At 64.4% G+C, this 113,394-nt stretch carries 113 protein-coding genes, 1 tRNA gene and 2 pseudogenes (2 of these 116 running past the window's edge); 66 read left to right on the plus strand and 50 right to left on the minus strand.

The features are described from left to right. The 3 genes from RHO23_RS24140 to RHO23_RS24150 all read left to right on the plus strand — a co-directional run. Positions 1-912 carry the 3' portion of an AAA family ATPase gene (locus tag RHO23_RS24140; protein ID WP_423488429.1) on the plus strand. It extends 966 nt beyond the left edge of the window, so only the last 912 of its 1,878 coding nucleotides appear in the window; the start codon falls outside the window, past its left edge; the stop codon is at positions 910-912. Positions 913-989: 77 nt separating this feature from the next. Continuing rightward, positions 990-1,235 carry a hypothetical protein gene (locus RHO23_RS24145; RefSeq protein WP_070922217.1) on the plus strand — a complete coding sequence of 82 codons (246 nt, stop codon included), beginning with the start codon at positions 990-992 and terminating at the stop codon, positions 1,233-1,235. A 67-nt stretch (positions 1,236-1,302) separates the two neighbouring features. After that, a complete protein-coding gene (locus RHO23_RS24150) occupies positions 1,303-1,602 on the plus strand; it encodes a YbaB/EbfC family nucleoid-associated protein (protein ID WP_232784637.1) in 300 nt (99 codons plus the stop codon). Between the two features lie 6 nt (positions 1,603-1,608). Here RHO23_RS24150 and RHO23_RS24155 read toward each other — a convergent pair whose 3' ends face one another. From RHO23_RS24155 to glp, 14 genes and pseudogenes are all read right to left on the minus strand, one after another. Next, positions 1,609-2,940, minus strand: coding sequence for a hypothetical protein (locus RHO23_RS24155; RefSeq protein ID WP_423488430.1), 1,332 nt, complete (start codon positions 2,938-2,940; stop codon positions 1,609-1,611). A 33-nt stretch (positions 2,941-2,973) separates the two neighbouring features. Beyond that, positions 2,974-3,153, minus strand: coding sequence for a hypothetical protein (locus RHO23_RS24160; protein ID WP_234796286.1), 180 nt, complete (start codon positions 3,151-3,153; stop codon positions 2,974-2,976). Between the two features lie 799 nt (positions 3,154-3,952). Further along, on the minus strand, positions 3,953-4,279 hold the full coding sequence (gene mnhG, locus RHO23_RS24165) for a monovalent cation/H(+) antiporter subunit G (protein ID WP_046252462.1): 327 nt from the start codon (positions 4,277-4,279) through the stop codon (positions 3,953-3,955). Continuing rightward, positions 4,276-4,569 carry a monovalent cation/H+ antiporter complex subunit F gene (locus RHO23_RS24170; protein WP_030095724.1) on the minus strand — a complete coding sequence of 98 codons (294 nt, stop codon included), beginning with the start codon at positions 4,567-4,569 and terminating at the stop codon, positions 4,276-4,278. The genes mnhG and RHO23_RS24170 overlap by 4 nt, the downstream gene beginning before the upstream one ends. Then, a complete protein-coding gene (locus RHO23_RS24175; protein WP_070941908.1) occupies positions 4,566-5,141 on the minus strand; it encodes a Na+/H+ antiporter subunit E in 576 nt (191 codons plus the stop codon). Before RHO23_RS24175 ends, RHO23_RS24170 begins: the two co-directional genes overlap by 4 nt. Beyond that, entirely contained in the window at positions 5,138-6,730 is a 1,593-nt protein-coding gene (locus RHO23_RS24180; RefSeq protein ID WP_070942154.1) for a Na+/H+ antiporter subunit D, read from the minus strand. Before RHO23_RS24180 ends, RHO23_RS24175 begins: the two co-directional genes overlap by 4 nt. A gap of 5 nt (positions 6,731-6,735) precedes the next feature. Beyond that, positions 6,736-7,200 (minus strand): Na(+)/H(+) antiporter subunit C, encoded by a 465-nt coding sequence (locus RHO23_RS24185; RefSeq protein WP_057965247.1) that lies wholly within the window; start codon positions 7,198-7,200, stop codon positions 6,736-6,738. Beyond that, positions 7,197-10,046 carry a Na+/H+ antiporter subunit A gene (locus tag RHO23_RS24190; protein ID WP_423488431.1) on the minus strand — a complete coding sequence of 950 codons (2,850 nt, stop codon included), beginning with the start codon at positions 10,044-10,046 and terminating at the stop codon, positions 7,197-7,199. Before RHO23_RS24190 ends, RHO23_RS24185 begins: the two co-directional genes overlap by 4 nt. 119 nt (positions 10,047-10,165) lie before the next feature. Beyond that, positions 10,166-10,888 (minus strand): helix-turn-helix domain-containing protein, encoded by a 723-nt coding sequence (locus RHO23_RS24195; RefSeq protein WP_423488432.1) that lies wholly within the window; start codon positions 10,886-10,888, stop codon positions 10,166-10,168. 193 nt (positions 10,889-11,081) lie between these two features. Continuing rightward, positions 11,082-12,638, minus strand: a pseudogene (locus RHO23_RS24200) (AAA family ATPase); the annotation flags it as partial. A 74-nt stretch (positions 12,639-12,712) separates the two neighbouring features. After that, a pseudogene (locus RHO23_RS24205) lies at positions 12,713-13,301 on the minus strand (ATPase); the annotation flags it as partial. Positions 13,302-13,307: 6 nt separating this feature from the next. Beyond that, the gene (gene pssA / locus RHO23_RS24210; protein ID WP_030095718.1) at positions 13,308-14,195 is read right to left on the minus strand and encodes a CDP-diacylglycerol--serine O-phosphatidyltransferase; all 888 of its coding nucleotides are present in this window, start codon (positions 14,193-14,195) and stop codon (positions 13,308-13,310) included. Between the two features lie 11 nt (positions 14,196-14,206). Further along, the gene (locus RHO23_RS24215; protein ID WP_064407747.1) at positions 14,207-14,938 is read right to left on the minus strand and encodes a phosphatidylserine decarboxylase; all 732 of its coding nucleotides are present in this window, start codon (positions 14,936-14,938) and stop codon (positions 14,207-14,209) included. A gap of 117 nt (positions 14,939-15,055) precedes the next feature. Further along, positions 15,056-16,249, minus strand: coding sequence for a gephyrin-like molybdotransferase Glp (glp, locus tag RHO23_RS24220; RefSeq protein ID WP_423488433.1), 1,194 nt, complete (start codon positions 16,247-16,249; stop codon positions 15,056-15,058). A gap of 116 nt (positions 16,250-16,365) precedes the next feature. Here glp and RHO23_RS24225 point away from each other — a divergent pair, with 116 nt between their 5' ends. Both RHO23_RS24225 and RHO23_RS24230 read left to right on the plus strand, forming a co-directional pair. Beyond that, positions 16,366-17,163 carry an HAD-IIA family hydrolase gene (locus tag RHO23_RS24225; RefSeq protein WP_423488434.1) on the plus strand — a complete coding sequence of 266 codons (798 nt, stop codon included), beginning with the start codon at positions 16,366-16,368 and terminating at the stop codon, positions 17,161-17,163. A 15-nt stretch (positions 17,164-17,178) separates the two neighbouring features. Further along, a complete protein-coding gene (locus tag RHO23_RS24230) occupies positions 17,179-17,559 on the plus strand; it encodes a VOC family protein (RefSeq protein ID WP_057965244.1) in 381 nt (126 codons plus the stop codon). On the opposite strand, the gene RHO23_RS24235 is transcribed toward RHO23_RS24230, so the two are convergent. Together RHO23_RS24235 and RHO23_RS24240 are read right to left on the minus strand one after the other, a co-directional pair. After that, positions 17,556-17,927 carry a hypothetical protein gene (locus RHO23_RS24235; RefSeq protein ID WP_423488435.1) on the minus strand — a complete coding sequence of 124 codons (372 nt, stop codon included), beginning with the start codon at positions 17,925-17,927 and terminating at the stop codon, positions 17,556-17,558. The genes RHO23_RS24230 and RHO23_RS24235 overlap by 4 nt on opposite strands. Further along, a complete protein-coding gene (locus tag RHO23_RS24240) occupies positions 17,924-18,499 on the minus strand; it encodes an MspA family porin (RefSeq protein ID WP_081342997.1) in 576 nt (191 codons plus the stop codon). Before RHO23_RS24240 ends, RHO23_RS24235 begins: the two co-directional genes overlap by 4 nt. A 209-nt stretch (positions 18,500-18,708) precedes the next feature. Here RHO23_RS24240 and RHO23_RS24245 point away from each other — a divergent pair, with 209 nt between their 5' ends. Further along, positions 18,709-19,623: an SDR family NAD(P)-dependent oxidoreductase gene (locus tag RHO23_RS24245; protein WP_423488436.1), complete on the plus strand. Its 915-nt coding sequence runs from the start codon at positions 18,709-18,711 to the stop codon at positions 19,621-19,623. Here RHO23_RS24245 and RHO23_RS24250 read toward each other — a convergent pair. Next, entirely contained in the window at positions 19,620-21,314 is a 1,695-nt protein-coding gene (locus RHO23_RS24250) for a DEAD/DEAH box helicase (protein WP_057967076.1), read from the minus strand. The genes RHO23_RS24245 and RHO23_RS24250 overlap by 4 nt on opposite strands. Before the next feature lie 146 nt (positions 21,315-21,460). Beyond that, positions 21,461-22,372 (minus strand): SDR family NAD(P)-dependent oxidoreductase, encoded by a 912-nt coding sequence (locus tag RHO23_RS24255; RefSeq protein WP_423488437.1) that lies wholly within the window; start codon positions 22,370-22,372, stop codon positions 21,461-21,463. Between the two features lie 111 nt (positions 22,373-22,483). Between RHO23_RS24255 and RHO23_RS24260 the strand changes: the two genes are divergently transcribed. Further along, complete coding sequence (locus RHO23_RS24260; protein WP_057967074.1) at positions 22,484-23,047, plus strand: TetR/AcrR family transcriptional regulator; 564 nt, start codon at positions 22,484-22,486, stop codon at positions 23,045-23,047. A 30-nt stretch (positions 23,048-23,077) separates the two neighbouring features. On the opposite strand, the gene RHO23_RS24265 is transcribed toward RHO23_RS24260, so the two are convergent. Genes RHO23_RS24265 through RHO23_RS24275 form a run of 3 tightly spaced genes read right to left on the minus strand, consistent with a single transcriptional unit; the run spans position 23,078 to position 24,392 of the window. Further along, entirely contained in the window at positions 23,078-23,305 is a 228-nt protein-coding gene (locus tag RHO23_RS24265; RefSeq protein ID WP_423488438.1) for an anti-sigma factor family protein, read from the minus strand. Then, a complete protein-coding gene (locus RHO23_RS24270; protein WP_423488439.1) occupies positions 23,306-23,935 on the minus strand; it encodes an RNA polymerase sigma factor in 630 nt (209 codons plus the stop codon). Beyond that, on the minus strand, positions 23,916-24,392 hold the full coding sequence (locus RHO23_RS24275) for a YkgB family protein (protein WP_423488440.1): 477 nt from the start codon (positions 24,390-24,392) through the stop codon (positions 23,916-23,918). Before RHO23_RS24275 ends, RHO23_RS24270 begins: the two co-directional genes overlap by 20 nt. Positions 24,393-24,737: 345 nt before the next feature. Between RHO23_RS24275 and groL the strand changes: the two genes are divergently transcribed. Then, positions 24,738-26,363 carry a chaperonin GroEL gene (groL, locus tag RHO23_RS24280; protein WP_030095704.1) on the plus strand — a complete coding sequence of 542 codons (1,626 nt, stop codon included), beginning with the start codon at positions 24,738-24,740 and terminating at the stop codon, positions 26,361-26,363. 141 nt (positions 26,364-26,504) lie between these two features. Here groL and RHO23_RS24285 read toward each other — a convergent pair whose 3' ends face one another. Then, positions 26,505-27,473, minus strand: a complete 969-nt coding sequence (locus RHO23_RS24285; RefSeq protein WP_423488441.1) for a hypothetical protein — start codon at positions 27,471-27,473, stop codon at positions 26,505-26,507. Between the two features lie 74 nt (positions 27,474-27,547). Beyond that, positions 27,548-28,588, minus strand: coding sequence for a pyridoxal-phosphate dependent enzyme (locus tag RHO23_RS24290; RefSeq protein ID WP_057967068.1), 1,041 nt, complete (start codon positions 28,586-28,588; stop codon positions 27,548-27,550). 320 nt (positions 28,589-28,908) lie between these two features. Here RHO23_RS24290 and RHO23_RS24295 point away from each other — a divergent pair, with 320 nt between their 5' ends. From RHO23_RS24295 to RHO23_RS24340, 10 genes are all read left to right on the plus strand, one after another. Continuing rightward, a complete protein-coding gene (locus RHO23_RS24295; protein WP_057965239.1) occupies positions 28,909-30,096 on the plus strand; it encodes an MFS transporter in 1,188 nt (395 codons plus the stop codon). A gap of 313 nt (positions 30,097-30,409) precedes the next feature. Continuing rightward, positions 30,410-31,279 (plus strand): (3R)-3-[(carboxymethyl)amino]fatty acid oxygenase/decarboxylase, encoded by an 870-nt coding sequence (gene scoE / locus RHO23_RS24300; protein ID WP_046252481.1) that lies wholly within the window; start codon positions 30,410-30,412, stop codon positions 31,277-31,279. Beyond that, positions 31,276-31,830 carry an FcoT family thioesterase gene (locus RHO23_RS24305; RefSeq protein ID WP_046252482.1) on the plus strand — a complete coding sequence of 185 codons (555 nt, stop codon included), beginning with the start codon at positions 31,276-31,278 and terminating at the stop codon, positions 31,828-31,830. The genes scoE and RHO23_RS24305 overlap by 4 nt, the downstream gene beginning before the upstream one ends. A 28-nt stretch (positions 31,831-31,858) precedes the next feature. Further along, complete coding sequence (locus RHO23_RS24310; RefSeq protein ID WP_423488442.1) at positions 31,859-33,373, plus strand: AMP-binding protein; 1,515 nt, start codon at positions 31,859-31,861, stop codon at positions 33,371-33,373. Between the two features lie 4 nt (positions 33,374-33,377). Further along, positions 33,378-33,617 carry an acyl carrier protein gene (locus RHO23_RS24315; protein ID WP_064410134.1) on the plus strand — a complete coding sequence of 80 codons (240 nt, stop codon included), beginning with the start codon at positions 33,378-33,380 and terminating at the stop codon, positions 33,615-33,617. Next, the gene (locus RHO23_RS24320; RefSeq protein WP_423488443.1) at positions 33,614-37,786 is read left to right on the plus strand and encodes an AMP-binding protein; all 4,173 of its coding nucleotides are present in this window, start codon (positions 33,614-33,616) and stop codon (positions 37,784-37,786) included. Before RHO23_RS24315 ends, RHO23_RS24320 begins: the two co-directional genes overlap by 4 nt. 31 nt (positions 37,787-37,817) lie before the next feature. Beyond that, positions 37,818-38,126 carry a PE family protein gene (locus RHO23_RS24325; RefSeq protein ID WP_057967063.1) on the plus strand — a complete coding sequence of 103 codons (309 nt, stop codon included), beginning with the start codon at positions 37,818-37,820 and terminating at the stop codon, positions 38,124-38,126. A gap of 38 nt (positions 38,127-38,164) precedes the next feature. Beyond that, a complete protein-coding gene (locus RHO23_RS24330) occupies positions 38,165-38,458 on the plus strand; it encodes a type VII secretion protein EsxS (protein WP_030098163.1) in 294 nt (97 codons plus the stop codon). A 24-nt stretch (positions 38,459-38,482) separates the two neighbouring features. Next, positions 38,483-38,773 (plus strand): WXG100 family type VII secretion target, encoded by a 291-nt coding sequence (locus RHO23_RS24335; RefSeq protein WP_005062633.1) that lies wholly within the window; start codon positions 38,483-38,485, stop codon positions 38,771-38,773. A gap of 64 nt (positions 38,774-38,837) precedes the next feature. Further along, positions 38,838-39,062, plus strand: coding sequence for a heavy-metal-associated domain-containing protein (locus tag RHO23_RS24340; RefSeq protein WP_030094173.1), 225 nt, complete (start codon positions 38,838-38,840; stop codon positions 39,060-39,062). 27 nt (positions 39,063-39,089) lie between these two features. On the opposite strand, the gene RHO23_RS24345 is transcribed toward RHO23_RS24340, so the two are convergent. Continuing rightward, positions 39,090-39,896: a class I SAM-dependent methyltransferase gene (locus tag RHO23_RS24345; RefSeq protein ID WP_070951587.1), complete on the minus strand. Its 807-nt coding sequence runs from the start codon at positions 39,894-39,896 to the stop codon at positions 39,090-39,092. Between the two features lie 166 nt (positions 39,897-40,062). On the opposite strand from RHO23_RS24345, the gene RHO23_RS24350 reads away from it, so the two are divergent. The 5 genes from RHO23_RS24350 to RHO23_RS24370 all read left to right on the plus strand — a co-directional run bounded on the left by RHO23_RS24350 (position 40,063) and on the right by RHO23_RS24370 (position 43,595). Then, a complete protein-coding gene (locus RHO23_RS24350; protein WP_070941917.1) occupies positions 40,063-41,469 on the plus strand; it encodes a PPE domain-containing protein in 1,407 nt (468 codons plus the stop codon). A gap of 149 nt (positions 41,470-41,618) precedes the next feature. Then, on the plus strand, positions 41,619-42,656 hold the full coding sequence (locus RHO23_RS24355) for a pyridine nucleotide-disulfide oxidoreductase (protein WP_070917221.1): 1,038 nt from the start codon (positions 41,619-41,621) through the stop codon (positions 42,654-42,656). Next, on the plus strand, positions 42,653-43,000 hold the full coding sequence (locus tag RHO23_RS24360; RefSeq protein ID WP_046252489.1) for a YidH family protein: 348 nt from the start codon (positions 42,653-42,655) through the stop codon (positions 42,998-43,000). The genes RHO23_RS24355 and RHO23_RS24360 overlap by 4 nt, the downstream gene beginning before the upstream one ends. 74 nt (positions 43,001-43,074) lie before the next feature. Beyond that, positions 43,075-43,149: transfer RNA gene (locus RHO23_RS24365), tRNA-Thr, on the plus strand. 41 nt (positions 43,150-43,190) lie between these two features. Next, complete coding sequence (locus tag RHO23_RS24370; protein WP_070941918.1) at positions 43,191-43,595, plus strand: HNH endonuclease signature motif containing protein; 405 nt, start codon at positions 43,191-43,193, stop codon at positions 43,593-43,595. An 8-nt stretch (positions 43,596-43,603) separates the two neighbouring features. Here RHO23_RS24370 and RHO23_RS24375 read toward each other — a convergent pair whose 3' ends face one another. Then, positions 43,604-44,353, minus strand: a complete 750-nt coding sequence (locus RHO23_RS24375) for a hypothetical protein (protein ID WP_064407764.1) — start codon at positions 44,351-44,353, stop codon at positions 43,604-43,606. A 116-nt stretch (positions 44,354-44,469) separates the two neighbouring features. On the opposite strand from RHO23_RS24375, the gene RHO23_RS24380 reads away from it, so the two are divergent. Both RHO23_RS24380 and RHO23_RS24385 read left to right on the plus strand, forming a co-directional pair. Continuing rightward, a complete protein-coding gene (locus tag RHO23_RS24380) occupies positions 44,470-45,210 on the plus strand; it encodes a response regulator transcription factor (protein ID WP_272909190.1) in 741 nt (246 codons plus the stop codon). Next, positions 45,207-46,706 carry an ATP-binding protein gene (locus tag RHO23_RS24385; protein WP_423488444.1) on the plus strand — a complete coding sequence of 500 codons (1,500 nt, stop codon included), beginning with the start codon at positions 45,207-45,209 and terminating at the stop codon, positions 46,704-46,706. The genes RHO23_RS24380 and RHO23_RS24385 overlap by 4 nt, the downstream gene beginning before the upstream one ends. Here RHO23_RS24385 and RHO23_RS24390 read toward each other — a convergent pair. Both RHO23_RS24390 and RHO23_RS24395 read right to left on the minus strand, forming a co-directional pair. Further along, positions 46,678-47,082, minus strand: coding sequence for an HIT family protein (locus RHO23_RS24390; protein ID WP_046255490.1), 405 nt, complete (start codon positions 47,080-47,082; stop codon positions 46,678-46,680). The two genes, RHO23_RS24385 and RHO23_RS24390, sit on opposite strands and share 29 nt — an antisense overlap. A gap of 9 nt (positions 47,083-47,091) precedes the next feature. Beyond that, positions 47,092-48,075: an EamA family transporter gene (locus RHO23_RS24395; protein WP_423488445.1), complete on the minus strand. Its 984-nt coding sequence runs from the start codon at positions 48,073-48,075 to the stop codon at positions 47,092-47,094. A 72-nt stretch (positions 48,076-48,147) separates the two neighbouring features. On the opposite strand from RHO23_RS24395, the gene RHO23_RS24400 reads away from it, so the two are divergent. From RHO23_RS24400 to RHO23_RS24410, 3 genes are all read left to right on the plus strand, one after another. Beyond that, the gene (locus RHO23_RS24400; RefSeq protein ID WP_423488446.1) at positions 48,148-49,041 is read left to right on the plus strand and encodes a LysR family transcriptional regulator; all 894 of its coding nucleotides are present in this window, start codon (positions 48,148-48,150) and stop codon (positions 49,039-49,041) included. Between the two features lie 172 nt (positions 49,042-49,213). Continuing rightward, on the plus strand, positions 49,214-50,098 hold the full coding sequence (locus RHO23_RS24405; RefSeq protein WP_057966763.1) for a metal-dependent hydrolase: 885 nt from the start codon (positions 49,214-49,216) through the stop codon (positions 50,096-50,098). 391 nt (positions 50,099-50,489) lie between these two features. Further along, positions 50,490-51,233, plus strand: a complete 744-nt coding sequence (locus RHO23_RS24410; RefSeq protein ID WP_423488447.1) for a PDR/VanB family oxidoreductase — start codon at positions 50,490-50,492, stop codon at positions 51,231-51,233. Here the strand turns inward: RHO23_RS24410 and RHO23_RS24415 are convergent. Together RHO23_RS24415 and RHO23_RS24420 are read right to left on the minus strand one after the other, a co-directional pair. Beyond that, a complete protein-coding gene (locus RHO23_RS24415; protein WP_423488448.1) occupies positions 51,228-52,091 on the minus strand; it encodes an alpha/beta fold hydrolase in 864 nt (287 codons plus the stop codon). The genes RHO23_RS24410 and RHO23_RS24415 overlap by 6 nt on opposite strands. Then, on the minus strand, positions 52,088-53,866 hold the full coding sequence (locus RHO23_RS24420; protein WP_057966760.1) for an N-acyl-D-amino-acid deacylase family protein: 1,779 nt from the start codon (positions 53,864-53,866) through the stop codon (positions 52,088-52,090). The genes RHO23_RS24415 and RHO23_RS24420 overlap by 4 nt, the downstream gene beginning before the upstream one ends. 108 nt (positions 53,867-53,974) lie before the next feature. Here RHO23_RS24420 and RHO23_RS24425 point away from each other — a divergent pair, with 108 nt between their 5' ends. The 3 genes from RHO23_RS24425 to RHO23_RS24435 are packed head-to-tail and all read left to right on the plus strand — an operon-like array spanning position 53,975 to position 56,510. Beyond that, positions 53,975-54,571 carry a TetR/AcrR family transcriptional regulator gene (locus RHO23_RS24425; protein WP_057965221.1) on the plus strand — a complete coding sequence of 199 codons (597 nt, stop codon included), beginning with the start codon at positions 53,975-53,977 and terminating at the stop codon, positions 54,569-54,571. 32 nt (positions 54,572-54,603) lie between these two features. Then, a complete protein-coding gene (gene purD / locus RHO23_RS24430; protein ID WP_070916695.1) occupies positions 54,604-55,863 on the plus strand; it encodes a phosphoribosylamine--glycine ligase in 1,260 nt (419 codons plus the stop codon). Between the two features lie 20 nt (positions 55,864-55,883). Further along, positions 55,884-56,510 (plus strand): hypothetical protein, encoded by a 627-nt coding sequence (locus RHO23_RS24435; RefSeq protein ID WP_070923418.1) that lies wholly within the window; start codon positions 55,884-55,886, stop codon positions 56,508-56,510. Here RHO23_RS24435 and RHO23_RS24440 read toward each other — a convergent pair. After that, positions 56,507-57,316 (minus strand): alpha/beta hydrolase, encoded by an 810-nt coding sequence (locus RHO23_RS24440; protein WP_064407771.1) that lies wholly within the window; start codon positions 57,314-57,316, stop codon positions 56,507-56,509. The genes RHO23_RS24435 and RHO23_RS24440 overlap by 4 nt on opposite strands. A gap of 63 nt (positions 57,317-57,379) precedes the next feature. Then, positions 57,380-58,186, minus strand: a complete 807-nt coding sequence (locus tag RHO23_RS24445) for an alpha/beta hydrolase (RefSeq protein ID WP_064407772.1) — start codon at positions 58,184-58,186, stop codon at positions 57,380-57,382. A 98-nt stretch (positions 58,187-58,284) separates the two neighbouring features. Here RHO23_RS24445 and RHO23_RS24450 point away from each other — a divergent pair, with 98 nt between their 5' ends. The 4 genes from RHO23_RS24450 (at position 58,285) to RHO23_RS24465 (ending at position 62,817) form a co-directional block, all read left to right on the plus strand. Beyond that, positions 58,285-59,400, plus strand: coding sequence for a pyridoxal phosphate-dependent aminotransferase (locus tag RHO23_RS24450; protein WP_227457859.1), 1,116 nt, complete (start codon positions 58,285-58,287; stop codon positions 59,398-59,400). 69 nt (positions 59,401-59,469) lie between these two features. Continuing rightward, the gene (locus RHO23_RS24455) at positions 59,470-60,153 is read left to right on the plus strand and encodes a TetR/AcrR family transcriptional regulator (protein WP_030094195.1); all 684 of its coding nucleotides are present in this window, start codon (positions 59,470-59,472) and stop codon (positions 60,151-60,153) included. A gap of 9 nt (positions 60,154-60,162) precedes the next feature. Then, the gene (purB, locus tag RHO23_RS24460) at positions 60,163-61,581 is read left to right on the plus strand and encodes an adenylosuccinate lyase (RefSeq protein ID WP_070941923.1); all 1,419 of its coding nucleotides are present in this window, start codon (positions 60,163-60,165) and stop codon (positions 61,579-61,581) included. 3 nt (positions 61,582-61,584) lie between these two features. Next, the gene (locus RHO23_RS24465) at positions 61,585-62,817 is read left to right on the plus strand and encodes a cytochrome P450 (RefSeq protein ID WP_070941924.1); all 1,233 of its coding nucleotides are present in this window, start codon (positions 61,585-61,587) and stop codon (positions 62,815-62,817) included. A 14-nt stretch (positions 62,818-62,831) separates the two neighbouring features. Here the strand turns inward: RHO23_RS24465 and RHO23_RS24470 are convergent, their stop codons facing one another. After that, complete coding sequence (locus tag RHO23_RS24470; protein ID WP_423488449.1) at positions 62,832-63,458, minus strand: hypothetical protein; 627 nt, start codon at positions 63,456-63,458, stop codon at positions 62,832-62,834. An 18-nt stretch (positions 63,459-63,476) separates the two neighbouring features. On the opposite strand from RHO23_RS24470, the gene RHO23_RS24475 reads away from it, so the two are divergent. From RHO23_RS24475 to RHO23_RS24485, 3 genes are read left to right on the plus strand one after another with little or no spacing between them, the layout of a single operon-like run. After that, complete coding sequence (locus RHO23_RS24475) at positions 63,477-64,370, plus strand: phosphoribosylaminoimidazolesuccinocarboxamide synthase (RefSeq protein ID WP_423488450.1); 894 nt, start codon at positions 63,477-63,479, stop codon at positions 64,368-64,370. Beyond that, positions 64,367-66,496: a S9 family peptidase gene (locus tag RHO23_RS24480; protein WP_423488451.1), complete on the plus strand. Its 2,130-nt coding sequence runs from the start codon at positions 64,367-64,369 to the stop codon at positions 66,494-66,496. Before RHO23_RS24475 ends, RHO23_RS24480 begins: the two co-directional genes overlap by 4 nt. A 4-nt stretch (positions 66,497-66,500) precedes the next feature. Continuing rightward, positions 66,501-67,322, plus strand: coding sequence for an SDR family oxidoreductase (locus RHO23_RS24485; protein WP_423488452.1), 822 nt, complete (start codon positions 66,501-66,503; stop codon positions 67,320-67,322). Here RHO23_RS24485 and RHO23_RS24490 read toward each other — a convergent pair. After that, the gene (locus tag RHO23_RS24490; protein WP_070916686.1) at positions 67,315-68,718 is read right to left on the minus strand and encodes a sugar porter family MFS transporter; all 1,404 of its coding nucleotides are present in this window, start codon (positions 68,716-68,718) and stop codon (positions 67,315-67,317) included. The genes RHO23_RS24485 and RHO23_RS24490 overlap by 8 nt on opposite strands. A 67-nt stretch (positions 68,719-68,785) precedes the next feature. On the opposite strand from RHO23_RS24490, the gene RHO23_RS24495 reads away from it, so the two are divergent. The 3 genes from RHO23_RS24495 to RHO23_RS24505 all read left to right on the plus strand — a co-directional run bounded on the left by RHO23_RS24495 (position 68,786) and on the right by RHO23_RS24505 (position 71,891). Beyond that, positions 68,786-69,274 (plus strand): glutathione peroxidase, encoded by a 489-nt coding sequence (locus RHO23_RS24495; protein WP_423488453.1) that lies wholly within the window; start codon positions 68,786-68,788, stop codon positions 69,272-69,274. Positions 69,275-69,346: 72 nt separating this feature from the next. Next, on the plus strand, positions 69,347-70,051 hold the full coding sequence (locus RHO23_RS24500) for a DUF2334 domain-containing protein (protein WP_057966750.1): 705 nt from the start codon (positions 69,347-69,349) through the stop codon (positions 70,049-70,051). Between the two features lie 181 nt (positions 70,052-70,232). Then, positions 70,233-71,891, plus strand: coding sequence for an FAD-binding dehydrogenase (locus RHO23_RS24505; protein WP_070916684.1), 1,659 nt, complete (start codon positions 70,233-70,235; stop codon positions 71,889-71,891). A 78-nt stretch (positions 71,892-71,969) separates the two neighbouring features. Here the strand turns inward: RHO23_RS24505 and RHO23_RS24510 are convergent, their stop codons facing one another. Continuing rightward, the gene (locus RHO23_RS24510; protein WP_030094206.1) at positions 71,970-72,620 is read right to left on the minus strand and encodes an MBL fold metallo-hydrolase; all 651 of its coding nucleotides are present in this window, start codon (positions 72,618-72,620) and stop codon (positions 71,970-71,972) included. Between the two features lie 51 nt (positions 72,621-72,671). Between RHO23_RS24510 and purS the strand changes: the two genes are divergently transcribed. The 3 genes from purS to RHO23_RS24525 all read left to right on the plus strand — a co-directional run bounded on the left by purS (position 72,672) and on the right by RHO23_RS24525 (position 74,436). Beyond that, positions 72,672-72,911, plus strand: a complete 240-nt coding sequence (gene purS, locus RHO23_RS24515; protein WP_030094207.1) for a phosphoribosylformylglycinamidine synthase subunit PurS — start codon at positions 72,672-72,674, stop codon at positions 72,909-72,911. Then, positions 72,908-73,582 (plus strand): phosphoribosylformylglycinamidine synthase subunit PurQ, encoded by a 675-nt coding sequence (gene purQ, locus RHO23_RS24520; protein ID WP_423488454.1) that lies wholly within the window; start codon positions 72,908-72,910, stop codon positions 73,580-73,582. Before purS ends, purQ begins: the two co-directional genes overlap by 4 nt. 212 nt (positions 73,583-73,794) lie before the next feature. Next, the gene (locus RHO23_RS24525) at positions 73,795-74,436 is read left to right on the plus strand and encodes a hypothetical protein (protein WP_123771707.1); all 642 of its coding nucleotides are present in this window, start codon (positions 73,795-73,797) and stop codon (positions 74,434-74,436) included. Between the two features lie 96 nt (positions 74,437-74,532). Here RHO23_RS24525 and RHO23_RS24530 read toward each other — a convergent pair whose 3' ends face one another. Both RHO23_RS24530 and RHO23_RS24535 read right to left on the minus strand, forming a co-directional pair. Then, positions 74,533-75,330 (minus strand): family 1 encapsulin nanocompartment shell protein, encoded by a 798-nt coding sequence (locus RHO23_RS24530; RefSeq protein ID WP_423488455.1) that lies wholly within the window; start codon positions 75,328-75,330, stop codon positions 74,533-74,535. After that, the gene (locus RHO23_RS24535) at positions 75,327-76,334 is read right to left on the minus strand and encodes a Dyp-type peroxidase (protein WP_423488456.1); all 1,008 of its coding nucleotides are present in this window, start codon (positions 76,332-76,334) and stop codon (positions 75,327-75,329) included. Before RHO23_RS24535 ends, RHO23_RS24530 begins: the two co-directional genes overlap by 4 nt. Positions 76,335-76,376: 42 nt before the next feature. On the opposite strand from RHO23_RS24535, the gene RHO23_RS24540 reads away from it, so the two are divergent. Beyond that, on the plus strand, positions 76,377-77,645 hold the full coding sequence (locus tag RHO23_RS24540) for a M18 family aminopeptidase (protein ID WP_070920665.1): 1,269 nt from the start codon (positions 76,377-76,379) through the stop codon (positions 77,643-77,645). Here RHO23_RS24540 and RHO23_RS24545 read toward each other — a convergent pair. Together RHO23_RS24545 and RHO23_RS24550 are read right to left on the minus strand one after the other, a co-directional pair. Next, on the minus strand, positions 77,635-78,453 hold the full coding sequence (locus RHO23_RS24545; RefSeq protein ID WP_064407783.1) for a maleylpyruvate isomerase family mycothiol-dependent enzyme: 819 nt from the start codon (positions 78,451-78,453) through the stop codon (positions 77,635-77,637). The genes RHO23_RS24540 and RHO23_RS24545 overlap by 11 nt on opposite strands. A 19-nt stretch (positions 78,454-78,472) precedes the next feature. After that, positions 78,473-79,486 carry a hypothetical protein gene (locus RHO23_RS24550; RefSeq protein WP_064410139.1) on the minus strand — a complete coding sequence of 338 codons (1,014 nt, stop codon included), beginning with the start codon at positions 79,484-79,486 and terminating at the stop codon, positions 78,473-78,475. Positions 79,487-79,572: 86 nt separating this feature from the next. Between RHO23_RS24550 and RHO23_RS24555 the strand changes: the two genes are divergently transcribed. Continuing rightward, positions 79,573-80,001, plus strand: a complete 429-nt coding sequence (locus RHO23_RS24555; RefSeq protein WP_064407784.1) for a DoxX family protein — start codon at positions 79,573-79,575, stop codon at positions 79,999-80,001. Here RHO23_RS24555 and RHO23_RS24560 read toward each other — a convergent pair. After that, complete coding sequence (locus RHO23_RS24560) at positions 79,998-81,119, minus strand: hypothetical protein (RefSeq protein WP_423488457.1); 1,122 nt, start codon at positions 81,117-81,119, stop codon at positions 79,998-80,000. The genes RHO23_RS24555 and RHO23_RS24560 overlap by 4 nt on opposite strands. Before the next feature lie 44 nt (positions 81,120-81,163). Here RHO23_RS24560 and purL point away from each other — a divergent pair, with 44 nt between their 5' ends. The 6 genes from purL to purF all read left to right on the plus strand — a co-directional run bounded on the left by purL (position 81,164) and on the right by purF (position 88,652). Next, positions 81,164-83,449 (plus strand): phosphoribosylformylglycinamidine synthase subunit PurL, encoded by a 2,286-nt coding sequence (purL, locus tag RHO23_RS24565; protein WP_057969350.1) that lies wholly within the window; start codon positions 81,164-81,166, stop codon positions 83,447-83,449. Continuing rightward, entirely contained in the window at positions 83,446-85,248 is a 1,803-nt protein-coding gene (locus tag RHO23_RS24570; protein ID WP_081346067.1) for an alpha/beta hydrolase, read from the plus strand. Before purL ends, RHO23_RS24570 begins: the two co-directional genes overlap by 4 nt. Further along, positions 85,248-85,889 (plus strand): CPBP family intramembrane glutamic endopeptidase, encoded by a 642-nt coding sequence (locus tag RHO23_RS24575; RefSeq protein ID WP_082822490.1) that lies wholly within the window; start codon positions 85,248-85,250, stop codon positions 85,887-85,889. The genes RHO23_RS24570 and RHO23_RS24575 overlap by 1 nt, the downstream gene beginning before the upstream one ends. Before the next feature lie 35 nt (positions 85,890-85,924). After that, complete coding sequence (locus RHO23_RS24580) at positions 85,925-86,527, plus strand: hypothetical protein (protein WP_030094219.1); 603 nt, start codon at positions 85,925-85,927, stop codon at positions 86,525-86,527. 44 nt (positions 86,528-86,571) lie between these two features. Further along, positions 86,572-86,958: a sterol carrier family protein gene (locus tag RHO23_RS24585; RefSeq protein WP_064407785.1), complete on the plus strand. Its 387-nt coding sequence runs from the start codon at positions 86,572-86,574 to the stop codon at positions 86,956-86,958. 179 nt (positions 86,959-87,137) lie between these two features. Continuing rightward, entirely contained in the window at positions 87,138-88,652 is a 1,515-nt protein-coding gene (gene purF / locus RHO23_RS24590; RefSeq protein WP_030094221.1) for an amidophosphoribosyltransferase, read from the plus strand. On the opposite strand, the gene RHO23_RS24595 is transcribed toward purF, so the two are convergent. The 3 genes from RHO23_RS24595 to RHO23_RS24605 all read right to left on the minus strand — a co-directional run bounded on the left by RHO23_RS24595 (position 88,649) and on the right by RHO23_RS24605 (position 91,578). Then, positions 88,649-89,176, minus strand: a complete 528-nt coding sequence (locus RHO23_RS24595) for a hypothetical protein (protein WP_057969353.1) — start codon at positions 89,174-89,176, stop codon at positions 88,649-88,651. The genes purF and RHO23_RS24595 overlap by 4 nt on opposite strands. 74 nt (positions 89,177-89,250) lie before the next feature. After that, a complete protein-coding gene (locus RHO23_RS24600) occupies positions 89,251-90,264 on the minus strand; it encodes an AraC family transcriptional regulator (RefSeq protein WP_064407786.1) in 1,014 nt (337 codons plus the stop codon). Positions 90,265-90,606: 342 nt separating this feature from the next. Continuing rightward, the gene (locus RHO23_RS24605) at positions 90,607-91,578 is read right to left on the minus strand and encodes an NAD-dependent epimerase/dehydratase family protein (RefSeq protein WP_064407787.1); all 972 of its coding nucleotides are present in this window, start codon (positions 91,576-91,578) and stop codon (positions 90,607-90,609) included. 206 nt (positions 91,579-91,784) lie between these two features. Here RHO23_RS24605 and RHO23_RS24610 point away from each other — a divergent pair, with 206 nt between their 5' ends. The 4 genes from RHO23_RS24610 to RHO23_RS24625 are packed head-to-tail and all read left to right on the plus strand — an operon-like array spanning position 91,785 to position 96,929. Continuing rightward, positions 91,785-93,311: an ABC transporter substrate-binding protein gene (locus RHO23_RS24610; protein ID WP_423489290.1), complete on the plus strand. Its 1,527-nt coding sequence runs from the start codon at positions 91,785-91,787 to the stop codon at positions 93,309-93,311. Then, entirely contained in the window at positions 93,308-94,333 is a 1,026-nt protein-coding gene (locus RHO23_RS24615) for an ABC transporter permease (protein ID WP_423488458.1), read from the plus strand. The genes RHO23_RS24610 and RHO23_RS24615 overlap by 4 nt, the downstream gene beginning before the upstream one ends. Then, a complete protein-coding gene (locus RHO23_RS24620; protein ID WP_423488459.1) occupies positions 94,333-95,274 on the plus strand; it encodes an ABC transporter permease in 942 nt (313 codons plus the stop codon). Before RHO23_RS24615 ends, RHO23_RS24620 begins: the two co-directional genes overlap by 1 nt. After that, the gene (locus RHO23_RS24625; protein ID WP_064407790.1) at positions 95,271-96,929 is read left to right on the plus strand and encodes an ABC transporter ATP-binding protein; all 1,659 of its coding nucleotides are present in this window, start codon (positions 95,271-95,273) and stop codon (positions 96,927-96,929) included. The genes RHO23_RS24620 and RHO23_RS24625 overlap by 4 nt, the downstream gene beginning before the upstream one ends. Here the strand turns inward: RHO23_RS24625 and RHO23_RS24630 are convergent. The 3 genes from RHO23_RS24630 to RHO23_RS24640 form a co-directional block, all read right to left on the minus strand. Continuing rightward, a complete protein-coding gene (locus tag RHO23_RS24630; RefSeq protein WP_423488460.1) occupies positions 96,926-98,857 on the minus strand; it encodes an alpha/beta fold hydrolase in 1,932 nt (643 codons plus the stop codon). The genes RHO23_RS24625 and RHO23_RS24630 overlap by 4 nt on opposite strands. Positions 98,858-98,961: 104 nt before the next feature. Further along, positions 98,962-100,377 carry an amidase gene (locus tag RHO23_RS24635; protein WP_423488461.1) on the minus strand — a complete coding sequence of 472 codons (1,416 nt, stop codon included), beginning with the start codon at positions 100,375-100,377 and terminating at the stop codon, positions 98,962-98,964. Next, the gene (locus tag RHO23_RS24640; protein ID WP_030094231.1) at positions 100,374-100,934 is read right to left on the minus strand and encodes a TetR/AcrR family transcriptional regulator; all 561 of its coding nucleotides are present in this window, start codon (positions 100,932-100,934) and stop codon (positions 100,374-100,376) included. The genes RHO23_RS24635 and RHO23_RS24640 overlap by 4 nt, the downstream gene beginning before the upstream one ends. Before the next feature lie 154 nt (positions 100,935-101,088). Here RHO23_RS24640 and RHO23_RS24645 point away from each other — a divergent pair, with 154 nt between their 5' ends. From RHO23_RS24645 to purM, 3 genes are read left to right on the plus strand one after another with little or no spacing between them, the layout of a single operon-like run. Beyond that, a complete protein-coding gene (locus RHO23_RS24645; protein WP_064407792.1) occupies positions 101,089-102,096 on the plus strand; it encodes a Rieske 2Fe-2S domain-containing protein in 1,008 nt (335 codons plus the stop codon). Continuing rightward, complete coding sequence (locus RHO23_RS24650) at positions 102,093-103,166, plus strand: dihydrodipicolinate reductase (protein WP_423488462.1); 1,074 nt, start codon at positions 102,093-102,095, stop codon at positions 103,164-103,166. Before RHO23_RS24645 ends, RHO23_RS24650 begins: the two co-directional genes overlap by 4 nt. A gap of 49 nt (positions 103,167-103,215) precedes the next feature. Beyond that, entirely contained in the window at positions 103,216-104,295 is a 1,080-nt protein-coding gene (gene purM / locus RHO23_RS24655) for a phosphoribosylformylglycinamidine cyclo-ligase (RefSeq protein ID WP_030094234.1), read from the plus strand. 21 nt (positions 104,296-104,316) lie between these two features. Here purM and RHO23_RS24660 read toward each other — a convergent pair whose 3' ends face one another. After that, on the minus strand, positions 104,317-104,496 hold the full coding sequence (locus tag RHO23_RS24660) for a DUF3073 domain-containing protein (RefSeq protein ID WP_030094235.1): 180 nt from the start codon (positions 104,494-104,496) through the stop codon (positions 104,317-104,319). 115 nt (positions 104,497-104,611) lie between these two features. Further along, entirely contained in the window at positions 104,612-105,706 is a 1,095-nt protein-coding gene (locus RHO23_RS24665; protein ID WP_070923825.1) for a YgfZ/GcvT domain-containing protein, read from the minus strand. A 37-nt stretch (positions 105,707-105,743) separates the two neighbouring features. Between RHO23_RS24665 and RHO23_RS24670 the strand changes: the two genes are divergently transcribed. Continuing rightward, positions 105,744-106,598 (plus strand): aminodeoxychorismate lyase, encoded by an 855-nt coding sequence (locus tag RHO23_RS24670; RefSeq protein WP_070923824.1) that lies wholly within the window; start codon positions 105,744-105,746, stop codon positions 106,596-106,598. Positions 106,599-106,888: 290 nt separating this feature from the next. Here the strand turns inward: RHO23_RS24670 and RHO23_RS24675 are convergent, their stop codons facing one another. Then, positions 106,889-107,506: an FABP family protein gene (locus RHO23_RS24675; RefSeq protein WP_064407796.1), complete on the minus strand. Its 618-nt coding sequence runs from the start codon at positions 107,504-107,506 to the stop codon at positions 106,889-106,891. A gap of 347 nt (positions 107,507-107,853) precedes the next feature. Here RHO23_RS24675 and RHO23_RS24680 point away from each other — a divergent pair, with 347 nt between their 5' ends. Both RHO23_RS24680 and RHO23_RS24685 read left to right on the plus strand, forming a co-directional pair. Then, a complete protein-coding gene (locus RHO23_RS24680; protein WP_081346343.1) occupies positions 107,854-108,228 on the plus strand; it encodes a hypothetical protein in 375 nt (124 codons plus the stop codon). Positions 108,229-108,363: 135 nt separating this feature from the next. Further along, the gene (locus RHO23_RS24685) at positions 108,364-108,729 is read left to right on the plus strand and encodes a hypothetical protein (RefSeq protein ID WP_070942161.1); all 366 of its coding nucleotides are present in this window, start codon (positions 108,364-108,366) and stop codon (positions 108,727-108,729) included. Positions 108,730-108,774: 45 nt separating this feature from the next. Here RHO23_RS24685 and RHO23_RS24690 read toward each other — a convergent pair whose 3' ends face one another. Further along, entirely contained in the window at positions 108,775-109,428 is a 654-nt protein-coding gene (locus RHO23_RS24690) for a response regulator (protein ID WP_057969369.1), read from the minus strand. A gap of 188 nt (positions 109,429-109,616) precedes the next feature. On the opposite strand from RHO23_RS24690, the gene RHO23_RS24695 reads away from it, so the two are divergent. From RHO23_RS24695 to RHO23_RS24710, 4 genes are all read left to right on the plus strand, one after another. Then, complete coding sequence (locus tag RHO23_RS24695) at positions 109,617-111,017, plus strand: DUF4118 domain-containing protein (protein ID WP_406801197.1); 1,401 nt, start codon at positions 109,617-109,619, stop codon at positions 111,015-111,017. A 382-nt stretch (positions 111,018-111,399) separates the two neighbouring features. After that, complete coding sequence (locus RHO23_RS24700) at positions 111,400-111,996, plus strand: MspA family porin (RefSeq protein ID WP_372450629.1); 597 nt, start codon at positions 111,400-111,402, stop codon at positions 111,994-111,996. Between the two features lie 18 nt (positions 111,997-112,014). Next, positions 112,015-112,593 carry a hypothetical protein gene (locus RHO23_RS24705; RefSeq protein ID WP_070941938.1) on the plus strand — a complete coding sequence of 193 codons (579 nt, stop codon included), beginning with the start codon at positions 112,015-112,017 and terminating at the stop codon, positions 112,591-112,593. A gap of 40 nt (positions 112,594-112,633) precedes the next feature. Beyond that, entirely contained in the window at positions 112,634-113,203 is a 570-nt protein-coding gene (locus RHO23_RS24710) for a hypothetical protein (RefSeq protein ID WP_423488463.1), read from the plus strand. A gap of 102 nt (positions 113,204-113,305) precedes the next feature. On the opposite strand, the gene RHO23_RS24715 is transcribed toward RHO23_RS24710, so the two are convergent. Next, positions 113,306-113,394, minus strand: the 3' end of a protein-coding gene (locus tag RHO23_RS24715; protein WP_005064245.1) for a DUF1416 domain-containing protein. The gene runs 217 nt beyond the window's last position; only the last 89 of its 306 coding nucleotides appear in the window; its start codon lies off the right edge, out of view — the gene reads right to left on this strand; it ends in the stop codon at positions 113,306-113,308.

The raw sequence follows: 113,394 nt of genomic DNA on the forward strand, positions 1-113,394 counted from the left end.
ATTCGATCTGCCAAGCCGTTGCCAAAGTCAGGATGGCGCAAGGTTGTTCACCGGCTGTCTGGGGGCGCGATCAATCCTGGGGAGTCCTCAGAGGAGACGACACGTTCCGCTCTCATCGAACGCATCAACGCTCCGGTACGTGGCGACTACAGGATCGCCGTTCTGTCGCTGAAGGGTGGCGTCGGTAAGACGACAACGACCTTCTCGCTCGGTGCGACCTTTGCGTCCTTGCGTGGCGACAGGGTGATCGCGGTGGATGCGAACCCTGACTTTGGCACGCTGGCTCAGCGCGGTCCAGATGAGACACGCTCCACCGTTCGAGATCTACTGATCGATAACGATATTCATCGCTACTCCGATGTCCGTCGACACACATCGCAGAGTGCAAGCAGGCTTGAGGTTCTTGCTTCGGAACGAGATCCGGCAGCTTCGGAGCTGTTCTCGGAGGCTGACTACCGTGCGGTTATGCGCATTCTTCAGCGCTTTTACAACATCATCCTGACTGACTGCGGCACAGGGTTGATGCACTCGGCGATGGCCGGTGTGCTGGACGAAGCCAACGCCATCGTCTTGGTCACTTCGCCAGCTATAGATGGCGCCCGAAGTGCCTTGGCGACATTGGATTGGCTTGATCACCATGGTTATTCACACTTGGTGAGGCAGTCGGTGGTGGTCATCAGCTCCTCGCGACCGGGTGCATCATCGGTTGACTTGGAACAGTTGAGCAGGCATTTCCTTACGCGGGCACGCGCCGTGCACGTCGTCCCGTTCGACAATCATCTGTCGGAGGGGTCGGAGATTTCGTTGGATCTGATGAGTAGGAAGACGCGGATGGCGTTTACCGAGCTCGCGGCGGCGGTGGCCGACGGGTTTCAGTACGGCGGGCGCGAACCTCATCGCAGGTGGAACTGATCGGATTGGGAACGTAGATGTCAATGCCACAAGTGCCGGCTCACTTCATAGCGTCATCGCGGAATGACAGTGTCGTTGTGCTGGCCAACGAGCGGGGGCTACCAATCCGGCTGAAACTCGATGCTAGCGAGATGTCCAGGCCGCCCGAGCTTCTCGCGCAGTCAATCCTCGAATTGTGCAGACTATCCGCTATGCGCCAACAGGTTGCTCACCGCAAGCAGTTCGAAGATTCGCCGTATTCAGCCGTGATATGCCGAAGCCTGCGGCTGGCGACCGAGCAGCAATTGTCCGATGCCGAGGAAGCGCAGTTCGCGGATGACTGAGCCAACGAGAAGCCTCGCGGACTCGGTTGTTGCGCGAATGCGGAAGCAACGTGACCTCCTGCGTGCGATGAACGATGAAAGTCAGTCGACATCTGTCGAGGTGAGTAGTCAGGACCAAGCGGTCAAGGTCACGGTCGACGCGCATGGCGCCATGACAGCTTTAAAGATAACGAGTCAGGGGCAACGACTCGGGCCGGACATTTTGGCGCAGCGAATTCTTGAAACAGCCTCCGCAGCAGCGCAACTGGTCCTTCAACGTCAACATTTTGTCAACGCAGAATTCTCCCAACGCTTCGCGGCGCTGCAGCAGGAACCTCTGCGCCGCTTTGATGGCACGATGTTTACTCCCGGACCGCCGACCGCGTAACGAAACTTACTTTTGCGCGGTCGTCTCTGACTCGTCCTGCACCACTTCATCGCCAAGAACGGCAGGACTGGCGGTGCCCTGATCGCCAACTACTTCGGCTCCCTGGAGCGCGGTTTGCAGGAAAGAGGAGGTCTCATGATCGTCACTACCTGCGCCAGCCTTGGATCCGGCGCCGCCACTTCCGCCCTTTGCATTTCGAGTATTTTCTGCGCGCCCCACCATCCCGCCACTGCCTGTCGCTGCCTTGGCAGGTGCGGCGCTGGCAGGAGGCGTGGCGGGTGCCGTACGGGCTGCTCCAGGGCTTGACCCGGACGGGGTGGCCAGCCCGCCTCGGAGGAAACCACCAGGATTGTTGGCCCCGTTCGATGAATGACTGTTCGACGTCACGCCGGTTCCGCGACCTGAAGGGCCAAAGGAGGAGGTGCCCTTGGATAGTGACCGCGTTGCTCCGCCCCGCGAGGTACCGGCAGAGCGATTGGAACCTCCGGACATGGAGCCTCCGAGGAGTGAAGAGAACTGCTGCGCTGCACTGCTTGCCATCTGGACTGCTGGCGACACTGCTTGTGACCCAGCTTGCGGTATAGCTGTCAGCGACAGTGGGGCGCCGATTGCCGACACGATGCCCGACTCGGCACCGAGGGAGCTTTGTAGCTCTGTCATACATTGCACCGCCATCTCGACGGCCTGAGTACATGCCTCGGCAATACCAGGTGCTGTCCAGGGCAGCCCTGGCGTCAGTGCCGCCATTTTCGCTTCCCACTCGTGCAGGATCTCCATGAGTCTGGTCTCGGCCTGGGTTACGTCTGTGGCAGAAGAGGTGAGGCTGCCGCCGATTCCGCTGGACTGAAGGGCTACCTCGAGTCCGTTGAGTACGGCCTCAAGTGACTTGGTCATTGCCGCGATTCCTGAAAGGCCCTCCCAGATACCGCTGAGCATGCCGACCGCTTGTTGCACCGATTGACCGGTGGTTTCGAAGGTTTTGGAGATACCTTCGTACATCTGTGGCGGGTCGTACCCTTCGTCAAATTTCCCCGTGCCGAGAGTGCCGAGCGCGTCCGTCACCGGTGTGATCATCGAACTCGGGTTAAAGGGGCTTCCCGCAGCCCCGGACGCGGGTATGCCCGCTGGTGCCGTTGGCATCGGTGTACCAGAGGGAGGAGGCTGAATGCCGAGCTGAGTTAGTACCTGTTCAACAGGAAGGTTGAGATAGTCGGCAAGACCTTGTTCTTGTGCATTGATATAGGGGGTTGGATCGAATCCAGGTACGTGCTGGGCAACTTGGTGCGTAGGATTCGCCGACGAAGAATCCGGTGATGACGGTGGGACTGCGTCGGCCATGGGATCGAGTGCTCGGGCGTGCCTGCTTGCCCGTTACAGGTCGGAATCGACGGTGACGAAAGACGCCTTGGAGACCGCGGTGCTGACTCCAGTGCCCGCGTGAACTGCGCCGAGCAGTAATGTTCCCGCCAGGTTGACTGCTTGCGCGGGGCCGTAGGCGGCGAGATAGATCACACCTATTGGGCCGACCGCTGCCGCCGCTGCGCTCATCATGCCAGCGGAGTTCACTGAACCTGCGGTTGTAATGGCTGTTGCTGCACCTTCTTGCACACCGGTGAATGCCTCTAAGCCACCTGGCACTGCCTTGAAGTCCCCCATGGTCTCCCTCTCTTCGTGGTGAAGTCTTGCCCAAGGCTAGCAGGGGTGGCGTGTGAATGCACCCCCAGTTGGGGGGCTTAACTGGGTAGCTCGAGAAGGGTGCGCTGGCGTCAGAGTGGTTTGTGGCAATTACCTGGACGGACGGTGGGCGAGTATCCGGGCATGTCAATTGGGATCTGGATACTTGGCAGACAACTCTCGCCTCGATAGGCGTTTGGAGAAGCTAGGTTGCCCTGAGGGCGCTGAGGGTGCGAGCTGTGGAGGCCTTGTATATCGCTACGTTGTGAGGCGCGGAAGATATGGAATACTTCGCACGAGATATCGGGGAGGTTTCCGTGTTTCGTCGCAGTTCACGAGCTATGCGCAGGAAGATTCCACGCATCCCGTTGGCTGGTGGCTATGATTTTGAAGACACCGCACCCACGGTTCCGATTCCCGTGATTCCTCACGTGGAGCATGCGTCGTACTACGTCCCGGATCCCAGCCCTGAGGCTCTTCCCCGCTTACCCGGATGAGGCGTCGACCGATGCGCCGTCTGCGACGTTGGGGAATGCAGGTAGTGGGCTGCCGAGTCATTTCGCTGCTGAGCAGCGGACCAAGGCTTGGCCTGCCCGGGGCGAGCCGATGGGAAATGTCTCGGCCAGGCCTTTTGAGAGTCGGCGGAAGCCGGGCGCTTGATTTTTGCGAGCGCCGTTTAACGCTCCAGTTCGTCGGTCGTCATCAGGTCGTCGCGAACGCTGCGTTCGTGATAGGCGAGCCGTGCAACCCGATGCGCGACGACGGGGGCGGTGATGATGGTGAACAGCCCGGTGAGCACGATCATGCTGACGTCGGCGTGCCCGCGCAGCCGCAGCGCGGCACCCGCCAGAACCAGCAGCAGTCCCAACACCTGAGGCTTGGAGGCGGCGTGCATGCGGGCCAACGTGTCAGGAAATCGCACCACGCCGATCGCGGCGGTCAGGGCCAGCGCGGAACCGAGTAACACCAGCGCACCCGAGATGCCGTCGAGAAGAGTGTTCATCGCGGTTGCCTCCTCTCGTCGCGCGGGTCGATCGCGGTGTCGGGTACGCGGAACCGTGTCACGCTCACCGAGCCGAGGAAACTGATGAGAGACAGCGCGACCATCCCGTACAGCACAGTGGAATCCAGGCTGTAGGCCGCCCATGCGGCAAGCGTGCACATGGTGACGGCCACCAGGGTGTCCACGGCGACAAGCCTGTCGAGCGTGTTGGGGCCGGCGAGCAGCCGGTATGTGGTGATGGTCGCCGCGGCGATGAGCAGCACGGCCGCGATGTGCCATACGACGTTCACAGTCCCTCCCTCATCTCGGACTCGGTGGTGTCATCGTCGGGATGCCAATCAGCGTCCCGTTCGAAGGCTGCGATGAAAAGTCTTTCCAGTTGCCGCAGTTGGGCGTAGAAAGTCGCCACAGCCTTGGGCGAGCCCACATCCAGCACGTGCACGTACGCCAGCCGGCGTTCCTGGTCTATTTCCAGGACTACCGATCCCGGGATGATGGTCAGGGTGTTGAGCAGAAGCGCCATCACCAAGTCGGACTTCACCGAAAGCTGGGCGCGCAGTACGGCACTCAACGGTGGCGCGCCCGGCCTGATCGCCAACCACGCCACCTGCAGACTGGACAGCACCATGTAGTAAGCGACCGTGCAGGCGAGCCGGATCATCGAACCGACATGCAGGCGGCCCTCCACCGGCAGCCGGGGCATCGGTAGCAGCACCGTGATGACCAGTGCCACCAGCAGCCCGGTAGCGGTGTTGGCGACGGAGAAGTTTCCCCACAGCATCGTCCATACCAGCATGAGCCACACCAAAATCCAGATGCGCAAGACAATTTCGCGAGGGCCGTACATCGTGAGGCTTTTCATCGAGGGCCACCCCCGAGGACCGCGCTGATGTATACCGCACGGTCACGGACCTCGGCGGCGGCACGATCACTCATGCCGATGATCGGACCGGCGAATATGGTCAGCGCCACCCCGGCCGCGATCAAACCCAATGTGGGTGCCAACATGCCGGCCGGCATCCGGCCCACGTCGGCGCGGTCCACAAACGCGACTTCTTCTCCGTCATCGAGAAGCGCGGACGGTGTCGCCGCGGCGAGATCACCCTCGGGCGCGTCGGCGCGTGGCCGCCAGAACGCCTTGGTCCACACCCGTGCCACCGCATACAGGGTTAGCAGGCTCGTGATGGTGCCCCCGGCCACCAAGGTCCAGGCCAGCATCGAGCCCTGCAGCGACCCTGCCTCCAGTAATGCGACCTTGCCGATGAACCCCGAGAACGGCGGTATGCCACCGAGGTTCAAGGCCGGCACCACGAACGCGAAGGCCAGTAGCGGACTGGCGGCCGCTAGACCACCCAGGCGATTCAGCGATGACGCCCCTGCCTGGCGCTCAATGAGTCCCACCACGAGGAACAACGTTGTCTGCACGATGATGTGGTGTGCCACATAGTAAATCGCGCCGGACATGCCGAGCTCGTTGGACAGCGCGATGCCGAAGATCATGTACCCGATATGGCTGACCAGGGTAAAGGACAGCAGTCGTTTGATGTCACTCTGCGCGATGGCGCCCAGGATGCCGACGATCATGGTCAGCAGCGCGGCCACCAGCAGCACCGTGTTCAGAACTCCACCCGGGAAGAGCAGAGAATGTGCGCGAATGATGGCGTACACACCCACTTTGGTGAGCAAGCCCGCGAAGACCGCGGTCACGGGTGCGGGCGCGGTGGGGTAGGAGTCGGGTAGCCACGTCGACAGCGGGAAGACCGCCGCCTTGATGGCGAAGGCCACCAACAACACCGCGAAGATCGCCATCCGGGTACCCGACGGTATACCGTCTGCGCGGACTGCGATTTCGGCCATATTCAATGTTCCGGTTGCCGCGTAGACGAACGCGATGCCCAGCAGGAAGACCACCGAGGACATCATCGAGACCATCACGTACGAGATACCCGCCCGCACCCGGTCACCGCTGGCGCCGATGGTCAGGAGCACGAAGCTGGCGGCCAGCAGTACCTCGAAACCGACATACAGGTTGAACAGGTCGCCGGCCAGGAAGGCATTGCAGACACCTGCGGACAGCGCCAGGTACGTGGGCATGAAGATCGACACCGGCTGGCGCTCGTCACCGTCCCGAATACCCTGCGCCGCCGCGTACAGCACCACCGCGAGCAACACGATGGCCGAGACCACCAGCATCAATGCCGAAAGCCGGTCCACCACAAGGGTGATTCCGAGCGGCCCCAGTTTTTCCTCGGTAGGCCCCCAGCCCCCGACCGCCAGTGCGAAGGTGCCGTTGCGATCTGCCAGGTAGAGCAGTACCGCGCAGACTCCGAGCACCGTGGTCAATGCCGTGACGGTGATCAGCAGTTGCAGTCGTGGGCGACGGCCAGCGATCAGCGTCAACGCTGCCGCGGCGGTCGGCACGAGGACCGGGAGCGGGGTCAGAACAGCCATGGCGTTCATGACTTCTCACCCGCCGGAAGTGCGTCGAGTTCGGAAGGCGAGTCCTCGTCACCGGATTCGGGCGCCTCGTGGTGTTCTTCCCTGCCGTCGGTGACGGGTTCAAGTGGTTCCTGGGCGACGCGCGCGTCCTCGGCGTCGTCGTCGACGACGTCGTCGGCTTCCAACGTGAACATGCGATAGATCAGGGCGAGAGTGAATGCGGCAACACCCATGGTGATGACGATCGCGGTGAGGATCATGCCCTGGGCCAACGGATCTGCCATAGAGGTCCGGCCCGCGGACTCACGTCCGATGATCGGTGGATTACCGGACGGGCCACCCACGGTGAGGATCAGCAGGTTCACCGCGTTGCCGACGAGAAGCAGACCCAACACCATGCGCGTCAGGTTGCGTTCGAGCATCAGGTACACGCCGCATGCGGTGAGGGCGCCGATGATGATGAGTAGTCCGAGATTGGTCATGACGCGCGCACCCCCGCCCGGGCCCGTGGAGACTCTTCGAGCTCCACATCCAAGCGTGCGCCCAGGCTGCGCAGCACATCGAGTACCAGACCGACGACCACCAGGTACACGCCCAGATCGAAGAACAGCGCCGTCACGATCTTGACGTGCCCAAATCCAAGCACATCGAATTGGATTGTGGCCGAAGACAATACCGGGGCCCCCAGCAAGATCGAAGCCAATGCTGTCCCGCCGGAAAATGCCAGCCCGAGCCCGAGGATCTTGCCTGCGTCGAATGGCAGTGTCTCGCCCAGCTCATACCGCCCACCGGCGAGGTAGCGCAGTACGAGAGCCAGACCGGCCGTGAGGCCACCGGCGAATCCACCGCCCGGAACGTTGTGTCCGGCGAAGAAGAAGTAGAACGACAACACCATGACCAGCGGGAAGATGAGCCGTGTCGCAACTTCCAGAACTAACGACCGGTGCTTGGGATCACGCAATTCGCTCCCGCGCAACCAGACGCTGGAGGCCACCACCACATCCGGTTGACCCGCCGCGTCCCCGACCCGGGGAGCTCTCCCGAAACGCCGGTGCCGGAACATCAGCGAAGCCACGCCCGTCGCGGCAACCAGCAGTACCGAGATCTCGCCGAGGGTGTCCCAGGCACGGATATCCACCAGCAGCACGTTCACCGTGTTGGCGCCGTGCCCGCGCTGATATGCCGCCTCGGGGAGCAGGTCGGCGATCGGGCGATCACGTCGCGCCGCCATCGCGTACACCCCTAGCGCCGTCACGGTGCATCCGACCGCAATCGCGAGCACGGCACGGGGTAGCCGGAATCTGTTGGCCTGCTCCGCATCCGACTCGGCGGGTAGGGCGCGCAACACCAACACGAAAATGACGAGGGTCAGGGTCTCGACGAGGAACTGCGTCAGCGCCAGGTCTGGCGCCCCGTGGAGTGCGAAGATAACGCCTGTTCCGTAGCCAGTGATGCCGACGAGCAGCACCGCCGCCAGACGGTTGCGCATGACGGTGGCGCCGATGGCGGCGGCAAGCATCAGTAGCCCGACCACCCCCTGCAGCGGCGAATCCCACAGTTTGAGGTGCGGCTCGTCGCGGGCTCCGAGTGCCAGCACAATGGTCGGCAGTGTCACCAGGGTCACCAGAATGGTGGCCTGGGTGAACGGGATCGAGCCTCGTTGCGTCAGTGCGGTCAGCCGCTGGGACAGCACATCGGCACCGCGCAGAACGGCGTCGTAGCCGCGGTCGGCATTACCCAGTGGGTTGACGGCGAGTCGGGCCTTGCGCAGGCGTCCCCGCGAGAAGAACGCGAAGATACCGACCGCGAACGCGATCGCGGTAAGCAGCAGCGGTACGCCGAAGCCCTCCCAGATCGCGATATGCGCGTCGACGGGATTGGCGTAGCTGCCCAGCGCCCAGTTGAGCCAGTCGGGCAGTATCCCGGCCGCGATGCTTGCTACCGACAGCACGGCGGGTGCCACCAGGAAGGCAGGCGCCGGAGCGTGCATGCCCTGTACGCGGGCGCTTGGCTCGGGTAAACCCTTGCGTGCGAATGCTCCCCAGATGAACCGCATGCTGTACGTGATGGTGAACATGGATCCGACGACTATCCCCGCCAGCACCCAGGGGGCGGAAGAACCGAGCACCTGACTGTGCAGCACCGTCGCGAAGGCCAGCTCCTTACCGACAAATCCGAGGGTCAGTGGAACCCCCGCCATGCTCGAGGCGGCCAGCCCGGCAATCACGAGTAGAGACGGTTCGCGTCTTCCGAGCCACGCCAACTTGCGGATATCGCGGGTCCCGACGGTGTGGTCGATGATTCCCACCACCATGAACAGTGCGGCCTTGAACAGGGCGTGCGCGCACAGCATGACCAGCCCGGCCAACAGGATGTCGGGATCACCAGTGCCCGTGAGCACCACCAGGAATCCGAGTTGGCTCACCGTGCCGAAGGCCAGGATCAGCTTGAGGTCGTACTCGCGCAGGGCGCGCCAGCCCGCCAGGATCATGGTGGCGATGCCCAACACCAGCACGATGGGCCGCCACGGTGTCGCCTCGGCGAACCCGGGCGACATACGGGCCACCAGATAGATACCGGCCTTCACCATGGCTGCGGCATGGAGATAGGCGCTGACCGGGGTTGGTGCGGCCATGGCGCCGGGAAGCCAAAAGTGTAGGGGGACAATGGCGGACTTGCTCAGGGCGCCGATCAGTATCAGCACCAGACCGACGCTGGCGGCCATACCCGATGGCGGGTCTGCGATGAGGTCGGAGAGCAGGAAGCTTCCGCCGACATGGCCGAGCACGATGATCCCGACCAGCATCGCCAGTCCACCAGCAGTGGTCACCAGCAGTGCTTGTACCGCCGCGCGCCGACTTGCGAGTCGTTCCGCGTAGTGACCCACCAAGAGGAAGGACAGCACGGTCGTCAGTTCCCAGAAGATGTACAGCAGCAGCAGGTTGTCGCTTATCACCAGACCGAACATGGCCCCGGAGAAGGCAACCAGCTCTGCAGCGAAACTCGGAAGCCGCGGCTCGGTGTGCCCGTCTCGATGCCGGAAGTAGCTCGAGCAATAGAACAGCACCAGTGACCCTATGCCGAGCACCAGCACGCTCATGATCGCGGCCAGCGAGTCGAAGCGCAGAGAGATATCCATCGCCAGCTCGGGCACCCAGGGGATGTCGATACGAGTGTCCGCCCCGGCGGCAGGCCATCTTGCCAATACCCAGATCAGCGAACCCAAAGGGACCAGGGCAAGAGGGTAGAACGCCAGTCGACCAACGCGCGCCACAAGTAGCGGCGCCATCGCGGCGGCAAGTGCGTGGGCAAGCAGAATGGCAAGCAAAGGCACTCCCGTCTATCGGTTGTTGGGCGGGGTGTCGTTGTGTCTAGTTTAAGGGGCGCTGATTCGACTTGCCTGCTCGGGTATTGAGTCAAACATTCCAGCAAATGGCGCAGTAGGTGCTAAGGACCCGTCCGGGCCATGGCGCGGGCCTTGTTCCATGCGCGTTCGAAGGTTTGTTGATGGTTGTTCCACAGCTCGAGGGTGTCGTCACGCCGAATGAGCATGGCCGGGCTGTCTCCGGCGGGAGCGCCGTAGAGATGAGGTGTGGTGATGAGGGCGTTATCGGCCCGAAATAACGGCGTGTACGCCGGGTTGTCGTGCACGCGGACGCTGAGCCCGTCGATGTTGGACAACGCCCGGACACGGGAATAGGTCATCCGGCGGCGCCCGGTGAGATCTCTTTCGCGTTGTTCGTCGAGACCGTGGAGCTCGGCAGTCGACGTGTCGGGGTCGCCGGAGAGGAACCGGATTTGAGCACCCCGGGACGCTGCGTTAGAGAGTGTCTTCGCGAAGCGGGGAACGTCTTCGAAGAGAAATGTGCCGCTATAGACGAGAATGTCGATTGCCTCGGTCGCCCTTGCGAAGAACGAGGTCCACGCAGCGGCAGGAATGTCGGTGCGCCTGGTGTAGACACTGACAGCGGCGGTTCCAGTGCTCAGCGGCTGCAGAGTGGGGAAGATATCGGGCCACAGGTCTTGGGGGTCGCAGTCCAACGCGTCAGCCGCGCGGCGCGCACTGGTGGGTGCGGGCATTGATTCTCCCCGTATCCAGGAATCGACCGCGTCGATATCCACGCCTGCGGCTCGTGCGAGATTGGAGTCATCGACTCTCAGATCATCCATCAGCGCTCTTAAAGCATGATTGGGTGACTGTGGTTGAGACACTGGCTCATGTGACGGCATGCCTGCTTCCCCTTCCGGCTTTCGAGCAGCATGCGCGTAGGCGATTGGCCGAATCGGCGACAGTGTTACCGGCATGCACCATCGAGCTTATCGAGTCCGGTAGTCGGGCTGCGTTGGCGCGTTCCCCTGTTGTTCAGCGGTTGTCAGCAAACGCGCGCAGGGATGCTACCTGCACGGGATCCAACGACGGACGTACTGTGGCCCGCGCGGTTTCGATATCGGCGACTGCCACATCGGCGGCGTCGATGGATCGCCGCATGGCCGCCATTGCGGCTTCGCGCAGCAGCGCCGCACAGTCGGCGGCCGAGAAGCCGTCCAGTTCAGCTGCGAGGGCATCCAGATCCACATCGGCGTCCAGTGGTACCGCCCGCGCGGCCGTTTTGAGAATGTCTTTGCGGGCTTGAGCATCCGGCGGCTCGACGAACACCAGGCGTTCCATCCGGCCTGGACGCAGCAGCGCCGGGTCGATGAGCTCGGGCCGGTTGGTGGCGCCGAGCACCACCACATCGCGCAGCGGTTCCACCCCATCCAGTTCGGTCAGCAAGGCCGCCACCACGCGATCGGTGACACCCGAGTCGAAGCTCTGCCCGCGCCTCGGCGCCAGCGCGTCCACCTCGTCCAGGAAGACCAGTGATGGCGCCGAATCGCGCGCACGCCGAAACAGCTCGCGCACCGCCTGCTCGGAGGCGCCGACCCACTTGTCCATCAGCTCGGCGCCCTTGACCGCGTGCACCGACAACCGTCCGGAGCTAGCCAGCGCCCGCACCACGAAGGTCTTTCCGCAGCCGGGCGGTCCATACAGCAGTACTCCACGGGGCGGGTCCACGCCGAGGCGTTCGAAAGTGTCCGGATGCTGCAACGGCCACAGGACGGCCTCTGTCAGAGCCTGTTTGGTGGTCACCATGTCGCCGACGTCGTCGAGAGTTATCGACCCGACGGCCACTTCCTCAGTGCTGGAACGGGACAGCGGTCGGATCACCGACAGGGCACCGACAAGATCTTCCTGGGTCAGCGCGGGGGCGCTGGCCTTCTCGCTGGCCCGTGCCGCTGCCCGCAATGCGGCTTCGCGGACCAGCGCGGCCAGATCGGCCACCACAAAACCCGGTGTTCGCGCGGCGATCTCGTCGAGCTGTAGGTCCTGCGCCGGCACCTTCGTCAAGAGGACTTCCAGCAGTGACTTACGGGTAGCGGCGTCGGGCAGGCTCAGGCCCAGCTCACGGTCGCACAGCTCGGGAGCGCGCAGGCGCACGTCGATGGCGTCGGGATGTGCGGTCGTTGCGATGAATGCAACGCCGGAAGTGGCTACCGCTGAACGTAGTTCGGCCAGGATGAGTGTCGCCACGGGTTCTGCGGTGGCCGGCAGCAGAGCGTCGATATCGGAGATCAGCAAGACGCCGCCAGACTGCCGGATCCGGCTCACGGCCTCCCGTATCGCGGTGAGACGTCCTTCCGCGGTGGTGGCCCCCACTTCCGGCCCGTCCAGCTCGACGAGCGTGCGTGGCGCACAGACCGCGCGCGCCAGCGTCGTCTTGCCGACGCCGGCGGGGCCAGATATCAGCACACCCAGATTCGGCTGCGCACCCAGTGTTTTCAGCAGGCCGGGTTCATCGAGGGCCAGTTTGAGCCACTCGGTGAGCCGGGTCGCCTGCGCCCGGGAGCCCTTGAGGTCCTCCACGGATATCGCGGCGGGGGGCTCGGGTGACGGAGCCACGGCGGCGGCGGCTTCGGCAGGCAGAGCCGTCTGTTGCGCATTGGGGCTCAACGGGTTTGCGCCCTGCCAGCTGACAAGAGAATTGGGTTGCACGCTGACCGGACCGGCCGGATCGACCGCCGTCACCGTGAGCAACTCGGAGGTCCAGGTTATCCCCACCGACCGGGCCAGCGTCGTCGTCGCCTCCGACGTGGACGTGCCAGGTCCGAGGTCCCGTGGCAGCAGCGACACGGTATCCCCAACGGTCATGACCTTGCCCAGTAGCGCCAGCCGAAGTGTCGCGGACGAAACAGATTGGGTGGCAAGAGAAGAACCGCTGACGCTGACCGACCGTGCGCCATACACCGTCACGGGGGCGACGATGACCGACGCATCCTCACGCAACCCCGCGTTGGACAGCGTGACGTCGTCGAGCAGGGCGGTACCGGCCGGAACTGAGCGCGGTGCGACCCCGACGACAGCCGCCGTTGTTCGTGATCCGGTCAGCGAAATCGCATCCCACTCCCGGATGCCCAGGGCTGCAATCGCTTCTGGATGCAACCGGACGACGCCGCGCCGCGAGTCGACAGCCGAAGTGTTGAGGCGAGCGGTGAGAGTCAGCGACGGGCCATTGGGACCAAGAGCATCGGGATGTTCGCTCATGCGTACCTAGCGCGGCCCACCGGGCCGGCGTAACCCCAGACGCTCCGCTGTGCGCCGCTTGGGGAGCGCGGCTTGCCGGAAGGCGCGCCGCTGGTCCCGGCGCTGATCGCGGCGTAGATCCCGTCGCTCCTTGGGTTTGGCGTCCCACGACTCGGGCCGGGCCGCCACCCAGCGCTGACTGCGCCAGGCGAACGGGATATGGGCAAGGTAGACAACGATCAGAATCAGCAGCAGTACGTACGGGTATTGCAGCAGTCCTGCGGCGGCCACCGTCACCAGCGCGAGCAGCAGGACCACCATGCGGGGCGGCACGGAGACGGATTTCATGGCCGCGGTGGGGATCTGGCTGACGATGAGCATGGATACGAACACCATCCATGCGCATATCGCCCATACCGACGACCACCACCCGTCGCCGAATTGCAGCAAGGCCGCCAGCGGGGCCAGCACCATCAGCGCGCCCGCGGGGGAGGGCACTCCGACGAAATACTCCTTGGTAAACGCGGGTTGGGAATCGTCGTCGAGCAATGTGTTGAAGCGAGCCAGCCGCAGCACGATGCACACCGCGTAGAGAAGCGAAAAGACCCATGCTGTCGGGGTATCCGAGAGCATCGAGATGTAGAGCACCACCGCGGGCGCGACACCGAAGTTCACCGCGTCGGCCAGCGAGTCGATCTCCGCGCCCATTCGCGATGTCGCGTCCAAGAGCCGGGCGATCCTGCCGTCGAGACCGTCGAGGATCGCGGCCGCGGCGATCAGGGTCAGCGAGATGTAGGGCTTTCCGTCGAACGCGAACTTGATCGAGGACAGGCCACCGCAGATCGCCAGCACCGTCATCACACTCGGCAGAATCCGGATGTGTACGGGGCGCTTCGAGGACGCGGCTTGGTTCATGACTGAGCCGCTTACGCGTTATCGGTGGAGGACGGCAGCTCGGCCAGCACGGTCTCGGCGCCCACGGCGCGTTGCCCTGGCTGGACAAGAATTTTCGACCCCTCGGGCAGGTAGGTGTCCACCCGGGAACCGAATCGGATCAATCCGTAGGTGTCGCCGATGGACAACTGGTCACCGACCTTGGCGTGGCAGATGATCCGGCGTGCGATGAGTCCGGCGATCTGGACCACCACCACATCGTGCCCGGTGCGAGTACGGATCTGCACGCTATTACGTTCGTTGGCAACGCTCGCCTCGGCACGGTCGGCCGACAGGAACTGCCCACTGCGGTGAATGACTGCCGTCGCCTCACCGGCGACGGGGACCCGCTGCACGTGAACATCGAACACCGACAGAAAGATGCTGATGCGGGGGAGAGGCTCGGCGGGCAGCCCCAGTTCCGGCGGAGGTACCGCGCGATCGACCAAGCAGATCTGGCCGTCGGCCGCGGCCACCACCACATCGGCACGGTTGGGTGGGATGCGCGCAGGATGCCGGAAGAATGCGGCGCACGCGCCCGCGAGCGCCAGCCCGGTTCCGCGAATCCAGCGATTCTTGAACCCAAGTCCCGCCAGTCCCACTCCACCGGCGATGAACGGGAGTCCTGCCGGGTGGATCGGTGGGATCGTCGAGCGGATGAGTTCGACGATATGCGGGATGCCGGAGTCCGGCTCTGAACCTACGGGGCGGGGGCGTCTTGCCACCGGACCATCCTAGTGATGTGGCCGATGCGCTGGGGACAGCACGACACACACGGAGACGGGATGCGGTCGACGGTGGCATTCCCGGGCATTCGCCGACAGCGCTACAAACGGCCGTGATCAGCTCAGATTCCACACGCTGACAGTGGTCCCCGCCGCGAGTTCGGTGACATCCTCGGGGATGTCCAGCAGGCAGTTCGAGGCCGCCAGCCATCTCAAATGATGCGATGCGGGAGGTCCCACGGCCGTCACGGTCCCTCTGTCGGCATCCCAGCACCCGCGCCGGAACTGCCGCTTACCCGCGGGCGCGGTGATCGGATCGGTGAGGACGGCCTCGTGGCGCGCCCGCGCGGGCGCCAGCCCCATCGCTGCGCGTAACGGCTCGCGAATGAACACTTCGAACGACACCAGCGCGCTGACGGGATTGCCGGGCAGGGTGAGCACCGGGACGCCATTGACGTGTCCTGCTCCCTGTGGTTTGCCGGGCTGCATGGCCACCGAGACGAACTGGACACCGGCGTCGGTGAGTGCGTCCTTGACCACCTCATAGGCTCCGGCGCTGACTCCACCGGTGGTGATGACCAGGTCGGCCTGGGCGCCGAATTCGTCGAGTACTGCGAGGAATTGCTCGACATCGTCTGCGACGGTCGGCGCCACCACGGCGTCGGCCCCGGCCTCCTGGACAGCGGCGGCAAGCATGATGGCGTTGGATTCATAGATCTGCCCGGGCTTGAGGTCGGTACCCGGGGGCACCAACTCGCTGCCGGTGGAGGCGATGACCACCCGCAGGCGCGGATGCACGGTCAGCTCCTCGAGTCCGAGTGCTGCCGCCAGACCCAACGCCGGCGCCATCAGCCGGGTGCCGGCGCTCAGTACGGTGTCGCCAACTCGCACATCCTCGCCTGCGGACCGGATGTGCTGGCCGGCACGGGGTTCTTCGGTGATGGCCACGGTTTCGGTGCCGCCGTCGGTGACTTCGACGGGCACCACCGCGGTGGCACCGGCGGGAAGGGGCGCACCCGTCATGATCCGGTGCGCGGTACCGGGTTTGAGCGTCAGGACGTCGGTGCGCCCGGCCGGGATGTCCTCGGTGACCGGCAATGTCACCGGATTGGTGGGCGAAGCCCCCGCGAGATCGTCGCGGTGGACCGCATACCCATCCATGGCCGAGTTGTCGAACACCGGCAGATTCAGTGGCGCGATCACGTCGGCGGCCAGGACCAGTCGCTCAGCCGCACCTACCGGCACCCGGACAAGCGCGGGCGCCTGGATCAATCCCGCGACGACTTGCTGGTGTTCGGCGACGGAACGCATCGGCTCATTATTGCCCGACCACCCAGCGCATACCGCACGCAGGGGTTTCGCTGAGTCCGGTGGGTCAGGAATGCCCTCGGCGTGCGCCGCGCACGGCATGGCGGGAAAATAGCGCCATGACCGTCGGCGGAGTGCTCTTCGATATCGACGGGGTCCTGGTGACCTCGTGGGAGCCGATCGACGGCGCCGCGCAGGCCCTCAAGGTGCTGGAGAGTGATGACGTTCGTCGTTGCTTCTTGACGAACACCACCTCGCGTACCCGAGTGCAGATCGCGGAGCTGTTGACCGCCGCGGGCCTGGCGGTGCCCGCCGACGAGGTGATTACCGCCGCCATGCTGACCGCCGATCACGTGATCGCCCAGCACCCCGGCGCCCGGTGCTATCTGCTGAACGACGGGGACATCACCGCCGACATGCCTGGGGTCGACTTCGTCGACTCCCTCTCCGATGATCCCGACGTCATCATTCTTGGTGGGGCCGGTCCGCAGTTCGATCATGTGGCGCTGAGCCGGGTATACGACCGGATGGCTCAGGGAATCCCGGTGGTCGCGATGCATCGCAACGCGGTGTGGAGCACACGCGAGGGATTGCGCGTCGATACCGGTGTGTACCTGGCAGGCATGGAACAGGTTTCGGGGCGCAAGGCGGTCGCTGTCGGCAAGCCCGCCCCGGCGGGATTTCAGCTGGCCGCCGAGCGGATGGGGTGCGAGCCGGATCAAGTCGTGATGGTGGGCGACGACCTGCATGTCGATGTGCTTGCGGCCCAGGTGGTCGGGATGACGGGTGTGCTGGTGCGCACCGGGAAGTTCCGTCAAGACACCCTCGACAGATGGGCTGCCGATCAGTATTCGATGCAACCCGCGTACGTCATCGATTCGATCGCCGATTTGCCGTCCTTGTTGTCGGACCTGTGAGCCAGAATCTGCCTCATGATCGACCACTTCGGTATCAACTGCGCGGACCTGCCGACCGCGGCCGCGTTCTATGACAAGGTGCTCGGGGTTCTCGGGTACACGCGACAGATGGATTTCGGTGTCGCCATCGGGTACGGGACCGCAGGAAAGCCTGACTTTTGGATCGGCGGCGGCGATGCCGCGGGCGGACCCAATCGTGAGATCCACGTTGCCTTCTCTGCCGAGAGCACCGAGAAGGTCGACGAGTTCTTCACGACGGCGACGGGTGAGGGCGCCGAGGCCCTTCATGCGCCGCGGCTATGGCCGGAGTATCACCCGGGTTATTACGGTGCGTTCGTCCGCGACCCTGACGGCAACAACGTCGAGGCGGTGTTTCACGGGGCGGCGCCCGCCTAAGGGCCGGCACTGACAATCGGCGCCGACGCGCTGGCCGGTTCCCGGGCTGGCGGTGCGGGTTTGACGGGTGCCGCGCCGGCGGGCATGACGATCGGAGGCGGTGCGGCGCCCTGTTGACCGGCGGAATCGGTGTCCGAGTCGGGTTCGGGTGGCCAATCCACACTCGTCGGGGGCCAACTCTCGGCCTTGTCGCCGCCGGTCGCGGCGGCTGGGGGCGCACATCCTTGCGCTGCGCCGAAGTCGCCGGGGCTGCAGTTGTCCGCCCGTGCCACGGATGCCGGACCGACAATGAGGCTTGCGCACAGGGTGGTGGCGATGATCAGCCGTGCCATTCGGTGGCGTTGCGGTCGCGCGTGGGTAGGGCTCATAGCGAAAGAATGTCCCCGTACACGTTCACGCTGTCGTCGGACTTGTCGGTGTCGATCAGCGCCGTCGTGAAGAACCGGATGGAGACTGGTCCGCCGCAGGCGTCGACTTTCACGTGGGCATCGTGAACCACGATTTCGCCGGTGCGTCCTTTGAGGGCCTTCTTGCCCAGCACGATGTTCTTGATCGTCCCCGGAAGCAGATTGACCGAGATGCTCCCGTTGACTTCCGCGTAAGGGCCGACCATAGCCAGCAGATTGCTGCCGCCGGAGAAGCCGGGACTGACTCCCGCGTCCGCGCCGACGTCGACGCTTCCGCCCTCGCTGAGGTCGATCTGGCAGCCCAGCTGCAACCCCATGACGAGGGTTCCGGAGTTGACCGGAACCGCGCCGTTACCGTCGATGCTGGCGAGGGCCTTGCCGGTGACAAACCCCTCTCGTGTGAACGCTGTGGCGGCCATGTTTGGCACAGAGTTGATAGTCATCCGCGACAGCGCAGCACTCAGATGCCAGCCGTCGTCGGTATCGGCAGACTGGCTGACGTCGGCGACCGGCAGCGGGTCTGCCGCAGCCACTCCCGTGCCCGAGCACAGAAGTGAAATTACAAGGGTGGCAACAGAAGTAAGTTTGCGCACGGACCCGCCTTACATGCAGTAGGTGGCCAAGCTCAGTGATCCGGCGATGAGCGTATTGACCCCTGCTGTGGGATTCCTGGTATCGAACACCGGGAGAACTGTGAATAAGCAGGCTGGGCAGCGCGGTGGATCTGGGGCAGGATGCGTGTGTGACCGCACATTGGAGCACCGCCGACATTCCCGACCAGACGGGACGCGTCGCCATCATCACCGGTGCCAATACCGGACTGGGCCTGGAGACGGCCCGCGCGTTGGCGGCCGCGGGGGCACAGGTAGTTCTTGCGGTCCGCGATCTGGACAAGGGTGCTGCCGCTATCGAAGAGATCGGGAAGACCACGCCCGCAGGTAACCTGGCGCTGCAGCGCCTGGATCTATCTTCCCTCTCGGATATCCGTTCTGCCGCTGAACAATTGGGTGACCAATACCCACAGATCGATCTGCTCATCAATAACGCCGGGGTGATGTATCCGCCGAAGGGCAACACCGCGGACGGTTTCGAGCTGCAGTTCGGCACCAACCATCTGGGCCATTTCGCCCTCACCGCCCTGCTGCTGGAGAACCTGACGACGGTGCGTGGCTCCCGCGTCGTAACCGTCAGCAGCAACGGTCATAAGTTCAGAGCCGCAATACATTTCGATGACTTACAGTGGGAGCGCAATTACAGCCGGGTGGGGGCCTACGCCCAGTCCAAACTCGCCAACCTCTTGTTCACCTACGAGCTGCAGCGGCGTCTCGAGGCCGCGGGGGCCGAGACGGTGGCGTTGGCGGCACATCCCGGTGCGTCGGGTACCGAGTTGATGCGTCACATCACCTTCGGTCCGGAGGCGTTCAGTGCCGCGGCGTTGAAACTCGCCCAGAGTCCGGCCATGGGCGCCTTGCCCAGTCTGCGTGCCGCTACGGACCCCACCGCCGTTGGTGGCCAGTACTACGGGCCCTCGGGCTTTGGTGAGTTTCGTGGGTATCCCAAGGTGGTCAAGTCCACCAGGCAGTCACACGATCAGGCTCTGCAACAACGGCTTTGGTCTGTCTCGGAAGAGTTGACTGGAGTGAAGTTCCCCGTCTAGAGCTCCCGATGCAGGGTGCGCACGGCGACGATGCGTTCCTTGAGCTGATCGCGGGTGGCCGCGGCCACCGGGGGGCCTCCGCACCGCCTGCGCAGCTCATTGTGAATCCAGCCGTGCGGTTTACCCGACTTGAAGTGCGTGGCCGACACCAAGGCGTTGAGCTCGCGACGCAGTTCGCGCAGTTGACCGTGTGTCGAAGTGATTTCCGGGGGTACCTCGCCGGAAGCGGTGCGCTTGGTGAGCTGCTCTTCTTGCCTGCGCCGCAACAGATCTCGCATCTGATTCGGATCGAGCAGGCCGGGAATGCCGAGGTACTCGGCTTCCTCCTCGCTGCCCGCTGGCGTCGCGGTGCCAAAGGAGGCTCCGTCGAAGATCACCTGATCCAGTTCGGCACTGGCACTGAGCGATTCGAAGCCCTTCTCTTCCTCGCCCGGCTCGGTGCGCTTGCGCTCCACCGGCTCCTCATCGCCCATCGGCTCGCGGTGTGGTTTACCGAGTACGTGATTGCGCTGCTCTTCCAGCAGACTGGCGAGTTCCAGCAGTGTCGGCACCGAGGGCAGGAAGATGCTGGCCGTCTCACCTTGTGTTCGGGAGCGCACATACCGGCCGATCGCCTGAGCGAAGAACAGCGGCGTCGAGGCGCTTGTCGCGTACACGCCGACGGCAAGGCGCGGCACGTCGACGCCCTCGGACACCATGCGCACCGCGACCATCCACTCGCTGGTGCTGTTGGAGAACTGCGCGATGCGATCCGAGGACTTCGGGTCGTCCGAGAGCACCACCGTGGGTTCCGATCCGGTGATGGTGGTCAGTAGTTTCGCGTAGGCGCGGGCCGCCTTCTGATCGGAGGCGATGATCATGGCGCCGGCATCGGTCATCCCGCCATTGCGCTTCTGCTGCAGCCGCGCATGGGCGGCGCGCAGCACCGCGGGTATCCATTCGCCATTGGGATCCAAGGTGGTGCGCCATGCGCGCGCAGTCTGCTCGGCGGTGAGTGGTTCGCCGAGGCGAGCGGCATGTTCCTCGCCGGCACTGTCACGCCAACGGGCCTCGCCTGAGTACGCCATGAACACCACGGGACGCACCACGCCGTCGGCCAGCGCCTCGGAGTAGCCGTAGGTGTGGTCGGCTTGCGAGCGCTGGAAGCCCGCGCCGTCGGGCTCGTAGTTGATGAATGGGATCGGGCTGTCGTCACTGCGGAACGGGGTTCCGGTCAAGGAGAGGCGCCGCGTCGCGTCGTCGAAGGCTTCGCGGACCGCTTCACCCCAGCTCTTAGCATCTCCGGCGTGGTGGATCTCGTCGAAGATCACCAACGTGCGGTGGTTCTCCGTGCGGACCCGGTGCCGGGTGGGGTGACTTGCCACCTGCGCATAGGTGACGACGACTCCGTGGTACTCCGAGGAGTTCTGTGCGTCCGAGTTGCTGAATCTCGGGTCCAGAGACAGCCCGAAGGAAGTGGCCGACTGAGCCCACTGGACCTTGAGGTGTTCGGTCGGCACCACCACGGTGATCTTGTCGACTGTGCCGTCGGCCAGCAGCTCGGTAGCAATGCGCAGGGCAAACCTTGTTTTCCCTGATCCCGGGGTCGCGACCGCCAGGAAATCTCGGGGCTTGGCGGCCAAATACCGCACTAATGCCCTACGCTGCCAGCCCCGCAATGTATGGGTGCTGGGCGCCTCTACAGCCCGCACCCGTCAGACTCCTCACTGATTGGACTGCAGACTAGCGCAACGGATTACGGGAGTGCATCCCGACGGGCGTGGCGGGCACCGCGTGTCGTGTCACCAGAGTGACAGTCGGCGACAATCAGCACAGTGCCCGCCTCTTTCCGTTCAGCTCACTTCACCGGGAAGACCACGTCGGTGAGTTCTTCAGATACCGACCACAAGCGTCGCTGCAAATTGAGGTCATAGGATTGCTCGCTCGATGCGACGACCTTCGGGTTACCGCGTTGTTCGCCGAATCCATCCGGTCCGTAGTACTGCCCGCCCAGGGCCGCAGGGTCGGTGGCGGCCCGCAACGTGGGCAGCGCGCCCATGTCCGCACCCTGGACCAGCAATGGCGCCACCACGTTGAAAACGGCCCGGACCCACAGCGGAGAGTTGCGGGCCAGCTCGGTGTTGGAGCCGCCGGGGTGCGCCGCCAGGGCGGCCGTATTGGTGCCTGCCAGGCGCCGCTGCAGTTCGTAGGTGAACAACAGATTGGCCAGCTTCGATTGTCCATAGGCCGCGACCCTGTTGTAGTCGCGTTCCCATTGCAGGTCATCGAAGTGGATCCCGGCGCGAATGCGGTGCCCGATGCTGGAGACGGTCACCACACGTGAACCCTCGACAGGTAGCAGGTGGTCCAGGAGCAGGCCGGTGAATGCGTAGTGCCCCAGGTGATTGGTGCCGAACTGCAGCTCGAAGCCGTCGGCGGTGGTGGATTTCTCCGTCCACATGACCCCGGCGTTGTTGATCAGCAGGTCGATCTTGTCGTAGCGCGACTTGAGCTCGTCACTGGCCCGGCGTACGGACTTCAGCGAGGAAAGGTCCAACGGCTGCAGGGTCACGTCGGCGTTCGAGTGGGCCGCGGTGATCGCGTCGGCCGCTGCCTTTCCCTTCTCCGTATTGCGCACCGCGAGCACAACGTGGGCGCCGTGCGCGGCGAGCGCCTTGGCGGTCTCCAGCCCGAGGCCGGTGTTGGCACCGGTGATGATCGCGACGCGACCGGTCTGATCGGGGATGTCGGTGGTATTCCATTTGGTCATGGGGGCTCCTTGGGTAATATCTTCAGTAACCGGGGCGGCTACTCCGCTTACGAATATACGGAACGCACGCCCCGTTTTGTCAAGGTGTGTTGGAACCTCGAGGAGTGTGAGATGGATCAACCTGCCCGGCCCTTGCGTGCTGACGCCGCCCGCAACCGTGCGCGGGTCCTTGAGGTTGCCTATCAAACGTTTGCCGAGGAGGGCCTCGGTGTCCCGATCGACGAGATCGCGCGGCGCGCGGGAGTGGGTGCCGGGACCGTCTACCGGCATTTTCCGGCCAAGGAGGATCTGTATCGCGCCGTCGCGGAAGACCGGATGAGCACGGTGATCGGTAAGGGGCGCGAGCTACTGGAGTCGGCCGATCCGGGTGAGGCGCTGTTCGGATTCCTGCGCGTGATGGTCGAGTGGGGTGGGACCGATCAAGGATTGGTGGATGCCCTGGCCGGCGCGGGTGTCAGTGTCGAAGCGCTTATCCCTCAGATCGAGGAATCGTTCTACGCGGTCCTGGGTGATTTGGTGAAGGCCGCACAGCGGGCGGGCACGGTGCGCTCCGATATCGGCGTGCACGAGGTAAAGGCGCTCCTGGTGGGGTGCCAGGCCATGCAGAGCTACAACAAAGAGGTCTCGCAGCAGGTCACCGACGTTGTCTTCGACGGGCTACGGCCGCGTCGTTAGGCGCGTCATAGGCAGGGCCGTGTTCGCGGCTCAGCGTTGCCGCTCCCGAAAACCGGCGAGCAGTCTTTCTCGCAGCGCCGCGCTGGGGCCGTCCTGCGGGATCTGGCTCAAGATCGACACGGTGGATTTGTACTGGTTCAGGTAGTTCACGCATCCGTCGCACTCCAACAGGTGTGCCTCGAGCTTCGCGCGCTTGATCGGTGATAGTGAATTGTCCAGGTACTCCGTGATCAGTTCGACGAGTTCGTCGCAGTTCATTCAACTCACATCCTTCATGTAGTCCTCAAGTCCTTGGCGAACCGCCGCCCGTCCGCGATGCAGGAGTACGCGCTGGTTGGCCGAGGTGATTCCCAGGTGTTCGGCGACCTCCTTAGAATCGAGTCCCAGTAGGTCCCGCATCGTCACCACCACGCGCTGCGTCTCCGGCAGCCCGTCGAGTTGCAGAACTACGTGGGCGAGCAGCTCCTCGGAGAGCACCAGGTTCTCCGGCGTCTCGGGAAACGAATGCGGGGCGGCGTCGTCGCGCCAGTGGCCCACCCACTCGCCGGTGTCCCGGAAACGGCCCGGGTCGACGGTCCCTCCGGTAAATGCCGCGATGGCCTTCGCGGTATCGCGACGTTCGCGGATTCCCCGTTCCTTGGCGATGTTGATCAGGATCGTGAACAGCCAGGTGCGCAGTGTTGATCGACCTTCGAATGCGTCGATCCCCTTGCACAATGCGAGCCAGGCCTCCTGCACCACCTCTTCGGCGATCTCGCGGCTTCTCACGTAGCTGCGCGCGAGCTGCAGCATCGCGGGCGTGTGTGCGTCCACCACCTGCGCGAACGCGCCCTCGTCGCCTGCTTGTAGCGAAGCGACGAGGGCTGCTTCAGCGTCGCGTGAGTGCATCGACCAAGGTCCAGGCGGAGATGCCGAGGAGCGCGACATCCTTGATGAGGAATTGCCCGGTCGAGGACAGCACCGGGAACCCTCCGGCCGCACTCTCGAACACCCCCGGTGTGCTGAACAGGAAGCTCACAGTGGTGGCGAACATGCCGATGGCCATGAGGCTGCCGACTGCCGAGAGCCGGGGCAACCACGGCTTGACGGAGAGCAGGACTGCGATCGTGATTTCCACGATTCCGAGTAGCGATGAGAACGCGGTGACCGAGAAGACGTCGTACACCCAGGACATCAGCGGACTGTGGGACACCAGCGGCACGATGCCGTTGGCCTCGAACTCGGTGAACTTCAGCATGCCGATCCATGCGATGACGATCGCGAGCCCATATCGCGCCAGGGCGACCCCGGCGCGCGCCAAGGGTGCGTCCGGTTCGATGTGACGCTGCAGTTGAGCGGTGATCATGGCGACTCCTCTACTGATGGGGATGGTGACACGACTGAGTGCTCTGCAGGATGCAAAGCGTTACAGCATGGGGGGCAGACCGAAGGGTGCTACGTGGGTATCGGCGTCCGTCCACATCACCACGGCTTTTGATCTGGAGCCGACGTCGTGTTTGTTGGCCCGGGCTTCGGCCAATCGCCCTTGCACTCGCCATGTCCGAGTGCTAAAAATGGCATTGGCACTCACGACCGGTGAGTGCTAGGCCGGGACGGTGAGGCCGCAGCCCACACAGCTGCGTCCGTCCGTCGCGGGCACTGAGCCCGGCCAAAGAACGTGCCACCCCCTATACGGAGGAATCACTTCGCAATGGCCAAGACAATTGCGTATGACGAAGAGGCCCGCCGCGGCCTGGAGCGGGGCCTCAACGCCCTCGCTGACGCGGTCAAGGTGACGCTGGGCCCCAAGGGTCGCAACGTCGTCTTGGAGAAGAAGTGGGGCGCCCCCACGATCACCAACGATGGTGTGTCCATCGCCAAGGAGATCGAGCTGGAGGACCCGTACGAGAAGATCGGCGCTGAGCTGGTCAAGGAAGTTGCCAAGAAGACTGACGACGTCGCGGGTGACGGCACTACTACCGCCACCGTGCTTGCCCAGGCTCTTGTCAAGGAAGGTCTGCGTAACGTCGCTGCCGGCGCCAACCCGCTCGGCCTGAAGCGCGGCATCGAGAAGGCCGTGGAGGCCGTCACCAGCTCTCTGCTGGACTCCGCCAAGGAGATTGACACCAAGGAGCAGATCGCGGCCACCGCGGGCATCTCCGCGGGTGACCAGTCCATCGGTGATCTGATCGCCGAGGCCATGGACAAGGTCGGCAACGAGGGTGTCATCACCGTCGAGGAGTCCAACACCTTCGGCCTGCAGCTGGAGCTCACCGAGGGCATGCGCTTCGACAAGGGCTACATCTCGGGTTACTTCGTGACCGACGCCGAGCGTCAGGAAGCCGTCCTGGAGGATCCCTACATCCTGCTGGTCAGCTCCAAGGTCTCGACTGTCAAGGACCTGCTTCCCTTGCTGGAGAAGGTCATCCAGGGTGGCAAGCCGCTGCTGATCATCGCCGAGGACGTTGAGGGCGAGGCTCTCTCGACCCTGGTCGTCAACAAGATCCGTGGCACCTTCAAGTCCGTCGCCGTCAAGGCTCCGGGCTTCGGTGACCGTCGCAAGGCGATGCTGCAGGACATGGCGATCCTCACTGGTGGCCAGGTCGTCAGCGAAGAGGTCGGCCTCTCGCTGGAGACCGCCGACATCTCCCTGCTCGGGCAGGCTCGCAAGGTCGTCGTCACCAAGGACGAGACCACCATCGTCGAGGGCGCGGGCGATTCCGACGCCATCGCCGGTCGCGTGGCGCAGATCCGCAGCGAGATCGAGAACAGCGACTCCGACTACGACCGCGAGAAGCTGCAGGAGCGCCTGGCCAAGCTGGCCGGCGGTGTTGCGGTGATCAAGGCCGGAGCTGCCACCGAGGTGGAGCTCAAGGAGCGCAAGCACCGCATCGAGGACGCCGTTCGCAACGCGAAGGCCGCCGTCGAAGAGGGCATCGTCGCCGGTGGTGGCGTCGCCCTGCTGCAGGCTGCCCCCGCGCTGGACTCGCTCTCGCTCGAGGGTGACGAGGCCACGGGTGCCAACATCGTCCGGGTGGCGCTGTCGGCTCCGCTGAAGCAGATCGCCTTCAACGGTGGTCTGGAGCCGGGTGTCGTCGCGGAGAAGGTCGCGAACCTTCCTGCGGGCCACGGCCTGAACGCGGCGACCAACGTGTACGAGGACCTGCTCGCGGCCGGCGTTGCCGACCCCGTGAAGGTGACCCGCTCGGCGCTGCAGAACGCGGCGTCCATCGCGGCGCTGTTCCTCACCACCGAGGCCGTCGTTGCCGACAAGCCGGAGAAGGCCGCCGCACCTGCGGGCGACCCGACCGGTGGCATGGGCGGTATGGACTTCTAAGTCCACCAACGAAGAAGGCCCGGTCTGCGTCATGCAGGCCGGGCCTTTTCGTTGGTGACTCCGTGCGCCGAGTGGGAATCTGGCGTGGGAAATGGGCTCGATTCTCTCGTGAGATTCCCACTCGGCTTGCGGTGCCGAGGTTTACACCGGTGCTGGTGCGATGATGCCGCCGGTCAGACGCCGGTAGGTGTAGACGTGAATCAGACCGGATAGGGCCGCAATCGTCGGGTAGGCGATGATGCCGCCCAAGCCGCAGGTGATGAATGTCGCTGCGACACCGGCGAAAGCAACACCCAAGGTGATCAGGAATACGACCAGTGCCTGTCCCAGATTGTTCTTCACGATCTGAAAGCTGGCCTTGATCGCATCAACAGGGCCCAGGCCGCGGTCGATGGCGAAGAACACGGCGTACTGGGCGAAGAACCCGAAGATGATTCCGCCGATGATCAAGAAGCTTCCGATCAGCACTCCGAGCGCGACCAAGAGCGCGGTCCCCGCGTAGGCGCCGAAATTGCGGGCGCGGAAGAAGGTTCCGAAACTCACGGGCTTGCCGTCGGCGACATCGAGATTGGCGCTGACGATGCAGGCGCCCACGTAGAGGCTGACCGCGAACACCACCGCGTAGAGCAGGATGATGATGGCGATGGCTCCGCCGGAGAACTCGGGTCCCTCATACGAGTATGAGTACGAGGAGCTTGAATCACCGCCGTAGCCGCTGGTGCTGGTCTGCGGCAGGCTGGCGATCAGAATCGCGTAGACGATTCCGAACGGCACACCGATCGCAAGGAACCAGACCAGATACGGCGGAATGAAGGTTCCGAAGCGCTTGGTGACCTGGGCCCACGACCAGCTCCACGACTCGCCGGCATTGAACGGTCCCTGCGGTGGCCACGGCGCCTGCGGCGGATAGCCGTAGCCAACAGGCGGGTATCCCTGGGGAGGGGGCGGGAATTGTCCACCCGGGTACTGGGGGGCTCCCGGCGGAGGACCCGGCTGGTACCCGGGTTGATATCCAGGCGGCGGGGGCGGCTGGTACCCCGGGGGCGGGTGGTGTGGGTCGTACGCTGACGGATCGCCCGCTGCGGGCGGCTCCTGTGGTGGGTAAGTCACCGATTCAGGCTAGCAATGAACATGTTTGCTGAGCCGGGAACTCGCGGGTGTCGCAGTGTCGCGGGCCGTGGCTATCAGGTGTGCGCGGCGGCATCGCACAGGCTGTGTACGTCCGCTACGAAACCGGACGCAGGCCTGTCGTAGTCGCGGTACGACCAGGGCAGTGCCAGATCGGCGTTGTCCGCCACGGCCTTTGGCGAGAACTCCGCCATGGCAGCGGCGTCCTGGTGACGGGCGAACACGTTCTGCACGTAGCGATGCCCGGTATCGGGTGCGGTGAAAACCACCGCGCGCTCGGGGGCGCGTTCCTTCTCCCATTGAGCGGCAAGGAACGCCGCACCGGTGGACAGTCCCGCGAAGACCGCGTGCCTGCGCAGTAGTTCGATGGCACCCGACTGTGCGGCGCCAAAGCCGATCCAGTGCACCGTGTCGTACAGGCTTGGGTCCACATTCTCGAAGGGAATGGAGCTGCCGATGCCGGCAATGATGATGTCAGGGTCGTCGAGATGTTCCGCGTCGAAAGTCACCGAGCCGAAGGGCTGTATCCCCGCCAAGCGGGTATCGGGTGCATCGACGCGCAGCTCGGTGGCGAGGCTTCCGGTTGATGCGCCGGTACCCACGCCGCCGACAAGGGTCAGCGCGGTGTCCCCGAGTTCGCGCCGGATCTGGTGAGCAATCGGGCGGTACCCGGCGTAGTGAATGTCGTCGTGATACTGGCGCATCCAGTGGTAGTTGGGTCGCTCGCGCAGAATCTCGTGGATGCGGGCAACCCGGCGGTTCTGATCCAGTTTCAGGTTCGGAGTCGGGGGCATCTGCTCGAAGTGCGCGCCGAGGATGGCCAGCTGCACGCGCAGTGTCTCGTCGACCGTGGTGGAACCCACGATGTGACATTTCAGGCCGTGGCGATGTGCGGCCAGCGCCAGCGCGTGCGCGTAGATACCACTGGAGCTGTCGAGGAGGGTCGTCTCGCGATCAATCGCGCCGCTGTCCAGCAGCTGCTGCACGGCCGCCATGGCCGAAACAACCTTCATGGTCTCGAATCGCAGACAGAACATCCCGTCGGCCAACTGAATCAGGTCGGGGCGCCCCACCGACTCCGCGAAATGTCTGTCCACTCTCAGCTGCCAGCCCTTCTAATCGTATTTGCCCTGTATGTCGACGATGTCGCTACCGCGCCGCCACGTAGTGCGGCGCATCCGGTGCCATCGGCAACGTGGACATGCTGCGCTGAGGCGCGCCGGGTACGGGTCGCGTACTTGGGAATGAGAATCGGGCGGCGCTTCCCGAAGGTCATCTCAGCTACTGTCACGTCCGAGTGGTCGTCGCTGTGCGGTCAATAGTTCCCGGTCGTCTCATATTTCCCCTATCGCTGTGCTGTCGTGTAGACAACACAGCTGTGACATCGCCTCACCCCGCGGAGCCGAGCGCCCCGTCCGTGCTCCGTAGCGTCCCCTTCCTGCGGTTGTGGACAGGCACCACTGCCTCGGGTTTGGCGACCTGGATGTTGCCCATCGTGCTCGGATTTGCGGTCCTCGACGGAACCTTGTCGGCAACCGCGCTAGGCCTGGTTCTCGCCGCCCGGACGGTCGGGTTCTTGGCGGCCGTCCCGCTGGGAGGCGTTCTCGCGGATCGCTATTCGCGACGTGGCGTGATCGCGGTGTCTTCGATGCTGGCAGCAGTGGGGCATCTGGTGATCGCGGGAGGTATCCACCACGTGATTGCGATTCCGGCAGCGGCCGCGGTGCTCGCTGGGGCAGGGCAGGGTGCGTGCCGGCCTTCCTACCAGGCATTGACCGCTGAGGTTGTCGCGGTGTCGCAGCGTCAGCAGGCGAATGCCGCCATCACCATTGCCGTGCGGGTGGTGACGCTCGTCGCGCCTGGGGTGGCGGCGTTGGCCGCCGCCCGGCTGGGGGTGGCCCCGCTGCTGATAGTTCTCGCGGGATTGTGGCTTCTGTCTGCGCTCGCACCGCCGGCGGGCCGTGGCCGAGCCGAGGTGGCTGGTTCAGGGTTCACCGTGTTCAGCGACTTCGCCGACGGGTTCCGAGAGGCTCGCCGTCACCCGTGGTTCCTCGCGGGCCTGGCGGCGTTGACCGCGGTGATCGCGACCGGCTATTCGGCCACCGGGGTTGCGCTGCCGTTGGTAAGCCGTGACCGATATGGGACTGAAGTGCTGTTAGCAAGCGCGACAACGGCATACGTCGCCGGAGCGCTTATCGGCGCGATCCTTATCAGTCGCTGGCGCCCGCGTAACCAAGGCTGGGCGGCGCTCGCAGGCCTCGCGCTTTACAGCGCGGCACCGCTGAGCTTGATGCTGCCCGTGCCTCTGGCGATCGTGGTGATGGCCTACGTGATCACCGGTATGGGCATCGAACTTTTCAATGTTCCCTGGTTTACCGCCACCCAGCGCGAAGTCGAACCCGACAAGCTGGCCCGGGTGTCTTCTCTGGACTTTCTGCTGTCCTACGGTTTGGCGCCACTGGGCCTGGTGATCATCGCCCCGGCGATGGATCACTTCGGTAGCGCGCCGGTGCTGGCAGTGTGTGCGGCGGTTTGCTTGTTGGCGCCTGCCGCTGCGGCCTTGACGCCGAGCTCACGGCACTTTGGCCAGGCGCCTCGCTCCTGAGAGCAGTCGGTGCTCTGCAGTGAGTCGTGCCGAATGCCCCCGAAGTTCCTGAGACGAAGGTCACCGCGACGGACGCTACCTCCCGGTGATTGCGGTCTGGTCTCCAAAACTGCAGGGCAATAACGAATTATCCGCTGTGGTTCGTGGTGTCGCGCTCACAGAAAACTACTGCTTCGTCAAGTCTTGGGAACTATTTCGGTCATCGAATCGACTGCTGTGTTAGTGGTCGCCGGTAGTCGGCGGCCGGGCGGTGAGACCGAAGGTGCCCATCCAATCGCCGAGAGGCGAGGGCTGAATCAGGAATAGGGAGTCGATGACGCTCAATGTGAAGGGCGAGGGACTGGGCACGCAGGTCACGGGGATCGATCCCGGGAACCTGGACGGAATCACCACACAGGAGATCCGCGAACTCGTTTACCGGAACAAGCTCGTCGTCCTCAAGGATGTTCATCCCTCACCCGCGGAGTTCATCCAGCTGGGGAGATTGATCGGGGAGATAGTGCCCTATTACGAGCCGGTGTATCACCACGAGGACCACCCGGAAATCTTTGTCTCGTCTACGGAAGAGGGACAAGGGGTTCCGCGGACCGGCGCATTCTGGCACGTCGATTACATGTTCATGCCGGAACCCTTCGCGTTCTCCATGGTGGTGCCCTTGGCGGTGCCCGGGAGTGATCGGGGAACCTACTTCATCGATCTCAACAAGGTGTGGGAATCGTTGCCGAGCACGGTAAAGGACTCTGTGCGTGGGACGTTCAGCACACACACGCCCCGCCGCTACATCAAGATCCGGCCCAGTGATGTCTACCGGCCCATCGGAGAAATCCTGGCCGAGATCGAAAGGGTCACACCGCCCCAGAAGTGGCCCACGGTGATCAAGCACCCGCAGACGGGGGAAGAGATCCTCTACATCTGCGAGGCCGGCACCGAGACGATCGAGGACGGGGATGGAAGACTGCTCGATGCTGCGCTGCTTCAGCAGCTACTCGAAGAGTCGGGGCAGCTCGATCCCGACTACGCGTCGCCCTTCATCCACGCCCAGCACTACGAGGTCGGGGATATTGTGCTGTGGGACAACAGAGCTCTTGTGCACCGCGCAAAGCATGGAACAGCGGCGGGCACGCTGACGACCCACCGCCTGACCATGCTGGACGGTCTTGAGACACCCGGATATGCAGCGTGAGCGCGGTCGCGGCGACCCTGTCGGTACAGACCGGGCTGCCTTCCACCGGCATGGCGCCGATCGACGAGGATCTACTCGGCAGGGTGCTTGAGCCATATTCCTATAAGGGATGCCGCTATCTGTCCGATGCCGAATACGGAATCACCTCGGACGCGGTGCACGCGCAGGGCAATTTCGCGATCAATGAGTCCGCCTATATCCGGAGCACGGGGCACTTCAACGCCGTCGAGTTGGTGCTGTGCTTCAACCAGCTGGCGTACTGTGCATTCGCTCAAGGTGTTGTCAACGACGATATCTGGGCATTCCGGGGCTGGTCGATCGATGACTACTGCCAGAACCAACTCGCCAACATGCTGATCAAGAGCACATCGTCCCGGTTCCGGCGGCTGGTCAACGCGCAGCGGTTCTCCGCCCGCCTACAGGCCCGCAATTTCCACATCGTCGACCGGTCGTGGCGTTATCTCCAATTCCACAGCACCATCGAATTCTGGGACCAGGACGGAGGATCCGCGGCCGGAGAGTTCGAGCTCGCGGTCCTGAACATCCCGTAGCCCCCGACAGGAAGCGTCTCCCTCTGCCATGTCCGCGCCACCACCCACCGTTTGGGAACGAGTCCTCGAGCAGGCCCGTATCCGGCCAGATCTCATCGCCTTGCGCCGCAGTGACGGCACCGGTGCCGTGAGTTACGCAGAGCTCGTCGCCGAGGTCGGAGGGCTCGCCGCAGCCCTTCGGGCACAGTCGGTGATTCGGGGATCACGGGTTGTGGTGTTGTCGGACAACGGACCCCAGACGTACCTTTCGGTACTCGCGTGTGCGCAGGTCGGCGCCATCGCCGTCATGGTGGACAAGGACCTGCCCGCCGCCGCCATCGCGCGGTTCTGCGAAATCACTGATCCGGCCGCGATTCTCCCGGATGCGGCCGAGTCGACCGGCGGGCTTGATGACCCGAATCGCGACATAGATTGGCCGGCAACGCATACCGGAAGTAACGCCGACGACCCGCTCGCGATGATCTTCACCAGCGGAACGACAGGTGAACCGAAGGCCGTGCTGCTCGCTCACCGCACGTTCTTCGCTATCCCGGATATCCTGCGCGATGAGGGGCTGAGCTGGATCGACTGGGTCGCGGGCGAGACGAGCTATTCGCCGTTACCGGCAACGCATATCGGTGGGCTCTGGTGGATTCTCAACGGCCTGATGCACGGCGCATCGTGTATCACCGGCGGCGAGGGTGGGGCATCGTTGATGGACCTGCTGGTGGGCAATGAGGTGGCGACTGCTTGCCTGGTGCCCACCCTCTTGACCAGGTTGGTGTCCGAACTCAGAATCACCGGGCAAGACGTTTCCTCGTTGCGGTTCATAGCCTATGGCGGCTCACGGGCGATCCCGGACGATGTGCAGTTCATCGAAGCCGCGGGGGTGCGAACGGCTCAGGTCTATGGTCTGAGTGAAACTGGTTGTACCGCACTGTGTCTGCCCACCGACGAGGAATCGCTCGCCAGGATCGAGCAGGGTGCGGTCGGCCGTCCGTATCCCGGAGTGCAGACCTTCCTCTCGGACAGCGGGACCGGCGGACCCATGGACGGCGGCACCTCTGCGCCGTACGGCACGCTGTGGATCAAGTCGCCGGCCAACATGCTCGGTTACTGGGGAAATCCCGACCGTACCCGTGAGGTACTGGCCGATGGATGGGTGAACACCGGCGACCTGGTGGAGCATCGTGACGATGGCTTCTTCTACATCAGGGGGCGTTCCTCGGAGATGATCATCTCCGGAGGGGTCAACGTGGTACCGGACGAGGTTGACAGGATCGCCGAAAGCGTTGCAGGCGTCGGTGAAGCGGCGTGTTACGAGATACCGGACGAGGAGTTCGGCGCGCTGGTCGGTTTGGCGGTGGTACCGGCCGCGCAGCTTGACGAGCTGGGCACCGTTGAGCTCAAGCAGCGGATCGCGGCCACGTACCGCCACGAATCCGAGTCGATGGCCAGGCCGTCGATCATCGCAGTAGTCGCAGATATCCCGCGGACGAAGTCCGGCAAGGTCATGCGTTCGGCATTGGCCGCCTCACTGAATGGGGCACTGACGCGTGCCTGACAACGTGCGGAACCGGATCGTGGCGGCCGTCTGTGACGTGCTGTACATCTCCGAATCGGAGCTTTTCGACGGCGATGCCACTGATCTTCGGGAGCTGGGTCTGGACTCGGTCCGTTTCGTGCTGTTGATGAAACAGCTGGGTGTAGCCCGAGGGTCGGATCTGCAGAAGCGTTTGATCTCGGATCTCTCCGTTGCCGGATGGGCGCAGGTGTTGGAGCAGGCGCAGCCAGAGGGCGTCACATGACGCTGGCGGTGGAACCTCGAGTTGACCGGGTGTCGTTGAGCAGGTCCCAGCAGAACATGTACAACGGCGCGTCGCAGGCCGATGACCCCCGGCTGTATCTGATCGGGAAGAGCTACCGGCTTCATCCCATCGAGGGTCCGGTGTTCATGTCCGCGCTGGAAGCGGCAGTAGTCGCCAACGCGGTCCAGTTGTGTGTCCTCGAACAGGTGCCAGGCGAATCACGCTACCCAGAACTGGTGCGGCGATTGCAGTTCGGCGACATCGTGCAGACGGCTGCGGACACGGGTGCTCCGACAACACGGGGCGCTGACGAGCTTGTCCGCATGTGGTCAACAGACCTCGAAGCCAAGCCACTCGTGCGTTACACCGTCCATACCGAAACGGACGGGCGGGTGGTGGGGCTCGACATCCACGCGCACCACCTCCTGCTCGATGGCGGCGCCATCGCGGTGATAGAGACCGATCTCGGCCAGCGGCTGGCAGGCTTGGCGGAGACCGAAACCCCGTGTCCAAGAGCATCTCTAGCGAAAATTTCTGAGGCGCACAGCCGCGAGGCCACCAAGACAGACGAATCGTTGCGACGGTTTGGTCAGGCAGTGCAGCGCGAACTCGCCGACGCATCCCACACCGGCGGATGCGGACACGGTGCAGGCGGTGGGCCGGTAGGGGCGGCCAGAGGTGTTCTGCGAGAGTCGTTCACGCTATCGGGTAAGGCCTTCGAGAAGATCGAAACGCTGTCCGAAGCCAAGCAGGTGCCATTGAACATTCTGGTGGCGGCGGCCGCGATCGCAGTGGATGCAAGTCTGCGGCAGAGCACAGCCACCCTGCTGATCCATGCGGTAGACAACAGGTTCGCGGAACCCGACCTGAACGTAGCAACCTGCCTGGTCAATTCGATCGCGCATCCGGTCCGTTTCCCTGCCTTTGCCTCTGTGCAGGATGTCGTACACGCGCTGGACCGTGACTATGTCAGAGCCTCGCGGCGCCGGTGGCTCCGCGAGGAACAGTATCGCCGAATGTACCTGGCAATAAACAAGACCTCGCACGTCGAGGCGCTGACCTTCAACTTCATCCGCGAGACGTGCGCACCCGCCCTTCGCCCGTTCCTGTCGGCGGCGCCTTACGCAACCGATATCGGTCCGGTGGAAGGCATGACCGTGTCGTGCGTCGTCGACGAGGAACAACGAACACTCGCCTTGTCGATCTGGAACCGCGCGGACGTGGGCGACGCGAACACGCCGCCGTTGTGGATGGCCGAACGGATCGCGGCGGCGCTGGGCTCGATGGAAGCCATGTGGCACTTACCGATCGCCATGACGGTGAACGAGTGGTTCGGGATCGGTGTCGACGGCACACGACGCCGTGGTGATGAATGTGTGCGGGCCGAGGCAGCCGCGACGCCCGCCTGGTTCCTTGATGCCGGCGGTGGTGTGGACCGGTTCCTGCGGGGGCGGCGATTCGTCGAGCCGTGGATCGCCTGGCTGGTCGCGGGCGGGGTCGCGCCGGGGGACATCGTGGTGTGCGTTGACGACGACACCGACAAGACCGTCGACCTTCTGATCGCTTGTCATCTCGCAGGCTGCGGATACAGCGTGTGTGAGAGCGCGAAAGATATGCCGCTGCGGGCCGATTCCATCACCGAACATGATGGTGGCGCCGTAACACACGTTGTGGATACCGCAGCACCTATCCCGACGAACCTGGACGGTGCGACGCGGCGTCTCGTCGAAGAGCGCACCGAGGCGGTGGTGCGGGACGCCGGCCTGGCGACCAGGACGGCGTACATCATGGCTACCTCCGGGTCGACTGGTCGGCCCAAACTCGTGCCGGTAACGCATGGCGCGCTCGCACTGTTCGCCCGCGCGGCCGCGAACGCCTACGGCTGGGAGGCGCGGGACAGCATCCTCCAATGCGCACCGTTGACATCGGATATCAGTGTGGAGGAGATATTCTGCGGCGCGGTCTGTGGTTTGCGGATAGTACGTTCTGCGGCAATGAAATCCGGAGATCTGGATGCGCTCGTTCGGGACATCCAGGTGCTGGAACCGACCCTGATCGACCTGCCGACCGCCGTGTGGCACCTGCTGTGCGATGACGCCCAGTCGCTGGCGTCGATCGGTTGTTCTGCTCTTCGGCAGGTGGTCGTCGGCGGTGAGGCAATCCGTCCGAGCGCAGTCGACACGTGGCTGGACTCGGCCGGTGCGCAGGGTGTCTCACTCATCTCGAGCTATGGTCCGACCGAAACCACTGTCGTCGTCACGTATCTACCGATCGACGGTGCGCGGCACGGCGATAGTTCCGAGCGGCTTCGGGTGGGTCTGCCGGTGGTGCCCAACACGGTCTTTGTCGCATTCGGTGAGATCGTGGTTGTCGGAGAAACCGTTTCGGCAGGTTACCTCGGGACATCGGGCGACAGCTTCGGTGTGGTCCGCACCGCCGATGGCGCATCCCGGAGGGCATTCGCCACCGCCGACCGCGTCGTGTTCGACGAGGATGGATTCCCCGTCTTCTCCGGGCGCCGCGACGCCATCGTGAAGATTTCCGGGAGAAGGATTGACACCGCCGCGATCGTTCGACGTGTCGGCGAGGAACCCGGTATCGCCGATGCCGGAGTGGGGGTACACCGGGGCGCGCTGGTGGTGTGGTTCCAGGCTCGTAAAGACCTGAATGACAACGAATTGGCGACGCGGATCAGGCGACTTCTGGTGGACTCGGGTGTCTCTTCGTTCTTTGTGGTGAGTGTGTCGCGCATCCCACGTAAGCCCAACGGCAAGATCGACGACGAACGCTTGCGGACCATGCCACAGTTTGTGGACGCAGCGCCGGACGAGGAAGCGGCCATCGCGACAGCCGCGGGTCTCGCGCGAATCTGGAGCCGGTACCTCGGGCGGGAAATCCGGGCGGAGTCGTCGCTCCTCGCCGAGGGAATTGGCTCGCTCGACCTGATCAGAATTCTGCCGGACACACGCCGGTATCTCGGCCGTCAGCTGTCCGTACTCGATGTGATCAGCGCTGACAGCGCCGCCTACCTCGCGGCGGCGGGTGCGGCGGCCGACCAGCTCGGTGCCGCCGACACCGCGTGCGAGATCGGCGCAGACCTTGAACGGCTGACGGCAACGCCCCGCGTGACGGTGTTGAATGGCAACAACTCCCGAGCCAACGCAGACGGGACGATCGTGGTGTTGGGAGCATCCGGGATCGTCGGAACCGGCTTCGCCCGCGCCACAGTCGACCTGAAAAGCGATGGCGCGCTGCGTCCGGACGTCGTCTTGGTGACGAGGTCGGAGCTCCCCGATTCCGGACCATGGCCGGCCCTCCGGGCTGTCGATGGAGTCAGGGTTCAGCATGTCGGTACGGGGTTCGGCCCGCAGGCACTGGACACATTGATGCGCGAGAACGGGGCGCGCACACTGGTCAACTGCATTGGAAACACCAACATGTTGGCCCCCTACCGCGATATCCGGGACGCTAACGTGCAGTGGGTGTCTGCCGCCGTGGACATCTGTGCGGCACGCGATGCCCGGTTGATTCACATGTCGACCTTCGTCGTCAACGCGGAGGTTGATGCCGCACGTGTCACCGATCCACGTGAGGCGCTCTATCCCTACGCGGCATCCAAGGCGCTGGCCGAACTGGTGGTCGCGGCGTCACCGCGCGGGCTTGACTTCACGCTCGCACGGCTGCCAAGAGTTCTCGGGGAGGCTGGCCAATTGGTCGATAGTGCCGATGTGCTGGTGTCGATTGTCGATGCGTGTATTGCCCTGCGGGCCTGTCCTTCTGTCTCGCTGACCGAAGAGGTCACCACGGGCTACGCCGCGGCGACGTCCATCCTTGGCATGGCGAGTGAACCGTCGGCACTCGGCCGGGGCATCACCGTGGTGCGCGGTATGGAGGTCCGCTATGCCGAGTTCCTCGCGGGGTTCGGCCTCGATGAGCTCGAGCTGAGTGAATGGAAGCAACTGCTGGACGGTAGTGATTGGGCCAAGCGAAATCCACGGCGATGGTCGGTGATTGACGCCTGGGCCGGGTTGGGACTGCGGCTCGGCTCGCAGACCTATGCGGACCATCTCGCCCGATACCCGACGATTTCCCTCGACCTGGCGGTATCAGAACTTGGCGCAGTACCGGAGTCGATCCGAGATCTACTCGTGCAGGGATGTTCTCAATGACCGATGTGGGATCAGAGAAGGAGAATTCGCTATGTACCTGAACGTTGTTCCCGAGGGGCTGACAGCCGCCAGCGCCGCGGTAGAGGCCCTGACCGCACGGCTCGCCGCGGTGCATGCCGCCGCGGCCCCGGTGATCGGCGCGGTGGCACCACCGGCCGCCGACCCGGTATCCATCCAGAGCGCGGCCGTCTTCAGCGCCCATGGCATCGAGCGCAACGCTGCCGCGGCCGGTGCCGTCTACGAGCTGGGAAGGGCCGGAGTCGGGGTGACCGAGGCCGGCGCGGGTTACACCGTCGGCGATATGCATGCTGCCGCAACGTATATGCCGGGAATCGCCTAGTTCTCGGCGCAATCCACCACACAACGAGAGGTAGTTTCATGAGTTTGCTTGATGCGCACATTCCGGCCCTGGTGGCTGCGGAGGGCACGTTTGGTGCTAAGACTGCTTTGATGCGTTCGACGATCTCGCAGGCGGAGTCGGCGGCGTTGTCGGCGCAGGCGTTCCATGTCGGTGAGTCTTCGGTGGCTTTCCAGGCCGCGCACGCCCGGTTCGTGGAGGTCGCCGCGAAGGTCAACGCGCTGCTCGATATCGCGCAGATCAACCTTGGTGATGCCGCCGCGACCTATGTGGCCGAGGATGCCGCCGCCGCCAGCCGTTATGTCGGTGTTTAAGACCGGATTTTTGAGGAGATAGAAATGTCGCAGATTACTTTCAACTACCCCGCGATGCTGGCCCATGCCGGTGAGATGAACACCTATTCCGGTGTGCTGACCGCTCTGGGTGCTGATCTGGCCGCTCAGCAGGCTTCCCTGCAGGCGGCCTGGCACGGTGATACCTCGATGAGCCAGGCCGCCTGGCAGGCTCAGTGGAACACCGCGATGGAAGAGCTCATCCGCGCTTACCGCGCGATGGGCTCCACCCACGAAACCAACACCTTGTCGATGAACGCCCGCGACATGGCCGAAGGCGCCAAATGGGGCGCATAAACGCCTTAGAAGGTTTCGTTCCACCAAATCCGTTGTGAACAAATATCTCAGGAGGAAAAACACGATGTCCGAGCAGATCTTCGCCATCAGCGGGATGCACTGCAACTCATGCGTCATGGGAGTGACCGAGGCGCTGACCGCACTCGACCCGGTGCGTGAGGTATCCGTCGACCTGGATCCCAAGGGAGCCTCGACCGTGCGTGTCCTGACTGACAGTGTGCTGTCGGTGGAAGAAGTGCATGACACGCTCGTCAGGGCCGGTGGCGATTTCGCTGTCGCCGCCGGATAGCGGCCACCCGCCGAAAGGTCTTTTACCTCAGCCGAACTCGATTACCGTGTGAGGTGCGCGCAGCCGGTGCAGGCCGGGCAGTGCATAGAGGAGAGGGCCGGCCCAGCGCAGCACCTTGCCACGCCCCGCCGGCATCCGCAGCTCACGCACGCTGCGGATGCCGGGAATGGCGCGCAGCTCACCGTACTGATTGGCGGTGAACGAGAACGGCATCGGCGGCACGGTGTATTGCTCACTGAGTCTCATGCCGCGTTGCGAGTGTGCGCTCAGGAACTTCGGCACCGAATCGAAGATCAACCTGCCGCCGGGAAAACGCCTGGCGCACTCGGTGATCAGATCGAACACCGGCTCGCGTTCCAGATACTGGAAGAGGCCCTCGGCGGTGATCAGCACACCATTGGAGTCATCCACCCGATCCATCCACGAGTAGTCGAGCGCGGACTGGGCGCTGTAGCGCAACCGGTCCGATCGCGGGAGTAGCTGCTGGCGCAGCCGCACGATGGGCTCAAGGTCGACCGACAACCAGGTGAGTTCGCCGTTGTCGACGCGCCAGAAGCTCGTCTGTAATCCTTCGGCCAACGCCACTACATTCGCACGGGGGTGTTCCGCCAGGTACTCCTGCGTTGCCTTGTCGAATATCAAGGCACGCAAGGCAGTAGCTTGATGGATGCGGCCAAAGTGCTGAAAGTCGTAATCCAGGCCGGCGTGCAGCGCAATGGCCATCGGGTCGTCGATGATGCCGTCCGGCCGGGCCGCTTCCGTCGCCCGCTGGTGCAAGGTGAGCAGCGCGGTCTCGGACACACCGTCGAGGTGTCGAGCGTCGATGACTGGCATGGGGCCGACTGTACGGGACGGTGACACTGCGTGGGAATTCCTGGCGCGCAACGATAAATGTGATTTCAGACGCGGATTCTGGTTGTGCGGGAACTTTTCGGTACTCAGTACGACTACTCCAAATGTGGCGTGAAACTGTTGCGCCCATTAGGCAGGGAGGCGGCGTGTGACGGCACCGATATGGATGGCGGAGCCTCCGGAGGTGCATTCGGCGCTGTTGAGTGCGGGTCCCGGTCCGGGGGCGGTGCTTGCCGCTGCCTTGCAGTGGCAAGAGATCGCGGACAACTACGCGCGCACGGCGGTTGAACTGACCCAGATCTTGGCTGGGGTACAGGCAAGTAGTTGGCAAGGGCCCAGCGCATCGGAGTACGTGGCTGCCCACGTGCCGTACTTGGCATGGCTCGAGCAGGCCGCTGTCGAGAGCGGTGTCATTGCCGCGCAACACGAAACAACGGCGGCAGCCTACGGTAGCGCGCTCATGGCAATGCCGACCTTGGTGGAGCTTGCCGCCAACCATGTCACACACGCAGTGCTGGTGGGCACGAACTTCTTTGGAATCAACACCATTCCGATCGCGCTCAACGAGGCCGACTATGTCCGGATGTGGGTGCAGGCGGCAGCCACCATGAGCACGTATCAGGCGACCACGGAGGCCATGACCTCGGCGATCCCGCCGACGCAACAGGCACCCCCGATTCTCGCGCCCGGCGGCGAAGCGCGCAGCGACCAGTCGGATATCCCGGGCTCACCGGACCAGATCTCGAAGATGCTGCAGGGATTCCAGCAGTGGTTCGAGAAGATGGGCTTCAACCCGGCGACCTCGGCGGTGCTGGCGGTGATCATGCTGTTCCTTTACGACCTGCTCTGGTACCCGTACTACGCCTCGTACCTGCTGCCGTTCCTCATTCCAGCCCTCAGCGGGCTCAGCGGATTGGCGGCGTTGATACACCTGCGTCCTGCTCCGGCGGCGGTTCCGGCTCCGGCACCGGCCCCATCAGCTGAGCGGCCGGTGTTCCGCGCTGTGCACCGTCCGGAGCCGGGTGTGGCCGCCGCAGCGCTGCCGGCCATGTCCGTCACGCCGTCGGGAGGCTCGTCGGCGATCACTCCCACATCGAGCGGGGCCGCGCCGGCCCCGTCTCCCGCGCCGTTGAGTGGAATCACTTATGCCATACCCGGTTTAGTGCCACCTGGAGTGAGTTTTGGTCCCAAGGGCGCCGCGAAGTCGTCGGAGAATGCCGTCGACACCGTCGATGCCGCCGCAGCGGCAAGCGCGACGGCGCTAGCCCAGGCTCGACGCAGGCAGCGCGCCAAGAGCAAGGCCCGCATCGGAGGCCAACGTTACGAATACCTGGAGGAGACAGCCGGAATGGGCGCGACGGTCGGGCACTCCGCCGAGACCGTCGAGCGCGCGGCCACGAGCAGAGGCGCCGGCCCGCTGGGATTCGCAGGTACCGTGCCCGCCGCCACGGATACGCACAGCGCCCGGACCGTCAGACTCGCTTCCGAGGACACCCGGCAGGTGGCTCCCATGCTCCCCAGTACCTGGGAAATAGAAGACACGGAACGTTCGTAGCCGTCTTACCTGTGTTTATAAGCAAAACTTTGGAGCTGTTCACGGATTAGTCACTACTCGCGCCCGTCGTTGCGCAGAACAATCGAAGACAGTCACCGGAAGTGCGGCGGTGGCGTTCCGAGATTTTCGACGCAGAGAAGGGCAGAACAGTGAGCGAGTACGGATGGACAGTGGTCGGTGCGGGCCCCGCGGGAATTGCGGCAGTGGGGAAGCTCCTTGATCGCGGAGTGCCGTCCGGCTCCATCGCTTGGATCGACCCGGAGTTCGCCGCAGGTGACTTTGGTACGAAATGGCGTGCCGTGCCCAGTAATACGTCGGTCAAGCTGTTCATCAACTACCTGACGGATGCGCAGTCCTTCCGGTTCGCGCATGCGCCGCATTTCGCGCTGAACGACCTTGCGCCCACGGACACGTGTCTGCTCGGTGATGTGGCGGACCCGCTGGTATGGATCACCGGCCAGCTCCGCGAGCAGGTGAGCGCCCTGCGCACCACCGCGACGGGGCTGTCGCTGCACGGCGGCCGGTGGACCGTAGAGACCGAAATGGGCGAGATCACCTCGAAGAACGTGATTCTGGCCGTCGGCTCGGTTCCCAAAAACCTGGACTATCCGTGGCTGAACGAGATCCCGCTCGAGGCGGCGCTCAACCCTGAGAAGCTGGCCGCGCTGCCGCTGGAGGGCGCCACTGTCGCCGTCTTCGGCGCTTCGCACTCGAGCATGATCGCGCTGCCCAACCTCCTGGCGGGGCCGGCGGCCAAGGTGATCAACTTCTATCGCGGGCCGCTGCGCTACGCGGTCGATATGGGGGACTGGACACTGTTCGACGACACCGGCCTGAAGGGTGAGGCGGCACGGTGGGCACGGGAGAACATCGACGGGGTGCTGCCTGCCCGACTGCAGCGATGCCTCGTCGACAGCCCCGAGTTCCCCGAACTGCTCCAGAGTTGCGACTACGCGGTGTACACCGTGGGATTCAGCCCGCGGCCGGTGCCCGCGGCGCCGCAGTGGGGAAAGCTGGAGTACAACCCGGCCAACGGGATCATCGCGCCCGGGCTCTTCGGTGTGGGAATCGCGTTCCCCGAGTACCGGATTGACCCGATGGGCTTCGGTGAGCACCGTGTCGGTCTGCAGAAATTCATGGACCGGCTCAACAAGGTGTTGCCGCTGTGGCTGAAGTACGGCTCGTGACCGTCGGCGAATCCGTTGGCGCCGAACCTGATTACCGATTCACGCTCGCCAACGAGCGGACATATCTCGCGTGGGTGCGCACCTCGCTGGCGCTTATCGCCAGCGGTGTCGCCCTCATGCAGTTCGTCCCGGAGTTCTGGATTCCGGGTGCCCGGCATGTGGTGAGCATCCTTTTGGTGACCACGGGCGGTCTGTTGGCGATGGCGGCTGCGCGACGCCGTCGCCGGGTGCAGGACGCCATGCGCCGCGACGCCGACCTGCCGCCGAGTCACATGCCGACCTTCCTCAGCGTCCTGCTGCTGGGGATGGTCGTGCTGTTGGTGGCGCTGCTGGTCAAGGGCTAGCGATGTGCCAGGCCGCGCGGGTGGGCTCCGAACATGTCATCGGCGAAGACCGCTAAGCTGTTCGACGTTCCATTGCCTCCGTAGCTCAGTGGTAGAGCACCCGCCTTGTAAGCGGAAGGTCGTCAGTTCAATCCTGACCGGGGGCTCCACAAGGTATTCGAGTGTCAGTGCCTGCCCTTAATTTCAGCCCATGAGAACGTGCCTCGGCTGTGGAAGGTCGCTTTCCAAGCGCAGTCAGAAGGTCTATTGCGGCAACGCCTGCCAGGCGATGGCCAGGCGTGACGAACGCATCAAACTGTGGCTTGCATCGGGCGAGGCATGGGTCGACGGTCGTCGCGGACATTACGTCCGCGCGTTTCTCGCCGAGGCTCAATCGGGCCGCTGCGCGATCTGCAGCGGAGCGAGCATCTGGCAGGACTCCCCGCTTGTACTGGTGCTGGACCATATCGACGGAAACTCTGCCAACAATTGTCGAGAGAATCTGCGACTCGTCTGCCCGAACTGCGACTCGCAACTGCCGACCTACAAGAGCCGCAATCGCGGCAATGGCCGCAGTTTCCGCCGGCAGCGCTACGCCGACGGAAAGTCGTACTAGCCAGCCCGCTATATCTCACCTTCGATAACCCGCTCGGACCGTATCGGCCGCGGTGAACTGGACGGCCGAGACGGACGCCGGCGCGGCAGGAAGCCGCCCAGCGGACCGACCACGGAGCTGAGCGCCGAGACGGTATCGGTCAGTAGCTCGATGGTGGGTGTCAGCGCGTCGATGTTGGGCGCCACCTTGGCAGCCGTCTCCGACAGGTTGGCCAGCTGCTGCAGCGGACCGTCTGTGGCGGTGAATTTGTCCAGGACGCCCTCTTCGCGCATCAGCCGTTCCAGAATCCCGTCCTCCGCAAGCAGCTGGTCGACCAGCCCCCCCGGAGCGAGCGCCCGGTCCAGGGCGCCATCCTGTGAAGTCAATCTGTCGACGGGCCCGTCCTTGGCGAAGAGCCGGTCCAGGACGCCGCCGGGTTCGGTCAGCCGATCAGCAAGCCCGCCCGGCGCCATGACACGCTCCACCGGCCCGCCCGGCCGCAGCGCTCTGCCAAGCGGTTTGTCCTCCTCCATCAGCTCGGCGACCTTCATCGCCGACTGCAGCGGACTCTTACGCCCGGCCATCCCCAGCAGGGATTCGACGGTGCCGACCAGGCCCGCGCCGGGGGCGTCACGGCGACCGTCGTGGGGCTCCCCGTCGGGAAGTTCGGCGAGGATCTCGCGCCCGGTATCGATCGCCTTGGCAGCCACCGCCAAGCCGGTATCGGCAACGGCCAGCGAAATCCTGAGCGGCGCGGTGATCAGCGACACCAGCTTCATGGCACAACTCTAGGGCGAGTTTGCGCGATTGGCTGACAATCTCCTGTGAAGAACTCACAGGAACCTCACAGCGAAGATCCAGCGCACCGTAAATTTTGAGGGGAAGATTGTTGGAGGTGAGCATCACGACTGAGACACACCAAGGAACGTTTCCCGTCAACGGCACCACGCCCGCCAAGGTGCTGGTGGTCGACGATGAGTCGAACATCGTCGAGCTGCTCTCGGTCAGTCTCAAATTCCAGGGGTTTGACGTCTATACCGCCGATAGTGGGGCTGCCGCGCTGGATCTGGCCCGCACGGTTCGCCCCGATGCGGTGATCCTCGACGTGATGATGCCCGGGATGGACGGGTTTGGCGTCCTGCGGCGTCTGCGCGCCGACGGTATCGATGCTCCGACGCTTTTCCTCACCGCGCGTGACGGACTGCAGGACAAGATCGCCGGGCTGACGCTGGGCGCCGATGACTACGTCACCAAACCGTTCAGCCTCGAAGAGGTGGTGGCCCGGCTACGCGTCATCCTGCGCCGCTCCGGGATGGGGTCGGAGCCCGCCCGTAAGTCGCGGCTCAGCTTCGCCGATATCGAGCTCGACGAGGACACCCACGAGGTGTGGAAGACCGGCGAGCCCGTCGCGCTCTCGCCCACGGAATTCACGCTGCTGCGGTATTTCATGATCAACGCGGGCACCGTGCTCAGTAAGCCCAAGATCCTCGACCATGTGTGGCGTTATGACTTTGGTGGCGATGTGAACGTCGTCGAGTCCTACGTCTCGTATCTGCGGCGCAAGATCGACAACGGTGAGAAGCGGTTGTTGCATACGCTTCGTGGCGTGGGATACGTATTGCGCGAGCCGCGGTGAGTACCCGCCCCGGCGTTCGTCGGGGTGTACCGCTGCGGGTGAGCCTCGTGGTCGGAACCTTGGTTCTGGTCGCGCTGGGGTTGGTGGCATCTGGCATCGCGGTGACTACCACCATGCAGCGCACCATGATGAACCGCGCCGATCGGGAGCTGATCGACGCCGCTAATGGGTGGGCGAATCGGCCCCCTCCGCCGCCGCCAGCCTTCGACACCAACCGGCACCGGCCCCCGTCTTTGTTCTTCATCCGCACCACCGATGACCGTGGGCGGGTGGTCATCATGCTCAATGACCGTGCCCGGGCCGATCCGGACCTACCGTTCGACAACGATGTGGGCGGCCGTCCCGTGACGGTGCGCTCTGCGGACGGCACGACGGAGTGGCGTGCGGTGTCCCGCCACGACGCGATGGGCGGGTACACCACCGTCGCCCGTGACATCACCGATGTGCGCACCACGGCCCGGGACTTGCTGTGGCTGCAGGTGGCCATAGGGACCGCCGTGCTGACTGTGCTTGGTATTGCCGGATATTGGTTGGTGCACCGCAGCCTGCGGCCGCTGGCCGAGGTGGAGGCGACGGCCGCCGATATCGCCGCCGGTCATCTCGATCGACGGGTACCCGAACGCGACCCGCGCACCGAGGTGGGCCGATTATCGTTGGCGCTCAACGGAATGCTGGCGCAGATTCAGCGTGCGGTGGCCGACTCGCAGAAGTCCGCGAAGACGGCCCGCACCTCTGAGGAGCGCATGCGCCGGTTCATCACCGATGCCAGCCATGAATTGCGCACACCCCTGACCACCATCCGCGGCTACGCGGAGCTCTACCGCCAGGGCGCGGCCACCGATATCGAGCTGGTGCTGGGCCGCATCGAAGGCGAGTCGACCCGCATGGGGCAGCTCGTGGAGGACCTGCTGCTATTGGCGCGATTGGACGCACATCGGCCCATGGAACAGCGCCTCGTCGACCTGCTGGTGCTGGCCACCGACGCCGTGCACGACGCGAAAGCCACTGCGCCCGAACGTGATGTGGAACTGGAAGTCTTTGATGGGCCAGGGACCCCGGAGGTCATCGGCGACGAACTGAGGTTGCGTCAGGTACTGGGCAATTTGGTGAGTAACGCGCTCGGGCACACCACCGCGGCCGTCCGGGTTCGGGTGGGCACCGAGGGAGATGACGCCTTCCTGGAGGTCATCGACGCGGGACCGGGCATGACGAAGACTGATGCCGAACGCGTCTTCGAGCGGTTCTATCGCGCGGATACGTCACGTACCCGCAGCAGCGGCGGCACGGGGCTGGGGCTTTCGATCGTCGATGCCCTCACCGCCGCACACGACGGCACGGTCACCGTGCACACCGCGCCGGGTGAGGGCTGCCGATTCGAGGTGCGGCTGCCGCGTGCCGACATGACCGACGACGACGCCGGACCGGATGATCTGGACACCACCGAGACGGCGCCAAAGATCATGCGGACTAGTCGATCTCAGCCAGCGCAGCCTTGATCTTCGCCTGCGCCTCGTCGAGGGATTCCGCCGAGGCATTGGGGTCGGCGTTCTCGAAGCTGAAATCGGTCAGCGTGAAACCCGGGAAGACGTGCACATGCAGATGGGGCACCTCCATCCCGGCGATGATGTAGCCGGCGCGTGGGGCGTCGAAGGCCTTACGGATGGCGCGGCCGACGCGTTGCGCGACGAGGTTGACCTTCGCGAAGACGGCCGCGTCGATGTCCTGCCACTGGTCGATCTCGGCGCGGGGTACCACCAGGGTGTGGCCCTGGGTGATCGGCGCGATGGTGAGGAACGCGACGACGTCCTCGTCCTCATAGACGAACCGACCGGGCAGCTCTCCGTTGATGATCTTCGTGAACACACTCGACATGCCCATAGGTTAGTGGGCCGTTCGCGAGGCGCAGGTCGCGGACAGTTCGAGGGGCACGGGGTCGTGCGCGTCGCTGGTATCGGCATCGGCATCGGCCGTGGCGACGGGGCGCGCGGTCATGCCGATCAGGCATCCGGTGATCACCACCGCCGCCCCGAGGAGTTCCATCGCGGTGGGCCGCTCGCCGAGTGCCAGCCACGAAGCGGTGATACCGACGACCGGAACCAGCAGCGAGAACGGTGCCACCCGGCTGGCGGGGTAGCGGCCCATCAGGTACGTCCACAGGCCCAGGCCGACGATGGTGGCCAGCAGCACGATGTACGCAAGGCCGCCGAGGGCGATGAGCCCGCTGCGCTCGCCGAGTGATGTCAGCGAGTGCCATCCGGCCGACGGCCCTTCGGTGAACGCCGAGAGCGCAAACAGCGGGATCGGCGGTACCACCGACATCCACAGGGTCAACCGCATGGGCGTGTGCGGATCGCTGTTGTCTGCCATGGCTTTTCGGCTCGCGATGTTGCCGAACGCCCAGCCGAGGGCGCCGAGCAGCGTCAGGATTACCGGCACCACGGCGGCAGAGGCCCCATGCACGGCCCGATCGGCGGCGATGAGAGCCATACCGCCGACCGCGAGGGTGATCCCCGCGACCTGCAGACGCGACATCCGTTCGCCGAGTAGCAGCACGCCGAGGATCACCGTGAACGGCGCCGAGGCCTGCAACACCAAGGATGCGAGCCCTGTCGGCATTCCGTTCGCCATGGCCAGGAACAGGAACGCGAACTGAACGGTGCCGAAGCCGATCCCGTACAGCAGGAACCATCGCAGCGGTACGCGCGGCAGGGGCACGAACAGGATCACCGGGATCGCCAGCACCGCGAACCGCAGTCCGGCGAAGAAGATCGGCGGGAACTGCTCGAGCCCAGCGTGGATCGCCACGAAGTTCAGGCCCCACAACACTGCAACTGTCAGTCCGAGGAGACGGTGCCGGGTTGTCATGCCGTCGATCTTGCGTATCCAATCGATTTAGCACAATCTAATTAATGTGCACTATTGATGTAGATTTCCTTCATGGATGTGCGCCGCCTGCGGATTCTCCGAGAATTTGCCGATCGCGGCACCGTCGCCGAGGTGGCGGACGCGATGAGGCTCACCCCCTCGGCGGTGTCGCAGCAGTTGAAGGTCTTGGCACGGGAGGCCGGTGTGCCGTTATTGCGGCAGGACGGGCGGGGTATCGCTCTTACCGAGGCAGGCCGCGCGCTGGTATTGCGGGCCGACGAGGTGATTGCCGCCGTCGACCGCGCGGCCGAGGAGATGGTGGCGTATCGGGAGGGGACACAGCCGATCGTGCGGATCGCGTCGTTCCCGTCCGGTGGGAGCCTGCTGCTGCCCAGGCTGGTGGCCGCGGTGGCCGGTGAGGTCGATGTGCGTCCGGCAGACGAGGACGTGACGTACAGCGAGGCTCCCGGGTTGTTGACCGAGTACGACATCGTCGTCACCCACCGTGACGAGCGGGCCGCCGTGCTGAGCTCTGCACGGGTGTGGTCGATGACGCTGATGCGTGAGCCCATCGATCTGCTGGTGCACAAGAATCATCCGCTGGCGGGGCGAGGATCGGTGACTCCGTCCGAGTTGGCCGACGAGACCTGGATCAGTGTCCCGGAGGGATTTCCGGTGGACGATGTGCTGGTCTCACTCGGAGTGTCGGCGGGTATTCGACCCCGAGTCCGGTTCCGTTTCAAGGATTTCCAGATCGTCGAGGATATGGTGGCGCACGGCCATGGCATCGCGCTGATGCCGCGATACGTGAGCCGGAGTCCTCGGGTGGCACGCCTGGTCATCCGCGAGGTCCGGGCGGGACGGCTCTACGAGGTGCTGGTCCGTCCCGGTGCCCAGCACCGTCCGGCGATTGCCGCAGCGATCCGCGGCCTGCAGGACGCGGCGGCGGTATTGCAGTCGGGATAGTCGCTGTGATGTGTGCTCGGCCGGTTGGGTCTCCCATCCATCGGCGAGATCTTTGTGAAAACCGACGCAACAGACACCCGTCCAGAGGGCCGTTGGCATCGAATTACTCCCAAAGCGCAAGAACGTCGGCTCGATCGGTGTAGTTTGCGCACGTTGTCGGTGAGGAGTGTCAATGGCGACCGATAGGTTTGCTCCCGAGGAAGTGGCGCTGCGCCCACGAAATGTCCATTTTGACTGGGGAGCCTCGCCGCTGCACTGGATTCCTGGCGATCCGTACGCATCGCATGTCGTGACGGCGCTCAATTTGTTCCTGCCGGTGGCTGAGCGCTGGTTCAGCGCGTTGTTATCCGATGCGCTGGAATACGTGCGAGACGAGCGCCTGCGCGAGGAGATTGTCGGCTTTATCGGGCAGGAAGCAGTGCATGCGAAGACGCACGATGAAGTCTTGGTCGACTATGTGCGCCGGCATGGGATCGATCCGGTGCCGTTCACGCGTCAGCTGGAGTGGGTCGTGGCCCAATACGGCCATCGTTCCGCACGGGCGAATAAGACGAACCGGCGTAAGGCGCTGGCCTCCGGAACCCACGCGCTATGTGCCGCAGAGCATTACACCGGTGTGCTGGGTCATTGGGCACTGAACAACTCATGGGGCGAAATGAACGCCGACCCGATGTTGTGCGACCTGTACCGGTGGCATGGAGCCGAAGAAGTGGAGCACCGGCACGTCTCGTACAACGTGGCGAAGTATTTCGGCATGGACTATCTCGCCCAAGTCGTGTCGGGGGTCATGGTTAGCGTTGTCTTCTTCGTAATGCTGCTGCGCGGCACCAGGTTTCTTGTCCACGAAGATCCGGCGTTGCCAAATATCGGCTATATCCGGCTTTTGTGGAAGCTGCGCGCTTCCGGGCGGCGGGGTGCGGTGCCCGCTGCCGGATACATAGTTCGCAGCGGACTCCGGCTGCTCAAACGCGACTACAGCCCAGTGGATGAGGGCAGCACTGCACAGGCGGTCGCCTATCTGGCCACGTCCCCGGCGGCACGCCTTCTCCATGACTAAGGGCCGATTGTCACGGCTCGCAAGAGGTTTACTTAAGCCTTACACGGGCGAGCCGCCTCCTGGGCTCTACCGGGACACCCGCCCTGACGCCTTGATCCGTTTAGCGGGTGCGGCAGTTCCGCACTTTGTGTCGTTGGTTATGCGTCTTGGCGGCGATCGTGAACTGCCCGAGCTTCCGTGCGTCACAAACCGGCGAACGGTACGAGTGGTGGATCGCAGGGTGCTTGCCGGTGATTCGGATGTTGTACAGCTGACGCTTGTAGCCGATGATGACGAACCGTTGCCGAGTTGGCATCCGGGGGCGCACATCGACGTCCACCTGCCGTCGGGGCGAACACGCCAATACTCCCTATGCGGTGATCCGCTGCAACCGCTAGAGTATCGAATCGCAGTGCGCCGCATCGAGAATGGAGGCGGTGGGTCCGTGGAAATACATGGGCTGGCCGCAGGTCATCGAATCGAGATCAGTGGTCCCCGCAATGCCTTTATGCTGGCGTTGCCCGGAGTGTCGTCGCGTGCCACAAGTCTGCACTTCATCGCCGGGGGCATCGGCATCACACCGATCTTGCCGATGATCCGGGTGGCTGAGCAGCTGGGTGTGCCCTGGACCTTGTGTTACACCGGTCGACATCGGGGCAGCTTGCCGTTCGTGGACGAACTGCTTGCGTTCGGAGACAAGGTGCGGGTGCGCACCGATGACCAGGGCGGATTGCCATGTGCCGGTGAGCTTCTCGGCAGGTTTGACAGAAGAACGGCTGTCTATGTGTGCGGTCCGCCACTGATGGCGCAGTCGGTGATTCGAGCAATCCCGCTGGGCGTCGAGCTACACACCGAGCGATTCTCGCCGCTACCTGTCGCTGACGGTATGGCGTTCGAGGTGAAGTTGGCACGTACCGGAGACGTACTGGCTGTCGCACCGCAGCAGACTGTGTTGGCCGCGTTGCGGGTCGCGCGGCCTAACATCGGGTATTCCTGCCAACAAGGGTTCTGCGGGACGTGCATACAGCGCGTGCTGTCCGGCGAGGTAGAGCATCGTGATGGAACCCTCACCGAGCAACAGCGAGCGGCGGGCCACATGTTGGTCTGCGTTTCCCGGGCGACATCTGCGGGCGCCCGGATTGTGGTGGACCTATAGTTCCGCGACCCGATTTGTATGCGCCTTAACGTGCTCCAGCACTAGAGCCGCGGTTTCGCTCGGTCGTTCCGCTGCGATCCAGTGGGAGACACCATCGAGCACCTCGAATCGATAAGGCCCGTCGACGTATTTGGCGGTGTTTTCGGCGGCCCTGCGACCCAGCGCCGCATCGTCGGTGCTCCATACATACAAGGTCGGGATCTGGACCTGCCCAGGACCGGACGGCTTGGCATACCGCATAGCGCGGTACCAATTGATGGTCGCGGTGGCGGCGCCCGGCTCGCGTGCCAATTCCAGTGTTTCCTGGACCTTGGCGTCGCTGAGCCTCATATCGCGTGCCAACTTGCGGACGAGCAGGCCGTTCCCTGTGGTCTGTCGTTCGGGCAGCCAGGGGATCTGGAAGAAGAGCATGTACCAAGACTTCAGAATCTGCCCGCGCGGCAAGGCGGAGAGAAACGCCCGTGGATGTGGCACCGAGAGAATGGATGCGGTGATCACGCGGTCGGCATGCTGGCCGGCTAGCTGCCATGCGACGGCAGCACCCCAGTCATGTCCCAGTACATGGAATTTCGGTACTTCGGCCTGATCGGCAAGTGCCAGGATGTCGCCGGCCAGCTTGTCGAGTGTGTAATTCCGTATGCCTTTGGGGCGGGCGCCGGGGGAGTAGCCCCGCTGGTCCGGGGCCAGCACCCGAAACCCGGCGGCGGTAAGGATCGGGATCACACCGCTCCAGCTGTCGGCCCGCTCGGGAAAACCGTGCAGCGCAACGATCACCGGTCCGTCGAGCGGGCCCTCGTCGATGACGTCGAAGGTCAGCCCGTCATTGGTGAACGTCGACAGGCGTGTCGCCGCGCTCATCGGACCGCGAGTTTCTCACCGGCCTTCAGATACCGGCCGGTCTGCAGATCGTGCCCGTACCCCTCGATGAACTCACCGAGACGGAACACCACCTTGCCGCCGACTGCGGTGGCAATGACGGTCTCGTCATTGCGGTTCACCATGCGAGACAGGTTGTCGAAGAACGGAGCCTGCGCCTCGTTGTAGGCATCGACGCTGCCGTCCAGCTTCTCCGGATCGATGATGACGAAATCGGCGCGGTCGCCCTCGCGCAGGTGTCCGGCGTCCAGCCCGAACCAGTCGGCCAGTTCGCCGGTGAGTCGATGCACGGTGTGGCCAAGGGACAAGACGGGTTTCCCGGCCTTCTGTGCGTCGTTCATGCGCTTGAGGAAGCGCAGGTGGAAGTTGTAGAACGCCATATTGCGCAGGTGCGCACCGGCATCGGAGAAGCCCATCTGGAAGTTGGGGTCCTTGGCCATCTCGTCGAGCACCTTGGGACGGTGGTTGCCGACGGTCGTCGTCCAGCGGACGTTCTTCTCGCCGTTCTCGACCAGGACGTCCAGGAAGGCATCCAGTCCCTCGATTCCGCGCTCATCACCGATCTGACCGAAGGTCTTGCCGATCAGCGAGGCATCGGGGCATTCCACGATGACGGCGTCGTGGAAGTCCTTGTGCCACAGGCCTGGCTTGTGCTTCTTGATGGCGAACTCGCGCCGGAATTTGCGGCGATACTCCTTGTCGGCCATCAGTTTGTTGCGCTCGAGCTGCTCCTTGATGTGCAGGGCGGCGGTGCCCGCACCGAACTCCTCGAACACCGGCAGGTCGATGCCGTCGGAGTACAGCGTGAACGGCACGGGCAGGTGCTGGAACTTGACGTTGGACTTGAAGATCTTGTTGCCGATTCGTGCTGCGGCGCTGAAGAACACGTTGGCGCCCTTGATGCTCTTGGAGTCGGCCGCGACCAGCAGGCTGACAGGAACAGCCTTGCGGCGCTTGAAGAAACGTGTTCCCGTGGACAGGAAGAACAGCACCGCGGTGGCCGGGTTGTTGATGTTCGGGGCGCTCTGCAGGATGCGGTCGCGCTTGCGCAGCACGTTGATGAGGCGCCACCGCTCATGCCACCATGCGTAGGTCGACGGCAGCGCGCGCGAGCGGTAGCGGTCCCCATCGAGCTTGTCGATCGGGGCGTCCATTCCCGACATCCCCAGCATGCCGGCATCGAGTGCCTTCTCGAGCATGTCCGCCATGCGGTCGAGTTCCGTGCGGGTGGGGAAGGACCAGTTGTTGGTGGCGCGGCCCAGTCCCATGACGGCGGTGCGCAGATCCGAATGCCCAAGGAAAGAGGTCACATTCGGGCCGAGCGGCAGCGCGTCGATCTTCTTGACGTAGCTTTCCGGATCGGTCCAGTCCTGGAACTCGTTGAGCGCGCCGATCACATGCTTGCGAGGCACCGCCTCCACACGGCTGAACAGGTCGGCGGCGTCGTCGGGCTTGGCATAGACGGTCGACATGGAACAGCAGCCCAACACGATGGTGGTGACGCCGTGGCGCACCGACTCATCGAGGCCGGGGTTGAGCAGCACCTCGGCGTCGTAGTGGGTGTGCATATCGACGAACCCGGGTAGAACCCACTTGCCGCCGGCATCGATCACCTCGGGGCAATCGGTCTCGTCGAGCGGCGTGGTGGAGACGGTGGCAACCCGCCCCTCCTTGATACCGAGGTTGGCCCTACGAGGTTCGGAATTGGTGCCGTCGAACCAGAGGCCATCGCGAATGATCAGGTCGTAGTCGCTCATGGGGGCTGCCCTTCGTTGGGTGTTACGGCGAGTCTAAAAAAGATGGCAACCAATCACAATGTTAGTGATGGGCGCCACATTGGAGTTGCATTCCTCTAGTGTGCACCCGTGAGTCCCACCCAGGCCGAGCGTCGTGAATCCACGATCGCGAGACTGCTCGAATCCGGTATCGGCACCATCGCTGAGCTGGGATATTCGCGTGCCTCCGTGCAGCGGATCGCGAAGCGGGCCGGGCTCTCCTACGGGGCGCTGTTCCGGCATTTTCCGACTGTCGGTGAGTTCATGGCCGCGGTGGCGCGCGAGACGCTGCGTCGCCAGCTGGCCACCGTGCGCGCACAGTTCGACGAGGCGGGCGACCGCCTCACCGAATTCGAGGACGTAATGGCGGTGATGCGCTCGCTCAAGGAGGAGCCCATCAACGCCGTGCTCTACGAACTCATGGTGGCAGCGCGCACCGACACGCAGCTGCGGGAGACCTTGCAGGTCGCGGTCGCCGAGTACGGCGCTCAGATGGTCACGCTGGCGCGCTCGGTGCCGGGAACCGACCGGTTGTCCGACACGGAGCTGGTGACGTTGGTCTTCATGATCACTGACATGTTCGACGGGGAGGCACTGGTGAAGACGCTGCGTCCCTATCCGGAGCTCGTCGCGGGCAGGGACGAGTTGCTTGCCAAGCTACTGCGGGGATACCGCCCGGATGCATAGCCAGGCATACCCAAGCCGATAGGGTCTAGGGCATGCGCGTCCTTGTCATTGGGTCCGGTGGCCGTGAACACGCTCTGTTGATCGCGCTGAAGCGTGACCCGCATGTGGACTACCTGGCGGTAGCCCCGGGTAATGCGGGGACCTCAGCGGTGGCCGAACAGCATGCCGTCGACATCAGCTCCGGTGCCGAGGTCGCGGCGTTGGCCGCCAAGCTCAACATCGACCTCGTGGTGATCGGGCCCGAGGTGCCGTTGGTACTGGGCGTGGGTGACGCGGTTCGCGCGGCCGGTATCGCGTGCTTCGGCCCGTCGGCGGCCGCCGCTCGCATCGAGGGTTCCAAGGCCTTCGCCAAGGACGTCATGACGGCTGCGGGCGTGCGTACCGCGCGCAGTGAGATAGTCGACAACCCAGCGCATCTGGACGCCGCGCTGGACCGGTTCGCGAGCGAGCCGGCCTGGGTGGTCAAGGATGACGGGCTGGCCGCGGGTAAGGGTGTGGTGGTCACCGATGATCGCGCCGCGGCTCGCGCCCACGCCGCCAGCCTGCTCGACGACGGACATCCGGTGCTGCTGGAGTCCTTCCTGGACGGCCCCGAGGTTTCGCTGCTGTGCATCGTCGACGGCGAGACGGTGGTGCCGCTGCTGCCCGCACAGGACCACAAACGGGTCGGTGACGGCGACACCGGTCCGAACACCGGCGGCATGGGCGCCTACAGCCCGCTGCCCTGGCTGCCCGATGAGACCGTCACCGAAATTGTTGACACCATCCTCAAACCCGTTGCCGCTGAACTTGTTAAGCGCGGCAGTCGATTCTCTGGCGTGCTGTACGCCGGCCTGGCGATCACCTCGAACGGCCCCTCGGTCGTCGAATTCAATTGCCGCTTCGGCGATCCTGAGACGCAGGCGGTGCTGGCGCTGCTGGAATCACCGCTGGGGCAGCTGCTGAATGCCGCCGCGACCGGAACCCTCCCCGACTTCGGCCCGCTGCACTGGCAGGACGGCAGTGCCGTGACCGTCGTGCTGGCGGCCGAGAACTATCCGCTGCGTCCGCGCACCGGCGATGTGATCACCGGCTCGGAGGCCGAGGGTGTCCTGCATGCCGGGACGGCTCGTCGGGAAGACGGGGCCGTCGTGTCCTCGGGTGGGCGGGTGCTCTCCGTCGTCGGCACCGGCAAGGATCTGCAGGCCGCACGCGCCGACGCCTACGCAAAGATCGAGGCAGTTCGCCTGCCCGGCAGTCACTTCCGTACTGATATCGGATTGGCTGCTGCCGAAGGGCGTATCAGCCTCTAGGGGGATGGCAAGGGGGATCGGTGGCACGTCGCAACTGGTATGCGCTGGGCGCGGTGGCGCTGGTGCTCGCCATGGTCGTGCTGTTGGCGATCACCTGGCGGTCGAACCGATCGCAGGCGGTACCGGCCCCGTACATCCACGAGCTGTCGTTGTGTACGGCCGTTCTCGCCGTGGCGGAGCGCGCAGAATCCGAGTACGGCGACTTCTCGAAATTGACGAGGAATCGCACGTGGTCATGGGAGGACCCGCGGGTCGGGCCCGCTGCCTCGGCGTTCAGCACGGCGTTGCGGCGTGAGGCAGAGTCTTTACGGACGCTGATGCCGGACGATCATGCCGACCATGGACTGACTCTGGAGGCGGACATCCGTGGCATGGCAGAGAACGATGTTGTGCTCGCCGACAAGCTCGCCCGCCGTGACGGACTTCTTTCGATCGACGCATTGGTTCTCCGCTACGAATTCGCGCATCAGTCGGCGGCCCGCTCCTGCGACATAACCCGTGATTTCGAAGCCATCAGGCAGGAACAAGTACGCCAGTGCGAAGGACGCCGGTCGGGGTCGGTTGCCAATTGGTGGACGATGAGCTGCGTTCAGGAGCCTAAAGAGCCCTCGACGACCTTCGAGATCCCGCCAAACCCGGGGCTCTAGGCGGCCAGGATCGGTGCGATCCAGCCCAGCGCGAGGGGGACCTGCGACAGCCAGTACCCGCCCTCGTGTGCGCCCGGACCGAAATCTCCGGCCGGGGGCGCCGCCAGCTGCTCGGCGAAAACCTTACTGGCCGTGTAGAACCTGTCGTCATAGCCGGACGACACCCACACCGGCAGCCCGTTGAGCTGAGGCCGACCGAAAACCGAGTTCTCTTCCCAGTTCTCCTCGTTGTCAAAGGCGTCAGCGGTGGCCTCGGGGTACGACAGCCATATCGACGGGGACACCGCGGCGACGGCTGCGGTTCGGGGTCCGCCCAGACGAGCACCGTTGAGCAGCGCGCCATAGCCGCCCGCGGACCAGCCCATGAAGGCCACCCGAGAGACGTCGAGGCCCTCCTGCTCAGCGAGCATCGGCAGGAACTCGTCGATGATCATCGCGCCGGGGTCGTCGCCGTTCTGATGCGGATGCCAGTAGCTGTTGCCCCCGTCGATCGCGGCGACCGCGAAAGGCGGCGCCCCGGCGGCGACCAGATCCCCGAGCATCCGCTCATATCCCCAATAGATGGTCCGGTCGGCATTCTCGTCGCGGCCGTGCAACATGATCACCGGACGCACGGGCCAGTCGACTCCCGGCGGTCTGGCTACCTTCCATCCGGTGGGAGTGCCTCCGCGGGCCTCGGAGATGAAGGAACCGCTGGTGACATCGGCCGCGGCCCGTGCGGGTGCCGCGAGCGTCGGAAGAAGCGCAGCACCGGCCCCGAGCGCGGCACCCATCTGCAACAGGCGACGTCGGCTCATTTCGGTCACGGGATCGATAATGCCAGCGGATGGCAAACCCGTCGAGGTCCAGCCAACAGCGGGAGAACAGCCCTACGCGGTGAGCAGCGGCGACATCCACGCGAGCTCGGCGCCGATCTGTGAGCTCCAGAACGAGCCATCGTGACCGCCGGGGCTGAAGCCGCCCGCAGGTGGTGTCGGAAGCTGGGCGATGAACTGCTTGGTGGCGCTGTAGAACGGATCGCTGTCACCGCAGTCGATGCGCAGCGGAATGGAGTTCAGCGCGGCCAGCCCCCATACCGAGTTGGCGGCGTAGTCCTCGGGACCGTCGAAGGCGCCGGGCGCGGCGGCACCGGAGGATGTCCACAGCGCCGGGCTGACGGCGGTGATGGCGGCAGTTCGGCCGGCGCCCAGGCGTGAGCCCAGGAGCATGGCGCCGTATCCGCCCATCGACCAGCCCAGAAATGCGACGCGCGAGGTGTCCAGTCCCTGCTCGGCCAGCAGTGGGATGAATTCGCCCAGCACCATCGCCCCGGAGTCCTCACCCGAGGACCGCTTGTGCCAGTAACCGCCGCCGCCATCGACGCTCACCAGGGCGAAGGGCTTGGCCCCCGCCGTGACGGCCTGCGCCAGCATGTTCTCCACGCCGCCCTCCATGACTCCGGCGGCGGTCTGCCCCTTGCCGTGCAGCGCGATGATGGGCCGGATGGGGCCGGTTACCCCGGGTGGCCGGGCGATACGCCATTCGGTGCGGACACCGCCGCGCGCCGCCGAGACAAAGGAGCCCGCGGCAATGGCGCCGTCGGCATGGGCAGGGAAAGCCCCCAGACCGGCCAGTGCTGCACCGGCACCGGTTGCCGCGCCGAGCTTGAACAGGGAGCGTCGAGACAGATCACGCATGGGGACATCATGCCGGTTCCGTCCAGACCCAGATATTCGATACCGTCGCAGCCGTGGTAGGTCTCTCGCGGCGCTCGGACGTTCCGCCGTTCTATGTCATGGACGTGCTAACGGCGGCCGCCGCACGGCAGCGCACGCACGGAGACATGATCTCCCTGGCCGCAGGGCAGCCGTCGACCGGCGCACCCGCTGTGGTTCTCGATGCGGTCCGAGAGGCTCTCGGCACGCAGGTGCTCGGATACACCGAAACACTCGGGTTGCCGGAACTGCGTGAGGCGATCGCCGGGTATCACCGGGAGCGTTCGGGTATCGAGGTCGAGGCGCAGGACGTCGTCGTCACCACGGGATCCTCGGGCGGATTCACGCTGTTGTTCCTCGCGGCCTTCGATGTGGGCGATACGGTCGTGATGACCCGGCCCGGTTACCCGGCCTACCGTAATTGTCTTGCCGCGCTTGGCTGTCGGGTTGTCGAGATCGACTGCGGGCCCCAGACGCGTTACCAGCCGACGGTGGCGATGCTGGAGGCATTTTTGCAGGAGGAAGGTCGACCCCCTGCCGGTCTCATCGTCGCCAGTCCTGCCAACCCAACCGGCACCATCATCGACGCGAGGGAGCTGGAGGCCCTCGCGCTGTGGTGTGAAGCCAACGGCACCCTGCTGATCTCCGATGAGATCTACCACGGGCTGTCCTACGGCGATCAAATGACTTCCAGTGCATGGGAATTCAGTCGAGAATCGGTGGTTATGGGCTCGGTGTCCAAGTACTTCTCGATGACGGGTTGGCGGTTGGGCTGGATGCTGGTGCCGCGCCGGTTCCTGCGTGCCGTCGACAGACTGTCCTCGAACTTCACCATCTGCCCGCCGGCTGTTTCGCAGTATGGTGCGCTGGCGGCGTTCAGCCCCGAGGCGCGCGTCGAGCTCGACGGGCATGTGCGCCGGTATGCGGTGAACCGGACGCTGCTCATCAGCGGTCTCGCCAACGCGGGCATTACCAAGATCGCGCCCCCCGATGGCGCGTTCTACGCGTATGCCGATATTGAGCACCTGACCGGTAATGCCGAGCAGTGGTGTGCGGACCTGTTGGCGCGCACTGGGGTAGCCGTCGCGCCCGGCATCGACTTTGACACCGTGCGTGGTCACCACACCATCCGCCTGAGCTTCGCCGGCAGCACAGATGCGATCGAGGAGGCTCTGGTGCGACTCGGCAGGGCCTGATGTGGCCGCTTGCATGAGATAGCGCAAAACGCCCGTGGGGACGCGTCTCTGCTGGCAGCATGACATGACGTGACAGTCAGGCAACAGGTCGAGGTGTTCCCCGAAGGGAATGCCGCGCACCGTCCGCAAGCCACCCCGAAGGGGGAGCGACGGCGGCGGGCGTTGATCAGCGCTGCCGCTGATCTGTTGCGGGACAATGGTATTGATGCGGTTCGGCATCGGGCGGTGGCGCAGCGTGCCGGCCTGCCATTGGCCTCGACCACCTATTACTTCTCCTCGTTGGAGGACTTGATCGCGCGGGCTGTCGAACACGCGGGAACCCACGAGCTGGAACAGATCCAGGAACGGCTGTCGCTGGTTCAGTATCGGCGCCGCGGAGCTGCCGCCACCGCCGAGGCGGTGGTGGAGCTGTTGTTCGGCACGCCGGGATTCGGTGGCGGGGAACAGCTGGTATCGCGGTACGAGCGTGAACTGGCGTGCAGTCGCCATCCCGAACTGCGCGAGGTGCAGCAGCGTCTCCGGGAACAGCGCGACGATGCCGTGGCGCAGGTGGTGCGCCGGTCCGGTCGGTCCATCGATAACGTCCGTGTCGCGGTGCTGATTTCGACCATCGATGGGGCGATGGTGGGTGCGCTCACCGAGGCGGCCAGTAGTCCACAGGCGACTGCCACGGCGATGCTGGTGGACGTCATCGATGTGCTCGCACCGTTGGAAGTGGAACAGCTGGCTGAGTCGATTTCCTTCCCCCCATAGACTCTGGTTGTGCAAATCCCTAACGTCCTGGCATCCCGGTACGCGAGCGATGCCATGGCAGCGCTCTGGTCGCCGCAATCAAAGGTGCTGTTGGAGCGCCAGTTGTGGATCGCTGTGCTGCGCGCACAACGTGATCTCGGCATCGACGTTCCCGACGGCGTTATCGAAGATTACGAGCGCGTGGTCGAGAAGGTTGACTTGGACTCTATCGCCGCCCGCGAGCGTGTCACCCGTCACGATGTCAAGGCTCGTATCGAGGAGTTCAATGCCCTCGCCGGGCACGAGCACATCCACAAGGGGATGACGAGCCGTGATCTCACCGAGAACGTGGAGCAGCTGCAGATCCGGCGGTCGCTGGAATATGTCCATGCCCACGGTGTCGCGGTGGTGGCGCGGCTCGCGCGTCACGCCGTCGAATACCGGGATGTGGTGATGGCCGGACGCAGTCACAACGTGGCCGCACAGGCCACCACATTGGGTAAGCGGTTCGCATCGGCGGCCGACGAGACGTTGATCGCGCTCACCCGGTTGCGTGAGCTTCTCGACCGGTATCCGCTGCGTGGGATCAAGGGTCCCATGGGTACCGGGCAGGACATGCTCGATCTGTTCGACGGGAACGTGGTCAAGTTGGCCGCGTTGGAGCAGCGTATTGCCGAGCACCTCGGGTTCTCGGCTGCTCTGACCAGCGTTGGCCAGGTGTATCCACGCTCTCTGGACCACGATGTGGTGTCCGCGCTGGTGCAGCTCGGTGCCGGCCCCTCCTCACTGGCGCACACCATTCGGCTGATGGCCGGGCACGAGCTGGTTACCGAGGGCTTCGCGCCCGGGCAGGTGGGTAGCTCGGCGATGCCTCACAAGATGAACACCCGCAGCTGTGAACGGGTCAACGGGTTGCAGGTGATTCTGCGTGGGTATGGCTCCATGGCTGCGGAACTGGCTGGGGCGCAATGGAATGAAGGCGATGTGTTCTGCTCGGTGGTGCGGCGTGTGGCGCTGCCCGATGCCTTCTTTGCCATCGACGGGATGATCGAGACGTTCCTGACGGTGCTCGACGAGTTCGGTGCTTACCCGGCGGTGATCGACCGGGAGCTGCGTCGCTATCTGCCGTTCCTGGCGACCACCAAGGTGCTGATGGCTGCGGTGCGCGCCGGGGTTGGACGCGAAGAAGCCCACGAGGTCATCAAGGAGCATGCTGTCGCGACAGCGCTCGCCATGCGTGAAAAGGGCGCCGAACCAGACCTTTTGGGCTTGCTGGCCGAAGATCCGAGGCTGCCGCTGGACGCTGCGACCCTGGAAGCTGCGCTGGCAGATCGGGCCTCGTTCACCGGTGCCGCAGCCGACCAGGTCGATCGGGTGGTGGCCGATGTTTCCGCGCTTGTCGACGCTTACCCCGAGGCCGCGGCCTATAACCCGGGTGCCATTCTGTAGTTCATGGGCTGCGCGGCTCTTCGTGGCATAGACCTGACCGACCTGGACAACTTCGCCGGCGGGTTTCCGCACGCCCTGTTTGCACAGCATCGGCGCGAGGCGCCGGTGTACTGGCACGCGCCCACCGAGAACACCCCGGACAGCGAGGGCTTCTGGTCGGTGGCCACCTATGCGGAAACCTTTGAGGTGCTGCGTGATCCGGTGATGTACTCATCGGCGACCGGGGGTGACCGGCCCTACGGCGGCACCCTCATACAGGACTTGCCGATCGCCGGGCAGGTGCTCAACATGATGGATGATCCGCGACACCGCCAGATCCGCAAGTTGGTGAGCTCCGGACTGACCCCACGCATGATCCAGCGGGTCGAGGATGACTTGCGGGTGCGCTGCCGGGCGCTCTTGGACGCGGTGCGGCCGACCGTGCCGTTTGACTTCCTTGTCGATATCGCCGCAGAGCTGCCCATGCAGATGATCTGCATCCTGCTGGGGGTACCGGAGTCTGAACGGCACTGGCTGTTCGAGGCGGTTGAGCCCAGTTTCGACTTCGGCAAGTCACGGCGCTCGCACGTCACCAGCTCTTTGGGCGATCCCAGCTCCGGTATGTATCAATATGGTTCGGAGTTGGTTGCATCGAAACGTGCGGCGCCCGCCGACGACATGTTGTCTGTGGTTGCCAATGCGACGGTCGATGATCCGGAAGCGCCCTCGCTGTCGGACGCCGAACTGTATCTGTTCTTCTATCTGTTGTTCAGTGCCGGTGCCGAGACCACGCGCAATGCCATTGCCGTTGGCCTGTTGGCACTGCTGGACAACCCCGGCCAATTCCGTTCCCTGCGTGAAGATCTTGCCCTGCTGCCGACGGCTATCGAGGAGATGCTGCGCTGGACCTCGCCGTCACCGTCCAAGCGCAGGACGGCAACCGCTGATGTGATGTTGGGCGGGCAGCAGATCGTCGCAGGACAGAAGGTAGTGGTCTGGGAGGGCTCGGCGAATCGCGATGCGCTGGTTTTCGACCGGCCGGACGTCTTCGACATCACGCGCAAACCGAATCCTCACTTAGGCTTTGGGCAGGGCGTGCATTTCTGTCTGGGGGCACATCTGGCTCGTCTGGAGCTGCGAGTGGTGTTCGAGGAGCTGCTGCCGCGTTTTGCGTCATTGCAACTGGCCGGGCCGGTGGAATGGACGCGCAGTAACCGGCATACCGGTATCCGCCATCTGCTTGTGGCGGCCTCCTAACGCGCCGTGATCGGCTAGGAGGTGCGCCAGGTTTTCGGTGTGCTGATACCCGAGGCCCTCAATTCGATGGCCGCGAGGCCCCGCATCGACGCGGTGTCCTGAGCGCGCCAGGCCGCCACCGGATCGGGCGTGACCACCGCCAGCTTCTTCAGCGGCCGGTTGGCGAGTGCCCGCAGAGCCAGCAGCTGTTCACCGGCGGGGGTGGCCGCCAGCTGTACCGCGACCAGCTTGCGGCGAAAGAACCTGATCCGCAAAAAGATCCACGGCCCTGCGAACGCCAGAATGGGAGGCGCGGCGACGGCGATCGCCAAAACGATCGCCAGCCAGGTCGCAGTGGTATCCAGGTTGTGGCCGGCCCCGGCCAAATCGGCGGCCGCCTCGCTGGCCGCACGCAACGGTCCGCCCACCTTGTCGCCCACCAAGGGGATCCGGTGTGCGCTGTCGCCGGCGGAGTTCAGGTTGTCCGAAATACCGTCGGCGCCGTCCTTCACCTGCCGGCCTACCTCGGCGATCGTCGACACCGCGGCGTGCACAGCAAGCCCGACGAGCACCCAGATCGTGCTCCAGATCGCGACCGCTACGTCGCTGAACAACTGGCCGAGCAACCGTCCCGGTCGGGTCGAGTAGGGCAGGAATCGCATGAATCGTAGGATGGCACGATGCGTCCTCCGCTGTCCGATTACCAGCATGTGGCCAGCGGAAAGGTCCGTGAGCTGTACCGAGTCGACGACGAGCACCTGCTGTTCGTCGCTACCGACCGAATTTCCGCGTTCGATTTCGTCCTGGACACGCCGATACCGGACAAGGGGCGCATCCTCACCGCGATGAGCGTCTTCTTCTTCGGGCTGCTGACCGTGCCGAACCATCTGGCCGGACCGCCCGATGACCCGCGCATACCCGAGGAGGTGCTGGGCCGGGCACTGCTGGTGCGCCGGCTCGACATGCTCCCCGTGGAGTGTGTGGCCCGTGGATACCTCACCGGGTCTGGACTGCTGGACTACCAGCGCACCGGTGCGGTGTGCGGTCACGTGCTGCCACAGGGGCTCGGTGAGGCCAGTCGACTGGATCCGCCGTTGTTCACCCCGGCGACGAAGGCCGACATCGGAGAGCACGATATGAATGTCGATTTCGCCGCCGTGGTGGATCTTGTCGGCGGCGTGCGTGCCAACCAACTGCGCGACGAGACGATCAAGATCTACACCAGGGCCGCAGCACATGCCCTGTACAAGGGAATCATCTTGGCCGACACAAAATTCGAGTTCGGTGTCGATATCGAAGGCACCCTGGTGCTGGCCGACGAGGTGTTCACCCCCGACTCGTCCAGGTACTGGGACGCGGCCAACTACAAGGCAGGTGTGGTGCAGGACAGCTTCGACAAGCAGTTCGTGCGCAACTGGCTCACCGGTCCCGAATCGGGATGGGATCGCGCGTCGGATACTCCGCCGCCGCCATTGCCCGAGGCGGTGGCGGTAGCCACTCGCGAGCGGTACATCGAGGCATATGAACGCATCTCGGGGCTCAGCTTCGCTGATTGGATCGGCCCGTCGGCGTGAGCGGGCCCGTACGCCCGCCCACCGCGAACCGCATCGACACCCTGCGCGAGTACCACGGGGATACCTTCGTCGATCCGTACGAATGGATGCGCGAGAAGGAGAGCCCAGAGGTCATCGCGCACCTGGAGGCAGAGAACGCCTACGTCGATGACCAGCTTGGCCACCTAGAAGGCCTGCGCAACAGCATCTTCGGCGAGATCAAGTCCCGCACCAAGGAGACGGATCTCTCGATTCCCACTCGGATGGGGCAGTGGTGGTACTACGCCCGAAGCTTCGAGGGCAAGCAGTACGGTACTCATTGTCGTTGTCCGATAGGCGAATCCGTCGGAATCGACAGCTGGCGGCCTCCGGCACTGGATCACGATGTTCCTGGCGAGCAGATCCTGCTCGACGGCAACGTGGAAGCCGAGGGGCACGACTTCTTCTCCCTGGGAGCTGCGACCGTCAGCCCCGACGGGAACACGTTGGCCTACTCGGTCGACGTCGTCGGCCACGAGATGTACACCCTGCGCTTCAAGGATCTGCGCACCGGCCAGATGTACCCGGACGAGATCACCGACATCGGTGCCGGCGCAACCTGGGCGATGGACAGTCGCACCCTGTATTACCCGGTGATCGATGAAGCGTTCCGGCCCTACGCTATTCGCCGGTACACCTTGGGTAGTGATACGGAGCCCGTCGAGGTGTTTTCCGAGCCGGACGAGCGTTTCTGGATCGGCGTGGGCCGTACCCGCAGTGACCGCTTTGTCGCCATCAGCGTGCACTCGTCGGTGACGTCCGAGATCCTGATCGGTGACGCCGAAGACCCCGCGACCACCTTCTCTCCAGTCTGGCTGCGCCGCACCGGTATCGAATACACCGTCGATCACGCTGTGGTCGGAGGTGAGGATCGGCTCCTGATCCTGCACAACGACGGAGCGGTGAACTTCGCGCTCGCTGACCTACCGTGCGCCGCGGTCGCCCAGGGACCAGCCGACCCGGCACTGGCCCGCACCCTGATCGCCCATCGTGACGATGTGCGCCTGGACGGTGTGGAAGCCTTCGCTGAGCGTTTCGTGATCGGCTATCGCCGAGAAGCGCTGCCACGCATCCAGGTATGGCCGATTGAGGCCGACGGATACGGTGCGCCGAAGGAGGTCGAGTTCGACTCGGAGCTCATGCTGTCCGGTCTGGGCGACAACCCCGAATGGAACTCACCGCTGCTGCGTGTGGGTTGCACATCCTTCATCACGCCGACGCGGGTGTACGACCTCGACGTACACACCGGGGAACGCACGCTGCTCAAGGAACAACCCGTTCTCGGCGGTTATCGCCGGGAAGACTATGTGGAGCGACGGGAATGGGCGGTTGCCCAGGACGGCACCCGGATACCGCTGTCGGTGGTTCATCGCACGGACACTCGTGAACCGGCGCCGACCATCCTCTACGGGTATGGCGCCTACGAGATGTGCGAGGACCCGCAGTTCAGCATTGGACGCCTCTCGCTGCTGGACAGGGGAGTGGTGTTCGTCATCGCCCATGTGCGCGGTGGCGGTGAGATGGGCCGCCTCTGGTACGAGGACGGCAAGATGCTGCACAAGAAGCACAGCTTCACCGACTTCGTAGCGGCAGCACGACATCTCGTTGATGCTGGCATTGCGTTGCCGGACAGGCTCGCGGCGTGGGGCGGGAGCGCGGGCGGTCTGTTGGTGGGTGCCGCCGTGAACCAGGCGCCCGAACTGTTCGCCGGGGTGCTGGCGCAAGTGCCCTTCGTGGATCCGGTCACCACCATCTGTGACCCGACGCTGCCGCTCACCGTTACCGAATGGGACGAGTGGGGAAATCCCCTGGAAGACAAGGATGTCTACGACTACATCAAGTCGTACTCGCCATACGAGAACATCCGTGCCACCGAGTATCCGACCATTCTCGCGATGACCTCACTGCATGACTCGCGGGTGCTGTACGTCGAACCTGCCAAATGGGTTGCCGAGCTGCGGCACACGACTACAGGCGATCGTCCCATCTTGATGCGCACCGAGATGACGGCGGGGCACGGTGGTATCAGCGGACGCTATGAGCGATGGAAAGAAAGCGCATTCCAACTCGCCTGGGTGCTCGATGTTCTTGGTGCCGTGAAGGAGTAGTCGGTTGTCCGACGAAGTCGTCGTTGTCACCGGCGCTGGCGGGATGGGCAAGGTCATCGCCCGCCGTCAGGGCATCGGTAAGACCCTGGTGATCGCGGACTACAACGAGCAGGCACTGCGAGCGGTCGTCGACGAGCTGAAGGCCGATGGACACAACGTCATCGGGCACCGCGTTGACGTCTCCTCGCGCGAGTCGGTATCCGGGCTCGCCGCCGTCGCCGCGGAGCTTGGGCGGATCACCCAGGTGGCGCACACCGCCGGTCTCTCTCCGGCGCAGGCCCCGGCACAAGCCATCCTGGCCGTCGACCTGGTGGGAGTGGCCCTGGTTCTGGAGGAGTTCGGCAACGTCGTGTCCTCCGGCGGCGCGGGTGTGGTGATCGCCAGCATGGCCGGCCATATGCCCATGGAACTCTCGACCGAACAGGAGCGGGAACTGGCGAGCACCGGCCCCGAGGGTCTGCTCGCACTACCGTACGTTCAGAGCATCGAGTATCCCGCGGTTGCCTACCAGCTGTCGAAGCGCGCCAACCATATTCGCGTGCGAGCACTTGCCCGGCAATGGGGTGCGCGCGGCGCCCGACTCAACTCGATCAGCCCGGGGGTGGTGTCCACCAAGATGGGACACCAGGAACTCGCCTCGGAGACCGGTGCCGTCACCAAGGCCATGATCGACGGATCGGCGACCAGACGGATCGGCACGCCCGACGATATCGCCGCGGCAGCGGCCTTCCTGCTCGGTACCGACGCGTCGTACATCACCGGGACCGATCTTTTGGTCGACGGAGGAGTGGTCGCCGCGGCGCGGTGCGGCCAGCTGTTCAGTTGATGGCCGAATCCATGTCTTCCAGTGTCCGGCCCTTGGTTTCGTTCACCCAGCGCGCTACGAACACCAGCGACACCACCGCGCAGATCGCGTAGAACCCGTAGGCGATTCCCAACGAGTCGCGTAGCGCGGGGAAGCTGACGGTCACCAGCCAGTTGGCAGCCCAGTTTCCGGCCGTGGCCACTCCCATGGCCGCCGCCCGGATTCGGTTGGGGAAGATCTCGCCGAGCAGCACCCACACCACCGGGCCCCAGGACATTCCGAACGCCACGACAAACAGGTTGGCAGCCACCAGCGCAACGGGTCCTGCGACGGGTCCCAGGTGCGGCTTGCCGTCCAGGACGGTGGCCGAACTGAAGACGATTGCCATCGTGCTGAGCGTCACGGCCATCCCGGCCGAACCAATGAGCAGCAAGGGCTTGCGGCCCACCCGGTCGATTAACGCGATGGCCACCAGCGTTGTGGCGATGTTCGTAATGGAGGTGATAACCGTGATGGTGAAGGACGAGCTCTCGCCGAATCCGACGGCCTGCCACAGCACATTCGAGTAGTAGAAGATCACGTTGATGCCTACTAGCTGCTGAAATACCGCCAGCGCCACACCAACCCACACGATGCCGTACAGACCACCGGTGGGCTTGCGTAGATCACGCCACGAGGGCGCGGTGCTCTGGTCGAGAGTTTCCTGAATTCGGGTGATCGTGATGTCCAGGTTCTTCTCCCCGAGCAGCCTCGTCAGCACCGTGCGTGCCTCGGGAATTCTGTGGGTGGCAACGAGATAACGAGGTGACTCGGGGATGGTGAAGGCCAGCACGCCGTAGACGAGCGCCGGCAGTGCCATCGCGAGAAACATCCAGCGCCATGCCGGGAGGCCCAACCACAATTCACTGCGCGATCCACCCGCGATATGCGCCAGCAGCCAGTCAACGGTGAGGGACAGGAAGATGCCGGTGACGATTGCCAGTTGTTGTAGAGAACCCAACCGGCCACGGATGTTCGACGGTGAGGTCTCTGCGATGTAGGCCGGTGCGATCAGCGAGGCGACACCCACCCCCACTCCGCCGATCACGCGAAAAATGACAAGCAATTCGATGTTGGTGGACAGCCCGGCGCCGACCGCGCTCAGCAGGAACAGTGCGGCGGCGATCTTCATGACCGCCACCCGCCCGATCCTGTCGGCCACGCGTCCAGCCGTCATGGCACCGACGGCGGCCCCGAGGAGCGCGGAGGCGACCGCGAATCCCAGCTCCGCATCCCGGATGGCGAACTCGTCCTGGATCGCCTGTACGGCGCCGTTGATGACCGCGCTGTCGTACCCGAAGAGCAGTCCGCCCAGCGCCGCCACCGAGGCGATCCGCAGGGCACTGCGACCTGAGGAGAACTCGTCCTCCTCGCTCATATGACCTCCCGCAACGTTGCGTAATGTGCGAACAGTCAACCATCGCAACACCGGTAACGTGGTGAGCATGTCCGATCTCGCCTCCATTCCGTTGACCGCACTCGACGGCGCAGAGCTGTCACTTGCCGATTTCGGTGATAACGCCGTGCTGGTCGTCAACGTCGCGTCCAAATGTGGCCTCACCCCGCAGTACGCAGCTCTGGAAAAACTGGCCACCGACTACGCCGACCGTGGCCTGACAGTGCTGGGCGTGCCGTGTAACCAATTCATGGGGCAGGAACCCGGGACGGCGGAGGAGATCCAGACGTTCTGCTCCACCACCTACGGGGTGAGCTTCCCACTGCTGGAGAAGACTGATGTCAACGGTGAGAGCCGGCATCCGCTGTACGCCGAGCTCACCAAGACCGCTGATTCCGAAGGCACCGCCGGGGACGTGCAGTGGAACTTCGAGAAGTTCTTGATCGCGCGGGACGGTTCGGTGGCCAACCGGTTTCGGCCGACGACGGTGCCGGATGCTCCCGAGGTGATCGCGGCCATCGAGAAGGAGCTGGGGTAGCGCGCCGGAGCGTTCTTTTCGATGCGGGGTGTCTGACACCTTGCGTACATCTGGAGTTGCCACACTGGCGGCATGGCAGGACAGCTGCTGGTATCGGTGTCGGGAATCTGCGATCGCACTCTCGACGAGATCGCTGTATTTACTGAGGAAATGGATAAGCGGTCGATTCCGTTGTCGTTCCTCGTGTCCCCGCGCTTGAAGGGCAAGTACCGCCTCGTAGAGGACCAGCCGACGGTCGACTGGCTGGCCGCACGCCGGTCGCGGGGCGATGCCATCGTCCTGCACGGATACGACCAGGCGGCCACCAAGAAGCGTCGCGATGAGTTCGCCGCGTTGCCCGCACACGAGGCCAACCTGCGTCTGATGGCCGCCGACCGTGTGATGGAGCAGACCGGCTTGCGTACGCGCCTGTTCGCGGCACCGGGTTGGATGGCCTCTGCTGGCGCAGTGGAAATGCTGCCGCGCAACGGTTTCCGTCTGAATATCGGGCTTTCCGAGATCACCGACCTGGTCCATGGCACCTCGGTGCGGGCTCGGGTGCTGGGCATCGGCGAGGGATTCCTCTCCGAGCCCTGGTGGTGCCGGATGCTGGTGCTCTCGGCCGCGCGGACCGCGCGCCGCGACGGTGTGGTGCGTGTGGCCATCTCGGCCAAACACCTCCGTAAGCCCGGTCCGCGGCAAGCCATGATCGACGCCATCGACCTCTCGCTGCTGCACGGCTCGGTTCCGGGCGTCTACGAATGGTCGCCCAAGCAGGTATTGCACAGCGTGGCCTAGTCGCTACAGTTTGCCCAGTCTCTTACTCGGGAATCGTGGCGATCGCCTCGAACTGCGATTTCAACGGAAGCTTCAACGGCATGCCGCATGTGCTGCCCCGACGCGTGGGACATGGCTTTGTGCTTTCACCGCAAGGCAGTTGGACCTTTTAATCGTCAATCGACCCCGCTACGGTGAACCGGTGAGTGACGCGAGTTCCGATGTCATCGTCGTCGGCGCAGGTCTTGCCGGATTGGTGGCGACCTGTGAGTTGGTGGACCGCGGCAAGAATGTCGTCATCGTCGAGCAGGAGAACGCCGCCAATCTGGGCGGGCAGGCGTACTGGTCGTTCGGAGGCCTGTTCTTCGTCAACAGTCCTGAACAGCGTCGCCTGGGCATCAAGGACTCCCACGAGCTGGCACTACAGGATTGGCTCGGCACCGCCGGCTTCGATCGGCCGGAGGACCACTGGCCTCGTCAATGGGCGCACGCGTATGTCGACTTCGCCGCAGGCGAGAAGCGAAGTTGGCTGCGCGCCAGGGGGTTACAAACATTTCCCGTGGTGGCGTGGGCCGAACGCGGCGGTAAGGACGCGCTGGGGCCGGGCAACTCGGTTCCGCGATTCCATATCACCTGGGGCACCGGGCCTGGCCTGGTGGAGATTTTCGCCCGGCGCGTGCTCGCCGCTGTGGACCGGGGGCAAGTGCGCATCGCCTACCGCCACCAGGTCGATGAGCTGATCGTCGAACAAGGCGCCGCCGTGGGTGTCCGGGGCACCGTGCTGGAGTCTTCCACCGACGCGAGGGGTATCGCTTCCTCGCGAACAGCAGTGGGAGAGTTTGAATTCCGTGCACAAGCCGTCATCGTGACCAGCGGCGGTATCGGGGCCAACCACGATCTGGTGCGGGCCAACTGGCCCGAGCGGATGGGACGCGTTCCGGAGCAGCTGTTGACCGGCGTGCCCGCGCACGTCGATGGGCGCATGCTCGAGATCTCGGTTGGCGCGGGCGCCCATCTGATCAACCGTGACCGCATGTGGCATTACACCGAGGGCATCACCAACTACGACCCGGTCTGGCCGGGTCACGGGATTCGCATCCTTCCCGGTCCATCATCACTCTGGTTGGACGCCAATGGATCTCGAATTCCCGCGCCCTTGTTCCCCGGATTCGACACCTTGGGCACGTTGGAGCATATCTGCCGTAGCGGGCACGACTACTCGTGGTTCATCCTGAATGCGCGGATTATCGCCAAGGAGTTCGCACTGTCGGGACAGGAGCAGAATCCCGACCTCACGGGCAAGGATGTGCGGGGGGTGCTCCGGCGTGGCAAGGCCGGCGCGCCCGCGCCGGTACAGGCGTTCATCGATAAGGGCGTCGACTTCGTCAGTGCCACGAATCTGCCCGATCTGGTAGCCAAGATGAACGCGCTGCCGGACGTCACCCCGCTGGACTACGCGACGATCGCTCAGCAGGTAACGGCACGCGACCGTGAGGTGGCCAACCCCTTCGGCAAGGACCCGCAGATAGCCGCCATCCGCGCCGCGCGGGGATATCTCGCCGATCGGATTGTCCGGGTGGTGGCTCCGCACCGCCTCACCGATCCCAAGGCGGGTCCGTTGATCGCCGTCAAGTTGCATATCTTGACCCGAAAGACGTTGGGCGGCTTGGAGACCGATCTGGATTCGCGGGTGTTGCGGGCCGACGGAAGTTGCTTCGAGGGCCTGTATGCGGCTGGAGAGGTCGCCGGATTCGGCGGCGGCGGCGTGCACGGATATCGTGCCTTGGAGGGCACGTTCCTGGGTGGCTGCATCTTCAGCGGACGGGCCGCGGGCCGGGGCGCCGCCGAGGATATCGGCTAGGGCGCTCATCGAAACCGGGGTTCTGGCGAAAATGTGCGAGACGATCCCGCCACAACCTCGGTTTCGGCGCTGAAGGGGCTAGAACACCACCGCGTCCTCGTGCGGCAGCACCTGGAAGTCGGCGTCAGACATCTCGCGAAACCGCGTGTAGAAGAACGGGTATGCGGCCTCCTGCAAGATGCCCTGGTGGATCGGCACCGCCCGGGCAGGGTTGACCGCGCGCAGGTATTCGATGGCCTCGGAGACTTTCATCCACGGCGCCGCCGCCGGTAGTGCCAGCACGTCGACCTCCTCGCCGGGAGTGAAGAGCGCGTCGCCCGGGTGCATGAGCCGCGCGGGATGGCCGGCGTCGCCGATCAGATACGAGGTGTTGTCGATGAGCGGGATCTCAGGGTGGATGACCGCGTGCTGCCCACCGACCCCGCGCACACTCAGATCCGCGACGGTGAAGCTGTCACCGGCATGCACCGCCTGCCACGGCTCGCCCAGCTGCGCCGCCGTCATCGGGTCGGCGTACAGCGCGGCCCCCGGGTTGGCGTCGACCAGCGCGGGTAGCCGTGCCAGGTCCACATGGTCGGGATGCTGATGGGTGATCAGGATGGCCGACAGGCCGGTGATGCCCTCGAATCCGTGCGAGAAGTTGCCCGGATCAAACAGCAGGGTCGTGCTCCCATTTTCAGACGGAAATTCTGCCAGCAGGCACGAATGCCCGAAGTGGGTCAGCTGCATGAAGGGGAGTCTAGGCGGGATGTGTCCGGGCCCACACGGTAAAGTCAGGCCGTGGCCCGAGTCGTCGTAAACGTCATGCCGAAACCCGAGATCCTGGACCCGCAGGGGCAAGCGATCGTGGGCGCACTCGCCCGCCTTGGCTATGCCGGTGTGGCAGACGTCCGGCAGGGCAAGCGCTTTGAGTTGGAGTTCGAGGGCGAGATCGGTGACGCCGATCTCGAGTCGATCGCCGAGGCGCTGCTCGCCAACACCGTCATCGAGGACTGGGAAATCGTGCGGGAGTCCGAATGACCCCACGCATCGGTGTCATCACGTTCCCCGGCACCCTTGATGACGTCGACGCAGCCCGTGCGGCCCGGCTCTCCGGTGCCGAGGCGGTCTCGTTGTGGCACGACGATGCCGACCTGAAGTCCGTCGACGCGGTGATCGTGCCCGGTGGCTTTTCCTACGGCGATTACCTGCGTGCCGGGGCCATCGCGCGGTTCTCCCCCGTGATGCGTTCCGTGGTTGACGCCGCCGCACAAGGCCTGCCAATCCTGGGTATCTGCAATGGTTTCCAGGTGCTGTGCGAAGCAGGCCTGCTGCCTGGTGCATTGACACGTAACGCCGGATTGCACTTCGTATGCCGCGACGTATGGCTGGGCGTCGACGCCAACAACACGGCGTGGTCGTCTCGGTACGACAAGGGTGCCGACATCCTGGTGCCACTGAAGTCCGGTGAAGGCCGGTACGTGGCCTCCGACGAGGTACTCGACGAGTTGGAGGGCGAAGGCCGGGTGGTCTTCCGCTACCGCGAGAATCCCAACGGGTCGATGCGCGATATCGCGGGGATTTCCTCGGCCAATGGCCGCGTGGTGGGGCTCATGCCGCACCCGGAGCATGCGACCGAGCCGCTGACCGGCCCGAGCGATGACGGTCTCGGCATTTTTTACTCGGCGCTCGACGCCGTGCTCAGCGCCTGATTTCCTTCGCCATTAGGCGTTGCTGACGGTCCGGCGTGACGGCTGTTTGGCACTGTCTGACCCGGTGGTTCATTGTCACGGTGCTCGATCGTGCATGGCGGTGGAGCGGCGATAGATGGCAAAGCTCAAACCAGCGTTTATCTGCGTATCTACTGGACAATTGCGCAATTATCCCTTCTTACAGTTATGCTCCCGTCAGCTGAGGAGGGAGCATGTCTATGGGTCAGGCAGCCAGGGGTACGCGGCGGAGCGCGGTGCTCGTCGTATCGATTGTGATCGCGATTCTCGGATTCGCCGCGACGGCGAATGCCGACAGCGCATTGGCCGACAAACCAAGCTCTGAGTTGATGTCCCTGCTTCCGGACGACGCCATCCCGGCGGACTGGAAGGTGGAGAAGGACGATCTCGCCGGTGCGACCAGTAGTGGTGACCAGTTGTGTCACCAGGCTGGTGATGCGAATGGCGCCAAGGTCAACTTTCTGGTTCGTCTGCGAGCGTTGTCGCACTGTACAGAATCGATCGATGTCCTTTACGGCAAAGAGAACCCCGGGGTCGACATGATCGCGTGGGCGAAGTCCATCGCGCCGGCGCAGGGGATGAACACCTTGGAGATGGGCACCGTTTCGGTGCAGGTTTCGTCCGCGCCCGGCCCGAACACCGCGCCGTATCCGTCGGTCACGGCGCTGATGCGGCCCGCCGACATGGACCAAGAGATTCCCGGCCAGCTGATGACGTGGGTTCGAGTTCGTGGACTGCTGGTTGTCGTGCGATCGTTCGCGTGGGATGCGGGTGAGGGGCGGGCGAGGCTCGACCGGGTGGTGCATTCGGCGATCGGGAAACTCCAGGCCGTGTGATCTTCCCGCTGCACACCATTGAGCGACGAGGACGATAACGAATTGCTTTGTCGCACAAAGGTGGGCATACACGAGTGTGTTAGAGCCGGGGCTCGTCTAGGGCAGCAGTGCGACCGAGGCCTCGGCGGTGTAAGCCAGGAACGTCAGGGTCTCCTGGAGGTACAGCTGCACGCTGTCGGCGTCATGGGACAGGTAGCCGATGGTGACATCGGTGCCCAGCTGTAGATCGAAGTCGCCGCCGCGGCAGCTCAGCACGAAGGCGCCATCGATCGCCGGCGCCCAGAGGATTTCCCCGGTGACCAACCGGCGGAGATGCTCGCGGATCGGGTAGCCGCGATCGGAGGCCTCGCTGACCTTTGTGTACTCCTCAGCCGACAGCAGCACCGAGTACGGGCCGTCGACACCGGCCAGACGCAATTCCGACAGTGCCTGCGCAACGATGTCGGGGTACTCGCGGACATCTTCGGGGAGCTTGAGTTCGGGGTTCGAGCTCGACTCACGGATGCCGACGATCGAGGCGGCGGGATATCCCTCGAAGATGGTGCGGTCCTCGGCGAACGCCAGCTTTTTGGCCGCCACCTTGACCGGGTCCCAGTCGGAGTCCTGTGAGCCGCGCTCCACGTCGTCGATGGCCGAACGGCTGATGGTGAACGGAACGCGCAGTCGTACAAGCGGTTTACTCTCGCGCAGATGCGCCTGGACGCCGTCGGCGGGTGCGGCCACGTCCAACAGATGGCCGGTGCTCACCGCCGCGCTGGAGGGGCCGCCCGGCTCACTGACATCGACCACCCGGCGTCCGGCGATATGGCGTTTGAAGGTGCGGGTGGCCTCGGTCTCGATCTCCGCCCACGCCTCATCCGTGATCGGGGCGAGTTCGCGATACAGGTTGTTCATGCCGACGTTCCTTTCAGGCTGCCGATGGATAGGGACCCTTGGTACTCAGTGGATTTCGCGGCTACCTGGCTGGGCAGCGGTGGGGGAGCGTCGAGGAAGTCCGCGGACGGTGCGAAGAACAGCCCGCCGGTGACCGCGGTCGAGAAGTCCAGGATGCGGTCGGTGTTCCCCGGGGGATCCCCGACAAACATGTTGTGCAGCATGCGTTCCGTGACATCCGGGGTGCGTGAGTAAGCGATGTAGTACGTTCCGAACTCGGCCTTCCCCAGCTCGCCGAACGGCATGTTGCGCCGCAGGATCTGCAGCTCGTTGCCCTCGTCGTCCTCGATGACATTCAGGGCCACATGTGAATTCGAGGGTTTGACGGCATCGTCGAATTCGATGTCGTCGAGCTTGGTACGCCCGATCACCTTCTCCTGCTCGTCGACCGGCAACGCGCTCCAGGCGGCCATATCGTGCAGGTATTTCTGGATATGCACGTAGCTGCCCGCGGCGAAGTCGGCATCCTCGGCGGCGACGAGGGCTGCCGACGCGGCTTCCTCACCATCGGGATTTTCGGTGCCGTCGACAAATCCCAGCAGGTCCCGGTTGTCGAAGTACTGAAAGCCGTGTACCTCGTCCACCACGGTGATGGCACCGGCCAGCGTGGCCGTAATGCGCGTGGCCAGCTCGAAGCAGCGGTCCATAGTGCTCGCACGGATGTGGAACAGCATGTCACCAGGTGTCGCTGGGGCGGTGTGCCGCTCGCCACACACCTCCTGAAACGGCCACAGCCGAGCGGGGCGCGGCCCGGAAAAGAGGCGGTCCCAGGCATCCGAGCCGATTGCCGTAACCAGCGACAATCGCCGTGCCGGGTCGCGGAATCCGATGGCCTTAGCCAGGCCGGACAAGTCGGGCAATGCAGCGTGAACTGCTTGTTCGGCTCCCGCGTCGACAGTCACCACCAGGAAAATGGCCGACGAAGACAGCGGTTCCAGAACAGGCTGTGGCACGGGATCGGTCACGCTTCGACCCTAGACCCAATCCAGTCAGCCATCATGGGAAGCGTGACCGCGACCGCATCAGGACTGTGCCAATTCATCGACGCCTCACCGTCTCCGTTTCACGCGGTGGACACGGTGGCACAGCGACTCCGCCAGGAAGGCTTCACCGAGCTGTTCGAGGCGCAGCGTTGGCCGGGGCACTCGGGTGACTACTTCACCGTGCGGTCGGGGTCGATCGTGGCCTGGCGCGGTGTCGACATGGAAGACGACAACGCGGCCTTCCGGGTGATCGGGGCGCATACCGATAGCCCGAACCTCCGGGTGAAGGCCAACGCCGATCGCGTACAGGCGGGTTGGCCCATGATTGCCCTGGAGCCCTATGGCGGGGCATGGGTGCAGACCTGGCTGGACCGCGATCTGGGGCTCTCCGGAAGGGTGCTGGTGCGTGACGGAGATGCAGTGCGGTCCACCCTGATTCGCATCGACCAGCCGATCCTGCGGGTGCCGAATCTGGCGATTCACATGGTCAGCGCCGAGGAGCGTAAGAAATGGGTGATCGACCCGCAGTGGCATGTGAATTCGGTATGGAGCGGCGGAAAGAGCTTCGACGAGTTCATTGCCGGACAGCTGGGGGTCGCCGCGGCCGATGTTCTCGGACGCGATCTCATGGCGCACGACCTGACCGCCGCGGCGCTCATAGGTCCCGACGAGAGCCTGGTCAGTGCCCCGCGTCTGGACAATCAGGCCAGCTGCTACGCCGGGCTGGAGGCGTTCCTTGCCGCCGAGTCCAGCTCGACGATCGTGCTTGCGCTCTTCGACCATGAGGAGATCGGCTCGGTGTCCGGTCACGGCGCCCACTCGGACCTACTGTCGACAGTTCTGGAACGGATCGTGCTGTCCAGCAACGGCACCCGAGAGGACTTCCTGCGGCGTGCGGCCGCCTCGCTGATGGTCTCGGCCGATATGGCGCACGCCACTCACCCCAACTACCCGGATCGGCACGAACCGGGTCACCAGATTGCCGTCAATGCCGGGCCGGTGATCAAGATTCATCCGAACGTTCGGTATGCCACCGATGGCCGGGGTGCGGCGGCATTCGCGCTGGCCTGCGAGCGGGCCGGCGTCCCATATCAGCGGTACGAACATCGGGCGGATATGCAGTGCGGCTCCACCATTGGCCCGTTCGCGGCCTCACACACCGGCATCGTCACCGTCGACGTCGGTGCCGCCACACTGGCCATGCATTCGGTGCGTGAACTGATGGGTGCGCACGACGTTCCGATGTACTCCGATGCGCTGCAAGCGTTTCTGGAGCTGCCCGCTACATCGTGAAGCGCAGGTTGGCGACGATGTGCCAACCCAGTTCCGGATCACCGTCCAGGGTGAATCCGTCGCGGCTCGCGCTGGCTCGCCCACCCAGATGACGGGCGAACTCGCAGGTGTCCGCGGTGAGCGTCACGTGCGGCGCGCCGGAGAGCGTCGAGACGATGCGGGCCCGGTCGGGGATTTCGATATCAATGTTCTGTGCACCAATTCCGGTGAGCACGAAACGTATCCGGCTGCCTTGGGGTGCACCCGCCCGCTTTCCGACCAGGAACGGCAATGCGTTGATCAGCTCGGTGAGGGCCGGCGTCGCCGCCACCGGGTCTGCCGGTGCGGGCATCCCGAGGCTGTCACGCACATCCAATTCGTGCATCCAACAGTCGAAATCGCGGATCTGCATGAACCGGCCGTAGCTTTCCGGCCCCACCGGTGTTGATGTCTCAGCGTTGAACTGCTCCTGAGACAGGCCCTCCAGGATGGCAAGGCGCGCGCTGGTCACGCTGCGTAAGTCGTTCAGCACCGCCACGGGCGGCAGCTTGCGGTAGTAGGTGAGCCACCGTTCGTTGAGGACACCAACGGGATTGTGCACGTGTGGGAGATTGGCGACGGCCTCATCAGTGCTTGGGATCGGGTCGCCGGACAGCAGGCGTTCGGTACCCACTACGTGCGCGATGACATCCTTGACCGTCCACCCCGGCAGCACCGACGGAGCGGCCCATTGCTCATCGGTCAAGGTGGCGCCGAGCTCGTCCAACGCGGTCCACTCCGCGGCCAGAGCGGCGACGACGGGATTCTTGGCGACGATCGTGACGGTCATGGTGCGAGCCTACGAGAAGTCAACGCGGGCAGGTTTCGAATTGAGCGCGCAGCGCGCTCTGCAGGTTCACATCGGGGGCAGTCCTGGGCTGAGGCTCCCGCACGCCCGCGGAGCAGCGTCCGGGACGGACCGTGATCTGGGCATCGCCGATTGTGTACACGGTCGACGTTCCTGACTTCTTGATCAGCTGAAGCTGTTCTTCCGCAACGTGATCCATGTTCCGGTCGGCCAGCTTGGTGAGCTGGATGCTGTTGCGGTCAGGCTGGTTGCGGTTGCCCGGCAGCGGGCCCCGATTGAAGGCGCCGTGGACGGGCGCGATGGCGTCCAGGACCTCCCACAAGTCCAGCTGCGCCGCGGTCGGCAGGCCGTGGCCCGATCGGATGCTGGGTGGATCGTTGGAGTAGATGAAGGAGTTGGTGATTACCCAGTCGCTGGTGGAGCCGGGGAAGTCGGTGCCGAGCCTGCGCACTGCCGTGGCGAATTCGGTGGCGCCGATATTTTCCGGCCGCCGATCCTTGCCGTCGAACAACGTGACATTGAGGCTGGTGCCGGCAGGTCGGTCGTAGGTGGACGGCGATGCCCAGCCCGTGATCTCGTATCCGTATTCGCCCCGGGAGAGCTTCAGCCAGTCCTGCCACGGGGGCTCCGGGGTAGCCGCCGCCGGCTGCAGTTCGACATACATCGTGGAATCCAGGTGATGGCCCTCCGGCCAGCGCCTCACAGTGAGGGTCGCAGTTAAGGACCGGAACGCGCGGGAATCGTGGATCTGATCGGTGAAGACGTGCGTCAGTGCGGAGAGCTGATCGGCGGACGCTTCGCCGCGGACGTAGACGTCGAAGGTGACGCTGGTAGGCCCGAAGCCGCCGTTGCGACTCACGGTGTGGGACACCGACGACACCCCCGCGAGCGGTCGCAACGTGTCATCGATTCGGTCGGCGGCCCGCGAGCCGGTGAAATCGCAGCCGGCGACCAAGGATGCGACGCTGAGCACCAGAACGCCAAGCGCGCCGCCGCGCTGGCCGAACATTCCCATGGGGTGGAGTATGGCGTCTCGGTGCGCCTCGGTGCCCTTGTCGGTCGGCATCAATACTGTTGAAGGGTCGAAATGAGAAGGGACCCGTGATGGCCGAGGCCAAGAGTTTTGTGTCGAGTGTTAACGCCGCATTCGCGGCCCGGACGCCACCGGAGAAGATTGGTCTCGCGCTGACCGCGATCATCGTGCTGTTCCTGTTGGCCGACGCCGTACCAAAGATCTTTGGGGCGCAGTTCGCGCGTACCGCGACGGAGGCGCTGGGCTTCCCGCCGTATCAGACGGCCCTGATCGGCTGGGTGCTGCTGGCGTGCACTGTCGTATTCGCCATCCCGCGTACCGCGGTGCTCGGCGCCGTCGGGCTGACGGCCTACCTGGGTGGTGCGGTCACCATCGACATGCACGAGGAGGCGTGGTTCCCGGTCGTCTTCGCGATCGGCTTCGGATTGTTGATCTGGGCGGCCCTGGCGCTGCGCCGGCGCGAGCTGCTGAAGGTGTTGATCGGGGCAGATCACTAGGAGCAGGTCTCGAACCACTGGCGAAGCTCGTTCTGCAACGGGAACCCGGAATCGAACTCTGGCGAGCAGCCGCCCACAACGACCGAGAGCGTGTCCTTGCCGTACGTCGCCTCGTACTTGACCCGATGCTGATACGCCTTGAGCAGCATCAGCTGGCTCAGTGCTGCACTTCGCCAGGCGGTCTCACCGCTGCCCGGGAGCGTGACGGTGACCAATGACTTCTGGTCGCTGGTCTCCGACTCCCTGACGAGGTTCATCTTCACCGGGGCAATGGCAGAGAGCGCTTCCCAGAGACCGAACTCGGCGTCGGTGGGTAATCCGCGCGAGGTACCGAGTTCCAGATCGTTTCCGTGTGCCGGTGCCTGTCCGCCGGTTGAGGTAGCGGTCCATGCTGCCTCGCGCAGGCCCGGGAAATCGGTGGCAACACGGCGGAAGAGTGACGAAAAGTCTTGTACGCGGGCTTGTCTCGGCTTCCCGTCGGACCATGGGGCTAACGCCACCGTGATCTGTTTGCGCGACTGACCCTTCACATGGCTCGTGTTTACGCGGATGTCGTTTCCGTAGTGCCCCCGGATGAGCGCCCGCCACTCTTGCCAGTTGGGCACGGGTTCGGCACTTTCCATGTCGGTGGTCTCGGAGATCCCACCGCAGTAACGGTCGGGCTGAGCGGCGGTGGACGGGCAGTCGTTGATGGACAGCCGGACGTTCACATGTGCATGCCCGGCCCCGGCCTTCTCTACCTGATGACTGAAGACTTCCCAGATCGCAGTGAGCTGTTCTGGAGTGATCTCAGGCCGGACGTTGGCGTCCAGGTACACCGTGAATGTGTCGTACCAGCCGATTGAGAAGCTGTGACTGGTGCTCTCCACACCGGGCAGGCCGTTGATCGCCTGGGCGATCGGGCGAGACGGGTCGGGCTGACCTGCCGCACAGCCGCCGGCGGCCAGCAGCGATGAACCCGTCAGGATCCCAACTGCGACCAGCAAAGCTGCACGGAGCATTTTCCAAGTATGACGGGCCTGGTCGGAAAGTGTGGAGAACTGCGTGCTCTGTGCATGATCGCGAATCCGGCCAGGCCTATCCACCCTGCCGATATCGCCGCTCCGTACGAGCAGCATGGCATGTAGCGAGGGTAAGTCGGGTTCGACGTTAGAATCTGTTCGTGACTTCACGGGTTGATACGGTCGACAACGCAACAGCCACCCCCGATCACCCGCAGCCCTTCGCTGAACTAGGGCTCAAGGACGACGAGTACGCCCGCATCCGCGAGATCCTCGGGCGCCGTCCCACGGACGCCGAGCTGGCTATGTATTCGGTGATGTGGAGCGAGCACTGCTCGTACAAGTCCTCCAAGGTGCACCTGCGCTACTTCGGGCAGACCACCACCGAGGAGATGCGCTCGGCGATGCTCGCCGGCATCGGTGAGAACGCCGGAGTGGTGGACATCGGCGATGGCTGGGCGGTCACCTTCAAGGTCGAGTCGCACAACCACCCGTCGTATGTCGAGCCATACCAGGGCGCTGCCACGGGTGTGGGCGGCATTGTTCGCGACATCATGGCCATGGGCGCCCGGCCGATCGCCGTTATGGATCAGCTGCGCTTCGGTGCTGCCGATGCCCCCGACACCCGCCGTGTCTTCGATGGCGTGGTGCGCGGTATCGGCGGCTACGGGAACTCGCTGGGTCTGCCCAACATCGGCGGTGAGACGGTGTTCGATGCCTCCTATGCCGGTAATCCGTTGGTGAACGCGCTGTGTGCAGGCGTGCTGCGCAAGGAAGATCTGCATCTGGCCTTCGCCTCCGGCACCGGCAACAAGATCATCCTGTTCGGCGCACGCACCGGTCTGGACGGCATCGGCGGTGTGTCGGTGCTGGCCTCGGAGACCTTTGGCGGTGACGAGGCCGACGGTGCCTCTCGCAAGAAGCTCCCCAGCGTGCAGGTGGGCGACCCGTTCACCGAGAAGGTGCTCATCGAGTGCTGCCTTGAGCTGTACGCGGCACATCTGGTGGTCGGCATCCAGGACCTCGGCGGTGCCGGACTATCCTGCGCCACATCGGAACTGGCTTCGGCCGGGGACGGCGGCATGCACATCGATCTGGATAAGGTGCCGCTGCGTGCGACCGGAATGACACCGGCTGAGGTGCTCTCCAGCGAGTCTCAGGAGCGCATGTGCGCGGTGGTGACCCCGGAGAACGTAGATGCCTTCATGGCCGTGTGCCGCAAATGGGATGTGCTGGCCACCGTCATCGGTGAGGTGACCGATGGTGACCGGCTGCGGATCACCTGGCACGGCGAGACCGTTGTCGATGTGCCGCCGCGGACCGTTGCTCACGAGGGCCCCGTCTACCAGCGCCCGGTGGCCCGGCCCGACACCCAGGACGCGCTGATCGCCGACACTGCAGCAGGTTTGGCGCGCCCGGCCACGGCCGGGGAGCTGCGGCAGACGCTGCTGGACATGATCGGCAGCCCGCACCTGTGCAGCCGTGCCTTCATCACCGAGCAGTACGACCGGTACGTGCGCGGAAACACCGTGCTCGCCGAGCATGCCGACTCCGGCGTGATCCGGGTGGACGAGCAGACCGGGCGTGGAATCGCCTTGGCCACGGATGCTTCCGGTCGGTACACGGTGCTCGATCCCTATAACGGCGCCCGCTTGGCGCTCGCTGAGGCCTACCGCAATGTGGCGGCCTCCGGTGCGACCCCCGTCGCGGTGACCAACTGCCTGAACTTCGGCTCCCCGGAGGACCCGGGCGTCATGTGGCAGTTCTCCGAGGCGGTCCGTGGCCTCGCCGATGGCTGTGTGGAGCTGGGCATCCCGGTCACGGGAGGCAACGTCAGCTTCTACAACCAGACCGGCACCACGCCCATCCTGCCCACTCCGGTAGTCGGGGTGCTGGGCGTTATTGACGACGTAAAACGGCGCATCCCTACGGGATTCGGCACCGAACCCGGAGAAACGCTGATCCTGCTGGGCGATACCGCCGACGAGTTCGACGGTTCCATCTGGGCGCAGGTGGCACACGATCACCTGGGTGGCACCCCGCCGAAGGTCGACCTGGCCCGCGAGCAGCTGATTGCCCAGGTTCTCACCGCCGCGTCGCGGGACGGGCTGGTGTCCGCCGCTCACGACCTGTCCGAGGGCGGGCTCATCCAGGCCGTCATCGAGTCGTCGCTTGCCGGCGAAACGGGTTGCCGCATCTTGCTTCCCGAGGGGGCTGATCCCTTCGTGGCGTTGTTCTCCGAGTCTGCCGGGCGGGTGCTGGTCGCGGTGCCGCGTACCGAGGAGAGCAGATTCGTCGCGATGTGTGAGGCCCGGCAGCTGCCCGCGGTGCGGATCGGTGTTGTCGATCAGGGTTCGGATTCCGTTGAGGTGCAGGGCCAGTTCTCGGTGACGCTGGCCGAGCTGCGCGAAGTCCATGAAGGTGTTTTGCCCGGATTGTTCGGATGAGCGAGACTCCTGGAGTCCCGGTCACGACGAGCACCGTCGATCCCGATGATTGGATCGGCCGCAGTTGGCTGGCGTTCCAGGAGTTAGAGGATCATCTCGAGGACCGGCACCCCTTGGTGGCCTGGGCATGGAATCTGGTGCGGCTGGACTTCAGTGGAATCGCCTTCGGTGCCTTGTTCTTCTGCTTGTCGCTTACTCCGTCGCTGATGCCGCGTACCTGGCTGTTCCAGGGTCTGATTGGCGGAGCCACCGCGGCCATCGGCTACGGCATCGGTGTCGCGCTCTCCAAACTGGTGCTGCGTTTTTGGCTCCGTCACCAGAAATGGTGGCCGCTGCGTGATCGGGTGATGGTGACCGCCAAGCTCGGGGTGGTGCTGCTCTCGGCGGTGTGCTCGCTGGCGATGATCGTGCCCGCCGCACGCTGGCAACGCCAGATCGCGGCGCTCATGGAGACTCAAGGGCCGACGACAATTGAGTACTCAAAATCGTTCCTCGTCTCGATTGCCGTTGGTGCACTGTTTATTTCGGTGGCGCGAGTCTTGCGTGACCTGGTTCGGCTGCTGGCCCGGTTCCTCATTCGACGGCTGCGGCTGAGTCAGGAGGTATCACTTCTCATCGGTACCGCCATCGTCGCGGTGCTGACCATCATGTTGTTCAACGGTGTGCTGGTGCGTGGCTTCTTCTCCGCGGCCAATGCCTCATTCGGTCCACATAACGACACCACCCGTGCCGGGGTGGAACAGCCCACGCAGCCGGAGCGTTCCGGAAGTCCGGCGTCGCTGGCCTCGTGGGAGAGCCTCGGTTATGAGGGACGCAACTTCGTCTCTGGTGGCTTACATGCCGATGAGCTGACCAAGGTGAACGGTCGCCAGGCCAAGGAACCCATCAGGGTGTACGCGGGCCTGGAGACCGCCGACACCGCCGAGGAACGCGCCGACATCCTGGTGCGGGAACTGGAGCGCACCAAGGCTTTCGAGCGCAAGGCGCTGATCATCGTCCCGACCACTGGAACCGGATGGGTGACGCCGGCCGCCGCGCGCGGTATCGAGCTCATGTACAACGGCGACACCGCGATCGTGGCCACCCAGTACTCCTTCCTGCCCAGTTGGATCTCGTTCCTGGCAGACAAGAAGAAGGCGCTGGCCTCGGGCAGGCTCTTGGTCGACACTGTTCAGAAACGGTGGGCGCAGCAGCCGCAGGGGCATCGACCCAAGCTGCTCATCTACGGCGAAAGCCTGGGATCGTTTGCGGGACAAGGTGCGTTCGATGGCCTCGGCGATATCCGTGCGGCCGGCGTCGACGGTGTGTTGTGGACCGGTCCGCCGAATTTCAGCCAGATCTGGAATGAGCTGGTGTCCAAGCGTGACCGGGGCACGCTGGAAGCTCTCCCGGTCTACGACAGCGGATTCACGGCGCGTTTCGCGATAGGCCCCGATATCGACGCGCTGGCCAGGCCGCCGTGGCAGAACCCTCGGGTGCTTTTCGTGCAGCATCCGTCAGACCCGGTGACCTGGTGGTCCACGGATCTGCTTTTCAGCCAACCGGATTGGCTCAAGGAGGCGCCGGTAGGGGATCGGTCTGTCGCCATGCGCTGGTACCCCATCGTCACCTTCTGGCAGGTGGCCGCCGACCTGGCCAACGCCGTCGGTGTGCCCGATGGGCACGGACACAATTACGGCATCTCATCGGTGAACGGCTGGGCGGCGATTGCCCCGCCCGACGGCTGGACCCCGCAGGACACCGAACGCATCCGGAAGGCTCTGGTCGACACCGCGTCGCTCGACGGCCCCGATACGTGATCGCCCGATTCAGGGTGCTCATTCTCGCCATGGCGCTCGTGGTTTGGCCGACGGCCCTGGAACGGGTCCCGCAACGTTGGCGGCCGCTGATCGGGGCGGGCGCCAGCTCGGTGCTCGCGGCCGTCACGCGCATCCCGCTGGGGCTTCGACAACATCCACTGGCGGCCGGATTGCGGCTCGGTGGCGTGGCCGCCTCAGTGGTGGCCGCCGCCGTCGGTGTCTCTCCGGCGCTGGAACCAGTGCGCACGTCCATGCGGGAGCGGGATATCGGCCTGCATCCCGCGGTCTGGCTGGGTCTGCACATTCCGGTGGGCACGGTGTGGTCGGAGGAACTCGCCTTCCGCGGGGTGCTGCAGCCGATGGCAACCGAGGCCTTCGGCCGGGGGCTGGGCGGTGTGGTCCAGGCAGTGGCCTTTGGACTGGCTCATATCCGGCCTGCTCGCGCAGCGGGAGATTCCATCCTGGGAACGGTGCTGGTCACCGGCATGTTCGGCTGGCTGTTGGGCTGGCTACGCGAGCGATCGGGGAGCGTGGTGGCGCCCATGCTCACCCACCTGGCGCTCAACGAGGCGGGCGCGGTGGCAACCCTGTACGTTTCCCGGCCGAATGTCGGGTTGGGGCGAGAAAGTGCGAGCAACTGATACCAAAAGTCGACATTCGGCGGAATACTGCACAGATGGTCTCGAAGTGGATGAGCAGGACCGGTGCGGTACTGGCCGGTATGGCGGTGGCCGCCGGAGTGGCGCTGGCCGCACCAGCAAGCGCCGAGCCCGGAGCGGGCGCGTCATTACCCGTGTTCGTCCCGTATCCGTCGGACTGGTCGCCGGACACCTCGGTGTTCCCGTACAACATGTGGCAGAACCGAGCGACCGATGAGCAGTTCACGGCGCTGCGTGATTCCTGCCAGTGGTTCAATGCGCAGTACGGCACCTTGATGGGTTCGGTGTACGGATTCCAGAACTACCTACGTGATCACCATGACGTCTGGGCGGCCTCGGGGTCGGACACTGTCGGCAACGTGGTGACCGCCAACCTGGACCAGTCCGCGGCGTTCCTGGATCCGCGGGTGCACGCCCTGTACATCACCAACTACCCGGATCAGAGCCAATACTCGCCGCTCTACAACGGTGACTCGTTCTATCACCTGTGGTTCCAGTTCACTCAGATCAGCGACAAGATCAAGCAGCAGTTGCCATCCGGAGTGATCAACGCCAACATCGCCACGGCCAACGTCTACGGCAACACCATTCGGGACTCGGGAATCTGCGACGGGGCGTAGGTTCCCCGGCCGGGCGCCGGCGCTCCACGGATAGGCTGGCGCACATGCCTGCTCGCCCGCCCGACGCGTCCTCGACGCGGGCGGCAGTACTCGCGATCGCGGACTGGCTGCGTGATGCGCACGCGCCCGAGCCGGAACGCGCGGTACTCGCCGACGCCGTCCGATTCACCGCCCGAACTCTCGCCGCAGATGCTCCCGGGGCGTCCGTAGAAGTACGGGTGCCGCCCTTTGTTGCAGTGCAATGCATCTCGGGTCCGCGTCATACCCGCGGTACCCCGCCCAACGTGGTGGAGACCACCCCGCGTACCTGGCTGCTCTTGGCGACGGGTCTGCTGACGTTGGACGTAGCCACCGCCGACCGCACCGTCACGGTGTCCGGATCACGGGCCGCCGAGATCGCGGACTGGCTGCCGTTGGTGCCGCTCGGCTAGCCAGGCGTCGTGGAACTCGTCGCTCTGGGCACCACGATGAGGGCCCCGTAGTGGCCTCGATCACGTCCGCGACGGTATCCACGGGCACTTTTGCCGGGCGCGGCCTGCCGATTCAGCGTTCAGCTACCTTCACCCGTAGACTGATGTGGTCACCCACCCCCCACCAGGGAGCAGCCATAGTGACCGCACAGCCGATTGAGTTGGAAAACGACCCTCGTGAAGAATGCGGCGTATTCGGGGTCTGGGCACCCGGCGAAGAAGTAGCAAAACTCACGTACTACGGGCTGTACGCGCTGCAGCACCGCGGCCAGGAGGCCGCGGGTATCGCTGTCGCCGATGGCTCGCAGGTGGTTGTGTTCAAGGATCTCGGTCTGGTCAGTCAGGTGTTCGACGAGCAGACGCTTGCCGCCATGCTCGGACATGTCGCGATCGGGCACTGCCGGTACTCCACCACCGGCTCGGTGACCTGGGAGAACGCTCAACCCGTGTTCCGGACGACTGCCGCGGGCACCGGGGTGGCGCTGGGACACAACGGGAACCTGGTCAATACGGCCGAACTCACCGAACGGGCGCGCGACGCGGGGCTTATCAACCCGAAGACTCCGGGTATGGCTACGACCGACTCGGACATCATGGGCGCACTGTTGGCGCACGGTGCCGCCGATACCACCATCGAGCAAGCGGCGATGTCGCTGCTGCCCACCGTTCGTGGCGCGTTCTGTCTGGTGTTCATGGATGAGAACACGCTGTACGCGGCGCGCGACCCGCACGGGGTCAGGCCGCTGTGCCTGGGCCGTCTCGACACCGGCTGGGTGGTCGCCTCGGAGACCGCGGCCCTGGACATCGTGGGCGCCTCCTTCGTGCGGGACATCGAGCCCGGCGAGCTACTGGCCATTGACGCCGACGGCGTTCGCTCCAGCCGATTCGCCAACGCGACCCCCAAGACCTGTGTCTTCGAATACGTGTACCTGGCCCGGCCCGACAGCATGCTCGACGGACGTTCCGTGCACTCCACCCGCGTCGAGATCGGGCGCCGGCTTGCGGCCGAGCACTCCGTAGACGCGGACCTGGTGATCGGTGTTCCCGAATCCGGGATCCCGGCGGCCGTCGGGTACGCGCAAGGCTCGGGTATCCCGTATGGGCAGGGATTGATGAAGAACGCCTATGTGGGCCGCACCTTCATCCAGCCGTCGCAGACCATCCGCCAGCTCGGCATCCGCCTGAAGCTCAATCCTCTTCGCGAGGTCATCCGAGGCAAGCGGCTTGTGGTGGTAGATGATTCGATCGTTCGTGGCAACACCCAGCGGGCACTGGTGCGGATGTTGCGCGAGGCCGGGGCGGCCGAGGTGCACGTGCGCATTGCGTCGCCGCCGGTGCGCTGGCCATGCTTCTACGGCATCGACTTCGCTTCTCCCGCAGAACTCATCGCCAACGCGGTGGAGTCGGACGACGAGATGTTCGATGGTGTCCGCACCGCGATCGGTGCCGACAGCCTTGGGTATATCTCTGCCGAAGGAATGGTCGCCGCCACTCAGGAGCCCCGGTCGCGGTTGTGCTGTGCATGCTTTGACGGTCAGTACCCGATCGAGCTGCCGAAGGAAACGGCGCTCGGCAAGAATGTGGTCGAAAACATGCTCGCGGCGACCGCACGGGAGACATCAAGCGACAGCGCGGATCCCGTTCAAGCGCGTTAGGGCTGACGTCCCCGCGGTGGGTACTCCTCAACGACGGTGACGTCCCGAAGCACTTCTGAGTTGGCCTTGATGAGTTCAACCTGGGTGTCGATCATGCCGTCGAGTGCTGTCATGAACGAATGCTGAAGGTCACCGGTCAGGATTACCTCGTCGATTAGGACGAACAGTTCCGCCACCACTGACGGTGTCTGTTCGTAGACGTTGAGCACGACGGTGGCGGTCGCCCCCTGCAATCCCTGCGACACCACCTGATAGCGGCCCCGGCGGGCGGCGAGAAGTTGTGTCGTGTGGGTGATTTCGACGACGACCCATTCGATGGGTGTCATGAGACCGGCGATTCCGGTCTGCGTGGTGAATTCGTCACCGACGGTGAGATCACCGAGCCGGCGAGCTCCATCGGTGAACGCGAACGGCGCGTGATTGCCGGGTTCGATGTCGCTGGAGGACGGTAGCTCGAAGTCGGCCACCGAAGAGATTTCCTCAAGACTGCGGGAGAACTCGAAACGCCGTTCAGCCGATAGCAAACTCTCCCCCTCGGATCGCGTTGGCCCGAGGTTACGGGATGGAAGGGGAGCGTGCGATGACCGAATTGGGCGAATTACTTGACCGAACGCGCACCGTCTCGGTACTGGGCCGGCGAAGCTCCCGTCCAGCGCCGGAAGGCGCGGGTAAAAGCGCTCGACTCCGAAAAGCCAAGGCGGATCGATAGATCGCTGAGAGATTCTGCTCCGCTCTCCAGGCTCCTGATGGCTTCATCGCGGAGTGCGGCGTCCCTGATTTCTCGCACCGAGGTGCCGAACTCGCTTCGAAGGGAACGCTGTAGGGCCGAGGATGTCATGTTCAGAGCGGTCGCGATATCGCTCACGCTTGGAATCCTCTGCCCGATGCTCGATCTGACGATTCGCTCGATACGCTCGGGTAACTGCTGGTCATAACCTCGGACGTCGAACCAGATCTCTTCGGGACGGTCGAGGAGCGATGTTATCTCCGCCTCGGTGCGCAAGATCGGGGCGTCGAGGACCTCGGCATCCAGAATCATTGTGGCCGAAGCACTACCGAACTCGATCGGAGCCCTGAGGATATTACTGTGATCCGACCGTCCGATCGGGCGTGCTTGCGGGACGCGAATGCGTTCGACGCGGATCGACCGCATGGTCAACCAGCTCCAGACTCGCACGACGATGGCCAGGCTCCACTCGGTCACCGTGGCGTCGGGCAGCTTGAGCGCGGATACCTCGATCTCCACGGTGGCGCGATCTCCGGATCTGGTTGCCGTCATGTGCGGTACCAGCGGCATCGCGTCCCGGAATGCCGTCCAGCGGTCCAATGCCGCGCCGGCATTTTCCGAGGTTGCGAGGCTGAACAAGAGGACCTGAAGCGTCTCGGGCGGGACCGGCATGGGGCTGATGCCGAATGAGAGGTCGCGTGTGCGGGCAAGTACCTCGCACACCATGGTTCGAATCTGCTCGCGGCTGAGCACCGCAGGCTCGCCAGTAAGGAATCGCGGTGAAACCTGCACATCCATCAGTATTTTGGCGGGGTCTATGCCCTGTCGCTGTGCCAGTTCCGTCGCCACGGTGCCCCAATGCGGCGGGATGGACAGCTGCTCCACGTCACCTCCAGATTCAAGATTCGAGAGGTGATCTTGGTATAAATTGTTGCCAGTTTCAACTACCACGACGCTGCGGCACGTCAATTGCACGCGCGCGCAGGGCCTCTGCCACCTCGACCAATATGGGCGAATAGCTCGATCCGTTCCCTGACGGGCAGGTTGTCGCGATTTCCCTTCCTATGTCCGTGATTTCGACATGGATGATCCGGCTGCCGCATCCACGAGGTGGCCGCTGACCTGGCCTCCCTGGGCAGGTCAGGGAATTCGACCAGGAGCTCATACGGGAACCTGGCAACGCCCCGAGCGATGTGCTGGTGCCCAATGTGGGGCTCGCGCGCGGGGCTAGAGCCGACCCGAACTGACGAAGAAGTCCACCAGCTCGGTCACCGTTGTCGCCGTGGACCGTGGGTCATAACCGAGCTCGGTCCGGGCCTTGGTGATATCGACGGCGGGTGACACGGTCAGTTTGTTGAATGCGGCGCGGCTCAGTGCGTCGTTCTTCAGCAGCTTGCCGATCGGCTCGATGACCGGGATGGCAGCGTTGAGAAGTCCCATGGGCAGCGCGAACAACGGGCCGCGCTTGCCGACGTGCTGAGCAGCCAGACGGCACACTTGCAACAGGCTGCCCATGTAGCCACCAAGGAGGTAGTTCTCGCCGGTGCGGCCCTTCTCTCCGGCCAGGTAGAGGCCGGCCGCGACATCGCGGGCATCGACAAGGTCGTACTGGCTGTTCACCATGCCGGGCAGTCGGCCGCGCGCACTGTTGAACAGCAGCTGGTTGATCCGCGACAGGTTGGGCAGGTCCACCGGACCGTAAACCCCGGTGGGATTGCCGATGACGGCATCGAGCCCGGACTCGATGACCTCACGCACAGCTACTTCTCCACCCCATTTGGAGCGCTGGTAGACGGGCAGGTCGGCACCCGTCGAGCGCGGCGACTTCTCGTCGATGGTGGCCACGCTGTTGGAGTACGAGTCGATGGAGCTGCAGTGCACCATCCGGCGGGCTCCGACGGTGAGGGCGGCCTGCGCGACGGTGCGTGCACCTTCGGTGTTGATGCGCCAGCACAGCTCGTCTTCGTGTTTGAGGGTGATGACGGCCACCAGGTGGTAGACCACCTCGACGCCTTCGAGGGCCTTGGTCATCGACGCCAGGTCGAGTACATCGCCGGATACCCAGGTCACGGCGCTGCGGGTCTCCGGTGAGCTGGGCACTACGCGGTCGATGGCGACCACGTCATGGCCGTTCTCCACGAGGAGATTGACTAGGTTGGTACCAATGAAGCCGGCGGCTCCGGTGACGGCAGTCTTCATTTCAGTCCCTCATGTGGCTCGGGTGTCGTGACCGCCCGGCGCTGACGCGGACGGCGGGATCGCAACCAACCTACCTAACGCTCGCTTGGTCGGCCTTGTGACATGTATTGCACCGCACCTCAGCGGGTTGGGGCAAGTGTTGCCATACTCGTCGGATGCGCAAACTGGCCGTGGCCGCATCCGTGCTGCTCGTTGCCGGGTGTGGGGTGGGTAGGCCACCGGGAGCTGTCGACGGCGAGTACCTCACGGTGGGCACTACGGACCGCGTGTCCACCCTCGACCCGGCGGGGGCCTACGACAACGGCTCGTTTCAGGTCGAGAACCAGGTCTACCCATTTTTGATGAACTTCACCCCGGGGACCGGCGACCTCAAACCCGACTTGGCGTCATCGTGCGGCTTCAAAAACCCCACGGTGTACAGCTGCACGCTCAAGCCGGGCTCCGTGTTCGCCAACGGGCACAAGCTGACGTCCTCGGATGTGAAGTATTCGTATGACCGCGAGCGCGTGATCGACGATCCCAACGGGCCGCAGTCGCTGCTGGCCAATCTCGATCGTGTTGAGACGCCCGATGACCTGACCGTCGACTTCCGGCTCAAACTCCCCAACGATCAGACGTTTCCTCAGGTGCTCGCCACCAATGCCGGACCCATCATCGATGAAGAGGTCTTCCCGGCGGACCGGCTGCTCGATGACGACGCCATCGCGCGCGCCGAGCCGTTCGCAGGCCCCTACACCATCACCTCGCACAGCAAGAACCAGCTGATCGGGCTGCGGGCCAATCCCACATACATTGGCGGACTGGGTAAGCCGCAATGGGAGCTAGTAGGTATCAAGTACTACACCGGTGGCGAGAACCTGAAGATCGACATCGAGAACCGGGCCATCGATATCGCCTACCGGAGTCTGTCTCCCAACGATATCGAGACATTGCGGGTCAATCCGCGCCTTGCCGTACATGAGGGGCCCGGTGGCGAGCTCAGATACATCGTCTTCAATCTCAAGACCATGCCGGGCGGCACGGATGCCCAGAAGCTCGCCGTCCGCAAGGCGGTGTCCTCGTTGGTCGACCGTGAAGCACTGTCCCGCAACGTGTACAAGGGAATCTATACCCCGGCCTATTCGGTGGTGCCGGACTCCATGGCGGGTGCTACCGAATCATTCAAGACGCTCTATGGGGCCAAACCCAACGTAGATTTGGCTCGAAAGTTCTTGTCCGATGCCAAGATTTCAGTCCCGGTGCTGATTAATCTGCAGTACAACCCGGATCATTACGGCAGCAATTCATCGGAGGAGTACGCGGCGGTCAAGGGACAACTCGAGTCGTCCGGCCTTTTCCGGGTCGACTTGCAGTCGACAGAGTGGGTCGCCTACCAGGAGAGGCGGTCATCGGACTCGTATCCCGTATATCAGTTCGGTTGGTTTCCCGATTTCCCCGATCCTGACAACTATCTGACGCCATTTTTCATGCCGGACAACATGGTCGTGAACCACTTCGAGAACGACACCATCACGCGGCTCATCACCGCCGAGGCCACCGAACCTGACCGGGCCAAGCGCCTGAGCATTATCGGGCAGATCCAGGACCTGATGGCGCGGGACCACATTTCGACGCTGCCGCTGCTCACCGGAAAACAAATTGCGGTGTCGGTGAAGAATGTCGACGGGATCAAGCTCGGCCCCTCATTCAAATTCCAGTTCACTCCGCTGAAGAAGACGGGCAGCACCGCATGAGCACCACGCTGCTGCGCTATCTCGGGGTACGTCTGGCACTGATCATTCCGACGGCATGGATCCTGATGACGCTGGTGTTCGTGCTCATGCGCGGTATCGGCGATCCCATCACCGCGCAGGCCGGTGGGCGGCTCACACCCGCAGAGATCGCCAAACGCAAGGCCGAGGCGGGGTTCGACCGGCCCATCTGGACCCAATATTGGGAGTACCTCAGCGGCGTGCTGCGCGGGGACTTTGGGCGCACGTTGACCGACAAGCGATCGATCACCGACATCATCGTGGTCAACGGTGCCGCCACCCTCGAGCTTGCCACCGGTGCGATCCTCTTGGCCTTGCTGGTGGGTATTCCCTTGGGGCGGCTGGCGGCAACGCATCGTGACAAGGTCACCGACGTGTCGTTGCGGCTGGCGGCGGTGTTCTTCTACGCGGCCCCGGTGTTCTTCGTTGCGATCCTGCTCAAGCTCTTCTTCTCGGTGAAACTGGGATGGTTGCCGGCCTCGGGGCGCAGCACCGTAGGGACCGAGATCGCGCTGGATGCCATGCCGCACCGCACCCACCTGTTGCTGGTGGACACCGTGTTGTACGGCAACAGTGGACATTTCGTGGACGCGCTCAAACATTTGGTGCTACCGGTGCTGGCGCTCGGGCTGCTGACCGCGGGGGTGTTCCTGCGATTGGTACGCGTCAATCTCCTACAGACGTTGCGTGCGGGGTATGTGGACGCGGCTCGCGCCCGTGGGCTTTCGGAGAGAGTCGTCGTGGGGAGGCACGCCTTCCGGAACTCACTGGTGCCGGTGGTCACGGTGATGGGTATGCAGATTGCCATGCTGCTCGCCGGTGCTGTGCTGACCGAAACGGCCTTCGAATGGAATGGATTGGGCTCACAACTGGCGCACTATCTTTCGGCGCGTGACTTCGTCGCCGTGCAGGGCATCGTCACCGTGATCGCGATCATCGTCGCGGTGATGAGTTTCGTCATCGATGTGGTGGTCGCCCTTATCGACCCGAGGGTGAGGTTCTGATGACGGCATCGGTCAGGACACCTCTGGGGGACCGGCTGCGCGGCCTGCCGGGTCTGGGTCTGTTGCGTTCCACGCATGGCCTGCAACGGTTCACACTGGTGGCCGGTCTGGTCCTGGTCGCGGTGTTCATTCTCGTTGCGATACTGGCGCCCCTGTTGGCGCCGTACGGGTTCGCCCAGACCAGTGCGGACGGTGTCGATTTTGTCCGTCAGCAGGCACCATCCTGGCAGCACTGGTTCGGGACTTCGGTGCGTGGTGAAGATGTGTTCTCGCGGGTGCTGTTCGGTGCCCGCACCGCACTGCTGGTCATAGTGACCTCGCTGGCGGTGTCCCTGCCGGTGGGCGTGGCGCTGGGTCTGACCTCCGGTTACCTGGGCGGCTGGCTGGACCGGGTGCTGGTGCTGGTGATGGACGCGCTGTACGCGATGCCCTCACTGCTGCTGGCCATCGTGGTATCGATAGCGGTCACTGGCGGTCAATCCAGCACCGGCGGAGGCATTCTCGCTGCAGCCATTGCCATCATGGCCGTCTTCGTGCCCCAGTACTTCCGGGTGGTACGCAACGCCACCGTTGGCGTCAAACAAGAGCCGTTCGTTGACGCCGCACGGGTCACCGGTGCCAGCACTCCACGAATCCTGTTCCGGCACATCCTGTCCAATGTCACCTCGTCGCTACCGGTGATCATCACCCTCAACGGAGCCGAGGCCATCCTGACGCTGGCAGGACTGGGGTTCCTCGGCTTCGGTATCGAGCCCACCCAAGCCGCCGAATGGGGCTATGACCTGAACAAAGCGCTATCGGATGTGGCGAACGGCATTTGGTGGACGGGCGTCTTTCCCGGTACCGCGATTGTGCTGGTGGTGCTCGGGATGACGCTGGTGGGCGAGAGTCTCAACGAGATCATCAACCCGCTCCTGCGGACCAGGCGGGGGGAAGCATGAGCGAGAAGGAACCGTTGGCTGCTCTGTCGTTCCGGTCGCTATCGGTGACATTCAGCACCGACAGCGGCTCCGTGGCCGCCGTCGAAGATGTGTCATTCGACGTCAGGCCGGGCGAGGTGCTGGCAGTCGTCGGGGAGTCGGGCTCGGGCAAGTCGGTGTCCTCGCGTACTGCTATCCGGCTGCTCCCCGAGACCGCGCGCATTACCGGTTCAGTCCTGCTCGACGGCCGCGACGTGACCACGTTGTCGGCTCGCGAGCTGACAGCCATGCGCGGCAAGGACATCGCCATGGTTTTCCAAGAACCCGGTGCGGCACTGGATCCACTGTTCACCATCGGATACCAAGTGAGTGAGGCAGTCCGAGCGCACTCGGATATGACACGTGCACAGGCCCGCGCGCGTGTCATCGAACTACTGAAGCTTGTACAGCTGCCCGATCCGGAGCGTCGTTACGACTGCTATCCGCATCAGCTATCCGGTGGCCAGAAACAGCGCGTGGTCATCGCGATCGCCATCGCGTGTGACCCCACGGTCATCATCGCCGATGAACCGACCACCGCCCTGGACGTGACGGTGCAGGCCGAAATCCTGGAACTCCTCAGAGATCTGCGTGACAGGATCGGCAGTGCGATCGTGCTCATCACCCACAACATGGGTGTGGTGGCCGATATCGCGGACCGAGTCGTCGTCATGAAACAGGGGAAGGTCGTCGAAATAGCGCCGGTGGAACAGCTTTTCGCTGAACCAGCCGAACCGTACACCCGGGCCTTGCTAGCGGCGGTCCCGCACCTGGGACAGGGAGATCCCGAACATGCTCCCACCCAGGCCGGGGAACCGGCCGAGCCTGTCCTGGAGGTGTCCCGACTGGTCGTGGAATTCCCCGGCCTGCTGGGTCGCTCGTCCTTCCGTGCGGTCGATGATGTGAGCTTCAGTATCGGTCGTGGGAAAACCCTCGGGCTGGTGGGGGAGTCGGGCTCCGGAAAGTCGACCATCGGGCGATGCGTGGCCGCGCTGCAGCAGCCTGCCTCGGGTTCGGTGCGGATGCTCGGGCAGGAGCTTGTGGGCATGAGCCAACGCAAGCTGCGTCCGCTGCGCGCCAAGTTCGGGTTCGTCTTTCAGGACCCCGCAACCTCGCTGAATCCGAAAATGCGTGTGGGTGACTGTATTGCCGAGCCCATGCGGGTACACAGATACGGCGATCAGCGCAAGATTCTCACCCGCGTGGCCGAGTTGATCGATGCCGTACAGCTTCCGGCCGGCACGGAAAACCGTTACCCCCATGAACTGTCCGGGGGGCAACGCCAGCGTGCCAACCTGGCCCGGGCGCTTGCCCTGGGACCCGACCTGTTGGTCGCCGACGAGCCCACCAGCGCGCTTGACGTGTCGGTACAGGCGGCCGTCCTGGACCTGTTCGAGGAACTACAGCGTCAGTGGCAGTTCGCCTGCCTGTTCATCAGTCACGATCTGGCCGTGGTGGATCGACTGGCCGACGAGGTTGCGGTGCTGCGCCATGGTGTCCTGGAAGAGTTGGGTCCGCGCCGCGAGATTCTGCATAACCCCTCCACCGAATACACCCGCACATTGGTGGCCGCGGTGCCGGTTCCGGATCCGATAGAGCAACGCGAGCGCCAACGTAGTCGCCAGCGCAGCCTTTAAGAGTTGCCCGCGGCGTGTTCGTGGGACGGCCCGTCCGTGGACTTCTTGTGGTCGCCGGAATCCGGGCTGGAGCCCGCACCCGAATGTCCCGCCTTGCTGTCGCCGCTGCCCGCTGCCGATCTAGGGCCTGATCCCGACGTGCTTGTGGTCGCCTTCGGTGTGGAGGACTGTTGTCCGCCAAGGCTGCTCGATGATCCGGTGCGTGTGGATGTGCCATTGGTGGCGTGCACCCCGGTGCCGGTGCTTGTGGTCGCCGTGCCGCTCGTCGCGCTATCCGTCGACGACGTCGCCGTCTTCGAGGCCTTCGTAGACGGCGAATCGGTTGCGGTGCCGCCAGTCGGGTGCTCTGCGGGTTTGGTGCCCGTCGTTGTCCCGCTGCGCTCGGCCACCCCATTGGCGCCGATGCCGATTTTCGGCGTGATTCCCGTGGGCTGGGGCACCGAAGTCTTCTGGTCAGCCTTGGCAGGGTGATCCGCCGGTGCGGAGCTCTTGGGGCTCGGCGCCCGTTCGGCCGGGCTGTTGGCGACCGTCACACCGTGCGCTTCGCTGATGGAGACCGATTGGCCGTTGCGCTTGAGCGTGACATCGCGCCCCGCCACCTCGAGGGTCGCTCCCGAGGGCGTGGTGACCGTGATGCCGGTGACAGACTTACCAACCGGTTCACGAGATTGCTTGGCAGGGTTCTGTTTTGCAGTCCCGGGTTGCTCGTCGATGGTCGCGACGACCTTCCCGCCTTCGGACACGGTTGTCGTGCCCCCGTCCCGGGTGAGCGTGGTACCCGGATTGGCCTTGACCTGATCGGCCGTGCGTGGCGCCGACTGGCTGGACTTGAGGTAGTTAGTCACCGCCGAGATGACGTCTCCGGTGTTCAGGCCGTGGTCTACCGCCCCATCTCGCGGCACGCCGGGCAAGGAATGTACTTCCATGTTGACCGCGGTGGAACCCGGTGCCGCTGTGATGAATTGAGCTCGGTATGGCGTGGCCACCATATCGTCCTTGGTGCTCACCACCAGATAGTCGACACCTGGTTTGGTGTCCGGAAGTTTGTCGAGCTTCTCAAGAAATCGGCTGCCGACGGTTTGTTGCGCTAACGACGGCCACGCCAATGTGCTGGCGGCCGTGTAGATCACGTCTTTGACGGGCTTCCAGCCGTTGATATCGACGGAATTGCCGATGGGGCCGATGAAGTCCGCAAGCCCGCTGAAGGTGGTGCCGTGGGTCGACGGCGCCAACTGAACGACGTTGGCGACCCTGTCAGATTTGTCCTGCGCCACGAAATTCTTGATCAGGAGGCCGCCCTGTGAGTGGCCCACCAGGTCTACCTTGCCCGCGCCGGTTCGGTCCAAGACTGTCGCTACTTCGTCGGCGAGTTGTTGGGTGGACACCTCGACGTCACCGAATCCGCGCAGCCCGATCTTTTGTCCGATCGACCCGACGAGACCCTGGAATCCCTTCTGTCCGTATTCGAAGGTGAATGCCTTCATTCCGGCATCGTGCAGGCTTGTCGTCATCGCGTCCCAGTACTTTTGATTCTCAGCGGTCCCGTGTACCAAGACCACCGGGATACTCCCGGGTGTGGGACTGCCGGCTTCGGAGGGGGACGTGAGGGATTCGGACGTGATGACCGCGTCGAGTCCCCGGCCGTTCTCGCCCGGGTTCAGTGCGACGGTGGCGCGCCGGGTGATCGTCAAGGATTCCAGAGGCGTCGAGCTGGAGGCCAGGGAGATGAAGCCTGATTCGACCGTCAGTGTCACCGGACCGGACACGGACTGCTGGGGCCTCACCCGCAGGGCAGCGGGCGTTCCGTCTGTGACAACCAATGATGCGACCAGGGACGTGGCCAGCAGGACGCGCAACCTGCCAGCACGCGGGTGATGTGAAGACGGATTCCGGAGGTCACTGCTCGCGCGGTGCGACGCCGTCGGCATGAACACGACGGTAGGTGTTCAAACGGCCGATCGCATGTCGAGAACGCCAATTTTGTTGCAACACTGGCAGTTTGTGACTGGCATCACGGTGCGCGTACGGTCGGCTAGCCCAGAAGCGAGAAGGGCCGCGCCTCCTCGATCTCCAATGCCAACTCGAGCAACGTGCGCTCACTGCCGCGACGACCACTGAACATGACCCCGATGGGCAGGCCGTCGGGATCCTGGCCGAGCGGCAGCGATATCGCCGGTGCACCGGATGCGTTGTGCACCGGAGTGAATCCCACATAGGAGCTCAGCTTGTCCAGCAAGACCTCAGGATCCTGGTCCGGGGTGAGGTACCCGATCCGCGGCGTGGTGTGGGTCAGCACCGGAGTGAGCACCGCATCGATGCCGGTGGTAAACCCTCGCTCGTACACCCGGGCCGACGCGGCCAGCCGGGCCAAGAACAGCGGCGTGCGGTACGACCGCCGGACAAACCTGCGGCTGAGCCCGACCGTGAGCGGATCCAGGCGGGTGGCGTCGAACCCGTCGAACAGCCGGGGGCCGCCCTTGGCGACCGCGAACGCCAAGAAGGACCAGTAATCCTCGAAGTCGACCTTGAAAGAGGGCAGCACCGCCGGTGCGTACGGCTCGACGGTGTGGCCAAGGGATTCAAGCAATTCCGCCGCGGAATTCACCGCTTGCCGGGTCGCGGTATCCGTGGCCGGAGTGAACGGGGAGTCCATGCACAGCCCGATGCGCAGCCTCCGCTGTACCGGGCGATCCACGCGACCGATGGGAGTCAGCTTGGGGTTGCGATAGTGCAGCTCGGCCGCTTCGAAGAACCGTGCGCAGTCACGGACGCTGCGCACCAGCACCCCGTCGGCGACGATCTTCACGGGCGCCGAGCCGCTCGACGGATCGCCTAAAAGCCTTCCGCGACTGGGTTTGAGGCCTACCAGGCCACAGGCCGCGGCAGGAATCCGGATGGAACCGCCGCCGTCGTTACCGTGCGCGATCGGTATCACCCCGGCAGCCACCAGTGCTGCCGAGCCGCCCGAGGATCCTCCGGCCGAGAAGTCGGTGTGCCAGGGGTTGCGGGTAACCGAGCCGCCCGAACGTTCCGTACTGGCCGACCAGCCGTATTCGGGCATGGTTGTCGATGCGATGGGGACCACCCCGGTGCTGAGGAACTGCTGCGTGAATGGTCCGTCTGCGGTCTGCAGTATTGGCGTAATCGCCGCGGAGCCTTCGGTCAGCGGCATGCCGGCGACATGGATGTTGCACTTTGTCGCGGTGGGTACCCCCCGAAAAGCGGCGGAGTCTTCGGCGGCGTCCTCGATCTGTAGTGCGCGTTCCCGCGCCCGCGGAAAATCCTTGAACTCCACCGCGTTGAGCGCAGGGTTGACGCGCTCCAGGCGCACGATTGCGGCATCGGCGCACTCTGCGGCGGTGACCTCGCCCGAGGCGATCCGCTCCGCGACCCCGGTGGCATCCAGGTCGCCCAGGGCGTCCTCGGTGAATGCGTGCACGCGTGTCATGCGTGACCTCCTAAGTAGGCGACGATCGCGTTGGTCAGCCCTCGGCGGGCCTCCTCCAGATCCGAATAGGTTCCCAGCTGCTTTTCCGACACAAGTCCACGCATGGCACCGGGAATGAAGGCTGCCACCTCGCGCACCCGGACGGGATCCACATCCAAGCCGTCGAACGCCAGTTGGCACGCCCGCGCCCAACGATGCTTCCATGAGGCCAGCTCGGCGGCGGTATGGGGGTACAGCCGTTCCAACTCGGCAGATTCATGGGGCAGTGCCCGGCGCAGGTTCTCGATGGCCCGGGAGTCAGGCGACGTCAACCCTCGATAGAGGGTTTCGACGATCTTGCTGACCCGGCGATCCAGCGGGCCTTCGGGATCGGACCGCCACGGCTGGTCGCCGCGACGCTCGGCGGTGCGCTGCAACACCGCAGCCCACAGGCCGTCGATATCACCGAACTGGTACTTCACGGCGCCCCAGGTGGCACCGCACTCCTTGGCGATTCTGTTCGCCGACACGGCGGTGGGATCACCCGAGGCAAGTACCCGCAGCGCGGCATCGAGCATGCTCTCCCGGGTCGCCAGGCCGCGACGATTGGCGCGCCGCCCCGCGGCCACCCCTTCGCTCATCTCAGTGATGCTAGCCGCCGAAGAATTTTTCATAGAAGTCTCTGTGAAAAATGCGCGGAGTGGATTACTGTCGCCGCGTAGGGAGGTGCCGATGCCGAAGCCGCCGTTGTCGATGAAGCCCACGGGATGGTTCCAGGTCGCATGGTCGGCGGAGATCGCCGTCGGTGCCGTGCACCGGATGACCTACTTCGGGCGCGAGATGGTGGCCTGGCGCGCGCACTCGGGTGAACTCGCCGTCATGGATGCCTACTGCGAGCACCTCGGCGCGCACCTCGGGCACGGTGGACATGTCGAAGGCGATCGCATCGTCTGTCCCTTTCATGGCTGGGAATGGAACCGCGACGGCAAGAACGTGTGCATCCCCTACGAAAAGCGGCCGAATCCGTTGCGGCGCATCAGAAGCTACCCGGTCATCGAACGCAACGAGGCCGTGTACATCTGGCACGACGTCGATGGCCTCGACCCGTATTTCGACGTCCCGGACGTCTTCACCGGATTCGAAGATGGCAGCAGCGCCCAGGACTACTACCCGGGATACCCGCACAGCACCCTGTATCGCGAACGCCTCCAACTACATCCGCAGTACGTTCTCGAAAACGGCGTCGACTTCGCGCATTTCAAATACGTGCACAAAACTCCCTTCATTCCGAAGTTCACCCGGCAGGAGTTCGAGCGGCCCGTCTCCTATGTCGACTTCACCATCGCCTTCGACGAGGTGCCGGGCATGTCTGCCGAAGACATGAGAAGTGGTGTGCGGGCCATCAACGGCGGACTGGGTGTCGCCGTCACCAAGAGCTGGGGGATGATCGACAACCGCACCGTCTCGGCGGTGACCCCCGTCGACGACGAGACCTGTGACGTCAGATTCACCGTCTTCATCGGAAGGCCGCCCGAGGGGGAGCCCGGCGGCGCGGCGGAACCCCCGCCGACCGCAAAGGCCTTTGCGCAGGCCATCATCGACCAGTTTCTCGCCGATATCCACATCTGGTCGCATCAGCGTTACTCGGACCCGCCCGCGCTGGTGCGGGCCGAATACGAAGGCTTCATCGCCCTGCGGAAATGGGCGGCCCAGTTCTATCCGGAGGATGTCCGAACATGAGTGGAATCAGGGTCTTTCAGGTGGCGACTGGAAACGTCGGCACTGAGATGATCAAACGTATCGCACAGCATCCCGACCTCGAGCTGGCCGGATTGCATTGTTACTCAAGAGAAAAGGTTGGCCGAGACGCCGGTGAGTTGGTGGGTCTGGAAGCCAACGGCGTGATCGCCACCGGTACCGTCGAAGAGATCATTGCCGCCAAACCCGATGTGCTGACCTTCCACGGTGTGTTCCCCGACGAGGATCTCTATGTGAAGGTGCTCGAAGCGGGCATCGACATCGTCACCACCGCCGACTGGATCACCGGACACCACCGCGACCAGAACCACCCGCATCCGTCGGGGCGGCCGACAACCGAGGTGCTGCAAGATGCGTGCGAGCGTGGCGGATCCACCTTCCATGGCACCGGGATGAATCCGGGGCTCACGCAGATCCTGGGCGTCATCCACTCCTGCGATGTCGCGGAGATCGAAAACGTGACGGTCATCGAATCGGTGGATGTGTCCTGTCATCACTCGGTGGACTCCTGGGAGATGGTCGGATACGGACGCCCCATCGAAGACCCGGAGATCCCGGCACTCCTGGAGAAGGGCACCCGTGTCTTCGCCGACGGCGTGTACCTGATGGCCGACTGTTTCGGCCTCGAGCTCGATGACGTCACGTTTTCCTATGAGCTGGGCGCGTGCACCGAAGACATCGACCTCGGTTGGTACCGACTGCCCAAGGGCTCCCTGGGTGCCAATTACCTGAAGTATCAGGGGATTGTCGGCGGCATTCCCAAGGTCGAGGTGCATGTCGAATGGCAGATGACCCCCAAGACGCAGCCGCATTGGAACGTCAAGGGCTGCTACATCACAAAGATCCAGGGTGACCCCTGCGTGTACAGCAAACACATGGTCATTCCCAGGCCTGGCACCGACTTCTCCGACCCGGCCGCCTTCGCGTCTGTCGGAATGACCGTCACCGGGCTGCCCGCGCTCAACGCCATCCGGAGCGTCATCGATGCCCCGCCCGGCATCCTCACCTCGGCCGACCTGCCACTGCGTGGATTCGCGGGACGGTTCAAGTAGGGCTGTGCGGACACCGCTGCCAGCTGGGACAGGTAGCCTAAGGCCCGATATGAGCGAGCGAGCCGACAAACCCAGTAACTCGTACGCCGCGGCCGGTGTGGATATCGAAGCCGGCGACCGGGCGGTCGAGCTGTTCAAGAAATCCGTCGCCAAGACCCACCGCCCCGAGGTGCTGGGGGGTATCGGCGGCTTCGCCGGGCTGTTCGCCCTCAAGGGCGGATACCGCGAGCCAGTGCTCGCGGCCTCCACCGATGGCGTCGGCACCAAGATCGCCGTCGCGCAGGCCATGGACAAACGCGACACCGTCGGCCTCGACCTAGTGGCCATGGTCGTCGATGACCTCGTGGTGTGCGGTGCCGAGCCGCTCTTCCTGCAGGACTACATCGCCGTCGGCAAGGTGGTGCCCGAACGCGTCAGTGAGCTGGTCGCCGGCATCGCCGAAGGATGCGCCATCGCAGGCTGCGCGCTGCTCGGTGGCGAGACCGCCGAGCATCCGGGTCTGATGGCTCCCGATGATTTCGACCTGTCGGCCACCGGTGTCGGCATCGTCGAAGCGGACCGGGTGCTGGGACCCGACCGGGTGCGTCCGGGCGATGTCGTGATCGCGATGAGGTCCTCGGGCCTGCATTCCAACGGGTACTCACTGGCGCGGCACGTGCTGCTGGAGATCGACCGGATGGACCTGTTCGGACAGGTCGAGGAGTTCGGCCGCACTCTCGGCGAGGAGCTCCTCGAGCCCACCCGCATCTACGCCAAGGACTGCCTGGCGCTGGCGGCCGAGACCGAGGTGCGGACCTTCTGCCATGTCACCGGTGGCGGACTCGCAGGCAACCTGGCCCGGGTCATTCCCGACGGATTGGTCGCCGAGCTCGAGCGCGGTAGTTGGACCCCGGGCCCGATCTTCGCGATGATCGCCCAGCGCGGCCGGATCGAGCGTGCCGAGATGGAGAAGACCTTCAACATGGGCGTCGGTATGGTCGCCGTCGTCGCACCCGAAGACGTGGACAGGGCGCTCGCCGTCCTGACCGCAAGGCACATCGACTGCTGGACCCTCGGCACGATCAAGAAGTCGGGCAAGGATTCGGGCAGCGAAAATGCGGTGCTGGTGGGCCAGCACCCGAGGTTCTAGGGAGAAGAGATACCTGGAGCCTTAGCGGCGCCAGGCGTCCTCGTCCTCAGTCCAGCGATCGCCGGTGCGGTCATCGTCCGGCTGAGATACCGGAGCCCCCGAAAGCTCACGGCGGAGTTGCTCGAGATCCGTGTTAGGAGAGCTGTATTTCAGCTCGCGAGCAACCTTGGTCTGCTTTGCCTTTGCCCGGCCGCGGCCCATGGGGGAACCCCCTCGCGCAATAGCGGAGCGGCCCGATTTCAGGGCGGCTCCGGTGGAGTTTGTTTATCGATCCTGACGATAGTTTAGCGTGCCGATCCACCAACTGCTGCACGCCCTAACCGCCCGGTTGGGCCGAACCTTGTCGCAGACGGTTGACGGCCTCGCGCCCAGGCTGCTGACCATGCAGTTCGGGCAGTAGATCGAGGTCGATCGCGGCCGCCGCCGGCCCGGCCGTGAGGGGCGTCTGATCGCCCTTGGCGAGGGCCTCGACCACCGGACGTTTGAGCAGAGCCAGGGCTATGGGGCCCAGGTCAACATGGTCGACCACCGAGCCCACCCGGCCCACCGAACGCCCGCCGGCAGCCACCTCGTCACCGGTGGATGGGCGATCGGCAGAGCCATCAAGATGTAGCAACACCAGCACCCGTGGTGGCTTGCCCAGATTGTGGACCCGGGCCACGGTCTCCTGCCCGCGGTAGCAGCCCTTGGCCAGATGGACGGCTCGGGGATCGTCGTCGACCGCGATCCACGCCACCTCATGCGGGATGGTCCGCTCGTCGGTGTCCAGGGAGAGTCGTGGCCGCGCGGCGGCGACGCGAAGCGCCTCGAATGCCCACAGCCCGGCGGGGCGTAGGCCAAGGCGTTCGGGGAGGTCGCGACCGGGGGGCACCAGCAGGTCGAATGTCGCATCGGGCAGTGGCCACGGCATGCGCCTGATGAGGCCGCCGCCGGGCAGCGCGACCGCGCGGTCGAATCCGGGGAGCGCCGTGATGCCCAGCTTTCCGGCCAGGCCGGAGGTGTCCGGTCCCAGCAGGGTGAAGAGCGTCAGTTCGGACGACGAGACCTCGACCTTCGCCCAGAACACCATCTTGGTGAGGAAATCCTTCAGTGCCTGGCCCCGCCATGGCTCGGTATCCAGATACGTGACGCCGTCCAGATCGGTTTGCACCCAGTGGTCCTCCACACGTCCCTGCCCGTCGAGACTGAGGTTCTCGCGCGTCTGGCCGTCCTGCAGATCGGCGACATGCTGACTGGAGATCGTGTGCAACCAGCTCAGCCGTTCGGCGCCGGTCAGGGTGATGACGGGACGCGTCGATCGATCGACAAGAACGGCACCGGTCAGGGCGGCCCGCTGCTCGCCGAGGGGGTCGCCGTAGTGCCACACCGCACCGGTGTCGGGGTTACCTTCAGGGACGTAGATGGCCGTCATGATGTTTTCAACTCTACGGCCGCTAATCTCATTGCCCATGGCGGTAGCGGTGCTGGTCACACTCGACGGTGAAGTGCACGACCCGACGGTGCCGTTGTTGTATGCCGATGAGCTCGCCGCCGTCCGTGGCGATGGCGCGTTCGAGACGCTGTTGGTGCGGGGCGGTGTCGTCTGCAAGCTGGAGGCGCATCTGGACCGGATGGCCGCGTCGGCCGCAGCGATGGATCTATCCGAACCTGATCGGCCCGCCTGGCGCACGGCGGTAGAGATTGGTGTGCGGCAATGGAACTCGACATCAAGCGCGGATGCGATGCTACGCCTGGTGTACACCCGTGGGCGTGAAAGCGGCGGGGGTGCAACGGCATATCTGACCATAGCGCCGCTGCCCGAGCGGTCGCTGCTGGCGCGTCGCGATGGCGTCTCGGTGATCACCCTGGATCGTGGGCTGCCCGCGCAGCCCGTCGATCCGCTGCCCTGGTTGCTGTCGGGGGCCAAGACATTGTCCTACGCAGTCAACATGTCCGCCCTGCGGTACGCCGAAACTCAAGGGGCTCAGGACGTCATCTTCGTCAGTTCGGACGGATTCGTGCTGGAGGGCCCGCGCTCGACGGTCATCGTGGACACCGGTGACGCACTGGTCACCCCTTTTCCGGAGCACGGAATCTTGCACGGAACCACTCAGCGCGCGCTCTTCGAAGTGGCTGCGGCCGAGGGCATCCCGTGCCGGTACGAGGCCGTGAAGCCCGCTGATCTAGTTGCTGCCCAAGATGTTTGGATGCTGGCCAGCATCACGCTTGCGGCCCGGGTGCGCACGCTCGACGGTGCCGACCGCCCCGCGGGGCCACTGGCAGCGCGGCTGCCCGAGCTGGTCGACAAGGCCATCAGGCTCTAGTTCTGATCGCCGCAGAATAAATCGGTTGTCGCACACGCTCTTGCGTCGTACCGTCGTCGGTACACAAGGAAGGAGGTGGTCCGACAAATTGATTGCTTATTGGACATGTGAGGTGGCTGCTCGCTAGCTGCAGCCATGTGCTGCGGTGGGCAAATCCACGGCAGCCACCCGGCCCCCGAACCCTCGATTAGTCCGATCGAGCCGAACGGTTCGGGGGCCGCCCCCTTTCTGGGGACGGCCGGAAAGGCGTCACCGAGGTACCCGGCTACGAGCCGATAGGCGGGGAAGTTCTAGCCCGCGAAACGTGACAACCGCGCCGACAGATGCGGTGACAGACCGCCGTCGGCACCCACCCGCTCCTCGACATAGGCCAGGTCGCCACCGTCGACGATGCCGTACAGACGCTTGGCCCCGCCGATCAGTGCTCCGGACTTGCTTCGGGCCAGCGCATCGGTGACCAACTCCCAGGACGAGGCGTTGCGCGGATGACCGTAGAACAACTCGACGAAACCCGCGGCATGTGCCAGCACCAGCTCAATGGCCTGCTTTTCGTCGGGATCATCGGGATCGGGCGCGAACCGCCAGAAGCCGCTCTCGCGCAGGGTCAGCCGCTCGAACTGTCCGTCGGCATCCAGGCGCCATGACCGCGAATCCCACGTGAGGTAGTCGCTGCCGTCGTGGGCGACGACGATCTGCTGTCCAAAGCGGTAGTCGCCGTCGCCATCCCGGCCTTCGCCCTCGCCGCGCCACACCCCGACCAGGGGCAGCAGCGCAAGCATCGCCTGGTTGAGGTCCGGGCCCTCGCGCAGGTTCGCGGTATCGGCAGGGGCAGGAAGGTCTTGAAAAGTGGGGACGTTCCGGCCCACCGATGGCCGCGGCTCGGCGGCGGTCGGATCTGGTTCCGTCACGACTCGTCGGTGATCAGCCGGTACAGCGCGTACAGCGCGAACCAGGTGATGACGAGCACCGCGGCCACCAACATGATCTCGAAGAAGAGCACCACGGAAAGGGAGCTTACCTGGGACAACGGTGTGACCCACAACTCGCCGGGTAACGTCAGATCCAGCTACCACGATGGAGGGGTGTGAGGATCTTGCGGAGGCGATTTTTATCTGCGTTTTTCGCGCCCTTTGTGGTGTCTACGGGGCTTGTCGCTGCGCCCATAGCGAACGCGCAACCACCCAAGTTTCCGGACGTCGACTCCTATCCCGCGGTCGACCTCGGCGACTACCAGGTGATCGGTGCGCACCCGAGCATGTCGGGCTGGGTGTTCAGCACTCCTGGCGGCCTGGCCTGCCAGAGCAGCATGATCGCGGATCTGGGGGTGTCGTGCACCGGGCGGATCGTGGGAGCCGGCCAGGGCATGAACTCGGTGGCGGTGTCATTGACCAAGCCGGGTCTCATCGCACAGTACGACCAGACGTCCGACGACCGCGCCTACCCGCTGTTGCCGACCGGGTCCAAGATCGCGCCGGGTAACGGCGTCGTCTGTGCGGTCCTCGCCGAGGATGCGCTGGCCTGCCAGGCCAAGAAACCCGATTCCTGGGCAAAGGACACTCCGGACCCGCCGGACCGGCATTACGGCGAGCACGGATTCGTCGTGCAGCCCTCCGGCAGCTGGTCCTACTAGCGCACGCTCCCGATCTTTGGGGGTAATCCCCCATGAACATTGGGTGTCCGTCTGGATGCCCGCTGCCGGTACACGCAGGACGATTGCCCGGTGGGCGTCGTGAATAAGAAATCAACTGTGTGGCAATCAAAATCAATACTCCGGGGCATCGGTATGGGTCTGGTCAGTCTCGCGCTCGTGGTGGCGACGCCGGGTCTTGCGTGTGCGGCGACCGACAAGCCCACCCCGGTGCCATCGCCGAACCACGATGGTGAATGGCTCGACGGAGGCATGGCCCCGTCCGAAGCGCAGCAACCGCGCGACAGTGCCGGTGGTTGGGTCGACCATCCCGATGGCACCGGGCCACAGTGCATGGACAGGGGCGTCATCTGCCGTACGGGAATCTGGTACCCCGACCAGGTTCAGAGCCAGCGCGGCCAGCCCGAATGGGCACAGCTGCCTGACGCCACCGGTCCCGAATGTGAGAACCCGGGTGTTGTCTGTGGAAACACCGCGTCATAGGTCAGCCGGAAAACCTTCGGGGACAGTCGATTTACCTGGCCAGGGTCAGCTGCCCGCCAGGAAGGTGATCACCGCCAGCACCCGGCGGTGATACTCGTCGGTTTCGGTGAGATTCAACTTCGTCATCACATTGTGGACGTGCTTTTCAACAGTGCTCTCCGTAATCCACAGTCTGCGAGCGATACCGGCATTGGAGTAGCCCTCGGCCATCACCCCCAGTACCTCCCGTTCCCGTTGGCTCAGGGCGTCGATCGGGTGATCCTGGCGGCGCGTCACCACCAGCTCTCTGACCAGTGCCGGATCCAGTACCGCGGCCCCGCCGGCAATCCGGTTCAGTGCGTCAAGGAACTCCGCGACATCGCCGATGCGACTCTTGAGGAGGTAGCCGCGCCCACCGCCGGTGGCTACGAGCTCGATCGCGTACTCCACTTCCACATGTGCGGAAAGGACCAGCACCCCGATTCCGGGGAATTCCTTGTGTATCGCCCGGGCTGCGTCGAGTCCCTCCGTGGTGTGCGTCGGCGGCATCCGGATATCCGTGACGACGAGGTCGGGCCGTTGAGCCCTGACCAAGGCCATCAGGTCGACGGCATCGCGTGCCTGGCCGACAACCTCGAAACTCGAACGTTCGAGAAGGCTGGCAATCCCTTCACGAAGGAGTACGTCATCATCGGCGATTACCACCCGCAAGGCGACCACAGCGACAGGGTAGCCGCGCAACCCGCGTGGCTATATTCGAAGTGGCGGGACGTATCTGGGTCCCGGAGGTAAGGAAGTTTCCCGACGTGACCCCCACTATCTCAACGCTGCCGCTGGGGCGGTCCAGGGTGGCCGGCGACGCGGTCGGCGATGACCACCGCGCGTCGTCACCCAGACTGCGGGGGTGGCTGACCCTGCCTTTCCGGCCGGGTGCGCCCCCTTCGGCGACTCTGGGAATCCTGGTGGCCGCAGGCTTTCTCGTCTGCGAAACCGTTGCCGCGCTGCTGCTGCGGCAGATCGCGCCCACTGAACGCATGGGCACCATCTACCTTCTGGGCATCCTGGTCGTATCGGCGATCTGGGGCCTGCGGCTCGCGGTGCTCACCTCCATCGCCAGTGCCATCACGTTCGACTACGTCCGGGATTGGCCGAACGGTCACGTGCTGTCGGTTGAGCTGCAAAACGGCGTGGTGCACGTGATTTTCCTGGTTGCCGCGCTGGTCGCCAATGGGTTGGCAAGCCTGGCCCGTGCACGCACCAACGAGGTCGAAGCGCGCCGCCAGGAGGCGGCCGCTATCGCCGAACAACAGGCCGGGTTGCGCCGAATAGCGACCCTGGTCGCGCGTGAGGTACCGCCGGCGGAGGTCTTCGCGGCGTTGGTCGACGAGATGGTTCATTGTCTGCACGCCGACACCGCGGTTCTGTTGCGTTACGAGGCGGGCAACAACGTCACCATCGTTGCGGCATCCGGCGAGGTAGGGATCGGCCACGTCCCGGGAACCCAGCTCACGCTGGATGACGATGTGCCTCCCGAAGAAGCGCTGGGATTCGGTGCCAGCTTGTCTACCCCGATCCGTGTCGGCGGGAACACCTGGGGGGCCGCGGTCTTATGGGGGGACGGCCTTGAGGTTGCGCCCGTCAATGACTTCGCCGATCTGGCGGCCACCGCCATCGCGAACGCTCACACCCGCGAAGAGCTCACGGCCTCTCGCGCGCGGATCGTGACAGCAGCCGATGAGGCACGTCGTCGCCTGGAGCGCGATTTGCACGACGGTGTCCAGCAGCGCCTGGCCTCGCTGCGATTGCGGCTCGGCATGATGACAGCGGAGCTGCCGGTTGGTGTTCCGGACCTGGCCAGCCAACTGGCCGAGTTGAATGCCGGGTTGGTCGGCGTCGCCGAAGATCTTCAGGAATTCTCGCGGGGTGTTCACCCGGCGATCCTGTCCAGCGGCTTGCGGCCCGCATTGTGCACGCTGGCCCGGCGTTCGGCTGTTCCGGTCACCATCGAGGTGAATGTCGACGGTGCCGTGGGCGAGTCGGTGGAGATGGCTGCCTACTACGTGCTGGCGGAGGCACTTGCCAACGCCGCCAAACACTCCGCGGCCAGTGGGGTGGGGGTTTCGGTGCGATGCGAGGGGCCCAATCTCCGTATGGTCATTCGCGATGACGGGGTGGGTGGGGCCAATCCCCGTAGAGGTTCGGGACTCGTTGGGCTGACGGACAGGGTCGAAGCACTCGGTGGGCAGTTGAGCGTGTCCAGCCCTGTCGGGCGCGGCACTTCCCTGGATATTTCGATTCCGATCCGCTGATTGGGTTGCCGCAGCGCGTGCGTGTGGGGGGTAACCCCACCTGCCCAATAGTGGCAAACCGCAACAAATTTCGCGTTTAGTCTCCGTTAACCGAGATTCGAGACGGCGTTAACGGCTCTCTAGCTAGATGAGATCCGTTCAGTGGGAGAGCGTTTATCGGGCAATGGGCGCAGCATTCTAATTTCTGGATCTCTTTGCGAATCCTTCCTGATGGGCAAATTGTGCCCGAAGGATGAACCGGAATTGCGGGTGAATTATGCCTGCCTGAATGGGTGCTTCTCATTGACGTGTTGCAGATGTCGAAACCATTGGAAAGGGTCACATGGCGGGAATGCTGGATCGATTTACACGCGCTGCATGTGTTGTGGCAGTGCTCTGCTCCATGGCGGCGATGGAAGCGCCCGCGGCATTAGCGGAACCGGTGACCATGCTGCCGGAGGACCTGGATCAGGTGACGCCGGATGGCTGGCATATTCATTTGAACAGTTACAACGAGGTCGTCAACTCGATCCCAAACCTCGCCAATGCCACGAACTCCCGTGAGGCCTTCGTCAACCTCTACTCTTCGGCGACCGTCAGCGGCGGGCAGGGCTCGATTCTCGACAGCCTCTTCATCATGGGGTACCAGTTGGGCTGTCAGTCCGACGTGTCCAGCGGGCTGCAGCTGGGTGGTGCCGTGTCCGGGGGTGTGAGCGGCACGGGCTCGCTGGGCTCGAGCAACTCCATCGGCGGATCGGCAGGAGCCGGTGCCACGGGATACGTGCAGACCGATCTGGAACCCGGCGTCATCGTTGATCTGCCGATGTCGAACATGGCGCTCAATCCCGCGGGCCGCGCCACACTGGATGTGACGAACCTGCATGTCAAGGTGGACGCCTGCGGTGGGGACGTCACCATCCGGTCCTACGGCTACCTGCGGATCTCGACCACCAATGCCCATTCCTCGTACGCCATCTATGGCGAGCCGATCAAGATCTAGACGAGGACGGTCACCCGAATGGCATCACGCATCAGCAAGAGCACGGGAGTGCTCGTCGCTCTCCTCGGCGCGGGTCTTGTCCTCGCACCGACCGCACTCGCCGCCCCGTCCCCACCTGTCCCTCCGGGGCCGCCGCCGGGGTACGACGGGCTCCCGTACCACAACATGCCGGGCCGGATCGGCCACCAGCCTGGCGCTTACACCTACATCCTCGGCTTCTGGATGCGGCCGCGCCGCGTCCTGGACGCGGCCGGCACCAGCGCCATGAGTAATACCGATTCGGCGTCGGCCGAGTACGGAATGCCCGGCTCGGAACTCGGTGTCGAACCGCTGCGCAACTCGACGCTGGGAGTCGCCCCGGGTGTGCGGCCGGAATCGCCGATGGACTCGATCGGTGCGCCCGATCCCTCCGCCGGCGTGGTGCCTGGTGCCAGCCCGCCCGGTGGCGTCCCAGGTGGCCTGGAGGATCCCGTCCCGGGCACCCATCAACCACTACCGGCTGCCGACAGCGAGTCCGTCCAGCCGAAGGACAACGGAACCATCGCGCCCGGCTCACTCAACAGTGGACCGGACGTCGGCTCTGCCGCATCGCACTGAATTGTCCTGCACCGCAATCCAACACGAGGGATCTGAGAGTATGGGAGCTCGAATTCGCCAGGCCGGTGTCATCGCGGCGTTCGTGGGCGCCGGCGTACTGGGCGCGCCCATCGCCGTGGCCGACCCGTCCGTTCCGGGAGATCCCACCGGGCAGATCTACACGCCGCCCGGATACATCGGCTATTACCCCGGTGTCTATGGGTTGCAATCCATTTGGTCGTTGACTCCGCCACCCCGAGTCCGCGACGCCGGCGGCACCAGGGCGATGACCAACGCCGACCCCATGTCATCCCATGTGGGTATGCCGGGCGATCGGCTGGGTGTGCAACTGAAGCATGTGACGGTCAAGCCCCATGAAGCCGGTCCGCTCGGGCAGGTGTTTGGCGCCCGTCCGTCGTCGCCCATGCAGCGGACCGACGCACCGGAGGCCGCCGGAGGTACCGCGCCAGGGGCGACGGCCGCCACCGGCCGGCAGAACATCCCTACCGGGCAGCCCCTCGGACTGGAGAATCCGGCCCCCACGGGGACCGCGCCGGATGGGCCGATGCCCGGCCTGGAGGCACGGCAACCGGCCCGCAGCGCGGTCGCCGCGCCGGACACCGCGAACTGAATCCGTCGGGCGGTCAGCTGCTGACACGAAAAGGCACCCAGGTACGTGATCCGGGCTGAATACGTACCTGGGTGCCTTATCGAGATAGAGCGAAAAGGACGCTCAGCTTTCGATCTTGATGTCGACCTCGTGGATGCCGGCGCCGGTGGGGCTCACCGTCGCGGTGCCGTTCCCGGCCGAGGACAACGCCC

The sequence above is a fragment of the Mycobacteroides sp. PCS013 genome, from assembly GCF_049532645.1.
In the GTDB taxonomy this organism is placed as follows: Bacteria; Actinomycetota; Actinomycetes; order Mycobacteriales; family Mycobacteriaceae; genus Mycobacterium; species Mycobacterium gwanakae.

Coding starts and splice junctions, on each gene's coding strand:
- RHO23_RS24150 (WP_232784637.1), top strand. CDS start 1,303: ATGAACGATGAAAGTCAGTCGACATCTGTCGAGGTGAGTAGTCAGGAC.
- RHO23_RS24155 (WP_423488430.1), bottom strand. CDS start 2,940: ATGGCCGACGCAGTCCCACCGTCATCACCGGATTCTTCGTCGGCGAAT.
- RHO23_RS24160 (WP_234796286.1), bottom strand. CDS start 3,153: ATGATGAGCGCAGCGGCGGCAGCGGTCGGCCCAATAGGTGTGATCTAT.
- mnhG (WP_046252462.1), bottom strand. CDS start 4,279: ATGAACACTCTTCTCGACGGCATCTCGGGTGCGCTGGTGTTACTCGGT.
- RHO23_RS24175 (WP_070941908.1), bottom strand. CDS start 5,141: ATGAAAAGCCTCACGATGTACGGCCCTCGCGAAATTGTCTTGCGCATC.
- RHO23_RS24180 (WP_070942154.1), bottom strand. CDS start 6,730: ATGGCTGTTCTGACCCCGCTCCCGGTCCTCGTGCCGACCGCCGCGGCA.
- RHO23_RS24185 (WP_057965247.1), bottom strand. CDS start 7,200: ATGACCAATCTCGGACTACTCATCATCATCGGCGCCCTCACCGCATGC.
- RHO23_RS24195 (WP_423488432.1), bottom strand. CDS start 10,888: ATGGATGATCTGAGAGTCGATGACTCCAATCTCGCACGAGCCGCAGGC.
- pssA (WP_030095718.1), bottom strand. CDS start 14,195: ATGAACCAAGCCGCGTCCTCGAAGCGCCCCGTACACATCCGGATTCTG.
- glp (WP_423488433.1), bottom strand. CDS start 16,249: ATGCGTTCCGTCGCCGAACACCAGCAAGTCGTCGCGGGATTGATCCAG.
- RHO23_RS24225 (WP_423488434.1), top strand. CDS start 16,366: ATGACCGTCGGCGGAGTGCTCTTCGATATCGACGGGGTCCTGGTGACC.
- RHO23_RS24230 (WP_057965244.1), top strand. CDS start 17,179: ATGATCGACCACTTCGGTATCAACTGCGCGGACCTGCCGACCGCGGCC.
- RHO23_RS24235 (WP_423488435.1), bottom strand. CDS start 17,927: ATGAGCCCTACCCACGCGCGACCGCAACGCCACCGAATGGCACGGCTG.
- RHO23_RS24255 (WP_423488437.1), bottom strand. CDS start 22,372: ATGACCAAATGGAATACCACCGACATCCCCGATCAGACCGGTCGCGTC.
- RHO23_RS24260 (WP_057967074.1), top strand. CDS start 22,484: ATGGATCAACCTGCCCGGCCCTTGCGTGCTGACGCCGCCCGCAACCGT.
- RHO23_RS24265 (WP_423488438.1), bottom strand. CDS start 23,305: ATGAACTGCGACGAACTCGTCGAACTGATCACGGAGTACCTGGACAAT.
- RHO23_RS24270 (WP_423488439.1), bottom strand. CDS start 23,935: ATGCACTCACGCGACGCTGAAGCAGCCCTCGTCGCTTCGCTACAAGCA.
- RHO23_RS24275 (WP_423488440.1), bottom strand. CDS start 24,392: ATGATCACCGCTCAACTGCAGCGTCACATCGAACCGGACGCACCCTTG.
- groL (WP_030095704.1), top strand. CDS start 24,738: ATGGCCAAGACAATTGCGTATGACGAAGAGGCCCGCCGCGGCCTGGAG.
- scoE (WP_046252481.1), top strand. CDS start 30,410: ATGACGCTCAATGTGAAGGGCGAGGGACTGGGCACGCAGGTCACGGGG.
- RHO23_RS24310 (WP_423488442.1), top strand. CDS start 31,859: ATGTCCGCGCCACCACCCACCGTTTGGGAACGAGTCCTCGAGCAGGCC.
- RHO23_RS24320 (WP_423488443.1), top strand. CDS start 33,614: ATGACGCTGGCGGTGGAACCTCGAGTTGACCGGGTGTCGTTGAGCAGG.
- RHO23_RS24325 (WP_057967063.1), top strand. CDS start 37,818: ATGTACCTGAACGTTGTTCCCGAGGGGCTGACAGCCGCCAGCGCCGCG.
- RHO23_RS24330 (WP_030098163.1), top strand. CDS start 38,165: ATGAGTTTGCTTGATGCGCACATTCCGGCCCTGGTGGCTGCGGAGGGC.
- RHO23_RS24335 (WP_005062633.1), top strand. CDS start 38,483: ATGTCGCAGATTACTTTCAACTACCCCGCGATGCTGGCCCATGCCGGT.
- RHO23_RS24340 (WP_030094173.1), top strand. CDS start 38,838: ATGTCCGAGCAGATCTTCGCCATCAGCGGGATGCACTGCAACTCATGC.
- RHO23_RS24345 (WP_070951587.1), bottom strand. CDS start 39,896: ATGCCAGTCATCGACGCTCGACACCTCGACGGTGTGTCCGAGACCGCG.
- RHO23_RS24370 (WP_070941918.1), top strand. CDS start 43,191: ATGAGAACGTGCCTCGGCTGTGGAAGGTCGCTTTCCAAGCGCAGTCAG.
- RHO23_RS24375 (WP_064407764.1), bottom strand. CDS start 44,353: ATGAAGCTGGTGTCGCTGATCACCGCGCCGCTCAGGATTTCGCTGGCC.
- RHO23_RS24390 (WP_046255490.1), bottom strand. CDS start 47,082: ATGTCGAGTGTGTTCACGAAGATCATCAACGGAGAGCTGCCCGGTCGG.
- RHO23_RS24395 (WP_423488445.1), bottom strand. CDS start 48,075: ATGACAACCCGGCACCGTCTCCTCGGACTGACAGTTGCAGTGTTGTGG.
- RHO23_RS24400 (WP_423488446.1), top strand. CDS start 48,148: ATGGATGTGCGCCGCCTGCGGATTCTCCGAGAATTTGCCGATCGCGGC.
- RHO23_RS24405 (WP_057966763.1), top strand. CDS start 49,214: ATGGCGACCGATAGGTTTGCTCCCGAGGAAGTGGCGCTGCGCCCACGA.
- RHO23_RS24415 (WP_423488448.1), bottom strand. CDS start 52,091: ATGAGCGCGGCGACACGCCTGTCGACGTTCACCAATGACGGGCTGACC.
- RHO23_RS24420 (WP_057966760.1), bottom strand. CDS start 53,866: ATGAGCGACTACGACCTGATCATTCGCGATGGCCTCTGGTTCGACGGC.
- purD (WP_070916695.1), top strand. CDS start 54,604: ATGCGCGTCCTTGTCATTGGGTCCGGTGGCCGTGAACACGCTCTGTTG.
- RHO23_RS24445 (WP_064407772.1), bottom strand. CDS start 58,186: ATGCGTGATCTGTCTCGACGCTCCCTGTTCAAGCTCGGCGCGGCAACC.
- RHO23_RS24450 (WP_227457859.1), top strand. CDS start 58,285: ATGGACGTGCTAACGGCGGCCGCCGCACGGCAGCGCACGCACGGAGAC.
- RHO23_RS24465 (WP_070941924.1), top strand. CDS start 61,585: ATGGGCTGCGCGGCTCTTCGTGGCATAGACCTGACCGACCTGGACAAC.
- RHO23_RS24470 (WP_423488449.1), bottom strand. CDS start 63,458: ATGCGATTCCTGCCCTACTCGACCCGACCGGGACGGTTGCTCGGCCAG.
- RHO23_RS24475 (WP_423488450.1), top strand. CDS start 63,477: ATGCGTCCTCCGCTGTCCGATTACCAGCATGTGGCCAGCGGAAAGGTC.
- RHO23_RS24490 (WP_070916686.1), bottom strand. CDS start 68,718: ATGAGCGAGGAGGACGAGTTCTCCTCAGGTCGCAGTGCCCTGCGGATC.
- RHO23_RS24495 (WP_423488453.1), top strand. CDS start 68,786: ATGTCCGATCTCGCCTCCATTCCGTTGACCGCACTCGACGGCGCAGAG.
- RHO23_RS24500 (WP_057966750.1), top strand. CDS start 69,347: ATGGCAGGACAGCTGCTGGTATCGGTGTCGGGAATCTGCGATCGCACT.
- RHO23_RS24510 (WP_030094206.1), bottom strand. CDS start 72,620: ATGCAGCTGACCCACTTCGGGCATTCGTGCCTGCTGGCAGAATTTCCG.
- purQ (WP_423488454.1), top strand. CDS start 72,908: ATGACCCCACGCATCGGTGTCATCACGTTCCCCGGCACCCTTGATGAC.
- RHO23_RS24525 (WP_123771707.1), top strand. CDS start 73,795: ATGTCTATGGGTCAGGCAGCCAGGGGTACGCGGCGGAGCGCGGTGCTC.
- RHO23_RS24530 (WP_423488455.1), bottom strand. CDS start 75,330: ATGAACAACCTGTATCGCGAACTCGCCCCGATCACGGATGAGGCGTGG.
- RHO23_RS24545 (WP_064407783.1), bottom strand. CDS start 78,453: ATGACCGTCACGATCGTCGCCAAGAATCCCGTCGTCGCCGCTCTGGCC.
- RHO23_RS24550 (WP_064410139.1), bottom strand. CDS start 79,486: ATGGGAATGTTCGGCCAGCGCGGCGGCGCGCTTGGCGTTCTGGTGCTC.
- RHO23_RS24560 (WP_423488457.1), bottom strand. CDS start 81,119: ATGCTGCTCGTACGGAGCGGCGATATCGGCAGGGTGGATAGGCCTGGC.
- RHO23_RS24570 (WP_081346067.1), top strand. CDS start 83,446: ATGAGCGAGACTCCTGGAGTCCCGGTCACGACGAGCACCGTCGATCCC.
- RHO23_RS24580 (WP_030094219.1), top strand. CDS start 85,925: ATGGTCTCGAAGTGGATGAGCAGGACCGGTGCGGTACTGGCCGGTATG.
- RHO23_RS24585 (WP_064407785.1), top strand. CDS start 86,572: ATGCCTGCTCGCCCGCCCGACGCGTCCTCGACGCGGGCGGCAGTACTC.
- RHO23_RS24605 (WP_064407787.1), bottom strand. CDS start 91,578: ATGAAGACTGCCGTCACCGGAGCCGCCGGCTTCATTGGTACCAACCTA.
- RHO23_RS24615 (WP_423488458.1), top strand. CDS start 93,308: ATGAGCACCACGCTGCTGCGCTATCTCGGGGTACGTCTGGCACTGATC.
- RHO23_RS24620 (WP_423488459.1), top strand. CDS start 94,333: ATGACGGCATCGGTCAGGACACCTCTGGGGGACCGGCTGCGCGGCCTG.
- RHO23_RS24625 (WP_064407790.1), top strand. CDS start 95,271: ATGAGCGAGAAGGAACCGTTGGCTGCTCTGTCGTTCCGGTCGCTATCG.
- RHO23_RS24630 (WP_423488460.1), bottom strand. CDS start 98,857: ATGCCGACGGCGTCGCACCGCGCGAGCAGTGACCTCCGGAATCCGTCT.
- RHO23_RS24635 (WP_423488461.1), bottom strand. CDS start 100,377: ATGACACGCGTGCACGCATTCACCGAGGACGCCCTGGGCGACCTGGAT.
- RHO23_RS24640 (WP_030094231.1), bottom strand. CDS start 100,934: ATGCTCGATGCCGCGCTGCGGGTACTTGCCTCGGGTGATCCCACCGCC.
- RHO23_RS24645 (WP_064407792.1), top strand. CDS start 101,089: ATGCCGAAGCCGCCGTTGTCGATGAAGCCCACGGGATGGTTCCAGGTC.
- RHO23_RS24650 (WP_423488462.1), top strand. CDS start 102,093: ATGAGTGGAATCAGGGTCTTTCAGGTGGCGACTGGAAACGTCGGCACT.
- purM (WP_030094234.1), top strand. CDS start 103,216: ATGAGCGAGCGAGCCGACAAACCCAGTAACTCGTACGCCGCGGCCGGT.
- RHO23_RS24660 (WP_030094235.1), bottom strand. CDS start 104,496: ATGGGCCGCGGCCGGGCAAAGGCAAAGCAGACCAAGGTTGCTCGCGAG.
- RHO23_RS24665 (WP_070923825.1), bottom strand. CDS start 105,706: ATGACGGCCATCTACGTCCCTGAAGGTAACCCCGACACCGGTGCGGTG.
- RHO23_RS24670 (WP_070923824.1), top strand. CDS start 105,744: ATGGCGGTAGCGGTGCTGGTCACACTCGACGGTGAAGTGCACGACCCG.
- RHO23_RS24680 (WP_081346343.1), top strand. CDS start 107,854: ATGTCGGGCTGGGTGTTCAGCACTCCTGGCGGCCTGGCCTGCCAGAGC.
- RHO23_RS24700 (WP_372450629.1), top strand. CDS start 111,400: ATGGCGGCGATGGAAGCGCCCGCGGCATTAGCGGAACCGGTGACCATG.
- RHO23_RS24705 (WP_070941938.1), top strand. CDS start 112,015: ATGGCATCACGCATCAGCAAGAGCACGGGAGTGCTCGTCGCTCTCCTC.
- RHO23_RS24710 (WP_423488463.1), top strand. CDS start 112,634: ATGGGAGCTCGAATTCGCCAGGCCGGTGTCATCGCGGCGTTCGTGGGC.